This window comes from Enterobacter cloacae complex sp. 302F9, from assembly GCF_050030335.1.
In the GTDB taxonomy this organism is placed as follows: Bacteria; Pseudomonadota; Gammaproteobacteria; order Enterobacterales; family Enterobacteriaceae; genus Enterobacter; species Enterobacter hormaechei_C.
Map to the genome: position 1 here is coordinate 4624372 of NZ_JBLGUC010000001.1, position 115343 is coordinate 4739714.

The window sequence follows — 115343 nt, forward strand, 5'->3', positions numbered from 1 at the left end:
TGCGCTCCTCCACGCCACGGCTCAGACGCACGCCGACAAAAATGCACGCATCTTTGGCATCGGCAAAGCGGTAGTTGAACTCCGTTACCGAACGACCGCCCAGCAGCTGACAGAACTTCAGGAAGCTGCCCTTCTCTTCCGGAATGGTCACCGCCAGCAGCGCTTCACGCTGCTCACCCAGCTCACAGCGCTCGGAAACGTAGCGCAGACCGTGGAAGTTCACGTTGGCACCGGAAAGCACGTGCGCCAGACGCTCGCCGCGAATATTGTGCTGGGCGATGTATTTTTTCATTCCCGCCAGCGCCAGCGCGCCGGATGGTTCCGCCACCGCACGCACATCCTCGAAGAGATCTTTCATCGCCGCGCAGATAGCGTCGCTGTCGACGGTGACGATATCGTCGAGATACTCCTGGCACAGGCGGAACGTTTCGTCGCCAATGCGCTTCACCGCCACACCCTCGGCGAACAGCCCGACGCGCGGCAGGTCGACCGGATGTCCGGCGTCCAGCGCCGCCTTCAGGCAGGCAGAGTCTTCCGCTTCGACCGCAATCACTTTGATCTGCGGCATCAACTGTTTGATCAGCACCGCCACACCTGCGGCTAAGCCGCCGCCGCCCACCGGGACGAAAACGCGGTCGAGATGGGCATCCTGCTGCAACAGTTCCAGCGCCAGCGTACCCTGCCCGGCAATCACCATCGGGTGATCGAACGGCGGCACCCAGGTGAAGCCCTGCTGCTGCGCCAGCTCAATCGCTTTGGCTTTGGCTTCGTCAAAGTTAGCGCCGTGAAGCAGCACTTCTCCGCCGAACCCGCGCACCGCGTCGACCTTGATATCTGCGGTGGCGACCGGCATCACGATCAGCGCCTTCAGCCCCAGACGCGCCGAGGAGAACGCCACGCCCTGCGCGTGATTGCCCGCCGAGGCGGTAATCACCCCGCGCGCTTTCTGCTCGTCCGTCAGCCCGGCCATCATCGCGTAGGCGCCGCGCAGCTTAAAGCTGTGCACCGGCTGCCTGTCTTCACGCTTCACCAGAATGACGTTGTCGAGACGTGAAGAGAGTTTGTCCATTTTTTGCAGGGGCGTGACCTGCACCGCTTCATAGACCGGCGCGCGTAGCACCGCTCTCAGGTATTCCGCCCCCTCCGGGGCGGCGGATAAGGGTTGTGACTCGGCCATCATTAGCCCCCCAGTTTAGATTTATCGCGCACCGCGCCTTTATCTGCACTGGTGGCAAGACTCGCGTAAGCGCGCAGGGCGAAGGAGACTTCACGCTGACGATCTTTCGGCGTCCAGGCTTTGTCGCCGCGGGCTTCCTGCGCCTCACGACGGGCCGCAATCTCCTGGTCACTCAGCTTCAACTGAATGCCGCGGTTCGGAATGTCGATTTCGATCAGGTCGCCATCTTCGATGATCGCGATATTGCCGCCGCTTGCCGCTTCTGGCGAGACGTGACCAATGGAGAGGCCTGACGTGCCGCCAGAGAATCGACCATCGGTGATCAGCGCGCAGGCTTTGCCGAGGCCCATCGATTTCAGGAAGGTGGTCGGGTAGAGCATCTCCTGCATGCCGGGGCCGCCTTTCGGCCCTTCGTAGCGAATGACCACCACGTCGCCTTCCACCACTTTGCCGCCGAGGATAGCGTCTACCGCTTCGTCCTGGCTTTCATACACTTTTGCCGGGCCGGTAAATTTCAGGATGCTGTCGTCCACGCCTGCGGTTTTCACAATGCAGCCATTTTCCGCGAAGTTACCGTACAGCACGGCCAGACCGCCGTCTTTGCTGTAGGCATGTTCCAGCGAGCGAATGCAGCCTTCGGCGCGATCGTCATCCAGCGTGTCCCAGCGGCAATCCTGCGAGAACGCCTGGGTGGTACGGATGCCCGCCGGACCGGCGCGATACATGTTTTTCACCGCGTCGTCTTTGGTCAGCATCACGTCGTACTGCTCCAGCGACTCCGGCAGCGTCAGGCCGAGCACGTTTTTCACGTCGCGGTTCAGCAGCCCGGCACGATCCAGCTCGCCGAGAATACCAATCACGCCACCCGCACGGTGGACATCTTCCATGTGGTACTTCTGGGTACTCGGCGCGACTTTACACAGCTGCGGCACTTTGCGGGAGAGCTTGTCGATGTCGCTCATGGTGAAGTCGATTTCAGCTTCCTGCGCGGCGGCCAGCAGGTGGAGAACGGTGTTGGTGGAACCGCCCATGGCGATATCCAGCGTCATGGCGTTTTCGAACGCCGCTTTGCTGGCGATGTTACGCGGCAGCGCGCTGGCGTCGTCCTGCTCGTAGTAGCGTTTGGTCAGCTCAACGATGCGCTTACCGGCGTTAAGGAACAGCTGTTTACGATCGGCGTGGGTTGCCAGCAGCGAGCCGTTGCCCGGCTGAGAAAGGCCCAGCGCTTCGGTCAGGCAGTTCATGGAGTTGGCGGTGAACATCCCGGAACAGGAGCCGCAGGTCGGGCACGCGGAGCGTTCCACCTGGTCGCTCTGCTCGTCAGAGACTTTCGGGTCCGCGCCCTGGATCATCGCATCGACCAGGTCGAGCTTGATGATTTTGTCGGAGAGCTTGGTTTTCCCCGCTTCCATTGGGCCACCAGAGACGAAGATCACCGGAATGTTCAGGCGCAGGGAAGCCATCAGCATCCCCGGGGTGATTTTGTCGCAGTTGGAGATACAGACCATCGCATCGGCGCAGTGGGCATTAACCATGTACTCCACCGAGTCGGCGATCAGCTCGCGCGACGGCAGTGAATAGAGCATTCCCCCGTGGCCCATTGCGATACCGTCATCCACCGCAATGGTGTTGAACTCTTTCGCCACGCCGCCGGAGGCTTCGATTTGCTCGGCAACCAGCTTGCCGAGGTCGCGCAGGTGCACGTGGCCCGGTACAAACTGGGTGAAGGAGTTCACCACGGCGATAATTGGCTTGCCGAAATCGGCGTCGGTCATTCCGGTGGCGCGCCACAGTGCGCGGGCACCCGCCATATTACGGCCGTGGGTGGTGGTGGCTGAACGATACTTAGGCATGCTTTATTTACTCCCGTCTGACTATTTAATGGGACGGTGCGTGCCGTCCCAAATTTATATTTAGTGATTAACCTGATCCAACCAGCCGTATTTGTCTTCTGTTTCGCCGGTGAAGAGGCCGAAGAAGGCTTGCTGAATGCGTTTGGTGACCGGGCCACAGCGGCCTTCGCCCACCTGAATGCCATCGACGCTACGCACCGGCGTAATTTCAGCCGCGGTACCGGACATGAACACTTCATCAGCCAGGTACAGGGATTCGCGGGACAGTACCTGCTCGCGCACTTCGATACCCAGATCTTTTGCCAGCTTGATGATGGCGTCGCGGGTGATGCCCGGCAGCGCGGACGAAGTGAATGGCGGCGTAAACAGAATGCCGTCTTTCACTTCAAACAGGTTTTCACCCGCGCCTTCGGAGATATAGCCATTCACATCCAGCGCGATACCTTCCTGATAGCCGTGACGGCGCGCTTCGCTGCCGACCAGCAGTGAGGAAAGGTAGTTACCGCCCGCTTTAGCCGCAGTCGGGATAGTGTTTGGCGCCACGCGGTTCCAGGAAGAAACCATTGCGTCGATCCCCTGATCCAGCGCTTCCGCGCCCAGGTAGGCGCCCCACGGGAACGCAGCAATGATCACATCGGTGTTATAGCCAGCGGGCGGGTTGACGCCCATGCCAACATCACCCACGAAGACCAGCGGACGAATATAGGCGCTGGTCAGTTTGTTCTGGCGAATCACCTCGCGGCAGGCTTCCATCAGCTCATCAACGCTTTGGGAGACCGGGAAACGATAAATTTTGGCTGAGTCATGCAGACGCTGCATGTGTTCGCGATGGCGGAACACCACTGGCCCTTTGTGAGAGTCGTAGCAACGGATCCCTTCAAACACGGAGGTGCCGTAGTGCAGCGCGTGGGACATTACGTGAACTTTCGCGTCTTCCCAGCGAACCATCTCACCATTGAACCAAATGTAATCAGCTTTTTTTGTCGTCATTTTTTCGTCCTGTCACGCTTAAGCGCGGATTTGTTGTGATGTGGTTGTGCTCTGGCAGATGGCAACATGGGCAACGTCTACCAGTTTTGATAACTGACTAAACAGTAAGTCGACCGGCCGCGGGCTGGCAACGGTTAATTCGATACTGATGTTCTGCGCGTCGGTGGCCGTTTCCATATTCATAGAGCAAATCTGAAAGCCACGGTGGCGAACCACGCGCAATACGCGTTCTAACGTTTCCGGGTTGAAGCGAGCCTGCACGGCGACCTGATGTTGCATCATGATAATTTCTCCAGCATTTGTGAGTTACTGGCACCGGGCGGTACCAACGGCCAGACGTTCTCAAGCTCGTCGATTGAGACATGAAGCAGGTATGGCCCTTCGCTTGACAGCATGGTGTCGAGTGCCGCTTCAACCTGGTCTTTACGGGTGATGTGCTGGCCAGGAATGCCGAAGGCGCTGGCCAGGGTGAGGAAATCGGGGTTATCGGTCAGGGTCGTTTCGCTGTAACGCTCCTGGAAGAACAGCTGCTGCCACTGGCGAACCATGCCTAAACGCTGGTTATCGAGCAAGACGATCTTCAGCGGTAACTGCTTACGCTTCACGGTGCCGAGCTCCTGGACGTTCATCATGAAGGAGCCGTCACCGGAGATACAGATAACGGTATCGTTCGGGCGGGCAACCTGTGCGCCCACGGCAGCGGGCAGGCCGAAGCCCATCGTCCCTAACCCGCTCGAGGTGATAAAGTTCTCCGGGCGGGTGTAGGTCATGTGCTGGGCTGACCACATCTGATGCTGGCCGACATCCGTCGTTACCACGCTGTCTGCGGGTTTACGGTCTGACAGCTGTTTCAACAGCAGCGGCGCATAGATGGCGTCGCCTGGGTGATCGTAACGCCACGCGTGTTCAGTACGCATATCAGCGGTGTGCTGACGCCATGGGTTGATATCCAGCGGCTGCTCCAGCGCCGGTAACAGCGCGTTAAGATCGCCCTGCAACGCGACATGCGCCTGACGCAGTTTGTTCATCTCCGCCGGGTCGATGTCCATATGGATCACTTTGGCGTTCGGCGCGAAGGTATTCAGCTTGCCGGTAACGCGGTCGTCAAAACGTGCGCCGACGGCGATAAGCAAGTCGCATTCCTGCACCGCCAGGTTTGCCGCTTTGGTACCATGCATCCCCAGCATGCCGAGGTAGTACGGGTAATCTGCCTCTACCGCACCGAGACCTTTCAGCGTGCAGGTGGCGGGCATTTGCGTGGTCGCAATGAACGCGCGAAGCGCCGGAACAGCCTGCGCCATGCCCACGCCGCCGCCTACGTACAGCATCGGTTGTTTGGCCTGCGCCATCATCTGACGCGCCTCTTCCACCTCTGCATGCGGGTACGCATTATCGCTTTCCACGGTAGAGAAATGCGGCTCCAGATCGCCGAGTGCAACCTGGATATCTTTCGGGATATCAACCAGAACCGGGCCAGGACGGCCAGAGCTGGCAACCTCGAACGCTTCGGCCATCACCCGCGGCAGCTCTTCGAGAGACTGAACGAGGAAGCTGTGTTTGGTGCAGGCCAGCGATAAACCGAGCACATCCACTTCCTGGAAGGCATCGGTGCCGATGAACGGAGAGGCCACCTGGCCGGTGATCGCCACCACGGGTACGGAATCGAGCAGCGCGTCAGCCAGGCCGGTGATCAGGTTCGTTGCGCCCGGACCGGAGGTGGCCATACAGACGCCGGTTTTACCGGTCGCACGGGCATAACCGATGGCGGCCATCGCTGCGCCCTGCTCGTGTCGGCACAACAGGTGTTCCACGCCGCCGTCATACAGTGCATCGTAAATCGGCATAATTGCGCCACCCGGATAACCGAATACGGTTTCGACTCCCTGCGCGCGCAACGCATGTACTACCCATTGTGCCCCATTCATAGTTAGTTCCCCGTCATAAATCTGGAGAAACAGAATTTTGTGCTAGTCGTCATTCTCTGCTCCTCATTTAAGTTTTTTAGTCATAAAAAAACCCCCGGACCTTTCGGTGCGGGGGTCTTAGTTCGTTAAGGCTTGATTTCTAAGCCTTTCCTCGTCCAAGTGCAGCCCCGCACGGTGGGATAATAATCACCACCACGCTAATCACGACCAGGCTAATCACTCGTAGAAGGGCTGTCATTTTCAGTTCTTTTTGCATCTTGTTCGAAGGAATACCTAAAGAGTTACCACAGATATTTCATCTGACACAAGATTTTTTTATGACCTATATCTGTAGCATGCGAACTATTTCTTTCAAAATCGTTGTTTTATATAGGGAAAAAATAGAAATGAAGATTTTTCATTTTTTTGTCCTGCTTCATCCGGCAAGGCGCGCATGATTTCTTTTCTGCGAGGCCGATTCCACCGACATGTAAGGATTACATTTTGCCGCTAAAAGGCTGGAACGAGCGCCGTAATTCAGTGAATTAGTGCTAAACAGGAAAAAATGATGCTGGCATAGTCACCGCCAAGGAGGGCTTATGTCACTGTCAGTTGTTTATACACGCGCGGCCATCGGCGTGAAGGCACCGCTTATTTCTGTAGAGGTTCATTTAAGTAATGGACTGCCCGGACTGACGCTGGTCGGCTTACCAGAAACGACCGTTAAAGAGGCGAGGGATCGCGTGCGCAGCGCAATTATTAATAGCGGTTATGCTTTTCCGGCGAAGAAGATCACCATTAACCTTGCGCCCGCCGATTTGCCAAAGGAGGGAGGGCGATATGATTTACCTATTGCTATAGCGCTTCTCGCGGCTTCTGAACAGCTCAATACGCCAGGGCTAAGCTCGTGTGAGTTCGTGGGTGAATTAGCGCTTACAGGCGCGTTAAGAGGCGTTCCCGGAGCAATCTCGGGTGCGCTTGAAGCCATACGCGCGGGAAGACAAATCATTGTGGCCAATGAAAATGCCTCTGAAGTAAGCCTTATCGCCGAAAAGGGGTGTCTTGTCGCAGGACATTTGCAAGAGGTTTGCGCCTGGCTGGAAGGCCGACACGAGCTTGCCGAGCCGCAGGAGAATGACGAGGTGGCGCCAGCTTCGCCCGAAGATCTCAGCGATATTATGGGTCAGGAACAGGGTAAGCGGGCGTTAGAGATAACGGCCGCGGGTGGGCATAACCTGTTACTGATAGGTCCGCCAGGCACGGGGAAAACGATGCTGGCGAGCAGATTGAGCGGCCTGTTGCCACCCCTCAATAATCATGAAGCGCTGGAAAGCGCCGCGATATTTAGCCTGGTCAGTTCTACGTCGCTGCATAAACAGTGGCGCCGCCGTCCTTTCCGCTCTCCACACCACAGTGCGTCTCTTACCGCGATGGTGGGCGGGGGTTCGATCCCCGGACCGGGTGAAATCTCACTGGCGCACAACGGCATTTTGTTTCTGGATGAATTGCCAGAGTTTGAACGCCGCGTGCTGGATGCATTGCGGGAGCCGATTGAATCCGGCGAAATCCATTTGTCTCGTACACGGGCCAAAATAAGCTACCCTGCGCAGTTTCAGCTAGTCGCGGCGATGAACCCTAGCCCTACGGGTCATTATCAGGGCAATCATAACCGCTGTACGCCGGAGCAGACGCTGCGCTATCTGAGTAAGCTGTCTGGCCCCTTTCTCGACCGTTTTGATTTATCTCTCGAGATCCCCCTGCCCCCGCCCGGTCTGCTGAGGCAAACCGGTATTAGGGGCGAAAGCTCAGCAACTGTGCGTGAACGGGTTATTGCGGCGCAGGCGCGGCAGTATGCTCGTCAGAACAGGCTGAATGCCCGGCTGGATAACAGCGGGATCCGACAGTTTTGTTCTCTTAACGCTGAAGATGCAGGCTGGCTGGAAGATACACTGACGCGGTTTGGGCTATCCATTCGCGCGTGGCAGCGTTTGTTGAAAGTAGCGCGCACGGTCGCCGACGTGGAGGGCTGCTCCGGAATAGAGAGGCGGCATTTGCAGGAGGCATTAAGTTACCGAGCGATCGATCGGCTGCTGTTGCATCTGCAAAAAATGCTGGCGTAAAAAAAGGGGCCGTAGCCCCTTCTCTTCTTAATCGTCAGACTCGGTGTAGTCTTCTGCACCTTCCATCTGCGGCTTACCGCCAGACAGCGTATGGAAACGCTTAGGACGCTTAATGCGAGCCATATACTTGATCCATACACGTTCTGCATCAGACTGCGGCTCACGCTCACCACGGCAAACAGAGACAAACTGTTTTTCATCTTCGGTTGCCGGTTCACGTTTACCCAGATCCAGCTCGTTAAAGGCATAACCATGGCGCTCAAGAAGTTGAGCTTCTTTGATAGTGAAATCGCCGTGACGAGAGAACCCGCGCGGGTAATGTTTATTGTCGAAAAAACGATTAGTCGTCGTAAAGCTTTCCGCCATCCTACACGCTCCTAATTCTTTGGCCGAGCTATTTATGGCGCGGAGTATTAGTTACGCTTGACAGAGTGTAAAACAAAACATTTAAATCATAACGACAAATAATTTTGTGGAGAAAGATGTGGATACGGAATTGCTAAAAACTTTCCTCGAAGTGAGCAGAACGCGACACTTTGGGCGAGCAGCTGAAGCCCTCTACCTGACGCAGTCAGCAGTCAGTTTTCGTATTCGACAGCTGGAAAATCAACTGGGTGTGAACCTTTTTACCCGCCATCGCAACAATATTCGTTTAACTCCGGCTGGTGAAAAGTTGTTGCCTTATGCAGAAACCCTGATGAATACCTGGCAGGCAGCGCGAAAGGAGGTTGCGCACACCTCCCGGCATAATGAATTCTCGATCGGTGCCAGCGCATCGCTATGGGAATGCATGCTCAGCCAATGGCTTATGCGGCTATATCGCACACACAACCATCTGCAATTTGAGGCGAGGATTGCGCAACGTCAGTCGCTGGTTAAGCAACTCCACGAGCGGCAGCTTGATCTGCTGATCACCACAGAAGCACCCAAGATGGACGAATTTAGCAGCCAGATTGTTGGACAATTTAGCCTGGCGCTCTATGCATCGGAGCCTGCAATGATGAAGGCCAACCTGAATTATTTACGCCTGGAATGGGGGCCTGATTTTCAGCAGCACGAGACGGGGTTAATTGCCAGCGATGATATCCCGCAGCTCACGACAAGCTCAGCGGAGATCGCATGCCAGCATCTTCCCGCATTGAAAGGCTGTACCTGGTTACCTGTTCGCTGGGCGGATAATAAACCCGCACTCCATGTTGTCACCGATTCGACAACGCTCTCCAGGCCGCTGTATGCCATTTGGCTGCAAAACAGCGATAAGCAGTCACAGATAAAAGATCTGTTAAAAACCAGCATACTGGATTAACGCAACAGCCTGCGGAAACGCAGGCTGCTTATTCTTCAGGAAGGTGTTGAGCTGTTTTGCAGGCAAAAAAAATCCTTTGCCGAAGCAAAGGATTCTATATGGCAGGGGCGGAGAGACTCGAACTCGCGACACCCGGTTTTGGAGACCGGTGCTCTACCAACTGAGCTACGCCCCTAAAGTTTTTGCCATTAAGCCTGCCGGAAGGGCAGGCTTAATGTCTTAATAAGTGGCGGAACGGACGGGACTCGAACCCGCGACCCCCTGCGTGACAGGCAGGTATTCTAACCGACTGAACTACCGCTCCACCGAATACTTCTGTAACCACCGGATTAATGCACCGGCTTACTACTTAATTTGATGCCTGGCAGTTCCCTACTCTCACATGGGGAGACCCCACACTACCATCGGCGCTACGGCGTTTCACTTCTGAGTTCGGCATGGGGTCAGGTGGGACCACCGCGCTAAAGCCGCCAGGCAAATTCTGTTAATCTGTATCAAAGCTGAAATTTGATTGTCTGTCTCTTCGCCAAAACACCTTCGGCGTTGTAAGGTTAAGCCTCACGGTTCATTAGTATCGGTTAGCTCAACGCATCGCTGCGCTTACACACCCGACCTATCAACGTCATCGTCTTTAACGTTCCTTCAGGAGACTTAAAGTCTCAGGGAGAACTCATCTCGGGGCAAGTTTCGTGCTTAGATGCTTTCAGCACTTATCTCTTCCGCATTTAGCTACCGGGCAGTGCCATTGGCATGACAACCCGAACACCAGTGATGCGTCCACTCCGGTCCTCTCGTACTAGGAGCAGCCCCCCTCAATTCTCCAGCGCCCACGGCAGATAGGGACCGAACTGTCTCACGACGTTCTAAACCCAGCTCGCGTACCACTTTAAATGGCGAACAGCCATACCCTTGGGACCTACTTCAGCCCCAGGATGTGATGAGCCGACATCGAGGTGCCAAACACCGCCGTCGATATGAACTCTTGGGCGGTATCAGCCTGTTATCCCCGGAGTACCTTTTATCCGTTGAGCGATGGCCCTTCCATTCAGAACCACCGGATCACTATGACCTGCTTTCGCACCTGCTCGCGCCGTCACGCTCGCAGTCAAGCTGGCTTATGCCATTGCACTAACCTCCTGATGTCCGACCAGGATTAGCCAACCTTCGTGCTCCTCCGTTACTCTTTGGGAGGAGACCGCCCCAGTCAAACTACCCACCAGACACTGTCCGCAACCCGGATTACGGGTCTACGTTAGAACACCAGCCATTAAAGGGTGGTATTTCAAGGTTGGCTCCACGCAGACTGGCGTCCACGCTTCAAAGCCTCCCACCTATCCTACACATCAAGGACCAGTGTTCAGTGTCAAGCTATAGTAAAGGTTCACGGGGTCTTTCCGTCTTGCCGCGGGTACACTGCATCTTCACAGCGAGTTCAATTTCACTGAGTCTCGGGTGGAGACAGCCTGGCCATCATTACGCCATTCGTGCAGGTCGGAACTTACCCGACAAGGAATTTCGCTACCTTAGGACCGTTATAGTTACGGCCGCCGTTTACCGGGGCTTCGATCAAGAGCTTCGCGTTGCCGCTAACCCCATCAATTAACCTTCCGGCACCGGGCAGGCGTCACACCGTATACGTCCACTTTCGTGTTTGCACAGTGCTGTGTTTTTAATAAACAGTTGCAGCCAGCTGGTATCTTCGACTGATTTCAGCTCCGCCCGCAGGGGCTTCACCTACACATCAGCGTGCCTTCTCCCGAAGTTACGGCACCATTTTGCCTAGTTCCTTCACCCGAGTTCTCTCAAGCGCCTTGGTATTCTCTACCTGACCACCTGTGTCGGTTTGGGGTACGATTTCGTGTTACCTGATGCTTAGAGGCTTTTCCTGGAAGCAGGGCATTTATCACTTCAGCACCGTAGTGCCTCGTCATCACACCTCAGCGTTAATAAGGTACCGGATTTACCTGGAACCTCCGCCTACATGCTTAAACCGGGACAACCGTCGCCCGGCTGACATAGCCTTCTCCGTCCCCCCTTCGCAGTAACACCAAGTACAGGAATATTAACCTGTTTCCCATCGACTACGCCTTTCGGCCTCGCCTTAGGGGTCGACTCACCCTGCCCCGATTAACGTTGGACAGGAACCCTTGGTCTTCCGGCGAGCGGGCTTTTCACCCGCTTTATCGTTACTTATGTCAGCATTCGCACTTCTGATACCTCCAGCATGCCTCACAGCACACCTTCAACGGCTTACAGAACGCTCCCCTACCCAACAACACATAGTGTCGCTGCCGCAGCTTCGGTGCATGGTTTAGCCCCGTTACATCTTCCGCGCAGGCCGACTCGACCAGTGAGCTATTACGCTTTCTTTAAATGATGGCTGCTTCTAAGCCAACATCCTGGCTGTCTGTGCCTTCCCACATCGTTTCCCACTTAACCATGACTTTGGGACCTTAGCTGGCGGTCTGGGTTGTTTCCCTCTTCACGACGGACGTTAGCACCCGCCGTGTGTCTCCCGTGATAACATTCTTCGGTATTCGTAGTTTGCATCGGGTTGGTAAGCCGGGATGGCCCCCTAGCCGAAACAGTGCTCTACCCCCGAAGATGAGTTCACGAGGCGCTACCTAAATAGCTTTCGGGGAGAACCAGCTATCTCCCGGTTTGATTGGCCTTTCACCCCCAGCCACAGGTCATCCGCTAATTTTTCAACATTAGTCGGTTCGGTCCTCCAGTTAGTGTTACCCAACCTTCAACCTGCCCATGGCTAGATCACCGGGTTTCGGGTCTATACCCTGCAACTTAACGCCCAGTTAAGACTCGGTTTCCCTTCGGCTCCCCTATACGGTTAACCTTGCTACAGAATATAAGTCGCTGACCCATTATACAAAAGGTACGCAGTCACCCCATAAAGAGGCTCCCACTGCTTGTACGTACACGGTTTCAGGTTCTTTTTCACTCCCCTCGCCGGGGTTCTTTTCGCCTTTCCCTCACGGTACTGGTTCACTATCGGTCAGTCAGGAGTATTTAGCCTTGGAGGATGGTCCCCCCATATTCAGACAGGATACCACGTGTCCCGCCCTACTCTTCGAGTTCACAGCATGTGTGCTTTCGTGTACGGGACTATCACCCTGTACCGTCGGACTTTCCAGACCGTTCCACTAACACACAAGCTGATTCAGACTCCGGGCTGCTCCCCGTTCGCTCGCCGCTACTGGGGGAATCTCGGTTGATTTCTTTTCCTCGGGGTACTTAGATGTTTCAGTTCCCCCGGTTCGCCTCGTTAACCTATGTATTCAGTTAACGATAGTGCAACGGATTGCACTGGGTTTCCCCATTCGGACATCGCCGGGTCAAGGGTTCATATCACCTCGCCGGCGCTTTTCGCAGATTAGCACGTCCTTCATCGCCTCTGACTGCCAGGGCATCCACCGTGTACGCTTAGTCGCTTAACCTCACAACCCGAAGATGTTTCTTTCGATTCACCATCGACTTGCGAAAATTTGAGAGACTCGAACACACATGAGCTGTGTGTCGTTTCAATTTTCAGCTTGATCCAGATTTTTAAAGAGCAAAACTTCGCAGTGCACCTTTTCAGGTTCACTCTGAAGTTTTCTTGTGTTCGCAGTAAAAGATGGTGGAGCTATGCGGGATCGAACCGCAGACCTCCTGCGTGCAAGGCAGGCGCTCTCCCAGCTGAGCTATAGCCCCATCGTAGTCACCTCTGTACCGGTAATTTTTGTTGAGGCAAGGCGTGGTGACACGAAGCATACTTATGTATGTGAGTGTCGCCGCAACGCAGCATCAGCAAAAATTTGGTAGGCCTGAGTGGACTTGAACCACCGACCTCACCCTTATCAGGGGTGCGCTCTAACCACCTGAGCTACAAGCCTGTAGAGGTTTTTTACTGCTGTTTTTCATCAGACAATCTGTGTGAGCACTGCAAAGGCAGGTTCTTTAAGGTAAGGAGGTGATCCAACCGCAGGTTCCCCTACGGTTACCTTGTTACGACTTCACCCCAGTCATGAATCACAAAGTGGTAAGCGCCCTCCCGAAGGTTAAGCTACCTACTTCTTTTGCAACCCACTCCCATGGTGTGACGGGCGGTGTGTACAAGGCCCGGGAACGTATTCACCGTGGCATTCTGATCCACGATTACTAGCGATTCCGACTTCATGGAGTCGAGTTGCAGACTCCAATCCGGACTACGACGCACTTTATGAGGTCCGCTTGCTCTCGCGAGGTCGCTTCTCTTTGTATGCGCCATTGTAGCACGTGTGTAGCCCTACTCGTAAGGGCCATGATGACTTGACGTCATCCCCACCTTCCTCCAGTTTATCACTGGCAGTCTCCTTTGAGTTCCCGGCCTAACCGCTGGCAACAAAGGATAAGGGTTGCGCTCGTTGCGGGACTTAACCCAACATTTCACAACACGAGCTGACGACAGCCATGCAGCACCTGTCTCAGAGTTCCCGAAGGCACCAAAGCATCTCTGCTAAGTTCTCTGGATGTCAAGAGTAGGTAAGGTTCTTCGCGTTGCATCGAATTAAACCACATGCTCCACCGCTTGTGCGGGCCCCCGTCAATTCATTTGAGTTTTAACCTTGCGGCCGTACTCCCCAGGCGGTCGACTTAACGCGTTAGCTCCGGAAGCCACGCCTCAAGGGCACAACCTCCAAGTCGACATCGTTTACGGCGTGGACTACCAGGGTATCTAATCCTGTTTGCTCCCCACGCTTTCGCACCTGAGCGTCAGTCTTTGTCCAGGGGGCCGCCTTCGCCACCGGTATTCCTCCAGATCTCTACGCATTTCACCGCTACACCTGGAATTCTACCCCCCTCTACAAGACTCTAGCCTGCCAGTTTCGAATGCAGTTCCCAGGTTGAGCCCGGGGATTTCACATCCGACTTGACAGACCGCCTGCGTGCGCTTTACGCCCAGTAATTCCGATTAACGCTTGCACCCTCCGTATTACCGCGGCTGCTGGCACGGAGTTAGCCGGTGCTTCTTCTGCGGGTAACGTCAATCGACAAGGTTATTAACCTTATCGCCTTCCTCCCCGCTGAAAGTACTTTACAACCCGAAGGCCTTCTTCATACACGCGGCATGGCTGCATCAGGCTTGCGCCCATTGTGCAATATTCCCCACTGCTGCCTCCCGTAGGAGTCTGGACCGTGTCTCAGTTCCAGTGTGGCTGGTCATCCTCTCAGACCAGCTAGGGATCGTCGCCTAGGTGAGCCGTTACCCCACCTACTAGCTAATCCCATCTGGGCACATCCGATGGCAAGAGGCCCGAAGGTCCCCCTCTTTGGTCTTGCGACGTTATGCGGTATTAGCTACCGTTTCCAGTAGTTATCCCCCTCCATCAGGCAGTTTCCCAGACATTACTCACCCGTCCGCCACTCGTCAGCGAAGCAGCAAGCTGCTTCCTGTTACCGTTCGACTTGCATGTGTTAGGCCTGCCGCCAGCGTTCAATCTGAGCCATGATCAAACTCTTCAATTTAAAAGTTTGATGCTCAATGAATTAAACTTCGTAATGAATTACGTGTTCACTCGTTGAGACTTGGTATTCATTTAGTGTCCGAGGACATTAAGAATCCATGTCACTTTGAGTGCCCACACAGATTGTCTGATAAATTGTTAAAGAGCAGTTGCAACGCGGCTTTCAGCTCATCGTTGCGAGGTCCCGTATATTACGTTTTCCTCATTCAGAGTCAAGCAATTATTTTCACTTTTCTCTGTTGGCGTTCATCTCTGAACCCCGCTGTCCCGGCGGCTTGTAAGCCGTTGTTCCGTGTCAGTGGAGGCGCATTATAGGGAGTTCTCCGACGTTGACAACCCCTCTTTGAAAAAAAACGTTCAACCGTCTCTTTTTTGCTCAAAACCGTGCTACAGCGCCAGTTTTTCGAGCGTTTCGAAGCCATAACGACGTAAAACGGGCAAAAGTTGTTCGGTTTCTTTTGTTATCGCCATACAGAAAGCGATGTTCGCATCCGCTGATTTCGCATCCGGCGCCTCGTGTTCCAGCAGCCAGGCCGTCCGACGCGCAATTGCAGCACCGGAATCCACCAGCCGGGTCCCTTCAGGCAGAACCTTTAACAGCTCTTCCTGTAATAGCGGGAAATGGGTGCAGCCAAGAACAACCGTATCCGGTGGTTCCTGCATCCGCAGCCATGGACGCAGAATACGACGCAGCTCTTCAAGCGATACCGTCTCGCCGTGCAGTTTCGCTTCCGCCATTTCCACCAGCTCCGCGGAGCCGAGCATGGCGATCTGGCATTCATTGGCAAAGCGCTCTATAAGCTCACGCGTATAAGGACGTTTTACCGTACCGCGCGTAGCCAGCAACCCCACAATGCCGTTCGCCGTCAGACGCGCCGCAGGTTTGATTGCCGGAACAACGCCCACAACCGGGAACGGGAATTTTTCGCGCAGGGCAGGAAGAGAGACCGTGCTTGCCGTATTACAGGCAATGACCGCCAGCGCCAGGGGATAACGCTTTTGTACCGCGGTGACGATTTCAACCACACGTTCAACAATAAAGTCTTCACTCTTTTCCCCATACGGGAACGCGACGTTATCGAAGGCGTAGATGTAATGGAGATCCGGCAGGAGCTGCCGAATCTCATCATAGACCGACAGCCCACCGACGCCGGAATCAAACACCAGCACGGTGGGACGCGGATCAGAAGGTGTAGCTGCCAGACAAGGTGTATTCCCGTCCTGCAGTTTGGTAGCCATAAACTGTCTCGTAATCTTTATCGAACAGGTTGGCTATTTTACCACGAACTGTGAGATGAGAGGTGACAGGATATGAAACCGCGACGTCCCACAGGCTGACGCCGCCCATTTTCACGCGTTCTGTGGCGTAGGTATTCGGATCAACGGCAACGTCATAGCGAGTGCCCAGATAACGGTACGCCAGATTCCAGTCGAGATCCCACACCTGCCAGTCAAGCTGATACTTAACCTGTTGCTTTGAGCGACGAGCCAGGACTTCGTTAGTTTTCGCATTACGCGGGTCGACGTAGTCGTAAGAAATCTGATGCCCTACCGGGCCAGTGTCGAACTGGGCCGTCGCCTCGATTCCTTTAATACGGGCTTCATCGACGTTGTAATAACGGTAAGTCCGCGGGTCGCTATTAATGAGGTTATCGATATCATTACGATAGCCCGTCACACGCCAGTTTACCGGCCCAGTCAGACCTTCAAAGCCACCTTCCCACTGCTTACTCTCTTCTGGCTTCAGATCCGGATTACCGTAATCTTTACTGTGGATCTGGCTCATGGTCGGTGCTTTATACGCTGTACCGTAAGAACCGATGATGCGATACCCCTCGATGAACTCCCATGCGGCGCTGGTCTGCCAGGTGGCGTGATTGCCAAAATTAGAGTTATCGTCATTACGCGCCGCCGCTTCCAGCGTCACGCTGTTGAACTGCTGCATCGCCGAAAGGAACACGCCGGTATTACGTTGTTCGTAACCTTTTTCCAGATAGCCCGTACCCGCCTGGGTTTTCTGCTTCTGCCAGTCCAGACCCGCGCCGATATTGCCGTGACCCACTTCAACCGTATTCAGCCACTGGGTGGTGTACTGCTTCACGTCATCCATGGTTGCGGAGTCAGCGTAGCGGCCTTTTTTCGGATCATAGTTCTGATCTTTGCTACGGCCATACCCTGCCACCAGCTGTGACTGAAAAATACCCTGGTTATAGCGCAACCCGGTGTCCCAGTTCTGGCTGTAAACCTGACGCGTGTCCGGCCGCCCATCAATGCCGGTCGCGCCATAGTGATCGTAACCGTCATACGCGGAGCGGTTATCGTAGCCAAAGCCACGGACGAATCCGCTGACGCTGTCGGTAAACTGCTGCTCCACCGAGCCAAACAGCGATTTACTCATAAAACCATCGCGGTCTGGCTGGCGCGGGGCATCTTTTGCGGCAATATCAAAACCACGGGTATAGGTATAATCACCGGCCATGGTGATTTTGGTTTTATCGAACACCTGCTGGAAGGCACCGTTATAGTTTTGATACCCCTTTGAACCGACACCCGCAGAAATTTCCGCACCCGGCTTGTCGCGCCCGGTAATGATGTTAATCACACCGCCAATCGCGTCGGAGCCATACAGCGCCGAACGTGGGCCGCGAATGTACTCAATACGCTGAATCAGCGACGTCGGAATTTGGCTTAAATCGGGAACGTTGCTGATCCCGGCATTATTCAGAGGGATACCATCAATCAGTACCAGAACATGGCGGGATTCCGTACCGCGAATAAACGTTGAAGAGGTCGACCCCATCCCGCCGCTTTGTGCGATGTCCACACCCGGCAGGCGTGACATGATTTCCACAACACTCGTTGCCTGCCAGCGTTCAATATCCTCACGGGTCACGACGGAGGTCGGAGCCAGAACGGTTTTTGCTGGTTGTTCGAAACGGTTTGCTGTCACCACCAACGAGTCGGCGCTTTCCTGCGCCCAGCCCGAAAATGCCGTGACGGAAAACGCCGTCAACAGCGATACTTTTTTAATCATTGTTAAAGCATCCACAATATAAGAAGGATGCCGCAGGCCTCATCGATAGCACGCGATGATGAAACCAAATGCGACGTGATCCCGGCAGGTCTTCGGGCTGGGTGGCGTTATACGGATGAAGACTTCCCATTTTCACAGTGTCTACAACTCTCATCCCGCCAGTCTTTACCGCTGCGCGTCAGCTCCAGATTTGCACTGGATTCCCTTTTCACTCTCAGGAGACCGGAAACAGAATGCTACAATTAGACACGTATAGATGTCCAGATAGCTATTAGCCATTAAATCTGGACATCCACTGCACAATCCCTACAATCCCCGCGTAATTCTTTATCACTCAGGACGCATCATGACCCCCGAACACCTCCCGACAGAACAGTACGACGCACAGCTGGCAGAAAAAGTTGTCCGCCTGCAAAGTATGATGACGCCTTTCAACGCGCCGGTTCCCGAGGTGTTTCGTTCTCCGGTCAGCCACTACCGTATGCGCGCTGAGTTCCGCATCTGGCACGATGGCGATGACCTGTACCACATCATTTTCGATCAGCAGACGAAATCCCGTATTCGCGTAGACAGTTTTCCGGCGGCGAGTGAGCTCATCAACCAGCTGATGACACTAATGATCGACGGTGTACGCAATAATCCGGTGCTGCGCAACAAGCTGTTCCAGATTGACTACCTGACCACCCAAAGCAATCAGGCCATTGTTTCTCTGCTCTATCACAAAGCGCTGACCGACGAGTGGCGCGAGCAGGCAGAAGCCCTGCGCGATGCGCTGCGCGCGCAGAACATCAACGTGCACCTGATTGGCCGCGCGACCAAAACCAAAATCATGCTGGACCAGGATTACATCGACGAGCGTCTGCCGGTAGCAGGTAAAGAGATGGTTTACCGTCAGGTAGAGAACAGCTTCACCCAGCCGAACGCCGCCATGAACGTGCAGATGCTTGAGTGGGCGCTGAAGGCGACAGAAGGGTCTAAGGGCGATCTGCTGGAGCTCTACTGCGGTAACGGCAACTTCTCGCTGGCGCTGGCGCGTAATTTCGAGCGCGTGCTGGCGACGGAAATCGCCAAACCGTCGGTGGCCGCCGCGCAGTACAACATCGCCGCTAACCATATTGATAACGTACAAATTATTCGTATGGCGGCAGAAGAATTTACCCAGGCGATGAACGGCGTACGCGAGTTTAACCGCCTGCAAGGGATTGATTTGAAGAGCTACCAGTGTGAGACAATTTTTGTCGATCCGCCGCGCAGTGGCCTGGACAGCGAAACCGAGAAGATGGTGCAGGCGTACCCGCGTATTTTGTACATCTCCTGTAACCCGGAGACGCTGTGCAAGAATCTGGAAACATTAAGCCAGACGCACAAGGTTGAACGTCTGGCGCTGTTCGATCAGTTCCCGTATACGCACCATATGGAGTGCGGCGTTTTACTTACCGCACGGTGATCTGTAGGCCGGATAAGCTTAGCGCCATCCGGCATTTTTGGCAGATGGCGCTTCGCTTACCTGCCCTACAAATAATTCATTACTCCGGTAACTGACTCTTGCGGCTACGCATGCGCGAGCCAATCCAGAACACCAGCGCCACAGACAGTACCGCAGGCAGGAAGTTAGAGCCAATATCCGGATACTCCGCGCGCACGACGGTGCTGTACAACAGTACACCCAGAATAAAACAGGCTGCGGCCAGTCCCGGTAACCCAACCGGCATCGTGCGGTTCAGATAACGTTGATGCAGGCAGTAGACCGTCAGCACCAGCGCGATAATCGGGAAAATCGAGAACGGTACAATTGAGCTAAAAACCGCGGCAAACGTACCATTAATGGATAAGCCAGCGATCAATGCCAGCAACAGCGTTCCTTTATCCTGACCTGACTGTTTCATTACTCACCTTCACTCATCGTTTTGATGTGCCAACTTCTCTTGTTCACGGCGATACCAGTAGTACGCACCTTTAGAAATCATCCGCAGCTGCAATACCAGTCGCTCTTCGAGTTGCTTACGTTGTTCAATGCTGACATCCAGCGCTTCGGCACCCGCGCTGAAAACAATCGTCACCATCGCCTCGGCCTGTGCTTCAGTAAACGCACGCGGCATATGGTTTTCGAGTTCAAGATAGTCGGCAAGTTCCGCGATGAAATGCTGAATTTCACGCGCGACGGCGGCACGAAACGCGGCTGACGTTCCGGAACGCTCACGCAACAGCAGGCGAAACGCGTTAGGGTTATTGCCGATAAATTCCATAAATGTCGACACGGAGGTGCGGATCACGCTGCCGCCTTTGGCGATACGCTGACGCGCCTGACGCATAAGCTGGCGCAGCATCAAACCGCTCTCGTCGACCATGGTCAGGCCCAGTTCATCCACATCACGGAAATGACGATAGAAGGACGTTGGCGCAATCCCGGCCTCGCGCGCCACTTCACGCAGGCTCAAACTGGCAAAACTCCGCTCAGCACTCAGTTGACTGAATGCGGCTTCCACCAGCGAACGCCGGGTTTTCTCTTTTTGTTGTGCTCTTACGCCCATCACGATAGTTGAATCCTTCCAAAGGCCCGTTGGCACTATACCAGAGAATAAAATTAATCTGTTTACCTGGCTTTGTGAATGATTGTTTACGGGCGGTTTGTGCTCCACTGCCCGAAAAAAGCACAACGATAATTGGGTTACCCTGGCAATGATGTTATGATTCTGTTGCTTTTATGTATAAGAACAGGTAAGCCTTGCCATGCCACATTCCTACGATTACGACGCAATAGTTATTGGTTCCGGCCCCGGCGGCGAAGGTGCTGCTATGGGTCTGGTAAAACAGGGAGCCAGAGTAGCGGTTATTGAGCGCTACCATAACGTCGGCGGCGGTTGCACCCACTGGGGCACCATCCCTTCGAAAGCCCTCCGCCACGCCGTTAGCCGCATTATCGAATTTAACCAGAACCCTCTTTACAGCGACCACTCCCGACTTCTTCGCTCCTCCTTTGCCGATATCCTGAATCACGCAGACACGGTCATTAACCAGCAGACGCGCATGCGTCAGGGTTTCTATGAGCGCAACCACTGTGAAATTCTGCAAGGGAACGCGCATTTTGTGGATGAACACACCCTGGCGCTGGAGTGCCACGACGGTTCGGTTGAGACGCTCACCGCTGAAAAATTTGTGATCGCCTGCGGCTCCCGTCCTTACCATCCGGCAGACGTGGATTTCTCGCACCCGCGCATTTACGACAGCGACTCCATCCTCAGCCTGCACCACGAGCCACGCCATGTGATCATCTACGGCGCGGGCGTGATTGGCTGCGAATATGCGTCGATTTTCCGGGGAATGGAGGTCAAAGTTGATTTGATCAACACCCGCGACCGCCTGCTGGCGTTCCTCGATCAGGAGATGTCAGATTCCCTCTCCTACCACTTCTGGAACAGCGGCGTGGTGATTCGCCACAACGAAGAGTACGAGAAAATCGAAGGCTGCGACGACGGTGTGATCATGCACCTGAAATCTGGTAAGAAGCTGAAAGCGGACTGCCTGCTGTACGCCAACGGCCGTACCGGCAACACCGATTCATTGCAGCTGGAGAATATCGGGCTTGAAACCGACAGCCGCGGTCAGCTCAAGGTCAACAGCATGTACCAGACTGCGCTGCCGCACGTTTACGCGGTGGGCGACGTGATTGGTTACCCAAGCCTGGCCTCCGCCGCGTACGATCAGGGCCGCATCGCCGCACAGGCGCTGGTGAAAGGTGAAGCGACGGCGCATCTGATTGAAGATATCCCGACGGGCATCTACACCATTCCGGAAATCAGCTCTGTCGGCAAAACCGAGCAGCAGCTGACGGCCATGAAGGTGCCTTACGAGGTGGGTCGTGCCCAGTTTAAACATCTGGCGCGGGCGCAAATCGTGGGAATGAGCGTAGGTACGCTTAAGATCCTGTTCCATCGCGAGACGAAAGAGATCCTCGGTATTCACTGCTTCGGTGAACGCGCGGCGGAAATCATTCATATCGGCCAGGCGATCATGGAGCAAAAAGGTGGTGGCAACACCATTGAGTACTTCGTTAACACCACCTTTAACTACCCGACCATGGCGGAAGCTTATCGGGTAGCTGCGCTGAACGGCTTAAACCGCCTGTTTTAACGCGCTGTCGAAATGGCCATCCATCGCACCCCGGATGGCCTCTGCCAGCTGCTCATAGCGGCTGCGCAGCGGTGACCCCGGACGATAAACCAGACCAATGGTGCGACGCGGTTCCGGCTTAATACAGGGCAGATAGACCACGCCATCACGTTTACGCTCGTGCGGCACCGCCAGCGCCGGCAGCAGCGTAATACCGCTTCCCGCCGCCACCATATTACGCAGCGTTTCCAGGCTGGTTGCGCGGAAATGGGTATCTTCATCGGCACCCGCTTCGAAGCAGAAGCCCATCGCCTGATCGCGCAGACAGTGGCCATCTTCCAGCATCAGCAGCTTTTCCCCGGCCAGATCGGCCATCGGCACGCGATCGCGGTTCGCCCACGGGTGATCTTCATAGATCGCCAGCATCATCGGCTCATCGAACAGCGGTACTTCAATAAACGCTTCACTCTCTTTGACCAGCGCCAGGATCGCGCAGTCGAGCTTGCCGCTGTCCAGCTGCGCCAGCAGCTGATGGGTTTGCGCTTCATGCAGGTACATTTCGAGTTTCGGGAACGTCTGGTGCAGCATCGGAATGATTTGCGGCAACAGGTACGGGCCAACGGTTGGGATCAGGCCAATATGCAGCGGGCCGGACATCGCTTCCCCCTGCTGGCTTGCCATTTCCTTGAGCACTTTGACCTCGCGCAGTACGGTGCGCGCCTGATCCACCAGCAGAAGACCTGCCTGCGTGAACAGTACCTTACGACTGGTGCGCTCCAGCAGCATCACGCCCAGCTCATCTTCCAGCTTGCGGATCTGACCGCTCAGCGTTGGCTGGCTGACGTGGCAGGAGTCTGCCGCGCGGCGAAAATGGCGATGCTCAGCTAACGCTACCAGGTATTCAAGATCACGAATATTCATTATTCATCCTCCGTCGCCACGATAGTTCATGGCGATAGATAGCATAGCAACGAACGATTATCCCTATCAAGCATTCTGTTGAATAATACATCACATAGACGAGGCGGCACGTGTTTGACCCTTGACGTCCCCGCACCGTCAGCGAGTTTCTCTCAAAACTCGAAAAACTAAAGCCAACGTGAACTTTTGCGGACCCCGTGGTCCGCTTTTTTTTGCGTAAAAAAAAGCCCAGCACTAAGCCAGGCTCCGTTTTTCTCCCTCTCCCTGTGGGAGAGGGCCGAGGTGAGGGCACCAGCCCGCACTATTCAAACCAACCGGTTTTTCGCATCCGCAATCGCCTGCGCTACCTGCTTCGGCGACACGCCACCTTTCGCTGCACGCTTATCCAGGCAGGATTGCAGGGCCAGAATCGGGTAGACATCATCCCCGATAACCGCGCTGAATTTTTGCAGGTCGGCAAGCGCCAGCTCTTCAAGGGCTTTACCCTGACGAATCGCTTCCACCACCGCTTCACCCACAATATGGTGCGCCTCGCGGAACGGTACGCCTTTCGCCACCAGGTAGTCCGCCAGCTCGGTAGAGTTAGCATACCCCTGCTGCGCCGCTTCCTGGCAGCGCGGACGTTTCACCTGAATGCCGTCCAGCACCAGCGCGCCCATATGCAGACAGTCCAGCCAGGTGTCGAGCGCGTCGAACAGCCCCTCTTTGTCTTCCTGCATGTCTTTGTTGTATGCCAGCGGCAGCCCTTTCAGGGTCATCATCATACCGGTCAGCGCGCCCTGCACACGGCCACACTTGCCGCGGATCAGCTCCAGCGCATCCGGGTTTTTCTTCTGCGGCATCAGGGAGGAGCCGGACGTCACGCGGTCGGACAGCTCTACAAACCCCGCTTCGCCAGAGTTAAAGAAGATCAGGTCTTCGGCAAAGCGCGACAGGTGCACCATCCCGATAGAGGCATTCGAGAGCAGCTCCAGCACGTGGTCACGGTCAGAGACGCTGTCCAGGCTGTTGCGGGTGGCGGAGGCAAAGCCCAGCCAGCCTGCCAGCTGCTCACGGTCGATTTCATACGCCGTACCGGCCAGCGCGCCGCTGCCCAGCGGGCTGACGTCCAGACGCTTTAAGGTATCCTGTAAACGGCTCTCATCACGCGCCAGCATCTCAACGTAGGCCAGACACCAGTGCGCGAACGTCACCGGCTGCGCGCGTTGCAGGTGGGTATAACCCGGCATCACAGCATCCTGATTGCTCTGCGCGGTGTCCACCAGCGCGCTCTGCAACTGACGATTCGCCGCCAGCAGTACGCCGACGGTCTCTTTGCACCACAGCTTCAGGTCGGTCGCCACCTGGTCATTACGGCTACGCCCGGTATGGAGCTTTTTACCCAACTGGCCGACTTTGTCGATCAGTTTGCCTTCCACCCAGCTGTGAATATCTTCGGCATCGCTCTGGAGGATTTGCTCCGGATCCAGACGCACCTCTTCCAGCAGGTTGTTCAGCGCCTCTTCCAGCTGCTGCTGTTCGTCTGCGGTCAGCACGCCAACGGTCACCAGCGCTTTGGACCAGGCCACAGAGCCGACAATATCCTGTTCGGCCAGGCGGTAGTCGAAGCGCAAAGAGTCGTTGAACTGTTTGAACCGCTGATCCGCTGCCTGTGTAAAACGCCCACCCCAAAGTGCCATAACGAATTTCCTTAATGATGATATTTTTGCCCGGTGGCGCTGCGCTTACCGGGCTTACAAAATTCACGTAGGCCGGATAAGCGAAGCGCCATCCGGCACAGAATCTTAAGCCAGAATACGCGTGCCAATCGGCGTGCCGTTAAACAGCGCCGGGAGTTGCTCCGCGTGACGCCAGGAGGCGATATCCACCGGGCGGCCCAGCGTGCGGGCCGCATCCAGCGCGGCGTTAACTTTAACGATCATGCCGTCGGTAATAATGCCCTGATCGATCAGCTGCTCGGCTTTTGCGGCGGTCATTTCCGCAATGCGCTGGCCTTTGCCGTCCAGAATGCCGCTCACGTCGGAGAGCAGGATCAGGTCTGCGCCCAGCGTTGCCGCCAGCGCCGTCGCCGCCTGGTCCGCATTGACGTTCATCAGTTCGCCCTCTTCGGTCACGCCGATTGAACTCACCACCGGCAGAAAACCGCCTTCCAGCAGGGTGTTAATCAGCTTAGGCGAACCTGGCTGCGCCAGTCCAACATGGCCAAGCTCTTCGTCGAGCTGGGTCACTTTTACGCTATCTCCATCGCCCAGACAGAGGCCAACGGAGGCGATATGGTGTTTCTTCGCCCACGCCAGCAGCGTTTTGTTCGCCGTTCCCGCCAGCGCGCCGGTAATGATGTCAATCTGATCCGCTGGCGTCACGCGCAGGCCATTTTTCTTTTTCACCGGCAGGTTGAGCCCTTTCATCAGCTCATCCACCACGCAGCCGCCGCCGTGCACAATCACCAGCGGACGTTGGTGTGATTCACGATAGTTCACCAGTGCGGTAAACAGGCGCTCCAGCGCTTCTTCGCTGTCCAGCAGTACACCACCGAGTTTGATAATTAATGGATTCATCATCACACCTTAAATAAGAGCCTGCGTTTCAGGGAAGCCGAAACGAATATTTGCACACTGCATTGCCTGTGCGGCAGCGCCTTTGAGTAAGTTATCTTCTGCGGCGACCACAATCAGATGCTCGCCCTGCACGGCAAAGCCGATGTCGCAGAACGGCAGGCCAACCACGTTTTTCAACGCCGGCACGCCTTTGTCATACAGGCGCACCAGCGGTTTATCCGCATACGCCTGCGTGAAGACCTCGCTCACCTGTTCTTTGGTCACACCCGGTTTCAGGCGGCAGGTAATGGTTTCGAGGATCCCTCGCGGGAAGCTGCCGAGGTGCGGGGTGAAAATCACGTCCGCGCCCAGATGGGTGGTGATTTCAGGGTGATGGCGGTGATTAAACACGCCATACGGCTGAAGGCTCACTTCGCAGAAGCTGTTGGAGATCGCCGCTTTGCGCCCGGCGCCGCTCACGCCACTGGTGGCGTTGATCACCGGCCACTGATGCAGATCCAGCAGACCGGCGTCGATCAGCGGCTTCAGGGAAAGCTGCGCCGCCGTCGGGTAGCAGCCCGGCACGGCAATCAGATCCGCTTCTTTCAGTTTGTCAGCGCTCCACTCCGCCAGGCCGTACACCGCTTTTTCGAGCAGATCCGGGTGCTGATGGGTGAAACCGTAATATTTTTCGTAGAACGCGCTGTCGTTAACGCGAAACGCGCCGGAGAGATCAAAGACCACGCAGCCAGCCGCTAAAAATTGCGGTGCCAGGTCGTGGCTAACTTCATGCGCCGTGGCTAAAAACACAACGTCAACGCCGTCGGTGAACTCGCTGATGTCAGACATGGGCTGCAAAGGCAAATCAACCACGCCCTTAAGCTGTGGATGCAAATCGGAAATTAACTTTCCGGCATCATTGCTTTGCGCTGACACGGTCAAAGCGGTTATGGTCATATGAGGGTGGCGATTTACGTAGCTTACAAGCTCTGCGCCCGCATAACCGCTAGCGCCTACAATCAGCGTATTCAACATCGGGTTCCTTTATGCTCAACGATAATGTATTTTTATTCACATTTATTGCATGAATATTGATACTATCACGACCTAAGGTGTGTCAACAATGAAAATGAACTTACCGCCATTTATCGAGATTTACCGCGCCCTGATTGCCACACCCTCCATCAGCGCGACGGAAGAAGCCCTGGATCAGAGCAATGAGTCTTTAATCAATCTGCTGGCGGGTTGGTTTAGCGATCTTGGGTTTAACGTTGAGGTTCAGCCCGTCCCCGGAACACGCCACAAATTTAACCTGCTCGCCAGTACCGGACATGGCGCGGGCGGCCTGCTGCTGGCTGGCCACACTGACACCGTGCCGTTTGATGATGGCCGCTGGACGCGCGATCCGTTCACGCTGACCGAACATGACAACAAACTCTACGGTTTGGGCACCGCCGACATGAAAGGCTTTTTCGCCTTTATCCTCGACGCGCTGCGTGACGTGGACGTGACAACCCTGAAAAAGCCGCTCTACATTCTGGCGACCGCCGATGAAGAGACCAGCATGGCGGGCGCACGTTATTTCTCTGAAAACACATCGATTCGTCCTGACTGCGCGATCATCGGCGAACCGACCTCTCTGCAACCGATTCGGGCGCACAAAGGCCATATTTCTACCGCGGTGCGCGTGCTCGGACAGTCCGGCCACTCCAGCGATCCGGCGCGCGGCGTGAACGCCATCGAGCTGATGCATGACGCGATTGGCCGCATCATGACCCTGCGCGACGATCTGAAAGAGCGCTATCACTACGAGGCGTTCACCGTGCCGTATCCGACGCTAAACCTCGGCAGCCTGCACGGCGGTGATGCGTCCAACCGTATCTGCGCCTGCTGCGAACTGCATATGGATATCCGTCCTCTGCCGGGCATGACGCTGAGCGATCTGGATGGCTTACTGAACGAAGCGCTGGCACCGGTCAGCGAGCGCTGGCCGGGCCGTCTGACGGTCTCCGAACTGCATCCGCCGATTCCAGGCTACGAATGTCCGCCTGACCATCAACTGGTTCAGGTGGTGGAAAAACTGCTCGGCGAGAAAACCGACGTGGTGAACTACTGCACCGAAGCGCCGTTTATTCAGACGCTGTGCCCGACGCTGGTTCTGGGCCCTGGCTCCATCAACCAGGCCCACCAGCCGGACGAATATCTCGAAACCCGCTTCATCAAGCCCACTCGCGAACTCATTACCCAGGTTGTGCATCACTTCTGCTGGCATTAAAAACGCACCGAACAGTCCCCTCTCCCTGTGGGAGAGGGTTAGGGTGAGGGCAACAAATCGCATGATCTTCGTCACATTCCCATAAGCATCTCTTATCTGACGCAATACGAATTAAATTTCGTAAATTGCCCACATTTATTCGTTTGCTGAACCGTTTTCGCAGCAATTGACGACGGGGGTTTTACGTGGCTTTATAAAGGGAGATGACAAAATAATGTCCAGAAGATTTTCGCATGGGCATAAACAAAAATGATGGGGTGACTGGGTTTTTATGAACGAACAATATTCCGCGTTGCGTAGTAATGTCAGTATGCTCGGCAAAGTGCTTGGAGATACCATCAAAGACGCTCTGGGGGAGAACATCCTCGACCGCGTTGAAACCATCCGCAAGCTGTCCAAATCTTCCCGCGCCGGTAACGAGGCCAATCGTCAGGAGCTGCTCACCACCTTGCAGAACCTCTCCAACGATGAGCTGCTGCCCGTTGCCCGCGCCTTCAGCCAGTTCCTGAACCTGGCAAACACCGCTGAGCAATACCACAGCATTTCGCCAAAAGGCGAAGCGGCCAGCAACCCGGAAGTCATTGCCCGCACCCTTCGTAAACTCAAAGACCAGCCCGACCTCAACGAAGCGACCATCAAAAAAGCGGTGGAATCCCTTTCGCTGGAGCTGGTACTGACCGCACACCCAACCGAAATCACCCGTCGTACGCTGATCCACAAAATGGTGGAAGTGAACAACTGTCTGAAGCAACTGGATAACAAAGACATTGCCGACTACGAACGTAACCAGCTTATGCGCCGTCTGCGCCAGCTGATTGCCCAGTCCTGGCACACGGATGAAATTCGTAAGCATCGCCCAAGCCCGGTCGACGAAGCCAAATGGGGCTTTGCGGTGGTGGAAAACAGCCTGTGGGAAGGGGTCCCCAACTACCTGCGCGAGCTGAACGAACAGCTTGAAGAGAACCTGGGCTACCGCCTGCCGGTTGATTTTGTTCCGGTGCGCTTCACCTCCTGGATGGGCGGTGACCGCGACGGCAACCCGAACGTGACGGCGGAAATCACCCGTCACGTCCTGCTGCTGAGCCGCTGGAAAGCGACCGACCTGTTCCTGAAAGATATTCAGGTGCTGATCTCCGAGCTGTCGATGGTGGAAGCCACGCCGGAACTGCGCGCGCTGGCCGGTGAAGAAGGCGCCAGCGAACCGTACCGTTTCCTGATGAAAAAACTGCGCGGTCAGCTGATGGCCACTCAGGCCTGGCTGGAAGCGCGCCTTAAAGGCCAGCGCCTGCCGAAGCCGGAAGGTCTGCTGAGCCAGAACGAACAGCTCTGGGAGCCGCTGTACGCCTGCTATAAATCGCTCCAGGCCTGTGGGATGGGCATCATTGCCAACGGCGAACTGCTCGACACCCTGCGCCGCGTGAAGTGTTTCGGCGTGCCGCTGGTGCGTATCGACGTTCGTCAGGAAAGTACCCGTCATACCGAAGCACTGGGCGAGCTGACCCGCTACCTCGGCATCGGCGACTATGAAAGCTGGTCAGAAGCCGACAAACAGGCGTTCCTGATCCGCGAGCTGAACTCCAAGCGCCCGCTGCTGCCGCGCAACTGGGAGCCAAGCAACGACACCCGCGAAGTGCTCAACACCTGTAAAGCGATCGTGGATGCGCCGAAAGGATCGGTGGCCGCCTATGTGATCTCCATGGCGAAGACCCCGTCCGACGTGCTGGGCGTTCACCTTCTGCTGAAAGAAGCGGGCATTGACTATGCTCTGCCAGTGGCCCCGCTGTTTGAGACCCTCGACGACCTGAACAACGCTAACGACGTGATGACCCAGTTGCTGAACATCGACTGGTATCGCGGCTTTATTCAGGGCAAACAGATGGTGATGATTGGCTATTCCGACTCCGCGAAAGATGCGGGCGTGATGGCAGCCTCCTGGGCGCAGTATCAGGCGCAGGATGCGCTAATCAAAACCTGCGAAAAAGCCGGTATTGAACTGACCCTGTTCCACGGACGCGGCGGCTCCATTGGTCGTGGCGGTGCGCCTGCACACGCAGCGCTGCTCTCTCAACCACCAGGAAGCCTGAAAGGCGGCCTGCGCGTGACCGAGCAGGGTGAGATGATCCGCTTCAAGTACGGCCTGCCGGAAGTGACCATCAGCAGCCTGTCGCTCTATACCAGTGCGATCCTGGAAGCCAACCTGCTGCCGCCGCCGGAGCCAAAAGAGTCCTGGTGCCGGATCATGGACGAGCTGTCTGACATCTCCTGCGACCTCTATCGCGGCTACGTGCGTGAAAACAAAGACTTTGTGCCTTACTTCCGCTCAGCAACGCCTGAGCAGGAGCTGGGTAAACTGCCTCTGGGTTCGCGCCCGGCCAAGCGTCGCCCGACCGGCGGCGTTGAATCCCTACGCGCCATTCCGTGGATCTTCGCCTGGACGCAAAACCGTCTGATGCTGCCGGCCTGGCTGGGTGCCGGTGCGGCGCTGCAAAAAGTGGTGGAAGACGGAAAGCAGAGCGAACTGGAAACCATGTGCCGCGACTGGCCGTTCTTCTCTACCCGTCTGGGCATGCTGGAGATGGTCTTCTCGAAAGCCGACCTGTGGCTGGCGGAATACTACGATCAGCGTCTGGTGAAACCAGAGCTGTGGGCGCTGGGTAAAGAGCTGCGCGAGCTGCTTGAAGGCGATATTAAAGTGGTGCTGGATATCGCTAATGACTCCCACCTGATGGAAGACCTGCCGTGGATCGCCGAGTCTATCCAGCTGCGTAACATCTACACCGACCCGCTGAACGTTTTACAGGCTGAACTGCTACACCGTTCGCGTCTGGCGGAGGAGGAAGGTAAAGAGCCGGATCCGCGCGTTGAACAGGCGCTGATGGTAACGATAGCAGGCGTTGCGGCAGGTATGCGCAACACCGGTTAATGCTCAGTGCCCGGCAGCGCTACGCTTGCCGGGCACTTCTCGATCTTCCCCCTTCCCTGATTTCCCCCTCAATCTTTACCTCCGGTAAGGCAATCACGTTTCCCTTAGACGTAGCGCAAAAAATGTCCGGCACGCCGGGAGTAGAGTCACTCTTAGTGCAGTTCGAACAGGGCAGGATTTACCTCAAACACTAAGGGAGTAATGTTATGGACCGTGTTATTCAATCCCCGGGGAAATACATCCAGGGTGCAGATGTTCTTACTCGCCTCGGCGACTACCTGAAGCCGCTGGCGAACCGCTGGCTGGTAGTGGGCGATAAATTTGTGCTGGGTTTTGCTGAAGAAACCCTGCGTCAGAGTTTTAAAAAAGCCGGACTCCATGCCGAAATTGCACCGTTTGGTGGCGAATGTTCGCAAAATGAAATTGATCGCCTGAAAAAGCTGGCCGACAGCGCCGACTGCCTGGCGGTGCTGGGTATCGGGGGCGGTAAAACGCTGGATACCGCTAAAGCGCTGGCCCACTTTATGGACGTGCCGGTGGCCATTGCCCCGACCATTGCCTCCACCGATGCGCCGTGCAGCGCCCTTTCCGTGATTTATACCGACAGCGGCGAGTTCGATCGCTACCTGATGCTGCCGCACAACCCGAACATGGTGATTGTCGATACCAAAGTGGTGGCGGGCGCACCTGCACGCCTGCTGGCCGCCGGGATTGGCGATGCCCTGGCAACCTGGTTTGAAGCGCGTGCCTGCTCACGTAGCGGCGCGACGACCATGGCGGGCGGCAAGTGCACGCAGGCAGCGTTAGCGCTGGCAGAGCTGTGCTACAACACGCTGGTTGAAGAGGGCGAGAAAGCGATGCTGGCGGCGGAACAGCACGTGGTCACACCGGCGCTGGAACGCATTATCGAAGCCAACACCTATCTCAGCGGCGTGGGCTTTGAAAGCGGCGGGCTGGCGGCGGCGCATGCCATTCACAACGGCATGACGGCGGTGCCGGATGCGCATCATTTCTACCATGGTGAAAAGGTCGCGTTCGGCACGCTGACGCAACTGGTACTGGAGAACGCGCCGGTTGAAGAAATTGAGACCGTCGCCGCGCTTTGCCACAGTGTTGGGCTGCCGATCACGCTGGCGCAGCTGAATATCAAAGAGGATATTCCGGCCAAAATGCGGCTGATCGCGGAGGCGTCCTGTGCCGAAGGGGAAACCATTCACAACATGCCTGGCGGCGTAACGCCGGATCAGGTCTATGCGGCGCTGCTGGTGGCGGACCAGTACGGACAGCGATTCTTGCAGGAGTGGGAGTAACGAAAAAAGCCGGGTGGCGCTGCGCTTACCCGGCCTACATGGCACTTTAATTTGTAGGCCGGGTAAGGCGTAGCCGCCACCCGGCACAATGGCTACTTCACATCAAACCGGTCCAAATCCATCACTCGCGCCCACGCGGCAACAAAATCACGAACGAACTTCTCGTGTGCATCACTGCTGGCGTAAACTTCGGCCAGCGCACGCAGGACGGCGTTTGAACCGAAGACCAGATCGGCGCGGGTCGCGGTGTATTTCACTTCCCCGCTGGCGCGATCGCTACCGGCAAACAGCTCGTTTGAGTCGTCGGTCGCTTTCCACTGGGTGTTCATATCCAGCAGATTAACGAAGAAGTCGTTGCTCAGCACGCCCTCGCGGTTGGTAAACACGCCATTCTTGCTGCCATCGAAGTTTGCACCCAGTACGCGCAGACCGCCGATCAGCACCGTCAGTTCCGGCGCGGTCAGGGTCAGCTGCTGGGCTTTGTCGATCAGCAGCGACTCCGTGGTGGATACATCCACCTGCGCACGGTAGTTGCGGAAACCGTCAGCAACCGGTTCGAGCAGGTTAAACATCTCGATGTCCGTCTGGTCCTGACGCGCATCCACGCGGCCCGGGGTGAACGGTACGTTGACGTAAACGCCCGCGGCTTTCGCCGCCTGCTCAACGCCCACAACACCTGCCAGCACGATGATATCGGCCAGTGAGGCTTTATTAGTGGTGCGCTGGATAGCTTCCAGAGCCGGTAACGCCCGCACCGCTGCGGCGTTCACATCCCAGTCGCGCTGAGGCGCCAGCGCCAGACGCGCGCCGTTAGCGCCGCCACGCTTGTCGCCGCCGCGGAAGGTCGATGCCGACGCCCAGGCCACGGAAACCAGCTCGCTCACGGAGAGACCAGAGGCCGCGATTTCCGCTTTCAGGCTTTCAATATCTTCCTGCGTCGGATGGAACACCGGTTGAGGCAGCGGATCCTGCCAAATCAGATCTTCTTTCGGTACTTCCGGGCCGATGTACCGCGCTTTTGGCCCCATATCGCGGTGGGTCAGCTTGAACCACGCGCGCGCAAAGGCTTCGTTGAAGGCCTGCGGATCGTTCAGGAAGCGACGGGAAATTTTCTCGAATTCCGGATCAAAACGCAGCGTCAGATCGGTGACCAGCATGGTTGGCTTGCGTTTTTTCGACGGGTCGAACGGGTCAGGCATAATTTCCGGCGCATCCACGGCTTCGAACTGAATGGCGCCCGCCGGGCTACGCGTCTGCACCCATTCGTATTTGAACAGGTTCTCGAAGAAGTAATTGCTCCACTGGGTCGGGGTTTGAGACCAGATAACTTCCAGCCCGGAGGTGATGGCGTCAGCGCCAATACCGGTGCCGTGCGTGCTGGCCCAGCCCAGGCCCTGCGCTTCAATCGGCGACGCTTCCGGGTCAGTGCCCACGTGCGTGGCTTCACCTGCGCCGTGCGTTTTACCGAGCGTATGGCCGCCCGCAATCAGCGCGACGGTCTCTTCGTCATTCATGCCCATGTTGCCAAAGGTAGCGCGGATCGCCGCCGCCGCAGACAGCGGTTCACCGCTGGCGTTCGGCCCTTCCGGGTTAACGTAAATCAGGCCCATTTCGGTGGCCGCAAGCGGGCGCTTCGCCAGCGCTTCCGGGTCACGGTGGGTCAGCCAGGCTTTTTCATCGCCCCAGTTCACGTCCAGATCCGGTTCCCAAACGTCTTCACGCCCGGCACCGAAACCAAAGGTGCGGAAGCCGGAGTTCTCCAGCGCCACGTTACCCGCGAGGATAAAGAGGTCAGCCCAGGAGATTTTTTGTCCGTATTTTTGCTTAATTGGCCACAGCAGGCGGCGAGCCTTATCCAGGCTGACGTTATCCGGCCAGGAGTTCAGCGGTGCAAAGCGTTGCTGACCGCGTCCGGCGCCGCCGCGACCGTCAACGGAGCGATAGGTACCCGCACCGTGCCAGGCCATACGGATAAACAGGCCCGCATAGCTGCCCCAGTCGGCAGGCCACCACGGTTGTGAGTCGGTTAACAGTGCTTTGAGATCGCCCTTAAGGGCGGAATAGTCGAGCTTGCTGAATTCTTTGCGGTAGTCGAAGTCTTCACCCAGAGGGTTAGAACGGCTGGAGTGTTGATTAAGTAGATCGATGCGAAGTTGTTTAGGCCACCATTCTTTGCTGCCGGTACCTGCACCCGCGCTATGATCGACGCCGCCCTGGTGGAACGGACATTTGCCGGCGGATGCCGCGTTATTGGTCTCGTCTGACATGCTCATCGCTATGCTCCCTTTACAGTGTTACCGTTACGATATACACCACTAGCGATAAGAGATAGTTGAATTAATCCACAGATTCGATAGCTAATACCTTTTAACTCTCCGTTCGATTAAAAAACCCTCATTTTATGAGGGTTTTTTACTTTACAGCGCCGGGCGAACACCGAGCGTATGGCAAATGGCGTAGCTCATTTCCGCGCGGTTCAGGGTATAGAAATGGAAATCTTTCACCCCTTCGCGACTTAAAATCTTCACCATGTCCATCGCGATATTGGCCCCCACCAGCTTACGGGTTTCCGGATCGTCGTCCAGCCCTTCGTACATTTTGGACATCCACAGCGGAATGCGCACGTTGGTCATATCTGCGAATCTCTTCGCCTGTTTGAAGTTCGAGACCGGCAGAATGCCAGGAATGATTTCGACATCAATACCCGCCGAGACGCAGCGGTCGCGAAAGCGCAGGTAGCTTTCCACGTCAAAGAAGAACTGAGTAATCGCGCGGTTAGCACCGGCCTCCACTTTACGCTTCAGGTTGAGCAGATCCGCCTGGGCGCTTTTGGCTTCCGGGTGAACTTCAGGGTAGGCGGCCACGGAGATATCAAAGTCGGCAACGTCTTTCAGCAGCCCGACCAGATCGGCGGCAAACATCTCTGGCTTGCCGCTGCCTGGCGGGAGGTCGCCGCGCAGGGCCACAATGTGACGAATGCCGTTATTCCAGTAGTCCTGGGCAATGGCGCGCAGTTCATCACGGGTGGCGTCGATACAGGTCAGGTGCGGTGCCGCTTCCAGACCGGTTCGATCTTTAATGCCCTTAATGATGCTGTGCGTGCGGTCACGCTCACCGGAGTTGGCGCCGTAGGTTACGGAGACGAACTTCGGCTTCAGGCTGCTCAGGCGATCGATAGAGCTCCACAGGGTTTGCTCCATTTCACTGGTGCGCGGCGGGAAAAATTCAAAAGAGACGTTAATCTGGCCGTTTACTTCGGCCAGGCTCTGATTCAGGGCTTCCCGCTGGTTGGCGTGAAAAAAGCTCATACCTTACCTCTATCTTTCGCGTGTCGATGTTTGTTGTGTTGTGAACTTCTATACGTTTAGACGTCCAGATGTAAAAATGACGGAAAAGCGGGATGACGTCAACAGAAATAATCAACAATAACGGTGAGGTTTGTTCAGGCAAGATGAAGGGCGTTCATGATGGGGGTGAGTGCGGTCTGCTGCCCTCACCCTAACCCTCTCCCACGGGGAGAGGGAACAAGCGAAATTACAGCAGCTTAGCCAGACGATTAATGTCAGACTGAATGGCTCCGGCGGTGACATCGCGTCCCGCGCCCGGGCCACGGATCACCAGCGGGTTATCGCGATACCAGCGGCTTTCGATGGCGAAGACGTTATCGCACGGCAGGAGCGCCGCCAGCGGATGTTCAGGACGCACCGCCTCCACGCCCACGCGCGCTTTACCGTTCGCCTCGAAGCGCGCCACGTAACGCAGCACCAGGCCCATCTCGTTAGCCGCTTCCAGACGTTGCACCATCTGCTCGTTCAGCTCGTCGCCGTTCTCGAAGAAGTGATCGACGGACCCTTCCTCGCAGCCCGCAGGCACCAGCGACTCAACGCGTACCTGACCCGGCTCAATGTCGTAGCCCGCTTCACGCGCCAGGATCACCAGCTTACGCATCACATCTTTACCGGCAAGGTCAACGCGGGGATCCGGCTCGGTTAAGCCCTGCTGCCACGCCTGATCCACCAGGTCGGTGAACGGAACGGTGCCGTCAAACTGCAAAAACAGCCAGGAGAGCGTGCCGGAGAAGATCCCGCTCAGCGCCAGAATACTGTCGCCGCTTTCAATCAGGTCGCGCACGGTATGGTTCACCGGCAGGCCCGCGCCAACGGTGGCGTTATACAGCCAGTGACGGCCCGTTTTTTCGAATGCGTCATGGATCTGACGGTATTTATCAGTGCTGCTCGCGCCCGCCAGTTTGTTGGCGCTGATGACGTGGAAACCGTGGCTGGCGAAATCCAGATACTGATCGGCCAGCTGTTCGCTGGCAGTCACGTCCAGCACCACCAGATCGTCGTACGGGTGCGCGCGCATCCACAGGAACAGCGACTCTTCATCCTGCTCAACCGCTTCATCGTTAAAGAAGGCCAGCGCCCGGCTGGCGTCCAGCCCTTCGTAGTTCAGCAGGCTGCGGCGGCTGTCCACCACCCCTGCCAGAATAAATTCAAACCCGGTACGCGCCGAAAGCGTTACCTGCTCGCGGGCGAACAGCTCCAGCCAGCGGGAACCGATGTTCCCTTTCCCGAACAGTACCAGGCCGATGCGTTTTTCCGCGCGGAACAGGGAGGTGTGCAGACCCTGAATCAGGCTTTCGGTTGGCCCTTTACGCAGCACGGCAACCAGACTGATGCCCTCTTCCGACTGCCAGGTGAACTCCACCGGCTGACCTTTCAGTTGCTGCCAGAAGCGGTGGCAGTGGAGCGGGTTACGGGTGACGCCCGCGCCCACCATCGCCACCAGCGCCAGCCCCTGACGCAGGCGAAGCTCGCCCGGCAGGCCCGCTTCATCCAGAATTTTCAGGGCGCTGTCCACCACTTCAGCGGTATAGCAGAACTGCAACAGCTGACGATCGTTATGTACGCCAACGGCCAGCGGACGCACCTGGGCACGTTTCAGGATGGTGTCGATATCTTTGTGTGCCAGTTTGAAATCCTGGCCCGCAGGCACCTGGAACTCAATCAGGCAGATGTCATCATGGCTGGTGACAATGCGCGCGCCCGTGCCGGATGCCAGCACGCGTTCAATGCGGGTGGAACCCTGATCCGGCGTGTAGCTACAGCGTAGTTGCAGGTCGATGTCGCTGCCGGAAACCGGCTGTAGCGTGCGCGCGTGCAGCACCGGGGCCGCCAGACGCGCCAGTTCGCTCGCTTCGTCGAGACGCAGCAGCGGCAGCAGGCAGGCATCTTTTACTTTGCGCGGGTCCGCGCTGTAGACACCGGCCACGTCGCTCCAGATGGTGACGCGGGACACGCCCGCCAGGGCGCCAATCTGCGTTGCCGAGTAGTCAGAGCCGTTACGGCCCAGCAGAACGGTTTCGCCAGCATTGCTGCGGCTGATAAAACCGGTGACGACAATACGTTTACCAGGATGTTGCACCAGCAGCTGTTGCAGCAGCGGGTAAGACAACCCTTCGTCCACCTGCGGCTGTGCGGCACGTTCGGCACGCAGGAAATCACGCGCGTCGAGCCAGGCGGCTTCCACACCAAGATGTTGCAGCACGGCGGCCATCAGGCGCGCAGACCACACTTCACCGTGGCCAACCACTTCCGCATACACTGCATCGGTAATGCCGCTGTCCAGCAGAGCGGCCAGACGCTCAAGGTCGTGCGTAAAAGCGCTAATCAGCCCGTCCGCCACGTCCGCAGGCAGCAAACCGGCAATCAGTTCACTCTGGTAACGACGTAAGGACTGTTGCACCTGATGCGCAGAGAGGCGATCGGTCTGGCTCAGTTTCAGCCAGCTAATCAACTGGTTGGTGGTGCTGCCCGCCGCAGAGACAACCATCATGTCTCCCGGCTGTGAATACTCGGTCATGATCCCTGCGACACGCAGGTAACATTTCACATCAGCAAGACTACTACCACCAAACTTGTGCAGCTGACGACCCTTCGTCCCTGCCTGCGCTATCACACTCATGATTACCCCTTGGCTGCGACCCGGAAGCCATTTTCCAGATCGGCAATTAAATCTTCAGAATCTTCAATACCGGTCGAGATACGCAGCAGCGTCTCGGAAATCCCGGCGGCGGCACGTGCTTCGGGTGCCATACCTGCGTGCGTCATGGTTGCGGCGTGGGAGATCAAGCTTTCTACTCCCCCTAAGGATTCCGCCAGCGTAAACAATGACAACCCGCTCAGGAAGCGACGCAGCGTTTGCTCGTCACCGTCCAGTTCAAAACTTAACATCGCGCCAAATCCTTTCTGTTGGCGCGCGGCAATCTCGTGCCCCTGATTTTCCGGCAGCGACGGGTGATAAAGCTTCTTCACCAGCGGCTGGGTTTTCAGGAAATCCACGATCGCCTGGGCATTACGCTGCGCCACGTCCATACGCGGAGACAGCGTGCGGATACCGCGCAGCAGCAAATAGCTGTCGAACGCGCCCGCGGTGACGCCAATGTTATTGGCCCACCATGCCAGTTCGGTGACAACATCAGGATCTTTGGCAATCACCACGCCCGCCACCACGTCAGAATGGCCGTTCAGATATTTAGTGCATGAATGCAATACCAGATCGGCACCCAGTGCCAGTGGGTTCTGAAGGGCCGGACTGAGGAACGTATTATCCACTACACTTATCGCTCCCGCATCCCTTGCGAGCTGACAAATTTTCGCAATATCGACTACGCGCAACAATGGATTGCTTGGACTTTCCACCAGCACCAGCTTCGGCTGCTCGGCAAGCGCCTGTTTCAGCGCCTGTTCGTCGTTTTGATCGACAAACAGCACACGGTAGCAGCCACGTTTCGCCAGGCTATCAAACAGACGATAGCTGCCGCCATAACAGTCGTGCGGCGCCACCAGCAGATCGCCAGGTTTCAGGAACACCGTAGTCACCAGGTGAATGGCAGACATGCCGGTATTGGTTAATACCGCACCCGCGCCGCCTTCCAGTTCCGCCAGCGCGCGCTGGGTGACGTCACGCGTAGGATTGCCGCGACGCGAGTAGTCATGCGCGCGGGGTTCATTAAATCCGGTGAAATTATAGGTGCTGGAGAGATGAATTGGCGGGACAACGCAGCCGTACTGCTCGTCATCATTCAATCCGCTACGCACTGCGATGGTGGCCTGTTTACGCGTCATGGTGAGGCTTCCTGGCGAATGAGGTGAAAAGTCAGGCACCAGAGTAAACATTGAAAGTATGGACGTCAATACATCTGGACATCTAAACTTCTTTGCGTATAGATTGAGCAATGTGCAAATAGCCGTTAAAATTATATGCTTTAGGACACGCTACAGCGGCAATATCCGTGCCTCGGTATCGTCTCTACGGTAAACTACGCAAGATTACGGTTCAAAACTGATGGTTACCGGTTTTGCACCTTTAGATTAATGACTGAGAGGATTAAAGGTATCTCATGGCTGAATGGAGCGGCGAATATATCAGCCCATACGCTGAGCACGGTAAGAAGAGTGAGCAAGTCAAGAAAATCACGGTGTCCATTCCTCTGAAGGTGTTGAAGATCCTCACCGATGAACGTACGCGTCGTCAGGTGAACAACCTGCGTCACGCCACCAACAGCGAACTGCTGTGCGAAGCGTTCCTGCATGCGTTTACCGGCCAACCGTTGCCGAACGATGACGATCTGCGCAAAGAGCGCAGTGACGAAATTCCAGAAGAGGCGAAGGTGATCATGCGTGAACTGGGTATCGACCCGGATACGTGGGAATACTGATAAGCGGATACAAAAAAGGCACCTTGCGGTGCCTTTTTTTCGGGAAACTTATTTAGCGCCCGGGATGCTGAAACGCTTGTTGAAGCGGTCAACACGGCCACCGGTTGCAACATCACGCTGCTTACCAGTGTAGAACGGGTGGCATTTGCCGCACACGTCCAGGTTCAGATCGTGACCCACGGTAGAGCGGATCTGGATAGAGTTACCGCAAGAGCAGTTTGCAGTAATCATTTCGTATTTCGGGTGAATATCTTTTTTCATGGGAGAACCTCAGTTAAGGCCGCGTCGCTCTTCCAGCCCTAACGCCAGACACCACGCGATGTTGAATGTAAGTTCTTTGGCGTAAAATACACCAAAGGCGGCGAATCATACAGAATTTGACCAACGTATGCAAACTGATCCGCACGCCGCTTTCACTAATGTGTATACTAACGCGCCACTTTTCAAGTCAGGAAGATTCGATGCCCGTCGCTCACGTTGCCCTGCCCGTTCCGCTTCCCCGCACCTTTGACTACCTGCTGCCCGACAGCATGAGCGACAAAGCGGGCTGTCGCGTGACCGTGCCGTTTGGCAAACAGCAGCGTGTGGGGATCGTGGTGTCCGTCAGCGAACACAGCGAACTGCCGCTTAACGAGCTGAAATCGGTTGTTGAGGTGCTGGACAGCGAGCCGGTTTACTCCACCAGCACCTGGCGACTGCTGCTGTGGGCGGCAGATTATTATCATCATCCGATTGGCGACGTGCTGTTCCATGCCCTGCCCATTATGCTGCGCCAGGGCAAGAGCGCCAGCCACGCGCCAATGTGGTACTGGTTTGCCACCGAGCAGGGCCAGGCTGTGGACATTAACAGCCTGAAGCGCTCGCAGAAACAGCAGCAGGCGCTGGCCGCGCTGCGCCAGGGAAAAATCTGGCGCCATCAGGTCGACGAGCTTGAGGTAAGCGAAACCGCGTTGCAGGCATTAAGGAAGAAAGGGTTGAGCGAGCTGGCCAGTGAAGCCCCTGCCCTTCACGACTGGCGCGACGGCTTTTCCGTCTCGGGCGATCGCCTGCGTCTGAATACCGAGCAGGCCACCGCCGTAGGCGCGATTCACAGCGCCGCCGACCATTTTTCCGCCTGGCTGCTGGCGGGCGTCACCGGCTCCGGTAAAACCGAAGTGTATCTGAGCGTGCTGGAAAACGTGCTCGCGCAGGGCAAACAGGCGCTGGTGATGGTGCCGGAAATCGGCCTGACGCCGCAAACCATCGCGCGTTTTCGTGAACGCTTTAATGCGCCCGTTGAGGTCCTGCACTCCGGCCTGAACGACAGCGAGCGCCTCAGCGCCTGGCTGAAAGCGAAAAACGGCGAAGCAGCAATTGTGATCGGCACCCGTTCATCGCTGTTTACGCCGTTTAAAAATCTCGGCGTTATCGTAATCGATGAAGAGCATGACAGCTCCTATAAACAGCAGGAAGGCTGGCGCTATCACGCCCGCGACTTAGCCGTGTACCGCGCCCACAGCGAGCAAATCCCCATTATTCTCGGGTCCGCCACCCCCGCGCTTGAAACGCTGCACAACGTTCGCCAGCGTAAATACCACATGCTGCGCCTGACGCGCCGTGCGGGGAATGCCCGCCCGGCCATTCAGCATGTGCTGGATTTGAAAGGCCAGCAGGTGCAGGCCGGGTTAGCGCCTGCGCTGATTAGCCGCATGCGCCAGCATTTGCAGGCGGGCAACCAGGTGATCCTGTTCCTGAACCGCCGCGGCTTCGCGCCTGCGCTGCTGTGCCACGACTGCGGCTGGATCGCGGAGTGCCCGCGCTGCGATCACTACTACACCTTCCACCAGGCTCAGCGCCATTTACGCTGCCACCACTGCGACAGCCAGCGTCCGGTCCCCCGTCAATGCCCGTCCTGCGGCTCAACGCACATCGTGCCGGTCGGTCTGGGAACGGAACAGCTTGAACAGGCGCTCGCGCCCTTCTTCCCGGACGTACCCATCTCCCGTATCGACAGGGATACCACCAGCCGTAAAGGGGCGCTGGAGCAGCAACTGGCGGAAGTGCATCGCGGCGGCGCGCGCATCCTGATTGGTACTCAGATGCTGGCGAAAGGGCACCACTTCCCGGACGTGACGCTGGTCGCCCTGCTGGACGTCGACGGCGCGCTGTTCTCCGCGGATTTTCGCTCCGCCGAGCGTTTCGCCCAGCTTTATACCCAGGTTGCCGGTCGCGCTGGTCGAGCGGGTAAGCAGGGCGAGGTGGTGCTGCAAACGCACCACCCTGAACATCCGCTGCTGCAAACTCTGCTGCACAAAGGCTATGACGCCTTCGCGGACCAGGCGCTGGCCGAACGTCAGACGATGCAGCTTCCCCCATGGACCAGCCACGTTATCATCCGTGCGGAAGATCATAATAACCAGCAGGCTCCGCTGTTCCTGCAACAGCTGAGAAACCTCCTGCAAGCCAGCCCGCTGGTGGATAATCAGCTGTGGATTTTAGGCCCGGTACCCGCGCTCGCCCCGAAACGCGGCGGCCGTTTCCGCTGGCAACTGTTACTTCAGCACCCCTCGCGTATCCGTTTACAGCAGATCGTCAGCGGCACGCTGGCGCTGATCAATACCCTACCGGAAGCGCGAAAAGTGAAGTGGGTTCTTGACGTCGATCCGATTGAAGGCTGAAGACGGATCGAAAAATTTAATGCGCCTCACACTTTTTATGAAAATTCTGTAACCGATTCCATTAACTATCTGTAAAAATGGTGCTGTCCGCAGTTCGGTGTTCAGGCGAGGAGAAGACGTTGAAGTCCAGGAAAGAGGTTGCCTCGGCGACCATGAAAGACGTTGCCGAGAAAGCACAAGTCTCAACAGCAACCGTGTCCCGCGCATTGATGAACCCTGACAAAGTCTCCCAGGCGACCCGAAACCGGGTTGAAAAGGCGGCGCTTGAGGTCGGTTATTTCCCGCAAGCCATGGGGCGCAACGTTAAACGCAACGAATCCCGCACCATCCTGGTGATCGTGCCGGACATCTGCGATCCCTTCTTCAGCGAAATCATCCGCGGCATTGAGGTCACGGCCGCCGCCCAGGGCTATCTGGTGCTGATTGGCGATTGTGCTCACCAGAACCAGCAGGAAAAAACGTTCATCGACCTGATCATCACCAAGCAGATTGATGGCATGCTGCTGCTTGGCTCACGCCTGCCGTTTGATGCCAGCATTGAAGAACAGCGCAATTTACCGCCGATGGTCATGGCGAACGAATTCGCGCCGGAGCTGGAGCTGCCAACCGTTCATATCGATAACCTCACCGCCGCATTCAACGCCGTGAACTATCTTCAGGAACTGGGGCATAAGCGTATCGGCTGTATCGCCGGACCAGAAGAGATGCCGCTGTGTCATTACCGCTTGCAGGGCTACGTTCAGGCGTTGCGCCGTACCGGGGCTATCGTCGATCCGCACTACATTGCGCGCGGTGATTTCACCTTTGAAGCGGGCGGGCAGGCGCTGGAAAAATTGCTGGCCTTGCCAGAACCGCCCACCGCGGTCTTCTGCCACAGCGACGTGATGGCGCTGGGGGCGTTATCCTACGCCAAACGTCACGGCCTGCGCGTGCCGCAGGACCTGTCGATAATCGGTTTTGATAATATTTCACTTTCGGAGTTTTGCGATCCGCCGCTTTCGACCGTTGCACAGCCGCGGTATGACATCGGCCGTGAAGCGATGCTGCTTTTGCTGGATCAGCTGCACGGTCAATCAGTTAGCAGTGGGTCACGACTACTGGATTGTGAGCTGATTGTGCGCGGCTCTACCCAGGCATTAACTTAAAGTAAATACCTTTCGACACCCTTATCTGGTCAAAGCCCCGTCGCTTAAGTAACATGGCGGGCTGACGAACGAATAAATACAGCGAAACGATAGTGGCACAACGAGATTATGTACGTCGCGGCCAGCCGGCACCTTCGCGACGCAAAAAGAGTAGTTCAAAAAGCAAGCAACGCAGCCTGTCTGCTGTCTCCCCAGCTATGGTCGCCATTGCTGCGGCTGTGCTGGTGGCCTTTATTGGCGGCCTCTACTTCATTACGCATCATAAAAAAGAAGAGTCTGAAGCCCTTCAGGGTAACAAGGTCGTCGGCAACGGCCTGCCGCCGAAGCCTGAAGAGCGCTGGCGCTACATTAAAGAGCTGGAAAGCCGCCAGCCTGGCGTACGTGCGCCTACCGAGCCTTCTGCCGGGGGTGAAGTGAAGAATGCCGATCAGCTGACGGACGAACAGCGTCAATTGCTCGCTCAGATGCAGGCGGACATGCGCCAGCAGCCTACGCAGCTGAACGAAGTACCGTGGAACGAACAAACCCCGGCGCAGCGTCAGCAAACGTTGCAGCGCCAGCGTCAGGCTCAGCAGCAAACGCAACAGCAGCAGTGGACGCAGACGCAGCCGGTACAGCAGCCGCGTACACAACCGCAGCAGCAGACGCGTACCGTACAAACTCAGCCTGTCCAGCAGCAACCGAAGGCGCAGCCGCAGAAGCAAACGGCACAGCCGTATCAGGATCTGTTGCAGACGCCTGCGCATACCACTGCGCAACAGCCAAAAACGCAGCAGGCTGCGCCGGTCACCAAAGAGACCGAGGCACCGAAGCAGACGGCTGAGAAAAAAGATGAACGCCGCTGGATGGTTCAGTGCGGTTCGTTTAAAGGCGCCGAACAGGCAGAAACGGTGCGTGCTCAGCTGGCATTTGAAGGATTTGACTCTCGCATTACCACCAACAATGGCTGGAATCGCGTAGTGATTGGACCGGTCAAAGGCAAAGAAAACGCAGACGGCACCATTTCCCGTTTGAAAGTGGCTGGCCACACAAACTGCATTCGACTCGCCTCCGGGGGTTGAAACCCCCAAAATCCCCCCCATCTATCATTTAATTCAGCCCTGAGCACAGGCTCAGGGCTTCTGTTTCCCGAATCTGTAACCAGGGGGTCTGCTCGTGACAACAATAGTAAGTGTACGCCGTAACGGCCAGGTGGTAATTGCCGGTGATGGCCAGGCCACGCTGGGTAATACCGTCATGAAAGGCAACGTGAAGAAAGTACGTCGTCTTTATAACGACAAAGTGATCGCCGGTTTCGCAGGCGGCACGGCTGATGCCTTCACGCTGTTTGAACTGTTTGAACGCAAACTGGAAATGCATCAGGGTCATCTGGTGAAAGCCGCCGTTGAGCTGGCAAAAGACTGGCGTACCGACCGCATGCTGCGCAAGCTCGAAGCGCTGCTGGCCGTGGCTGACGAAAACGCCTCGCTGATCATCACCGGTAACGGCGACGTGGTTCAGCCTGAAAACGACCTGATTGCCATCGGCTCTGGCGGCCCGTACGCCCAGGCCGCAGCCCGTGCGCTGTTGGAAAATACCGACATGAACGCGCGCGATATCGCGGTGAAAGCGTTGGATATTGCAGGTGATATCTGCATCTATACCAACCACAATCACACCATCGAAGAATTACCGTCTAAAGCGTAAGGATCGCCCATGTCTGAAATGACCCCACGCGAAATTGTCAGCGAACTGAACAAGCACATTATCGGCCAGGACGACGCCAAGCGCTCCGTGGCTATCGCACTGCGTAACCGCTGGCGTCGCATGCAGCTCGACGAAGAGCTTCGCCACGAAGTGACGCCAAAAAATATTCTGATGATCGGCCCGACCGGTGTGGGTAAAACCGAAATCGCCCGTCGTCTGGCCAAACTGGCTAACGCGCCGTTCATCAAAGTTGAAGCCACCAAGTTCACCGAAGTGGGCTATGTGGGTAAAGAAGTGGACTCCATCATCCGCGACCTGACCGACTCGGCGATTAAGATGGTACGTGTCCAGGCAATTGAGAAAAACCGCTATCGCGCCGAAGAGATGGCCGAAGAGCGTATTCTCGACGTGCTGATCCCACCGGCAAAAAACAACTGGGGACAGGCTGAACAGCAGCCTGAACCTTCTGCTGCGCGTCAGGCATTCCGCAAAAAACTGCGCGAAGGCGAGCTGGACGACAAAGAGATTGAGATCGATCTCGCTGCCGCGCCAATGGGCGTGGAAATTATGGCGCCTCCGGGCATGGAAGAGATGACCAGCCAGTTGCAGTCCATGTTCCAGAACCTGGGCGGGCAGAAGCAGAAAGCGCGTAAGCTGAAAATCAAAGACGCGATGAAGCTGCTGATTGAAGAAGAAGCCGCGAAGCTGGTTAACCCGGAAGAGCTGAAACAGGATGCTATCGACGCGGTTGAGCAGCACGGTATCGTGTTTATCGACGAAATCGACAAGATCTGTAAGCGCGGCAACGCGTCCGGCCCGGATGTCTCACGCGAAGGCGTTCAGCGCGACCTGCTGCCGCTGGTGGAAGGTTGCACCGTCTCCACCAAGCACGGCATGGTTAAAACTGACCACATTCTGTTTATCGCCTCCGGTGCATTCCAGATTGCCAGCCCGTCTGACCTGATCCCGGAACTTCAGGGACGTCTGCCAATCCGCGTCGAGTTGCAGGCGCTGACCACCGAAGATTTCGAACGTATCCTGACTGAGCCAAACGCTTCTGTGACCGTACAGTATAAAGCGCTGATGGCGACCGAAGGCGTGAACATTGAATTTACCGATGACGGTATCAAGCGCATCGCCCAGGCCGCGTGGCAGGTCAACGAAACCACCGAGAACATCGGTGCGCGTCGTCTGCACACCGTGCTGGAACGCCTGATGGAAGACATCTCTTATGATGCGAGCGACCTTAACGGTCAAAGCATTACCATTGACGCAGACTATGTGGGCAAACACCTGGATGCGTTAGTGGCAGATGAAGATCTGAGCCGTTTTATTCTATAATCGCGTTCAATGCATTTTCATCACTGTTGATGGGGGCTATGGCCCCCATTTTTATTGGCTAAATAACTATGACTGATATCAGCCGTACACAGGCGTGGCTCGAAAGTCTGCGCCCTAAAACGCTTCCTCTGGCTTTTGCCGCCATTATCGTCGGTACCACGCTTGCCTGGTGGCAGGGTCATTTCGATCCGCTGGTAGCAGGTCTGGCGCTTGTCACCGCCGGGCTGCTGCAAATCCTCTCTAATCTCGCCAATGATTACGGCGATGCGGTAAAAGGCAGCGACAAGCCTGACCGCATCGGGCCGCTGCGCGGGATGCAAAAAGGGGTGATTACCCAGGCACAGATGAAACGGGCGCTGATTATCACCGTGGTGTTGATTTGCCTGTCCGGGCTGGCGCTGGTGACGGTCGCCTCGAAAACCACCAGTGATTTCATTGGCTTCCTGGTGCTGGGCTTGCTCGCCATTATTGCAGCCATTACCTATACCGTCGGGACGCGTCCTTACGGGTATATTGGTCTGGGCGACATCTCCGTGCTGGTGTTCTTCGGCTGGCTGAGCGTGATGGGAAGCTGGTACTTACAGGCGCACACGGTGATCCCTGCCCTGTTCCTACCGGCGACCGCCTGTGGTCTGCTGGCGACGGCGGTGCTGAATATCAATAATCTGCGCGACATCGATAGCGACCGCGAGAACGGTAAAAACACGCTGGCCGTGCGTCTGGGTCCGGTGAATGCACGCCGCTATCACGCCTGCCTGCTCATCGGCGCGCTGGTCTGCCTGGCGCTGTTCAATCTGAGTTCGCTGCACAGCCTCTGGGGCTGGCTGTTTGTGCTCGCCGCACCGCTGCTGATTAAGCAGGCCCGCTACGTCATGCGTGAACTCAGCCCGGCCGCCATGCCACCGATGCTGGAACGTACGGTAAAAGGCGCGTTGCTGACTAACCTGCTGTTCGTCATCGGGATTGTCTTAAGCCAGACGCTGAGTTAGCTGACAAATATCAATTAACAATTGATGATTTTGCCAACAACGCATTTCGCACGATATACTGAACACATTCGCAGCAACAGAGCGTTAAACCTATGAAATACGATACCTCCGAGCTTTGTGACATCTACCAGGAAGATGTCAACGTCGTTGAACCCCTGTTCTCCAACTTTGGTGGACGGTCGTCGTTTGGCGGACAAATCATCACGGTGAAATGTTTCGAGGACAACGGGTTGCTGTACGATCTGCTCGAAGAGAACGGCCGTGGCCGCGTTCTGGTGGTCGACGGCGGCGGTTCCGTGCGCCGTGCATTGATTGATGCTGAACTGGCGGGAATTGCCGTCCAGAACGAGTGGGAAGGCATTGTGGTGTACGGTTCCGTGCGTCAGGTGGACGATCTCGAAGACCTGGATATCGGGATTCAGGCCATCGCGGCCATACCGGTAGGCGCAGCGGGCGACGGCATCGGCGAAAGCGACGTGCGCGTCAATTTCGGCGGCGTGACCTTCTTCTCGGGCGACCACCTTTATGCTGACAATACCGGCATTATCCTTTCTGAGGATGCGCTGGATATTGAGTAGTTAATCGGTAAGCGAGATGCATAAAAAAACCGCCAACAGCAATGTGGCGGTTTTTTTTGTCCCTCGGGATTCGCGGTCCGTTGGGACGTCTTACAGACTAACACCAAGGAACTTCATCATACTCTCGCCCAAACCTTGGGCAACCCTTCCTAACCTTTATAAAATCCTAATTGTCTGTGAATACCTTAACTACCTGGTTGATGCTCATTATGATACCGCGTCCCTTTCCGCCATCTCGCAAATGGGCATCGGTCCAGGGAAAGGTGTATTCACTACCGTAAAGCAGGCTAACATCAAGGCTTGTGTCCACCGACTTATCACCGGTGGTGAACGGTGGAGCGGTAAGTAGCAGGGACCGCATAATGAAACGCTATTTATGTATCGCGTTCATTGTCGCCAGCGTACTCGTTGTAAAGAGCGATGAACCTGTTGGGTTTGTTGCTTTTGCTACGACAGCGCAGGACAAGTAGCGTTAAGGCCGCCCAGGGCGGCCTTTTTTATGGTTTGATGTCGGTTAGCGAAAACCATAAAAAAGCCGGGTGGCGGCTTCGCCTTACCCGGCCTGTTCAATGCATTCCCTAAGGAAATCAAACTTCTTCCATACGTCCCAGCAGCGCCTGCAAGCGTTCCTGCCAGCCGTTCTGCTGTTCGCGCAGCTGGTTGTTTTCGCGCTCCAGTTCTTCACGGCTGTGTTGAGCATTCTGAACTTCCTGTGACAGGGAGTTGTTCTTTTCTTTCAGCTCTTCAATTTCCATTTGCAGCAGCGTGATGGTGTCAATCGCCTGCTGTACTTTCGATTCCAGTTTCTCAAACACTTCTAAAGACATGATCCTACCTCTCCTGAATTGCAAGGCGACGCTTTAACGTAAACGCGCACAACATATGTTCCGATTGTATGGAGCGCCGTCGCCCCTGTCCAGCGGCATGCCACGCAGATCGCGGTTTGCAACACTTTTCGGCCTCGTCCTGGTGCGTTCGCCGCATATACCCCTAAGTTGTTAACCCATAAGTTAAAGAAATGATTCAGCCCATAATCATTATCTGATGCAAAAACGCGCTTTATGGCGCGAAAACGCTCATTTTATTGACGCAGACCACACATTTAGATTTCGATATTTCTCGTTTGTGCTCGTTAACGATAAATTAACACTATGTCTACAGGGCATCGTGACTGTCACGGGCGGTCACGCAAACAATAAACATTACTCTTTTGCAGGATTCCGATTATGAGTCAGACATCAACCTTAAAAGGCCAGTGTATTGCCGAGTTCCTGGGTACCGGGTTGTTGATATTCTTCGGAGTAGGCTGTGTCGCAGCACTGAAAGTGGCGGGTGCCAGTTTTGGTCAGTGGGAAATCAGTATTATCTGGGGTCTGGGCGTGGCGATGGCCATCTACCTGACCGCAGGGGTTTCCGGTGCACATCTTAACCCGGCGGTGACCATCGCGTTGTGGCTATTCGCGTGTTTTGACGGACGCAAAGTTGTTCCTTTCATCATTTCGCAATTTGCCGGCGCCTTTTGCGCAGCGGCGTTAGTTTACGGGCTTTATTACAATCTTTTCATCGACTTCGAACAGACGCATCATATGGTGCGTGGCAGTGTCGAAAGTCTGGATCTGGCAGGCATTTTCTCAACGTATCCGAATCCGCATATCAATTTTGTGCAGGCGTTCGCGGTTGAGATGGTGATTACCGCTATTCTGATGGGCGTCATCATGGCGCTGGGCGACGATGGAAACGGCATTCCGCGCGGCCCGCTGGCGCCACTTTTGATTGGCCTTCTGATTGCGGTAATTGGCGCATCCATGGGTCCGCTGACCGGCTTTGCGATGAATCCGGCGCGTGACCTGGGTCCAAAAACCTTCGCCTTCTTTGCGGGATGGGGCGATGTCGCCTTCACGGGCGGCAAAGACATTCCTTACTTCCTGGTTCCGCTGTTCGGGCCAATCGTAGGGGCGGCGCTGGGCGCATTCGGCTATCGCAAATTAATTGGTCGCCACTTACCGTGCGACACCTGTGTGGAAGAGGAGAAAGAGACGGCTTCCACCACACAACAAAAAGCTTCGCTGTAATCTGACTACGGGACACATACCATGACCGAAAAAAAATATATCGTTGCGCTCGACCAGGGCACCACCAGCTCCCGCGCTGTCGTAATGGATCATGACGCGAACATTGTCAGCGTGTCTCAACGCGAATTTGAGCAAATTTACCCGCGTCCAGGCTGGGTAGAACACGACCCGATGGAGATCTGGGCGTCGCAAAGCTCCACGCTGGTGGAAGTGCTGGCGAAAGCCGACATCAGTTCTGACCAGATTGCCGCTATCGGTATCACCAACCAGCGTGAAACGACTGTGGTCTGGGAGCGCGAAACCGGTAAGCCCATCTACAACGCCATTGTCTGGCAGTGCCGTCGTACGTCAGAGATCTGCGAACAGCTGAAGCGCGAAGGAATGGAAGAGTACGTGCGCAGCGCCACCGGCCTGGTGGTTGACCCCTATTTCTCCGGCACCAAAGTGAAGTGGATCCTCGACCACGTGGAAGGTTCACGCGAGCGCGCACGACGTGGCGAGCTACTGTTCGGCACCGTCGATACCTGGCTTATCTGGAAGATGACTCAGGGACGCGTTCACGTCACCGACTACACCAACGCCTCGCGCACCATGCTGTTCAACATCAACACCCTTGAGTGGGATGACAAGATGCTGGACGCGCTGGACATTCCGCGCGCGATGCTGCCTGAAGTACGTAAGTCTTCTGAAGTATACGGCCAGACCAACATTGGGGGTAAAGGCGGTACGCGTATTCCTATCGCCGGCATCGCCGGTGACCAGCAGGCGGCCCTGTTCGGCCAGCTGTGCGTCAAGGAAGGGATGGCGAAGAACACTTACGGCACCGGTTGTTTTATGCTGATGAACACCGGCGAGAAAGCGGTGAAATCAGAAAACGGTCTGCTGACCACCATCGCCTGCGGCCCGCGCGGCGAAGTGAACTATGCCCTGGAAGGTGCGGTGTTCATGGCGGGTGCTTCCATTCAGTGGCTGCGCGACGAGATGAAGCTGATCAGTGACGCGTTTGACTCCGAATACTTCGCGACCAAAGTGAAAGACACCAACGGCGTGTACGTGGTGCCAGCGTTCACCGGTCTGGGCGCACCGTACTGGGATCCGTATGCCCGCGGCGCGATTTTCGGCCTGACGCGCGGCGTGAACTCAAACCACATCATTCGCGCGACGCTGGAATCCATCGCCTACCAGACGCGCGACGTGCTGGAAGCGATGCAGGCTGACTCCGGCATTCGTCTGCACGCCCTGCGCGTGGACGGCGGTGCGGTCGCGAACAACTTCCTGATGCAGTTCCAGTCCGACATTCTGGGCACCCGCGTTGAACGTCCTGAGGTGCGAGAAGTGACGGCGCTGGGCGCGGCGTATCTGGCAGGTCTGGCGGTTGGCTTCTGGCAAAACCTCGACGAGCTTCAGGAAAAAGCGGTTATCGAACGCGAATTCCGTCCTGGCATCGAAACCACCGAGCGCAACTACCGCTACAGCGGCTGGAAGAAAGCGGTGAAACGTGCCCTGGCGTGGGAAGAGCACGACGAGTAAACCTATATTCCCTCTCCCCTGGGAGAGGGTTAGGGTGAGGGGCTCCGACCGCACCGGTCCCTTCGCCCCTCCCCACTCTGTGATAAACTTCGTGCAATTCCTTTTGATTGTACGAGTACCTCATGAAACGTGAACTTGCTATCGAGTTTTCCCGCGTCACCGAAGCTGCCGCCCTCGCAGGCTACAAGTGGCTGGGCCGTGGCGACAAAAATACCGCAGACGGTGCAGCCGTCCACGCCATGCGCATTGTGCTTAATCAGGTCAATATCGATGGCACTATCGTCATTGGCGAAGGCGAAATCGACGAAGCGCCGATGCTCTATATAGGTGAAAAAGTCGGGACGGGCAAAGGCGATGCGGTGGATATCGCGGTCGACCCGATTGAAGGCACGCGCATGACGGCGATGGGCCAGGCCAACGCGCTGGCGGTACTGGCGGTGGGCGATAAGGGCTGCTTCCTCAACGCGCCCGATATGTACATGGAAAAACTGATCGTCGGTCCTGGCGCTAAAGGCGCTATCGACCTTAGCCTGCCGCTGGACGCCAACCTGCGCAATATCGCCGCGGCGCTGGGTAAAGCGCTCAGCGAACTCACCGTGACCATTCTGGCGAAACCGCGCCACGACGCCACCATTGCGTACCTGCAAGCGCTCGGCGTACGCGTGTTTGCTATTCCGGATGGCGACGTTGCCGCCTCTATTCTGACCTGCATGCCTGACAGCGAAGTCGACGTGCTTTACGGCATCGGCGGCGCGCCGGAGGGTGTGGTCTCTGCGGCAGTGATCCGCGCGCTGGACGGCGATATGCAGGCGCGTTTACTGCCACGCCATGAGGTCAAAGGCGACAGCGACGAGAACCTTCGCATTGGTGCAGACGAACTGGCGCGCTGCGCGGCGATGGGCATCGAGGCCAATAAAGTGCTCGCGCTGAACGAGATGGCCCGCAGCGATAACGTGGTCTTCTCCGCAACCGGCATCACCAAAGGCGATCTGCTGGACGGCATCACCCGCAAGGGCAACATGGCCACCACTGAAACCCTGCTGATCCGTGGTAAATCCCGCACCATTCGCCGCATTAAGTCCATTCATTATCTCGATCGTAAAGATCCGGACGTACAGACGCACATTCTGTAAAACCGTTTGATCGATAGAGCTTTCCGGCCCGAATGGGCTGGAAATGTTTCCCGCAAGTACGGAAGATAGAAGAGAGAAACAGCACAGGAGAAGATCATGGCGGACTGGGTAACAGGTAAAGTCACAAAGGTACAGTTCTGGACCGATGCGCTATTTAGCCTCACGCTGCACGCTCCCGTTCATCCGTTTACTGCCGGGCAGTTTGCCAAGCTCGGGTTGGATATCGACGGTGAACGCGTACAGCGCGCCTACTCTTACGTTAATGCGCCTGATAACCCGGACCTTGAGTTCTATCTGGTCACCGTCCCGGACGGTAAGCTCAGCCCACGCCTCGCCGCGCTGAAGCCGGGCGATGAAGTGCAGATTGTCTCCGGCGCGGCGGGGTTCTTCGTGCTGGATGAAATCCCCGACTGTGACACGCTCTGGATGCTGGCGACCGGCACGGCCATTGGCCCGTATCTTTCCATTCTGCAATACGGCAAAGATCTGGAGCGCTTTAAAAATATCGTGCTGGTTCACGCCGCGCGCTACGCCGCAGACCTGAGCTATTTGCCGCAGATGCAGGCGCTGGAACAGCGATATGGCGGGAAGTTAAAAATTCAGACGGTGGTCAGCCGCGAAACCGCAGCCGGCTCGTTAACCGGTCGCGTTCCGGCGTTGATTGAAAGCGGCGCGCTGGAAGAAGCGGTGGGTTTACCGATGAATACCGAAACCAGCCATGTGATGCTGTGCGGTAACCCGCAGATGGTACGCGATACGCAGCAGTTGCTGAAGGATACCCGGCAGATGACGAAGCACCTTCGCCGCCGGCCGGGCCACATGACCGCCGAACACTACTGGTGATCAGCGGTACTTCACCTCAAGGGTATCTTTTCCATATTTGTTCTCGCTCTGGGTGCCGATAAACGCGCCCAGTTCGACAACCATCATTACAAAGATAACCGTCGGCAGCAGTCTGCCCACCACCCATGGGAGGATTGAGGGCAGCATTGACCAGTTCCCCGCCACCAGCATCCACGCCAGAATAATCAGGAAAGCCCATGCGCCGGAGCGGCCACGATCGTGCAGACGTTTCACCACTACGGCGGCGGTTGGCCACAGTAAACAGACCAGCGCAAATGCCGCCGTTTGCGTGCTCAGCCATGCGTTGTAGGCAACAAAAAACAGAAGCAGCATGGCGACAACCCACGTTGCAATCCAGATCCAGAAGTCACGGCGTCCAATACGCCCTTTGAATGAAAACAGCCACTGCTGTATGGTCATGTAAGGTTCCTTATTATTGTTTAGCCCGCATTTTACCCTGGAGTTGTGACCTTTTGACAAGCCGACCAGATATCGTTTTAATCATGGGCAATGACGGCCAGGGGCAATGTTGATGAAAAGTTCGGCACACTCTCTTTATTTGTGTTTAGCGATGCTGAGCGCCAGTTTTTCCCTGTATGCCGCGGAAACGGCTTCCCCGGTCACCGCCCCCTATCTTCTGGCGGGCGCCCCCTCTTTCGATCAATCTATCAGCCAGTTCCGCGAAGCCTTCAACAAAGAAAACCCCTCACTTCCGCTGGGAGAGTTCCGTGCGATTGACAGCGCCCGCGATACGCCGACCCTGACCCGCGCGGCCAGCAAAATTAACGAGAATCTGTATGCCTCTACCGCCCTTGAGCGCGGAACGTTAAAAATCAAAAGTATGCAGATCACCTGGCTGCCGATTCAGGGGCCAGAGCAGAAAGCGGCGAAAGCGAAAGCGCTGGAGTACATGAGCGCTATTCTGCGCGCCTTTACCCCCACCTTCACGAAAGCGCAAAGCCAGCAAAAGCTGCAAAAACTGCTTACCGCCGGGAAAAACAAACGCTATTACGCCGATACGGAAGGTGCCGTTCGCTATGTCGTCGCAGATAACGGCGAAAAGGGGCTGACCTTCGCGGTTGAACCGATTAAGCTGGCCCTATCAGACGCACTCGAGGGGGCGAATTAATGACAAAAAGCAAAGCCTTTCGAGGGAAAATCTCTATACTGATTCACAGACCATGCTGCCCGACAGGGCGGCCATATTCCTTAATTCGCTTATTGAGCGTGGAGAATTGAAATGCGACATCCTTTAGTGATGGGTAACTGGAAACTGAACGGCAGCCGCCATATGGTAAACGAACTGGTTGCTAACCTGCGTAAAGAGCTGGCTGGCGTGACCGGCTGCGCGGTTGCTATCGCTCCGCCGGATATGTACCTGGATCTGGCTAAACGTGCCGCTGACGGCAGCCACATCATTCTGGGCGCGCAGAACGTTGACGTTAACCTGTCTGGCGCGTTCACCGGTGAAACCTCCGCTGAAATGCTGAAAGATATCGGCGCGAAATACATCATCATCGGCCACTCCGAGCGTCGCACCTATCACAAAGAATCCGATGAGTTCATCGCGAAGAAATTCGCTGTGCTGAAAGAGCAGGGTCTGATCCCGGTTCTGTGCATCGGTGAAACCGAAGCAGAAAACGAAGCAGGCAAAACCGAAGAAGTGTGCGCACGTCAGATCGACGCTGTGCTGAAAACCCAGGGCGCGGCAGCGTTCGAAGGCGCGGTTATCGCTTACGAGCCAGTCTGGGCGATCGGTACCGGCAAATCTGCAACTCCTGCGCAGGCTCAGGCGGTGCACAAGTTCATCCGTGACCACATTGCAAAAGCAGACGCGAAAGTGGCTGAGCAGGTCATCATCCAGTACGGCGGTTCCGTTAACGCATCAAACGCAGCTGAGCTGTTCACCCAGCCAGACATCGATGGCGCACTGGTTGGTGGCGCATCCCTGAAAGCAGACGCTTTCGCGGTGATCGTTAAAGCGGCAGAAGCGGCTAAGCAGGCGTAATTGCCTTTGTGGCGGGTGGCGCTTCGCTAACCCGCCCTACAAACGACCTAACACGCTAAACCACAAATAATCCAGCGGCAGCAGCACCAGATACGTCGCAATCGCCAGCGCCAGACAAAGCAGCATCCCCGCCTTCGCAGGCACTTTCCCTAAGCCCATCGCCACTACAATCGGCGACGCCTGATACGGCAGCAGCGGCGTGGAATACCCCAGCACCTGAATCATGATCACCGACAGCAGCGGGAAGCCGGTCGCGTCCGAGAAGCTCTGCGCCAGCGTGGTGTACAGCGCAGGAACGCCGTTGGCGGTCATAATGAAGTTGAGCGCCGTGGTGATCCCCGTCAGCGCCAGGAAGCTGGTAAACGGGCGGTCTGCATCCAGCGGCATGATATGGAGCAACGCCTCGCCTACGGCCGCACCGATACCGGTCTGCGTCACCGTAATGGCCAGCCCGAGTATACCCGCGACGTAAATACAGGTGCGCATATTCACCCCCGCCGAGAACTCCTCCCCGGTGATAAAACCGATGCGCGGCAGCATAACGATGACCGAGGCCGCCAGCCCCGTCCACGCTGGCCCAACGCCGTGCCAGCTCTCCGTCACCCACATCGTCAACACCACCGCCAGCAGCCAGGCGAGTCGTTTTTCGTCACGCCCCATCGGTTCCGATGGCGTGAGATCCTTCGCCGGTTTCGGGTTGCCGGGGAACAGCCAGCAGATCAGGCCAATCAGAATCAGGCCTTTGAGAATACCCAGCACCGGGGTGTGCAGCAGCAGATACGGGACATAGTTGAGGTGGATACCGTATGAGCCTTCCGCCGCGCCGCTCATCACCAGGTTGGGCACGTTGGCGGGCAAAATAGTGGCCGAGAGCTGGAAGGTGCCAAACCCGACCGCCAGCGCCAGGCCAAATCAGGCCCGCGAGCCATCAGGAATGCCGGCCCGCTTCGCCATCGCGGCGACAATCGGCATCAGCAGCGCAATACGTCCCATGTTCGACGGCATCACGAATGCCAGGGCATAGCTCAGCAGCACAACGCTCGCCACCATCAGCACCCAGGAGTCGGTAAGCTTTGCCGACAGCGCCCGGGCGGCCCTGTCCGCCAGGCCGGTTTTCCGAATCGCCACGCCCAGCACAAAGCCGCTGAACACCAGCCAGAAGGCAGACGAGGCGAAGCCGCCGAAGATCACTTCCGGCGGGGCGATTCTGGCGGTCATCGCCGCCGTGAAAAACAGCAGCGCGGTGATAAATTCCGGCAACAGCGACGTCGCCCACAGCACGATGGTGACGCCGACGATCAGCGAGGGAAGCAGCAGAGGATGCGTTAACCAGAGCGACATACCTGTCTCCTGTAGAATTTTTCAGCAAGTCTACGGCGACAGGCAGGGCAAGTAAACGCTATTTATGGTGGGGTCACTTCAGGATATCGCATTGATGATCCTGCAATTCCTCAGCCGACGCGCGGTTAAAGGTAAGCAGGTTACGCTCTGTCGCCAGCAATACAAACGAGCCGTCCGACTGCTGTGCCATCGCCAGCGCGAAGCGTCCCATATGATCGCGGGCTTCCGGCAGCTCTTCCGCCAGCATCATAAACGGGCTGCGCTGCACCAGTTCGTTCTCCGTCACCCGACGGGCAAGGTATTCATGCCCTTCCAGCCCGCCCGGAAGCGGTAACCACTGGGTGCTGATTTGCCCCTGCGACGCGTTCAGCTTCTCGCGCACGTCTGGGCGCAGACAGGAGATGTGGATATGAAAATGGTTTTGCGTGCGCCCGGTCGGGGAGTTGATGGTCAGCGAAACGGCGCTGTCAGGCACGTCGGCCCCCCGTTTCATACTCATAAAATGGCGAGACTGCCATGCCAGCCAGAAGAAATTCGGTGTCTGCGGCTCAGTCAGCAGCGGGCTTTCGGTGCCGTTGATACGGTACGTGGGCATCAGCAGGTATTGCAGCGGCCCGTTGCGGTCCTTGAACACCACGTAGCCCGCATCTGGCTTCACCTGCGCACACGGTGCCGGGTTACGGTTATGCAGCTGGTTGGGCACACACTGGTCGAGAACGATATGACGCAACGCATTCGGATTACCCGCTTTCATCCAGTACACGCCGCCTGCGGCAAGGACGATAACGATCAGAATCAGTAAGATAATTTTTTTCACAACGCGTTCCCTGTTTTCAATAGAGGCAAAAGAGTAACGCAAAATGATGACCAAATAAAAAACCCGGCGGATTTCTCACACCGGGTTACCGTGTCGTTCTTTGTAAAACGCTTAGCGCTTGCTGATCTGGTCGAAGGTGCCGCCGTTAGAGAAGTGCTCTTTCTGCGCTTTGGTCCAGCCGCCAAACACATCATCAATAGTGAACAGCTTCAGTTTCGGGAAGGCGTTTTCGTATTTCTTCGCGACGGCCTCATCGCGTGGGCGGTAGAAGTTTTTCGCCGCAATTTCCTGCCCTTCAGGTGAGTAGAGGTACTTCAGGTAGGCTTCCGCCACCGCTTTGGTGCCCTTCTTATCAACAACCTTATCGACGACGGAGACGGTCGGCTCAGCCAGGATCGATTCGCTCGGGGTCACGATCTCGAACTTGTCTTTACCCAGCTCGTTGGTCGCCAGCAGGGCTTCGTTTTCCCAGGCGATCAGCACGTCGCCAATGCCGCGTTCGACGAAGGTGTTGGTTGCGCCGCGCGCGCCGGAGTCCAGCACCTCGACGTTTTTAAACAGTGCTTTGACGAAGTCCTGTGCTTTGGCCTGATCGCCGTTGTTGTGGTGCAGCGCGTAGCCCCAGGCTGCCAGATAGTTCCAGCGTGCGCCGCCGGAGCTTTTTGGGTTCGGGGTAATGACAGACACGCCTGGCTTAATCAGGTCGTTCCAGTCCTTAATCTGTTTCGGGTTGCCTTTACGCACCAGGAAGACGATGGTCGAGGTGTATGGCGCAGAGTTGTCCGGCAGGCGCTTGATCCAGTTTTTGTCGATACGGCCACGCTCCGCGATCGCGTCCACGTCATAAGCCAGCGCCAGGGTAACCACATCGGCTTCAATACCGTTGATCACCGATGTCGCCTGCTTACCGGAACCGCCGTGAGACTGGCGAACCACCACGTTATCGCCGGTTTCCTGTTTCCAGTGCGCCGCGAAAGCTTTGTTGTACTGGTCGTATAGTTCACGCGTCGGATCGTACGACACGTTCAGTAACTGAATGTCCTTTGCCAGAACGCTGGTCGATGCCAGCAATAATGTTAACCCCACGCCCCATTTATTCATCGCCCAGCTCTCTTGTATAGTGTTTTGATGAATGCAGCGTGCCAGAAAGCTAACCGATGATTAAAGAATAAAAAAAGATTGGCTATAACGTACAGGAATAAAAAAAGTGAATGAGCGGCCTGATGCCCTCACCCCAACCCTCTCCCACGGGAGAGGGAGCAACCATAAAAAACGGTAACCCAAGGGTTACCGTTTTGCATTTACCTTGCCGCCACCGGGCAACAGAGCCAATCAGTACAGTTTTTTCGCGCAGTCCAGCCAGTCACCTTTGAACGGACGCTTCATGTTTTCAATGGCGTCGATGATGTCATGGTGAACCAGTTTCTCGTTCTGAATACCGACGCAGCGGCCGCCGTGGCCCTGAAGCAGTAGCTCGATCGCGTACGCGCCCATGCGGGACGCCAGGATACGGTCGTACGGGCCTGGGGAACCACCACGCTGAATGTGACCCAGAACGGTCGCGCGGGTTTCGCGTTTGGTTTCGGTTTCGATGTACTTCGCCAGCTCGTCAACGTCACAGATGTGCTCGGTGATAGCAACGATGGCGTGTTTCTTACCTTTCGCGATACCGGCTTTGATTTCAGCGACCAGATCTTCACGGCTGAATTCCACTTCCGGCACCACCACGAACTCACAGCCACCGGCAATTGCCGCCGCCAGAGTCAGGTCACCGCAGTAACGGCCCATCACTTCAACAATAGAAATACGCTGGTGTGAGGAAGAGGTGTCACGCAGGCGGTCAATCGCTTCCACAACGGTACCCAGCGCGGTGAAGTAACCGATGGTGTAGTCGGTGCCTTTGATGTCGTTGTCGATGGTGCCAGGCAGGCCGATGCACGGGAAGCCCATTTCAGTCAGACGTTTTGCACCCATGTACGAGCCGTCGCCGCCGATAACCACCAGCGCATCCAGACCCCGTTTTTTCATGTTTTCGATAGCCACTTCACGGATGTGTTCGTCACGGAATTCCGGGAAGCGCGCAGAACCGAGGAAAGTACCGCCACGGTTGATCATGTCAGACACGCTGTAGCGGTCGAGCTGAACCATGCGGTCTTCATACAGACCCAGGTAACCGTCATAGATACCAAAAACTTCCAGACCTTCCGTCAGCGCTGCACGGACAACCCCACGGATTGCCGCGTTCATGCCCGGCGCATCACCGCCGCTTGTCAACACACCGATTTTCTTAATCATGACTACCTCTGAACTTAGGAATGCAAAATTGAAATCTGCTGCCGGAAGAAACTGTTCAACCGTCGAATACTGCAAATAGTATATCAATCCCTTCCAGCTGAATTGATTCAGGTCAGGCCATATGGTGGTAATTTATCCACAAAATGCTGCTCTGGCTCACTTTTTTACAACGAATTACGAAAGCTCAAAACGCCCTGGGTACGACAGAGCACGGATCCTGATGAATAATGACGTCTGACCCAGGGAAACGCTGCAAAATCGCCTGCTCCACCTGTTCAGCGACCATATGCGCCTGAACCAGTGGCAGGTTGTCTTCCATTTCCAAATGAATCTGAATAAAGCGGGTCGGCCCTGACTGCCGCGTACGAAGATCGTGAGCACCACTGACGCCAGGCCAGTTGGTCACGATGGCATAAATTTCATCACGTTCTGCATCCGGAAGCGCACGGTCAAGAAGCGACTGTACCGCTTCATACCCCATCCGCAAGGCGCTGTATAAAATATAGATTCCTATCCCTAACGCAAACAACGCATCGGCCCGATGCCAGCCATACCAGGCCAGACCAAGCGCAATAAGAATAGCCCCATTCATCATAACATCAGACTGATAATGAAGCATATCGGCCCGTACAGCCTGGCTTTGTGTTTTGCGTACAACCCAGCGCTGGAACGTTACAAGAACAAGTGTGCTTATAAGTGCAACTACCGTTACGACCACGCCAACGCCCGGATCGTTCATCGGAGAAGGCGAAATAAGATGCTGAATACCGGTCAAAAACAGGAAAAGCGCAGAGCCCGAAATAAACATGCTTTGTGCCAGCGCGGCCAGCGATTCCGCTTTGCCGTGGCCAAACGTATGCTCTTCATCCGCCGGTTGCAGCGAGTAGCGCACCACCAGCAGGTTGGTCAGCGAGGCGGCAATATCCACCAGTGAATCCACCAGTGCCGCCAGAATACTGACCGACCCGGTGTAGCACCACGCGAAAATTTTAATGATCAGCAAACACGACGCCATCACCGTCGCGGCTATTGCGGCCCGGCTTACCAGCCGTCCATAGGATTGATTCATAAACACTCCTGTCATGCCATGGCGCTAGTATAACGGATGGTGGTGGAGTGAAAGGATGAATAAAGCGTTAACAAACCTGAACAATGGGCAAAAAAAACCCCCACATCATGTGGGGGAAGACAGGGATGGTGTCTATGGCAAGGAAAACAGGGTTTACTGGTTACTACGGGTACTGCTATTGCTACTGAAAAGCGTCATATCTGAGCTTCGCTGCATCCGTGCAACCTCACGCAACTGATTCATACGTTGCTGATGTTTGGTATTCAAAACCGCTTGCTGCTCGGGCGTTAGCAGGTGGAACATCTGGTTGCGAACCTTCGCCATCTCTACCTGACGGGCAACCTGTTCCTGCGCCATTTTTTCGGCCTGAGCGCGTACAGCGCTTTCGTCAAAATTTTCTGCGGTGACAAGGCGATGCATTGTCTCCATTTCGCTAACATTAACAGGGGGCTGGTCGTGTCTTGCCCTCTGCATCAGATCTCGCATCTGTTGACGCTGATGTTCGGTTAAACTTATGCCGTCAAACATATGGCTTTGGCTGCTGTGCTGCGTTGCGCCCTCTGCTGAGGAACCGTTATCGCTGATGATAGCTACAGCAGCCTGGCTAAACGCACTGAAGGCCAGCGTTGAGGCCATGACGGCAGCGGTAACTTTGCGCATCACTTGCTCCCAAAATCTTTCGTGTCGCGATTCAACGAGAGACAGTCTACGATTCAGGCTGCAAACATGCGTCAGGGGGTGTAAAACAACGTAAAGTCATGGATTAGATAGCCTTGATGTCGTAATTTCTGCCTCGGAGGTATTTAAACAATGAATAAAATCCTGTTAGTTGATGATGACCGAGAGCTCACATCTCTTTTAAAGGAGTTGCTCGACATGGAAGGTTTCAACGTCCTGGTTGCCCATGATGGCGAGCAGGCGCTGAGTCTCCTTGACGACAGCATCGATTTACTTTTGCTCGACGTCATGATGCCGAAGAAAAACGGTATTGATACGTTGAAAGAGCTTCGCCAGACACACCAGACCCCCGTCATTATGCTGACCGCACGCGGCAGCGAGCTTGACCGCGTACTCGGCCTTGAGCTGGGTGCGGATGACTATTTACCTAAGCCGTTCAACGACCGTGAACTGGTGGCCCGTATTCGCGCGATCCTGCGCCGCTCTCACTGGAGCGAGCAGCAGCAGAATACCGACAACAGCTCACCTACGCTGGAAGTGGACTCCCTGAGCCTGAACCCGGGCCGCCAGGAAGCGAGCTTCGACGGTGAAACGCTGGAGCTAACCGGCACCGAGTTCACCCTGCTGTATCTGCTGGCGCAGCATCTCGGCCAGGTGGTGTCGCGTGAACACTTAAGCCAGGAAGTGCTGGGCAAACGCCTCACCCCGTTTGACCGCGCCATCGATATGCATATCTCGAACCTGCGCCGTAAGCTGCCGGAGCGTAAAGACGGTCATCCCTGGTTTAAAACCCTGCGTGGTCGCGGTTATCTGATGGTTTCCGCTTCATGATAGGCAGCTTAACCGCCCGCATCTTCGCCATCTTCTGGCTGACGCTGGCACTGGTTTTAATGCTCGTTTTGATGTTGCCAAAACTCGACTCACGCCAGATGACGGAGCTGCTCGACAGCGAGCAACGTCAGGGCGTGATGATCGAGCAGCACGTGGAAGCGGAGCTGGCAAACGATCCGCCGAACGATTTAATGTGGTGGCGCAGGCTGTTTCGCGCTATCGACAAGTGGGCGCCCCCCGGACAACGTCTTTTACTGGTCACCAGTGAAGGCCGCGTGATTGGGGCCGATCGCAATGAAATGCAGATTATCCGCAACTTTATTGGCCAGGCGGATAACGCCGATCACCCACAGAAAAAGAAATATGGTCGGGTAGAGATGGTCGGACCTTTCTCGGTGCGGGATGGGGAAGACAATTACCAGCTCTATCTGATTCGACCTGCGAGCAGTTCCCAGTCCGACTTCATCAACCTGCTGTTTGACCGTCCGCTTTTGCTGTTGATTGTCACGATGCTGGTCAGTTCCCCGCTGCTGTTATGGCTGGCGTGGAGCCTGGCGAAACCGGCGCGTAAGCTGAAAAATGCGGCGGACGAAGTGGCGCAGGGCAACCTGAGGCAGCATCCGGAGCTGGAATCCGGGCCGCAGGAGTTCCTGGCCGCCGGAACCAGTTTTAACCAGATGGTCTCTGCTCTTGACCGCATGATGACCGCGCAGCAACGCCTGCTGTCGGATATCTCCCACGAGCTGCGGACGCCGCTCACGCGCTTACAGCTGGGTACCGCCCTGCTGCGCCGCCGCAGCGGCGAGAGCAAAGAGCTGGAGCGTATTGAGACGGAAGCGCATCGCCTGGACAGCATGATCAACGATCTGCTGGTGATGTCGCGCAATCAGCAGAAAAACGCGCTGGTGAGCGAAACGGTGAAAGCCAATCACCTCTGGCATGAGGTGCTGGACAACGCGGCGTTCGAAGCGGAGCAGATGGGCAAATCGTTCACCGTCAACTTCCCGCCGGGCCCGTGGCCGCTCTACGGTAACCCCAACACGCTGGAAAGCGCGCTGGAGAATATCGTGCGTAACGCCCTGCGCTATTCGCACACGAAGATTGAAGTGGCGTTTTCGGTGGATAAAGACGGGATTACCGTCATTGTCGATGACGATGGTCCTGGCGTCAGCCCGGAAGATCGCGAGCAGATTTTCCGTCCGTTCTACCGCACCGACGAGGCGCGCGACCGTGAATCTGGTGGTACGGGGCTAGGTCTGGCGATTGTTGAAACCGCCATGCAACAGCACCGTGGCTGGGTGAAAGCCGATGACAGCCCGCTGGGCGGGCTGAGGTTAACGCTATGGCTGCCGCTGTATAAGCGTTCGTAACCGTATGTGCCGGGTGGCGGCTTCGCCTTACCCGGCCTACTTTCTACGGAACCTCTTTCCCCCACAATCTCCGCGAACTGCTCTCGATCTTGCCGCTTAACCGCCGCTTCTGCATCGTTCTGGTCCAGCTGGTGGATAATCCCGCCGCTGACAGCAGGCGGTGATACTGCTCGTCATCAAACGGCATATGCCAGGCAATTGCGCAGGCCTCGTATACCGACACCTCACTCAAGCGCGAAGCCAGCTCAAGCGGCGCATCCGCCGAAACCTGTCCCGCCTGCACAACGCGATACAGCCAGCCGGTTTTACCCGCGTTTTGCAGCTGGGCCGACATATCCTGAAGCCGAAATGGTAATTAAGCTTAAAGCACGGTGAGCGCGGCTGGGTGACCTGAATCAAAGCATCGCCCCAGCGGTAAATATCGCCGATAAAGACGTTCTTCTCCGTCAGCCCCTCCGTTGAGAGATTTTCGCCAAACGCGGGGGCGACGAAGAGGTCCGCCTGTTCAGGAAATTCGGCTTTCCAGTGCTGATAGTGCTCGCGCGGATAGTGGCACAGCGCGCGATCGGGCCCGCCGTGGATTTTCTTTTCAGCCTGCTGGTCACCCGCAAGCCCGAGATCGGTCAACGTCAGCTCACCGTCGACCTGCACTTTGGCGATGGCGCTCGGGCGGCTGCCTTCGTACTCCCTTACCTTGCCTGTAAACACATTCACCGGGTAATGCATCTCCACTCCTTCAGATACAAAAAAAGCGAGTCATCAGACTCGCTTCTCACAGGCGTCAATGCAACCTTATTTTTTAGCGGCGAAACGCGCTGCTGCTTCGTCCCAGTTCACTACATCCCAGAAGGCTTTGATGTAGTCAGGGCGACGGTTCTGGAACTTCAGGTAGTAAGCGTGTTCCCACACGTCCAGACCCAGAATTGGGAAGCCGGATGCGCCAGAGATAGCTTCACCCATCAGCGGGGAGTCCTGGTTAGCGGTAGAAACGACCGCCAGTTTGTCACCTTTCAGGACCAGCCACGCCCAGCCAGAGCCGAAACGGGTTGCAGCGGCTTTTTCGAATTCCGCTTTGAAGTTGTCAACGGAACCGAAGTCACGCTCGATAGCCGCTTTCAGGTCGCCCTGAAGGGTGGTGCCGGTTTTCAGGCCTTTCCAGAACAGGCTGTGGTTAGCGTGACCGCCCGCGTTGTTGCGCAGCACGGTTTTCTTGTCTGCCGGCAGCTGGTCCAGTTTGGTGATCAGCTCTTCAACAGGCAGATTAGCGAACTCTGGCAGGCTTTCCAGCGCAGCATTCGCGTTGTTCACATAGGTCTGGTGGTGTTTAGTGTGATGGATTTCCATCGTCTGCTTGTCGAAATGCGGTTCCAGTGCGTCGTAGGCATACGGCAGGGATGGCAGTGTATAACTCATAATCCTCTCCATTATTGTCGGGCGGCACAGCTGTTAATGCCGCGTAAGCAGTTGGTTCATTATAGTTAATTAAATGATATTGAAAATGATTATCAATGCCGTAGTTTTTATAAGGTTATTAGATTTTTGATAAATGACAAAATTGTGAGTCTGCTCACGTGCTTAACGTGCTGATTGCCATCCTGAACAAAAGTGCGGCAACCTTCTGAAGGTTCCCAAACCGCCTCATTTTTACACTCATCAAGTCGGCGGGAAGCCTCCGGCTATAAAAACGATGAGGATGTAAAAATGAATCATGCGATTACGATGGGTATTTTCTGGCATTTGATAGGCGCGGCCAGTGCAGCCTGTTTCTATGCCCCGTTTAAAAAGGTGAAAGGCTGGTCATGGGAAACCATGTGGTCCGTTGGCGGCACCGTGTCCTGGCTGATTTTGCCGTGGACAATCAGCGCCATGCTGCTGCCCGATTTCTGGGGCTACTTCTCCTCCTTCAACGCCTCCACCCTGCTGCCGGTATTCCTGTTCGGCGCGATGTGGGGCATCGGTAATATCAACTACGGCCTCACCATGCGCTACCTAGGCATGTCGATGGGGATTGGCATCGCGATTGGCATTACGCTGATTGTTGGCACCCTGATGACGCCAATCCTCAACGGCCACTTCGACGTGCTGATCAACACTCAGGGCGGGCGAATGACGCTGCTGGGCGTGCTGGTGGCGGTGATCGGCGTGGGCATCGTCACCCGCGCAGGCCAGCTGAAAGAACGCAAGATGGGCATCAAAGCCGAAGAGTTCAACCTGAAGAAAGGGCTGCTGCTGGCGGTGATGTGCGGCGTCTTCTCGGCGGGCATGTCGTTCGCCATGAACGCCGCCAAACCGATGCACGACGCCGCTGCGGCGCTGGGCGTCGATCCGCTGTACGCTGCCCTGCCAAGCTACGTGGTGATCATGGGCGGCGGCGCGCTGGTAAACCTCGGCTTCTGCTTCATTCGTCTGGCAAAAGTGAAGAACCTGTCGGTAAAAGCCGACTTCTCGCTGGCAAAACCGCTTATCGTCACCAACGTCCTGCTCTCCGCCCTCGGCGGTCTGATGTGGTATCTGCAATTCTTCTTCTACGCCTGGGGTCACGCCAGTATTCCGGCGCAGTATGACTACATGAGCTGGATGCTGCACATGAGCTTCTACGTGCTGTGCGGCGGGCTGGTTGGGCTGGTGCTGAAAGAGTGGAACAATGCCGGGCGTCGTCCGGTTGGCGTGCTGAGCCTGGGCTGTGTGGTGATTATCATTGCGGCCAATATCGTCGGCCTCGGCATGGCGAACTGATTACGCTGCCTTTCGACTGCGATGACGCCACTGAACCGGCGTCATCCCCACCTCACGGTTAAACACCACCGAAAAGTAGTTACTGTCCTCAAAGCCGCAGCGCATCGCCACTTCACTCACCATCAGCTCCGTATGCTGTAACAGGTACTGGGCGTGGCAGATGCGCAGCTGGCGCAGATAGTGGTTGACCGTCATCCCCGTCTGGGTGCGGAACTGCTGGCGCAGCGCGCGCTCGCTGCACTGCTCCTGCTCGCAGAATTTTTCCAGCACGAAACTCTTGTTCAGACTGCCCGCAAGCCGGGTGATGAGCTTATCCAGCAGCGCTTCCTGCGTGGTGGCGGAGGGATTATCCGTGGCGTAACGATGGCGCTTCAGGGTCATCACCAGTTGGGCGAAAAGCAGCTCCGACATCTGGTTTGCCACCGGATCGCTCTTCTGGCTCTCCTGCTCCAGCTGGGAAATCGTCTGGCGCACCTGCGCCATGCCGTTGCTGCTTAAGCGCCAGTGCGGTTCGCCTCTGGCATCATGAAAACCGGGGATATTGCCCGCCCAGTCGACATTCAGTTTAAGCCTGTCGGGGCAGTAGATGACGTTCTGCAACACCAGATCGTTAACCGAGGCGTAGGAGTGTTTGTCTTCAGCGCGAATGTAAAACAGGTCTCCGCGCGTGATGCGGTAGGGACGGTCGTTGAGGACGTGCAGGCCGTTGCCCCGCCACACCAGCACCAGCTCGCAAAACTCGTGGGTGTGCTCGGCAAAGACGTTTTGCGGGTAGCGGTCGGCCACCGCGACGGCCTGACTCGCGGAGGCAAAAAATCATCTTTGCGAAGAATGAGCTGAGCAGCCACACCATAACCTCTACGGCGAATAACCGGACATTATTAGCCTTTTTGCAGCAAAAAAACGGTGACTGCCCTCGCGTTACTGAAGCAACGCGTCTTTCCCCTGACGAATATCGCGCGGCGACCAGTTAAACTCCCGGCGAAAAAGCGTCGAAAAGTGGTTACTGTCGCCGAATCCGCAGCGATAGGCGATATCGGTGACGCTTTCATCGGTATGACGTAAAAGGTGCCGCGCTTTGATCAGGCGCAGACGGTTGAGGTAGCGCTGCGGCGTCAGCCCGGTATGCTGCTTGAGCTGACGATGCAGCGTGCGCAGCGAGAGCGAAAAGTCATCCGCCAGCGTTTCCCAGCAGACATCTTCGGCAAAATGATCTTCCAGCCAGGCCATCAGCTGATTCAGGCGCGCGTCGTTATTTTCCAGCCCTTCCACCAGGCTGCTGCGCCGCAGCAGCACCAGTAGTTGCATAAACAGCAGCTCGCGGGTGGCAATGGCGTGCGTCTCCTGTCCATCCTCGCTCTGCTCCATCTGGCTCACCAGCTGACGCACCTGCTGCAACGTGGACTGATTCACCCGCCAGTGCGAGGGGTAGTGACCGTCCTTCTCCTGCGGCAACAGCTGATTCAGCCCGGAGAGAAACTGGAACGCATCCGGAGAACGATAGAGCACATTGGTCAGGCAAAGGTTGTCGGTATGTTCATACAGGTGCCTGTCGTGATCGCGCACGAAGCACACCGTACCGCCGCTGATGGTATACGGCTGACCGTTAAACACGTGGATGCCCGTTCCGTGCTCAACAATCACAATTTCATGAAAATCATGATGATGCTCCGGGAACGCAGCCTGAGGCAGCCGTGGCTCAATCGCGACCGGCGAAGCCCCCGAAGGAAAAAAATCGACGCTGTGCAGTACGGTCATAACGGCCCCCACCAATGAGAAAAGTTCTCAAAATAGTAATTAAGGCCTTCCACGCTCACCTTAAATTTTTGACAGCAAACCGCGCAAAAGCTGTCGGTTTTTCAAGAAACAGGCGGAAAGATCAGGAAATGCGGTCAGCGTCACACTGCCTGCAAACCCCGCCATTACTGGAAACTGTGAACTCCCTCACGTTCATCTTTGCTTTCTTGCCAGCGCGAGATTTGGGCTGTCAGTGGCGAGAAGGTGGCTATTTCTTCCCTTTCTTACACTCCTCGCTAATGACTTAAGAAAGGACCCGACCATGACTTTTCGCCATTGTGTGGCTGTCGATTTAGGCGCATCAAGCGGCCGTGTAATGCTCGCCACCTGGGACTGCGACCTGCACACCCTTACGCTTCGCGAAATGCACCGTTTCGCCAATTGTCTGCAAAAACAGGACGGTTTTGTTACCTGGGATATCGACGCCCTGGAAGCAGAGATCCGCACCGGACTTCACAACGTCTGCGAAGACGGTATTCGCATCGACAGTATCGGCATTGATACCTGGGGTGTGGATTACGTACTGCTGGACAGTCACGGCGAACGCGTCGGCCTGCCCGTCTCCTACCGCGACAGCCGCACCGATGGGCTAATGGCGCACGCCATCGCCCAGCTTGGCAAGGAGAACATCTATGGTCGCAGCGGCATTCAGTTTCTGCCGTTTAACACGCTGTATCAGCTGCGCGCGCTGGTTGAGCAACAGCCAGAGCTGGTCGAAAAGGTGGCGCATGCGCTGCTGATCCCGGACTACTTAAGCTACCGTCTGACAGGCAACATGAACTGGGAATACACCAACGCCACCACCTCGCAGCTGGTTAACATCAACACCGATAACTGGGATGAACATCTGCTGGCCTGGACGGGCGCCTCGCCGTCCTGGTTCGGCGCGCCAACCCATCCGGGCAATGTGATCGGCCACTGGCTTTGCCCGCAGGGGAATGAAATCCCTGTTGTCGCCGTCGCCAGTCACGACACCGCGAGCGCGGTCATTGCCTCGCCGCTCGCCGGCAGAGACGCGGCGTACCTCTCTTCCGGCACCTGGTCGCTGATGGGCTTTGAGAGCAAAACACCCTACACCAGCGATGCCGCACTGGCGGCGAACATCACTAACGAAGGTGGCGCCGAAGGGCGCTACCGGGTGCTGAAGAACATCATGGGCCTGTGGCTTCTCCAGCGGGTGCTGAAAGAGCAGAACATCAACGACCTGCCCGCGCTTATCGCGGAAACCGAAACGCTGAAGGCCTGCACCTTCCTGATTAACCCGAACGACGACCGCTTTATCAATCCGGCGCACATGAGCGCTGAAATCCAGGCCGCCTGTTTTGAAGCGGGGCAGCCGGTACCTTCCCGCCCCGCCGAGCTGGCGCGCTGCATTTTTGACAGTCTCGCCCTGCTCTATGCCGACATCCTGAGCGAGCTGGCTGACCTTCGCGGCAAACCGTTCACGCAGCTGCATATCGTGGGCGGCGGCTGCCAGAACCAGCTGCTGAACCAGCTCTGCGCGGATGCCTGCGGCATTACCGTGGTGGCAGGTCCGATTGAAGCCTCCACGCTCGGCAATATCGGCATTCAGCTGATGACCCTGGACGAACTGTCCAACGTTGACGATTTCCGTTCGGTGGTGACGGCGAATAACAGCCTGACCACCTTCACCCCCCATCCCTGCCATGAAATTGCCCGCTACCGGGCGCAGTTTCAGCAAAAACGACTGACTAAGGAGCTTTGCGCATGACCACTCAACTTGAACAAGCCTGGGACCTGGCTAAACAGCGTTTCGCCGCCGTCGGCGTGGATGTCGAAGAGGCGCTGCGCCAGCTCGACCGTCTGCCCGTCTCCATGCACTGCTGGCAGGGTGATGACGTCGCCGGTTTCGAGAACCCGGGCGGTTCCCTGACGGGGGGGATTCAGGCCACGGGTAACTATCCGGGCAAAGCGCGCAACGCCACCGAACTGCGTGCGGATCTGGAGCTGGCGCTGAGCCTGATCCCCGGGCCAAAGCGCCTGAATCTGCACGCCATTTATCTCGAATCCGACGAGCCGGTGGCGCGTAATGAAATCAAACCGGAGCACTTTACGAACTGGGTGACGTGGGCGAAAGCCAACAAGCTGGGCCTGGACTTTAACCCCTCCTGCTTCTCGCACCCGCTGAGCGCGGACGGCTTTACCCTTGCGCACGCCAACGACGAAATCCGCCAGTTCTGGATCGACCATGTCAAAGCCAGCCGCCGCGTTTCTGCGTATTTCGGCGAGCAGCTTGGCACGCCGTCGGTGATGAACATCTGGATCCCGGACGGCATGAAGGATATCACCGTAGACCGACTGGCCCCGCGCCAGCGCCTGCTGGCCGCGCTGGATGAAGCCATCAGCGAGAAGCTGGACCCGGCGCACCACATCGATGCCGTCGAGAGCAAGCTGTTCGGCATTGGCGCCGAGAGCTACACCGTCGGCTCGAACGAGTTCTACATGGGGTACGCCACCAGCCGCCAGACCGCGTTGTGCCTGGATGCCGGTCACTTCCATCCGACCGAGGTGATCTCCGACAAAATCTCCGCTGCCATGCTCTACGTGCCGCGCCTGCTGCTGCACGTCAGCCGCCCGGTGCGCTGGGACAGCGACCACGTGGTGCTGCTGGATGACGAAACCCAGGCGATTGCCAGCGAAATCATCCGCCACGATCTGTTCGACCGCGTACACATTGGCCTCGACTTCTTCGACGCTTCCATCAACCGCATCGCGGCGTGGGTTATCGGCACCCGCAACATGAAGAAAGCCCTGCTGCGCGCGCTGCTGGAACCTGTCGCCGCCCTGAAACAGCTGGAAGAAAACGGCGACTACACCGCGCGCCTGGCGCTGCTGGAAGAGCAGAAATCCCTGCCGTGGCAGGCGGTGTGGGAGATGTACTGCCAGCGTCACGATGCGCCTGCGGGCAGCCAGTGGCTGGACAACGTGCGGGCATATGAGAAAGACGTTCTTGCCGCTCGTCAGTAAAAAACATTGCCCGGCGGCGCGTTGCTTGCCGGGCCTACAGGTAAAAGTAGGCCGGGTAAGCGCAGCGCCACCCGGCATTTTCAAAGGAAACACAGTATGCAGACCATCACCACCTCCTGGTTCGTCCAGGGCATGATCAAAGCCACCTCCGACGCCTGGCTGAAGGGCTGGGACGAGCGCAACGGCGGCAACCTGACGCTACGCCTGGACGACGCGGATATCGAGCCATTTGCCGCCGATTTCCACCAGAAGCCGCGCTATATCGCCCTGAGCCAGCCGATGCCGCTGCTCGCCAACACGCCGTTTATCGTCACCGGTTCCGGGAAGTTCTTCCGCAACGTTCAGCTCGACCCGCAGGCCAACCTCGGCGTAGTGAAAGTGGATAGCGACGGCGCGGGCTACCACATTCTGTGGGGGCTGACGGATGAGGCGGTGCCAACCTCTGAGCTGCCGGCGCACTTCCTCTCCCACTGCGAGCGCATCAAGGCGACCAATGGCAAGGACCGCGTGATCATGCACTGCCACGCCACCAACCTGATCGCCCTGACCTACGTGCTGGAAAATAATTCTGATTTCTTCACCCGCAAACTGTGGGAAGGCAGCACCGAGTGTCTGGTGGTGTTCCCGGACGGCGTCGGCATTCTGCCGTGGATGGTGCCGGGCACCGACGAAATCGGCCAGGCAACCGCGACGGACATGCAGAAACATTCACTGGTGCTGTGGCCGTTCCACGGCGTCTTCGGCAGCGGCCCGACGCTGGATGAAACCTTCGGCCTGATCGACACCGCCGAGAAATCCGCGGAAGTGCTGGTAAAGGTCTATTCCATGGGCGGCATGAAGCAGACCATCACCCGGGAAGAACTGATCGCCCTGGGTAAACGCTTTGGCGTCCCCCCCATGCAGTCGGCGTTAGATTTGTACCAATAACAACATCGCGCCCCGCTCACCGAGACGGGGCGAAAACCACCTGCAATCCCTACAACTAACTCAAGTCAGTGGAGTAAAAGCAATGAAAATAAAAGCAAGCTTGATCCTCACCGTTGCCGCTCTGGCGTTGTCCGGTTCCGCTTTAGCAGAAGTGAAAATCGCCCTGGTGGCGAAGTCCTTAGGGAATGGATTCTTCGAGGCAGCGAACGTCGGCGCGCAGGAGGCGGCCAAAGAGTTAGGCGATGTAAAAGTGATTTATACCGGCCCGACCACCACCACGGCGGAAGCGCAGATCGAGGTGCTGAACGGGCTGATCGCCCAGGGCGTTGATGCGATCGCGATTTCCGCGAACGATCCGGACGCCGTCGTGCCGGTGCTGAAAAAAGCGATGCAGCGCGGCATCAAGGTTGTGTCGTGGGATTCCGGCGTGGCGAAAGCCGGGCGTCAGATCCACCTCAACCCGTCCAATAACGCCCTGATTGGCGAAACTAACGTCAAGCTCGCCGCCGATGCCCTGAAAGCGCTGAACGTGGAGAAAGGCGATGTGGCGGTGCTGAGCGCCACGCCAACCTCCACCAATCAGAACACCTGGATTGCAGAGATGAAAAAGGTGCTGCCGAAGTACCCGTCCGTCAATCTGGTGACCGTGGCCTACGGGGACGATCTCTCTGACAAGAGCTACCGCGAAGCTGTCGGCCTGCTGAAAACCTACCCGGAGCTGAAAGTGATTGTTTCGCCTTCTTCCGTTGGCATTGTGGCTGCCGCGCAGGCGGTGAAGGACCAGGGCAAGATTGGCAAAGTGTACGTCACCGGTTTAGGCCTGCCGTCTGAGATGGCGGGCGCGGTGAAGTCCGGCGCAAGCAAGAGCTTTGCCATCTGGAACCCGATTGACCTGGGCTATGCCGCAACCTACCTGGCGGATGACCTGGTGAAAGGCACCGCCACGAAAGGTGAGGCCAGCATGGGCAAGCTGGGCAAAGTGAAGCTGGATGCCGACGGCAACGGCGCGATGGCCGAGCCGTTCGTTTACGATGCCAGCAATATTGATAAGTTCTCAAAAATCTTTTGATCCTTTCCCCCCTCACCCTAGCCCTCTCCCAAAGGGAGAGGGAACGTTAACCCCCTCTCCCTTTGGGAGAGGGTCGGGGTGAGGGTGAACCAAACGGAGAACTATCATGACCCCATTGCTACAGCTTTCTGGCATCACCAAGGTGTTCCCCGGCGTGCGTGCTCTTGAGAACGTGCAGCTTGCGCTGTGGCCCGGCAAAGTGACGGCGCTTATCGGCGAAAACGGCGCGGGCAAGTCGACGCTGGTCAAAGTGATGACCGGCATATACCAGCCCGACGAGGGCGAAATTCTCTACAAGGCGATCCCCGTTCACCTTCCGACGCCGGAGTCGGCGCATAAAATGGGCATCACCGCCATTCACCAGGAAACCGTCCTGTTCGATGAACTCTCGGTCACCGAAAATATCTTTGTCGGTCAGTACCTTCACAAAGGCTTCCTGAAAAAGCTCGACTGGCCGGAAATGCACCGCCGGGCGCAGGCTATTCTCGCCCGCCTTGAGGTGCAAATCGACCCGCGCGCAACGCTGAAAACCCTGAGCATCGCCCAGCGTCACATGGTGGCGATTGCCCGCGCGCTGTCGTTTGAGGCGCAGGTGGTGATCCTCGATGAACCCACGGCGGCGCTGTCACAGCATGAAATCCTCGAGTTTTACCAGATTGTGGAGCGCTTAAAGCAGGAGGGAAAAGCCATCCTGTTTATCTCCCACAAGTTCGACGAGATTTTTGAGCTGGCCGATCACTACACCATTTTGCGCGACGGCGTATTCGTCGGTGCAGGGGCAATAAATGAGATCACCGAGGAGCGGATGGTGTCGATGATGGTCGGGCGCGCCATTACCCAAACCTTCCCGAAAATAGACTGCGAAAAAGGCGAGACGGTGCTGGAGGTGAAAAACCTCTGCCATCCAACCGAGTTTGCGCATATCTCGTTCTCCCTGCGTAAAGGGGAAATCCTCGGCTTTTACGGGCTGGTGGGTGCCGGGCGTACCGAGCTGATGCAGGCGCTTTCCGGCGTCACGCGACCGTCGTCCGGGGAAATTATCCTCAACGGACAGCCCCGGCGCTTCCGCCAGCCTGCGGATGCGATCAAAGCCGGTATCGTCTGCGTGCCGGAAGAAAGGCAGAAACAGGGGGCGATTATCGCCCTGCCGATTGCCCAGAACATCAGCCTGCCTCAGCTCAGCAGGCTCAATCCGAACGGCGTACTGCACGACGACCGCGAATGGAAGCTGGCAGACGAATACGCCAGGCGCCTGCAAGTGAAAGCCTTCAGCTGGAAGCAGGCGGTGGAGACCCTCTCTGGCGGCAACCAGCAAAAGGTGGTGATCGGCAAATGGCTGGCGACGCACCCTGACGTGATCATCCTCGATGAGCCAACAAAAGGCATCGATATCGGCTCAAAGGCAGCCGTGCATCAGTTTATGTCCGAGCTGGTCAGTCAGGGGCTGGCGGTGATTATGGTCTCGTCCGAACTGCCGGAAGTGATGGGCATGGCGGATCGCATTATCGTCATGCACGAGGGGCTGATGGTGGCCGAATACCAGGCGGGAGACGCGACGGCGGAAACCATCGTCAGCGCCGCCAGCGGTGCAAAACAGGAGGCGGCATAAATGCTTAGCTCACTCTTAAAACACCGCGAGGCGCTGCTTGGCGCGGTGATTGTCCTGATGGTCGTCGCCATTGGCAGCCGCGTGCCATCGTTTATCGCACCGGGCAACCTGGTGGAGATGTTTAACGACACCGCCATTCTGATCGTCCTCGCGCTCGGGCAGATGATGGTGCTGCTCACTAAAGGCATCGACCTGTCGATGGCGGCTAATCTGGCCCTGACCGGGATGATTGTCGCCCTGATTAATTTCCATTACCCGGACGTGCCCGTCTGGGCGCTGCTGATCCTTGCCAGCGCGCTTGGGCTGCTGATGGGCGCAATAAACGGCCTGCTGGTGTGGAAACTGGGCATTCCGGCGATTGTGGTGACGCTCGGCACCATGAGCATCTACCGCGGAATGATCTTTTTGCTCTCCGGCGGCGGCTGGGTGAACTCCAACCAGATGGGTGCAGACTTCCTCGGCCTGCCGCGTGCGTCAGTGCTGGGCCTGCCGGTGCTGAGCTGGTGCGCCATCGCCGTACTGCTGCTGGTGGGCTACTTCCTGCGCTACAGTCGCACCGGACGGGCGCTCTACACCGCCGGCGGGAACGCCACGGCAGCGTACTACACCGGGATCAACGCCGGGAAAATGCAGTTCATCAGCTTCTGCCTTTCCGGTCTGCTGGCCGGGTTCTGCGGCTACCTGTGGATATCACGCTTTGCCGTTGCGTATGTTGACGTCGCTAACGGTTTTGAATTGCAGGTGGTGGCAGCCTGTGTGATTGGCGGGATCAGCACCATGGGCGGCACCGGCCGCGTGCTCGGCTGTCTGTTCGGGGCGCTGTTCCTTGGCGTCATCAACAACGCCCTGCCGGTGATCGGCGTCTCCCCGTTCTGGCAGATGGCGATTTCCGGCTCGGTCATTGTCATCGCTGTGCTGCTGAACGAGCGCGGCAACAAGCGCAAAGGCAGGCTGATCCTGCGCGACGCGGCGCTGGCACGTCAGAAACTGGCGGTGAAACCATGAGCAAAATGATGACATCTGAAGAGTTCAAACCCACTTCTGCGCCGGGCATCTTCCAGCGCCTGCTGTGCTGGGAGGGCTTCCTGCTGGCGGTGACGCTGGCGGTGTTTGTGGTGAACGCGCTCGCCTCGCCCTACTTCCTCAATATCTGGAACCTCTCCGACGCGACGTTCAACTTCACGGAAAAAGCGATCATTGTGTTGCCGATGGCGATGCTGATTATCGCCCGGGAAATTGACCTGTCTGTGGCCTCCACCATCGCGCTCAGCTCCACGTTGATGGGCTTTTGCGCGGCAGCGGGCGTCGATACGCCACTGCTGGTGTGCGTGGGATTAGGCGTCGGGCTACTGTGCGGGCTGTTCAACGGTATTCTGGTGACGCGCTTTAACCTGTCGTCCATCGTCATCACCATCGGCACCATGAGCCTGTACCGCGGGATCACCTACATCCTGCTCGGGGACCAGGCGCTGAACAGCTACCCGGAGAGCTTCGCCTGGTTCGGCCAGGGCTACGTCTGGGGTGCGCTGTCGTTTGAGTTCGCGCTGTTTATCGTGCTGGCCGCTCTGTTTGCCTTTGTGCTGCACCGCACCAATTTTGGCCGCCGCACCTACGCCATCGGCAACAACCCGACCGGCGCGTGGTACTCCGGCATCAACGTGAAGCGCCACAACCTGATCCTGTTTGCGCTGGTAGGACTGATGTCCGGCCTGGCGTCGGTGCTACTCACCTCGCGTCTGGGCAGTACCCGCCCGACCATCGCGATGGGCTGGGAGCTGGCGGTGGTGACGATGGCGGTGCTCGGCGGCGTCAATATTCTCGGTGGGTCCGGCAGCATGGTGGGCGTGATTATCGCCGCCTTCCTGATGGGGCTGGTGACCTTCGGCCTGAGCCTGCTCAACGTGCCCGGCATTGTGATGTCGGTGATTATCGGCGCGATGCTGATCGTGGTGATTTCGCTGCCGATTATTACCCGCCGGGTGATGCAGCGAAGACGGATCTCATAGCCGGGTGGCACTGCGTTTACCCGGCCTACTTAACCGTAGGCCCGCGCAAGCGCAGCGCCGCCGGGCATAAAAATCACAGTAATTAAGGAGAATTATCATGAGCTTTATGTTGGCGCTCCCCAAAATCAGCCTGCACGGCGCGGGCGCGATCGGCGATATGGTCAATCTGGTGGCAAACAAACAGTGGGGAAAAGCGCTGATTGTCACCGACGGCCAGCTGGTGAAACTTGGCCTGCTCGACAGTTTGTTTTCCGCGCTCGACGCCCATCAGATGTCGTATCACCTGTTCGATGAGGTATTCCCGAATCCGACGGAAGCGCTGGTGCAAAAAGGCTATGCGGCATATCAGGATGCGGAGTGTGATTACCTGATTGCCTTTGGCGGCGGCAGCCCGATTGATACCGCCAAGGCAATCAAAATCCTCACCGCCAACCCAGGTCCGTCAACCGATTACTCCGGCGTCGGCAAGGTGAAAAACGCGGGCGTGCCGCTGGTGGCGATCAACACCACCGCAGGCACGGCGGCGGAGATGACCAGCAACGCGGTGATCATTGACGCCGCGCGACAGGTGAAAGAGGTGATTATCGACCCGAACATCATCCCGGATATCGCCGTGGACGATGCCAGCGTGATGCTTGATATTCCGGCCTCCGTGACCGCCGCAACCGGCATGGATGCCTTGACCCATGCGATTGAAGCCTACGTGTCCGTCGGCGCGCACCCGCTGACTGATGCCAACGCGCTGGAAGCGATTCGCCTGATCAACCTGTGGCTGCCGAAAGCGGTCGACGACGGTCACAACCTGGAAGCGCGCGAGCAGATGGCCTTTGGTCAGTATCTGGCGGGCATGGCGTTTAACAGCGCCGGTCTGGGGCTGGTGCACGCCCTGGCGCACCAGCCGGGCGCGACGCACAACCTGCCGCACGGTGTGTGCAACGCCATTCTGCTGCCGATCATCGAAAACTTTAACCGCCCGAACGCGGTCGCACGTTTCGCCCGCGTGGCGCAGGCGATGGGCGTTGACACGCGCGGCATGAGCGACGAAGCCGCCAGCATGTCGGCCATTCAGGCGATTCGCGACCTGAGCGCTCGCGTCGGCATTCCGTCCGGATTTAGCCAGCTCGGCGTCACCAAAGCCGATATTGAAGGCTGGCTGGATAAAGCCCTCGCCGACCCGTGCGCGCCGTGCAACCCGCGCACCGCCAGCCGCGATGAGGTCCGCGAGCTGTACCTGGAGGCATTATGATCCGCAAAGCGTTTGTGATGCAGGTAAACCCGGACGCGCACGAGGAGTACGCACGTCGCCACAACCCGATCTGGCCTGAGCTGGAAGCGGTACTGAAAGCCCACGGCGCGCACCACTACGCCATCTATCTCGACAAAGCTCGCAACCTGCTGTTTGCGACGGTGGAGATTGAATCGGAAGAGCGCTGGAACGCGGTGGCAAACACCGATGTCTGCCAGCGCTGGTGGAAATATATGGGTGACGTTATGCCGTCGAACCCGGATAACAGCCCGGTGAGTTCGGCGCTGAAAGAGGTGTTTTACCTGGACTGATGTGTTAACGCTGCTGCCCCCGAGGCGGCAGCAATCTCCCGCCTGCCACTCAGCGTAAACGCCGATACCACCGTGATCGCCAGCACGAAGCAGCCCAGTATCAGATACGTCTCCTGGAAGCCGACCCGGTCATACATATTTCCGGCAAAGGCGGAGAGGAAGATCGCCGCCGACTGTTTGGCAAACTGGAAGCCAATCAGGTAGATGGTGGCCGACAGGCGCGTATCAAACACCCCGGTGATGTACTTGAATGCCCCCACCAGCAGGAACGGGACTTCCAGCGCGTGCAGCATCTTCAGGGCAATCACCTCCACGGCAGTGGTGGCAAACGACGAGCCGATAATGCGCGTCGCCATGATCACCCCGGCAATCAGCAGCGTGTTTTTCGCGCCGATGCGGTTAATGATCCACGGCGAGCAGAACATAATGATCGCGTTACAGATTTCCCCCGCCGTGGTGGCGAAACCAAAGGCACGGGTCCCCTCCTGCGGCGTGGCGAAGAAGGTTTTGAAGAAGGTGGCAAACTGCTGGTCGAAGACGTCATACACGCAGGCCACGCCAATCACGTACAGGATGAACATCCACATTCTGCGCTGGCGGAACAGGGTAAAAACGGTTTTAGCGGTGATCTGCGGCTGATTCGCGCCCAGGGCGTTCATCACCTGCGCCGTCTGGTTAGGCTTCGGTTTCGCGACCACCAGCAGCAGCATCAGCAACAGCGCCGCGGCCGACCCCATCCAGAAGACGTACGACGGATCGATGCCGAACAGGATGCCGCCCGTTGAGGCGCACAGCCCCCAGCCGAGACAGCCGAACATACGCGCCTTGCCGTACTCAAAAAAGCTGTTGCGGCTTACGCGCTCAATATAGGCCTCAATCGCCCCCGACCCCGCTGAGAAGACAAAGCCGATATACAACCCACCGCTCAGCGCCCCCAGCCAGATATTGGTTTTCAGCAGCGGGGCGAAGACGTACAGGAAGAACGGCGCGAACAGGAACAGCAGCACCGAGATGATCCAAAGCAGGTGTTTTTTCAGCCCCAGCTTGTCCGAAATGACCCCCAGCACCGGCTGGAAGGCAATGGCCGACAGCGAGATGCAGGAGAAAACAATCCCGGTATGGGTTTTGTTCAGGCCAATGATGTCCGACAGCCAGATCGGCAGGAACGGAAAGCAGGTGGCCATGATGAAGAAGTAGAGAAAGAAGAACAGCCCGAAGATCCAGAAATTAGGGTTGTCTTTGTGGGTACAGGTTGTTGTGTTCATTATTTTTATCCTCAACGGAGGGCCGGTTGCCCGGCCCGTCACCCTTACACGCGTTCCACACCAATCAGAATGGCGGTTTCCGGATCCAGAATCGGCAGCGCAATACCCGCCTGCATCAGCCACTCACCGCTTACCGTTTGCGGCGCGTTCATCCACGCCGGCAGCTTACGCATGGTGTGCCCGCCCTCGCCCGTAATCTGGATGTTCGGGTGATCGAGCAGCGTGATGCGGTACAGCGCGCTGGCGTCTAACCCCGGCATGCGCAGCGGCATCATCAGGGTGTAATCCGGCATCGCGAGCTGGCTGACCAAAAACAGCCCCTGCGTCTTATCTTCGCTCACTATACCCTGCGCCAGGGTGGTGGCGTCCGGCATATCCACGCGCCACTGGGTGCCGTGATGAATGACCTCTCGCCACCGCTTGTGCAGCGCGGCGTAATGGCGATAGCCTTCACGCTCCTGCGCATCGACGGTGAGCGGATCCAGCTCCAGCCCCATGTGACCAAACAGCGCTGTTAGCCCGCGGAACTGAATGCTGTGCTGGCGGAAGGTGGCGTGACATTTATGATGACCGATATGCGCCCCCATCACCTCCGGCGGGAAGAAGTAGCTCATGCCGCGCTGGATAGTGTTGCGCTCCAGCGCGTCGTTGTTGTCGGACGCCCAGAAGCGGTGGCAGCGGGTCAGCACTTCATAATCGATTCGCCCGCCGCCGGAGGAGCAGGATTCAAACTCAATGTGCGGGAAGCGCTCGCCCAGCACGTCCAGCAGGCGATAAAACTGGCGCGTCTGGGCGTCGGCGGCGGCTTTGCCCTTGTGCCCTGGCTGCACCAGCTCGCGGTTCATATCCCATTTCACGTAGTCGACCGCGTGTTCGCCCAGCAGCCAGCTCATGCGTTCGACCAGATATTCAAAGGCCTGCGGAATATTGAGATTGAGCACCAGCTGGTGTCGCCCGGTCGCCTGGGCGTAGCCCGGCAGCGCCAGCACCCAGTCAGGGTGCGCGCGATACAGATCGGAATCCGGGTTAATCATCTCCGGCTCAACCCAGATACCAAACTCCATGCCGAGCTGTTTAACGTGATCGATTACCGGCTTTAGGCCGTTCGGGTATTTTTTCTCGTCCAGATACCAGTCGCCCAGCGCGGCGTGGTCGTCGTTGCGGCCTTTGAACCAGCCGTCGTCAATGATAAAGCGCTCCACACCCAGCGCTGCGGCCTCGTCGGCCATGCGCATGATGTAGTCCGGGTCGTGGTTGAAGTAGATCCCCTCCCAGGTGTTGAGGTGCACCGGGCGCGGTTTATCTTCCGGGAAGCGGATAACATTGTCGCGCAGGTAGCGGTGGAACTGCTGGCTCATGCCGTTCAGCCCGTGCGGGGAGTGGCTGGCATACAGGCGCGGCGTCCAGAGCGTTTCCCCCTCTTCAATCGCCATTTCACCCGGCAGGTAGAGCGCTTCGGCCTGCATATAGCGGCGGCCATCGGTTTTCGCCTCTGCGCGCAGGCGGTGGTTACCACTCCAGCCCAGATGTATACCCCAGACGTTGCCGTGCATTTCACTGAATGACGGCGTACCTGAAATCAGCGCCGGGAAATGTTCATGGGAGGTTTTACCCCGACGGTTTTCAATCACAAAGCTGTCATGTTCAAGCATCACGCGGTGCGGCTGAAACTCCCTGATCCAACGTCCGTGGAAGGCCATCACCTCCTGCGCTCGTTCGGCCACCGGCAGCGTCACGGCAAATCGATCCACCTGCCACGCCTGCATTTTCAGGTTGGTTAACCCATGACGCACCACCAGTACGCCGCTGGCATCCAGCGTTATTTCACTGGTCAGGCGCAGGCCTGCATGCTCGTCTTCAGCAGTGATTGTCAGGGCGTTTAACGCCTGCTGCACCTGCGTGGTTTTAAATACCGGCGATCCGTCCAGCCCCTGGCGGTGCCCCTCGATGCCCGGCGAGCCAAACAGCCCATGCCCCAGCTCTGCCATCAGCGTGACGGGGGAGTCGACGTCCAGCCTGCCATTAGCAACCGGGCGCGCAATACTCAGCACATCCTGCGGCGAAAAGTGCTGAAGGTGTGGCCCCCAGTAGAGAATTTCGGCGAACGGGTGGGTTTTTACCACCACGTCAACCGTATTGCTTTCAAGTCGAAAAATGGAATCTTGCATCAGACATCTCCTGTCATCGGGATGTCCTGAGTGTTGATCCGAAACGTTTCGGATACAAACCAAAACGTTTCGGATCTGTGATCGGGTTTGGAATTTTTGGTGTAATCAGGCAGTCTGGCCTGGGGAGAATTCTGGCTGCCAGAGCACCTGAAGGGTGTCAATGTCGTCGCCATTAATCAGCTGGCGCACCATATCGGCAATCTGTTTCCCGACACCCTGACGGGTAGACTGGATCACCGCCGCGACGTCGATATCGACAATGCTGTCCTGCGGTAAGCCGTCATAGACCACCAGCGAAACGGCATTTTCACCGGTTAAGCGCCCCATCTGCGCCAGGGCCATCGCTGCGCCGTCGCCGTGGGTGTTGCAGTCGGTAATGATGGCCGTGGGCGGCTGCGGCAGGGAGAGAAGTTCTTGCGTGGTGGCATACCCCACGCGACGCGAAGGGGGCATGGCGCGCAGCCATTCGCTGGAAAGTCCGGCTTCCCGCAGCGCGTCCAGGTAGCCCTGGCGGCGCTGGGTGATGAATGCCTGGTTGTTGCTTTCGCCCAGCAGCGCAATGCGCTTATGGCCTTTCTCGATCAGCCAGCGGGTGGCCTGATATGTGCCGGCATAGTTGTCGAAATCGAACCACGCGTACGGCTGCGGGAGCTGGCTGCGGCCGAGCGCCAGGAACGGGAACCCGGCGGCCTGTAGCTGCTCAAGACGCGGATCGTGATCCAGCGTATGCGCCACAATCAGCGCATCCACGCGTCGGCTCTGCACCATGCGCATATAGCTGTGTTTGTCCGCCAGATCGTCGTCAGCGATGAGCAGCAGGTCAATCTCATGTCGCGCCAGTTCGTGGCTAATTTCGCCGACCATGTCCATAAAAACGCTGTTATTGAGCGGAACAGGATGCACCGGAAACACCAGCCCGACGGCGTCGATTTTGCCCATCTTCAGGCGACGGGCAAAGGTATTTGGTCGGTAGCCACGGCGCTGGGCCTCCGCTTCCACGCGGGCGCGCGTCTCAGCAGAAACGTCGTCATACCCGTTGAGGGCGCGGCTGACGGTGGTAACAGACAGCCCCAGTTCTTTGGCAATGGCTTTAAGCGACATGATTTTCCGTATCTTTGTTAGTTTTGTTCCGCCACCAGCAGCGCGTGCGTATCTGGCTCCAGCGCCTTAAAGATATGCGGCTGGTCAGCGGGGTAGCAAATGTAATCTCCCGGGCCGAGCTCTTCCGCCGCGTCGATCAGACCGACCATCGCCCGCCCCTGGGTCACGATAATATGCTCAACCGAACCAGGCGGATGGGGCTGGGAAATACGGTCTGCCCCCGGCTGAGTTAGCAGCAGATAGATATCACGACGCGCGCCAGGCGGACACGCCGCGAGCAAAATCGCCTCGTAGTTCGCCTGCCCGGCGACGACTTTTGTGCCCTCGCCGCGGCGGATCACCTGCGTGACGGGTTGCTGCGGCTCCAGTAACCGAGCAAACGGAATATCCAGCGCCACGCAAAGCGACCACAGCGTTTCCAGGCTAGGATTGCCGTTGCCAGACTCCAGTTGAGAAAGCGTGGATTTGGCGATCCCGGCACGGCGAGCAATTTCCGCCAGTGAGAGCCCGGTTCGCAGGCGCTCTCGCACCAGACTTTTGGCGATCACGCTGATTGGCTGCGTCATAATAACGGCCTCTTTCTCTCTATAACGAACGAATCGTTCGTCTTGTAAAACGTTTCTGATGCGTTCATTATAATGGAAACACGTTCGATATGGCTAAAATGGTATGAAGAATCACCTCTCTTGCCTGAAAGGCGACACGATAAAAGCGATCGTCCTGGTCTGCCTCGCGGTGGGCGTGGTCGGCATGTCTTATGGCTCACTGGCGATGGCCTACGGTTTCCCGCTGTGGGTGCCGTTTGTCCTCTCCCTCACGGTGCTGGCAGGCGCATCCGAGTTTATGTTTATCGGCATCGTGGCGAGCGGCGGCAATCCGCTGGCAGCGGCAGCGGCCGGTTTACTGGTTAACGCGCGCCATGTGCCGTTCGGCGTTACGGTGCGTGAACTGGTGGGCAAGCGCGGCCTGAGCTTTCTGGGCTGTCATATCATGAATGATGAAAGTGTGGTGTTCGGCCTGTCGCAAAAAACCGCCGAACAGCGTAAAGCGGCCTACTGGCTGTGCGGCCTGGGCGTGGCAATCATCTGGCCGCTGGGGGCGGTGCTGGGCGCGATGGTCGGCAAGCTGCTGCCGGACCCGGAAACCATCGGGCTGGACGCGGTGTTCCCGGCGATCCTGCTGGCGTTAGTGGTGCCGGCATTTAAAAACCGTACCACGCTGATCCGCGCCTGTAGCGGCGCAGTGTTGTCGCTGGCCGCCGTACCGTTTGCGCCGGTTGGCCTGCCGGTGCTGCTCTCTTTGCTCGGCCTTGCCGCGAGGAAAAAATAATGGAAAACATGACGGTCTTTATTCTCGGCATCGCCATTCTTTCTGCCGGAACCTATCTGATGCGTCTCGGCGGGGCGAAACTCGGTAGCCGGCTGGCGCTTTCTGAACGGTCGCAGGCGCTGCTTTCAGACGCGGCAACCGTTTTATTATTCTCCGTCGCGCTGGCAACAACGTTTTATGAAGGGGACCATTTTGCCGGGATGGCGCGCGTACTGGGGGTGGGGTTCGCGGTGTTTCTGGCCTGGCGCAAAATGCCGTTAATTGTGGTGATCGTCGCGGCGGCGGTGGTGACGGCGCTGCTGCGTCTGGCGGGATTACATTAAAAACTTTCCTTTCCTGGCGATGATATATACGTCAGGAAAATCAGTCCCTTCAGGAATGTGGCCTCGTCCACAATAATCATCTCTTCCTCACCGTCGTCTTGTCATACCCCGCTGACATTTTCATGCTCAGCCTTATATCGCCTCACCCGTAGAATCAGGTTACGCAATTCTCAACGGAGTGAAGCGATGGCGCACCTGACGACCGCTTGTATCGATCTCAACATTCAGGGCAACAGCCCCTATTCCATCCTGAAACAGCTGGCGGAGATGGCCTGGCAAAACGGCTTTGTGACCGACCGCGCCGCATTTTTACAAACGCTACTTTTACGCGAAAAACTGCACTCCACCGGCTTCGGCAACGGGGTCGCCGTGCCGCACGGTAAAAGTCACGTGGTCACACAACCGTTTGTGTTGTTCGCACGTAAAGCCTCCAGCGTGGACTGGCAGGCCAGCGACGGCGAAGCAGCAACCTGCTGGATCTGCCTTGGCGTGCCGCAGCACGGAGAAGAGGCGCAGGTGAAGCTGATTGGCACCCTGTGCCGGAAGATTATTCACCCCGAATTTATCTCACAACTCAAACAGGGCGGTCAGGAGCAGATCCTCACGCTGCTCAACCAGACGCTGAGCGAATAAGGAGCAAACAATGGGAACGTCGTTACGGTTAGTGGCCATCACCAACTGCCCAGCGGGTATCGCGCACACTTATATGGTGGCGGAGGCGCTGGAGCGTAAGGCGCGTGATCTGGGCCATACCATTCAGGTAGAGACGCAGGGATCCAGCGGCGTGGAAAACCGGCTCAGCGATGAAGCCATTCGCGCCGCTGATTACGTGATTCTGGCAACCGGACGCGGGCTAAGCGCCGACGATCGCGCCCGTTTTGCGGGGAAACAGGTTTATTCCATCCCCATTTCCCAGGCGCTGAAGAATATCGACGCGATCTTTGACAATTTACCCACCCAGTCGCAGCGTTTTGCCGAAGAGAGTGGCGTGAAGCTCGGTAAACAGGAGGTGGAGAAAGGCAGCGTGATGAGTCATCTGATGGCGGGCGTTTCTGCCGCGCTGCCGTTCGTTATCGGTGGGGGGATTCTGGTAGCGCTCGCCAATATGCTGGTGCAGTTCGGTTTGCCTTATAGCGATATGTCGAAAGGCGCACCATCGTTTACCTGGGTTGTCGAATCGATCGGTTACCTGGGCTTCACCTTTATGATCCCGATTATGGGGGCGTACATCGCCTCGTCGATTGCCGACAAACCCGCTTTTGCTCCGGCGTTCCTGGTCTGCTATCTGGCGAACGATAAAGGGCTGCTGGGCACGCAGTCCGGCGCGGGATTTCTTGGCGCGGTGGTGCTGGGACTGGCAATAGGTTACTTCGTGCTGTGGTTTCGCAAGCTGAAGCTCGGGAAAGCGTTGCAGCCGCTGCTGGGCTCGATGCTGATCCCGTTCGTGACGCTGCTGGTGTTTGGCGTATTGACCTGGTACGTTGTCGGGCCGCTAATGTCCGATCTGATGGGCGGCCTGCTGCATTTCCTCAACACCATTCCACCGTCGATGAAGCTCGGCGCGGCCTTCCTGGTGGGCGCGATGCTGGCGTTCGATATGGGCGGTCCGGTCAACAAAACCGCGTGGTTCTTCTGCTTCTCGCTGCTGGAAAAACATATCTACGACTGGTACGCCATCGTCGGCGTGGTAGCGCTGATGCCACCCGTTGCCGCAGGTATCGCCACTTATCTGGCACCGAAGCTGTTTACCGAACAGGAAAAAGCGGCCGCCAGCAGCGCCATTGTGGTGGGCGCGACCGTCGCCACCGAACCTGCCATCCCTTATGCGCTGGCGGCCCCGCTGCCCATGCTGACCGCAAATACCCTGAGCGGAGGGATCGCGGGCATGCTCACTATCTCGTTTGGTATTCAACGCCTGGCACCCGGTCTTGGCGTGTTCGATCCGCTGATTGGCCTGATGTCACCAGCTGGCTCGTTTTATCTGGTACTGGCCATCGGCCTGGCGCTGAACATTGCGTTGATTATCGTTCTGAAAAGCGGGTGGCTGAAGCGCAAAGCTGCCCGTATGGAGAAGGCACATGAACATTGATTTACTGAAATCCCTTTGCGATGCCAGCGCGGTCAGCGGCGACGAACAGGAAGCGCGGGATATTTTGATCGACACCCTTGAAGGCCATGCGGATGAGATCACCTTTGACGGCCTGGGCAGCGTTATCGCCCGCAAGGGCACGCGCGGGCCGAAGGTGGCTATTGTCGGGCATATGGATGAAGTGGGCTTTATGGTCACCCATATCACCGGGGCGGGATTTATCCGCTTCGACACCATCGGCGGCTGGTGGAGCAAGTCGATGCTCAACCATCGCGTGACAATCCGCACCCGCAGCGGCGCAAAAATTCCGGGGGTGATTGGCTCAGTCGCGCCCCATGCGCTGAGCGAAAAGCAAAAGCAGCAGCCGATTACATTTGATGAGATGTTTATCGATATTGGCGCGAACAGCCGCGAAGAGGTGGAAAAATACGGGATTGCAATGGGGGATTTCGTCTGTCCGGAAGCGAACTTCGCCCGCTGGGGCGACGATAAAATTGTCGCCAAAGCGCTGGATAACCGCGTGGGCTGCGCTTTAATGGCTGAGTTGCTGCTGACGGTGAACAACCCGAATATCACCCTGTACGGCGTGGGCAGCGTCGAGGAAGAGGTGGGCTTACGCGGGGCGCAAACCTCCGCCGAGTGCATTAAGCCTGACGTGGTGATTGTGCTGGATACCGCCGTCGCAGGCGACGTGCCGGGCATCGACGCCATTAAATATCCGCTAAATCTGGGCGACGGCCCCGGCGTGATGCTGTTCGACAAGCGTTACTTCCCCAGTCAAAAGCTGGTGGCCCTGCTCAGGCAAAGCGCAGAAAAACAAGGCGCGCCGTTACAGTTCAGCACCATGAAAACCGGCGCAACCGACGGCGGGCGGTATAACGTGATGGGTGGCGGGCGGCCCGTGGTGGCGCTTTGTCTGCCGACACGGTATTTGCACGCCAACAGCGGTATGATCTCCCAAAAGGATTATGACGCGGCGCTGGACATGGTGCATGAACTGCTGATGTCGCTTGATGAAACGCAGGTCGCCGCGCTAACGGATTTTCGCTAAGGACCCGCCATGCTCAACGAACGTCAGTTTGCTTTACTCGATGCGCTGGAGTCGCAGCCTGCGGCACTCAGCGGCCTGGCCCAGCATACCGGCGTTTCTGCCCGCACCATCCTGCGTGATATCGACTACATCAATTTCACCCTCAGCGGCACGGCGCGGATCAGGGCGACGGGCAGTGCCCTGTACCAGCTTGAGATTGCCGACAGAAAACAGTATTTCCGGCTGTTACAGCGCTATGATAATGATGACCGGCTGCTGGCGCTGCTGCTGATCCGCCCGGTGATGTCCCGCGCGCAGCTGGCGGATGCGCTAAACCTTCCCGATGCCTGGATTGCCGAGCGTCTGCCGCGCCTGCGGCAGCGCTATGCGCGCGCATTCCCGCTCGCCAGCCGTCCCGGCGCCGGGTACTTCATTGATGTCGACCCGGATAAGCGCCTGATCCTGCTGGCTAACCTGTTCAAAAAGGATCCGCTGGCGTTTCCGCTGGCGGGGATTGCCCCGGCAACCTTATCCATGCTGCACGCGCACTGTCAGAGCCTGACGGCGTGGCCGGATATTCAGGCAGATTATCGGGCCAGCATGGTTTTGGCCGGATACGCCCTGCGCCAGCAGCTTCCGGTTTACGCCGACGTCGCCGAATCTGACGCGCTTCGCGACTGCTGCGAGCGGACGGGGATCTGGCTCAGTCCGACGGTGATTAACGTCATCGCCAGCACGCTCAATCGGCTACAGCAACACGCCAATGGTATCACATCAGCGTATGTCGCCGGCCAGCTGGCGAGGCTGTCCGCCGCAGGGCAGCCGCAGGTGATCGACGCTCAGCTGAAAGATGACCTGACCGCCCACCTGAAACGTTGCGTGGCGATGCCAAACTGGCTGCCGGAAAGCCGACCCGGCTCGATGAATAACCTTAAGGCCGCGTGGCCTGCCGCGTTTGATATGAGCGTAAAATTCATCAACCAGTTGCGCATGGAGATCGACATCCCGCTTATCGACAGCGATCTGCCGGGACTCTATTTCGCCTGTGCACTGGAGCGACACCACAGCGCATGGACGCCCATCTTTCTGCTTGCCGATCAAAACGCCATTGCGACCATCAATAAAATGGCCATTGAGCGAGAGGTGATGAACTGCCGGGTCGTTGTCGCCTTCACGCCCGATGAACTTGTGGCCCTGACAGACGAAAGCCATCCGGCGCTGATTGTGAATAACAGCCACTTTCTGCTGGATGAAGGCCTACGTAACGTACTGGTTATACGCAACATCATTACCGCGGCGGGTATCGATCAGAGTAAGGATTTCCTGGCCTCGGCGTTTATTCGCCAGCAACCTGAACGCTTTTTCCCGCCAGAGGGATCTTTTTACTACGCGAACCGCACCTGCGAGAGCTGGGATGAGGTCATCGCCGCCGTTACCGCGCGTCTCTGTAAAAGGCAGTTAATTACCGAAGATGAAGCGCTACGCATTAGTCAGCGCGAACGGGAGGGCGAGAATCTGATCGTCAACCACGTGGCGATCCCCCACTGCTGGAGCGAGGCCGCGGGGCCATTTCGCGGATATTTTATTATGCTGGAACGCACGCTTCACGTGAACAGCGAACCCGTGAAGCACGCCCTTATCGCCTGTGCCAGCGTGGAAAATCGGCAGGAGCAGAAAGTATTTAGTTTTCTGGCCGGCATGTTAAGCAGTCATTCGCCGCAGCAGATCGACAGTGTGGACAGTTACGAGACATTTATTGCGTTATTGCGCTGAAGAAAGGAACTGTCCCTGCACAGAAGAGCAGGGACAGAACGATTAGCGCGCAGGAAGCGTATCGACGTTAAGCGTCAGCGTTTCTTCAAAATCCGTGGTGTTAGTAACGCTAAATGCCTTGTCAGAGAGATAGGTCGTGATCATCATGGTGGCGACAAACTGCTCGCCCGCCACTTCTGTACCGTTTACCGCAGCCAGCGCTTTTTCCGGCTTTAGCGTCACCTGAGAAGCGCCTCCCTGAACGGCTACCGCGCCAATATCGACCGCGGCCAGCTGCACGGGGTTCCCGTCTACCCGCCCATCTTTAAATTCGATTTTCATCGCGCCGTTATCCGTAAAACGATACGCCAGGTTCTGTCGGGCAATCCCGTCTACGGAGAGGCGCATTTTGCGCGCATCCGGACACAGCACCGAAACCTGAACTTCACGCGTCACAGAAGCATAACCGTTATACACTTTGCCAATATGCTCAGCGGACGTTTGCCGCATATCCTCTTTACGGTAGCGCCCGTAATCGACTTTCTTCACCGCCGACATCATTTCACAGGCGCCGTCATCGGCCTGCGCCACACCCGAAAGTCCCGCTGCACCGCAGAGCAACATAAGCATCAGCGCGTATTGACGAACGTTATTCAGAGACATTTCCCTGTCACCTCTTCATAGAATTTATTCGGTTCTGCCTCCGGCAGGGTGTACGTCAGCCTGCAACGCCCTTCATCCAGCTTCGCATACAGCTGCTGGCTGGCGGAGATATCGTTCAGGAAGATCACGCCGTCTTCTGGCGCGCTCGTCACATACTCCCCTGCCGCATCCACAATCGAGACCCCTTCCGGCAGCGGCGTACCGTCCGCACGGCTGATACTGAGCAGCACGCGGCGCTGGCTTAACGTCGCAAACTCCCACTTCGCCACGGCGCCGTGAGACGCTTTGATCGCCGTTCGGCCATTTCTTACGTCCAGATTGCCTGGCAGGCTTTCCGTGTTGATCTCAATCGTACTTTCACGGAACGGCGACAGCGCAGGAATAATCGCCTGGCCCCATTTATCGGTCCATACCGCGCCGCGCGAGGTGCCTATCTCGATGCCAGCCACCGGTTTATCCAGTCTGGCAATGGCGTACGTATCGGTCACGCGGTAAGGCGAGAAGGTCACCCCGTCGCTGTGGGCGACAATCCCGCCGCTTAATGCTGCTGAGTAGTTGGTATTGCTGTCGTTATCTCCTCCTGCCGCCAGCGCCAGGTTGGTGTAATGCAGATTACTGTTCAGCGAGCTGTCCCAGCTGGTGGTGTTCTCTTCCTGGTCCTGAGTGACCCCCACCGTGTACTGGTTCTCAGCGTTGAGCGAGCCCATTGCCCGCGTGCCGTAAGAACGCTTACCTTCGCTCTCGCGATACCAGGAGCTGGTTGTCACGCCTGAGCGTCCCAGCGGGATCGACACGTTTACGTAAAACTGATCGTTGTCGCTGCTGTCGTGCCGGCTGACATCCGACTCCCAGTTCACGCTCACGTTGAAGTATTTAAAAGTCTGTGACCACGACGAGATAAACCGGCGACTGTCATAGTCGCTGTTCCAGCTCTCGTTGCGATAATAGCTGAGGGAAAAGCGGCCCAGCGTGGTACTCGACCAGTTGATACCGACGCTGGTGTCGTATTTGGTTTGCGACATATCGTCATCGTCGCCGTAAAGTTCCGTCATCTCGCGGTAGTCCGGCGTGCCATAGCTGCCGCCCAGCGAAAGCCCAATGCCCCACGGCAGGGAGTAACCCAGATCCAGCGTCGTTTTGTTGCCGTCGGTTTGCGTCTGGTTGTCTATTGACGCCAGAAAACCCAACGAGGCATACAGGTTCTGCATCGGTATGGTATCGAGGTTGCCGGAGAAGCCATAATAGTGGTTATCCGCCATCACCATACCGGCCAGGAAATTGACACGCTTATTGACAGACCAGCCGTTGTTGGCGGACACCACCCACGGATTTTCAAAGCGTGAGTCCATGTCTTCAACGCGGCCCATAGCCAGCGTAAAGCCCGGGGCACGGCCTATATGATTGCTGCGGAACGTACTTGCCGAGACAGTGAATCGGTTTTCGCTGCCATCAGTCTCGGTGACCGTTACGTTCAGGTCGGTGTTGAGGTTCGCCAGCGGCACGTCATCCAGGTTGAACGGACCGGCAGGAACCAGCGTTGAGTAAATAAGCTGTCCGCCCTGGCGGATATCGACGCGCGCCTGCGGATTACGGGCAATACCGCTGACTTCGACGCCCGTCCCCACCTGAGGAGTGAGTGCGGTATCCGGCATCATCTGGACCCCGTAAATTCCCGGAATACTGAAGCGGCTGTTGGCGATGTTAATCTGGCCACCCTGCACCATCACGCCATAATCGGTAAAGGTACGCTGGGCATAGGTGTAGAGGGAGTCGACATCAAAATCCTGATCGCTGCCGTCGCTAATGAACTGCGTGCTGCGCACAATCCAGTCTCCGGCATTAAAGCCCATTTCAAAGGTCGACTGGAAACGGTCAGCGTTCTCATCATCATAGTGATTATGGGTGCCAAACATGGAGTAATTCAGCATGGCTGCACGTCCGCCACGCACCTCGGCGAACTGTCGGTCATAATCAGGGTCGATCGCTTCAGGCGGTACAACAACCGATATTTCATCAATATCCGGCGAAGTCTGAATCGTTGATCCGGACCAGTAGTGATAAATCTTCGGGCAGGTGCCTCTTTTCGTCTGTTTAATCAGGCCCGCGTTTTCCAGAAACGCTTTATCAATACAGGGCGTTCCTTCCTCATCAAATTTCACGGGCATAATATTGCGCTGCTTACCATTAATATTAACCGTCACATTATGGTAGCCAGGGGTAAAACGGGGAGTGAGGGAATAGTAATCCGCAATGGCCGGATCAAGCCCGTTATTTTTTAAAGCATCGCTGTCAAATATGGCTCGCGCCAGTTCCAGAGATTCATTCGCATTAGAGGAAATCTCAGCCCGAATATTAAATGCCAGCACGCTAAGGCAAAACACGAGCATTCCCTTTTTACAGGAACCGTTTAACATAACTACTCCATGTTTGTTAAGTGATTTTATTGCTGAAGGTCGGCGATATAATTCCCTGCCTTATAGCCATAACGCGTTGCCGGATAGATTTCGATTTGTTTTTCGGATGCTGATATTTTGGCTGACGCGCTGGCCGTCATTTTTTCGCCAGGAAGAATGTAGGTCTTAGCTAATGTCGCGATCGTACCCGAGGCCATTAATTTCACCTTTTGCTCCAGTCGGACGACATAAGGCGTATTATTCTCAACCGTGACATTGCCATTTTTTATTTGCCAGGTGAGTGCCTTCCAGGGTTCAATATTTACCGCCAGGCCAGCCGGGTGAATAATGACGGGAAGGTTCTGGCTAAACACCACTTTAACTTTATTTTTTTCACGCTGTGGGATAGCGGTAAAAATGACACGCTTAAAATGTTCCACCTTCAGCGGCTCATTACTATTTTTCAGCACAAAACGCACGCGCTGGGTTTTACCCGCATCTACGCGCACAACCGGCTGCGTGGCAATCAGACCCGGTTTGGGGTCGTCCGGGAGATCAATAATTTTGGTGTACAGCAGCTGTGCTTCAGCATCGGTGTTTTTGACATCCATGCTGGCCCCCTGCTTGTCTTCATTGACAATAAGCAGCGAGGTATCCGGCACCATCCCGGCAGCCATACCGTTGAATGAGGCCAGCAGGCAGGCACAGATCAGCGTTCTCTTTAAAAGCAGCATAATATTAGTCCATTAATATTGGTATAGGACACCCCACCGGGGTGAGGTGTCAGGTATTTCATGATACGTGGGGGTGATTACAGATAAACCAGCTCAACGTTGGTTAAGCCGTCCAGGGTGGCTTCATCCGTGATATTTAAATCGTTGGTTGGGTTAATCATCGCGGCAATGCCCACGTTGAAGTTAATTTTAGTTTGTGCAACAGGTGCCACTGTACCGGTCGCTTGATCTGTGAAGGAATAAATCTCACTCTTATCAGGTTTCACCTGTAAGTAGCGAAACCCGCTTTTAACTCCCCATGATGCGCCGTTATCGCTGGTGAAGATTGGATAAAGGTTTACACCGTCTCCGTTGGTCGTCGCCCCGTCGGTCTTTTGGATACCCATTGAATAAGCGCCAATCTTCTTATCGCCATACATCCCCAGGCCAGCCGTAAAACCCGCACTGGTAATGAAATCCGAATCAATAAAGTTCACCGGCATATTCTCCGTAGGCGCAGAATCCACATGCGAATCGTTAAAGGTCACGCCAACGCGGGTCGCTTCTTCACAGGTAATAGAAATAGGGATAATTTTAACATCCGCCAGAGGGGTTGGGGTGGTGGAATTCAGACTAGCCACCTTCATGGTACCGAAATCAGCAATACCGCCACCGCTAATAAATGCCGGTGTACAGGAAGACGGAACAATTTTCCCCGTAACCTGAATATCAACACTGGAAGCCGCCATTGCTGAAGACGCCGCTACTGCCAGTACAGATGCCAGCACTCCTTTTTTAAACATCGCGTTCATTTAATTTCCTTATATGAGTTAAATACAAAATAAACCAAAAGAGAAATATTTGGTTTTAGGGGTAAAGATTTAATATTGTTTTTGAAACTATCATCATGAATAACCGGGGTCAATGACTCCGAATCTCTTTAGGATTAAAGCCTGAGGATTTCCTTATTATTTGGGATCAATTATTGATTATTTATATAATAAACCCCGAAATACAGTCTGAAAGACATGAAATCATACATTATTGAAATGAATTAAAAGAACTGGTCAGACCTTGTATTTAGATCATGTATGAGATTGCTGATTTTTAAGTAAGGGTAACTCAACCGGACGGAACATTATAGTTATTATTCAACCAATAAGAAATATCCCGGAGGATATGGCTATTTTCTGTCAGGTTGAAAATACAGGCGGTTTGTACAGGAAGGCGGGATAAAACAGGGGAGCAGAATGAAACCTGTCCCTGCTCCGAAAAGCAAGGGACAGCGGCTATATGACTTATTTGTTCAGTTCAGCGGTCATGTGTACGCGGTTACCGGTGAATGCCTGGGTAATTTTGTAGGATGACGCGCCCGCTTCCTGAGCCTGTGCGGCGATTTTAGCTTCTGCACCATCCAGCGTAGAGGCGGATGCAGTCACAGTCTGCGCAGCGAAAGAACCGAAAGAAGCAGCCAGAGCGATTACAGCGACAAAAGTTTTGATGCTTTTCATGAGATAAACCTTTTCGTTAAGTTGTTTAGATAAGGCACCGTGCCTTGATGAGATAAATACTAGCCCTCATCATGAACAACTAAAAGCGGAAGGTTTTGCTATACTCATTCAAAATTACTGATTAACAATCAATCGCTGCGGATGGGTGTAAATTGTCGCCCTGCCCGGCTTGCAGAACCCCACCAGCGTCAGGTTGCAGCGCTCTGCCACTTCGACCGCCAGCGTTGTCGCAGCCGACACCGCAAACAGGATCTCCACGCCGCACATGGCCGCTTTCTGCACCATTTCATAGCTGGCGCGGCTGGAAACGAGCGCGGCCCCTTGCTGCCAGACGGCATCTTCACGCGCGCGACGGCCCAGCAGCTTATCCAGCGCCACATGGCGGCCTACATCTTCATGACCTCCGACGATCTCGCCCGACGGGAGCACCCACGCCGCAGCATGTGTACAGCCGCTCAGCTGACCTATGGGCTGGACATCATTGAGGTGCTCCAGGGCTTTGTCGAGGTTACCGAGGTTGAAGGTCTGGGTAAACGGCAGCGGCGCGACGGGCTTACCGATATCGTTAAGCTGTTCAACGCCGCACACGCCGCAGCCGGTACGTCCGGCCAGCGCCCGGCGGCGCTCTTTCAGCCCCATAAAGCGACGACTGGAGAGTTCGATTTGTACTTCAAGGCCATTACAGGCCTGAACCACATCCATACCGTAGATCTCCTGCGGATGCGCAATGATGCCTTCCGAGAGGGAAAAACCTATGGCGAACAGTTCCAGATCTTTCGGCGAAGCCATCATCACCACATGCGAAATCCCGTTGTAAACCAGGGCAACGGGGACCTCTTCCGCCAGAAAATCCGGCGTGGCATGTGAAATGTGAGGCGGTCTGTGTACCGACAGTTCCACAATGCCCGCAGGCAGTGGCGACACGTGGGCAGCACGGTTTTGTTTAGACACAACGGTATTCCTGAACAACCACGGAAGTGAGCCTGCTATTGCAACACAAACGGCAGGCCTTACGCATAGTATGGATCAACTTTTCAGCAACCATTCTCCTACTCAATACGGAGGGGTGCAACCGATCAGCTGCTACACCTCTTTAACATGCACAGGATAAAATGTGATTGATATCACATTTTATAATCAATGCCGTGATAATACGTTCACTTTGTTTTAACCCCGTTAGAACAGGCGTACCGACATTGTGGTATTCTGGGCTTATCCCTCGGAGAAATGAGGGATTAATGCAAATTTTTCTCCTTTGCGGTTAATTCTCAACCGCAAAGTAAAACTACATAGCAATGTCGTAATGAACCAAGGAGTGACCCATGCAGGTCAGCAGAAGGCAGTTCTTTAAGATCTGCGCTGGCGGTATGGCAGGCACCACGGCGGCGGCACTGGGCTTTGCGCCCGGTGTAGCGCTGGCGGAAACACGGCAGTATAAACTGCTGCGCACCCGCGAAACCCGTAACACCTGTACGTACTGCTCCGTCGGCTGTGGGCTGTTAATGTATAGCCTCGGCGACGGTGCGAAAAACGCCAAAGCATCCATTTTCCACATCGAAGGCGATCCGGATCACCCGGTCAACCGTGGTGCGCTGTGTCCGAAAGGGGCCGGTCTGGTAGATTTTATCCACTCCGAAAGCCGCCTGAAGTTTCCTGAGTATCGCGCTCCCGGCTCTGACAAATGGCAGCAAATCAGCTGGGAGGAAGCGTTCGATCGCATCGCTAAGCTGATGAAAGAAGACCGCGATGCCAACTTTATCGCGAAGAATGCCGAAGGCACCACCGTTAACCGCTGGCTCTCCACCGGCATGCTGTGTGCTTCTGCGTCCAGTAACGAAACCGGCTATTTAACCCAGAAATTTACGCGCGCACTCGGTATGCTCGCGGTCGACAACCAGGCGCGTGTCTGACACGGACCAACGGTAGCAAGTCTTGCTCCAACATTTGGTCGCGGTGCGATGACCAACCACTGGGTCGACATCAAAAACGCCAACCTCATTGTGGTGATGGGCGGTAACGCCGCTGAAGCGCACCCTGTCGGGTTCCGCTGGGCGATGGAAGCCAAAATCCACAACGGCGCGAAGCTGATTGTGATCGATCCCCGCTTTACGCGTACAGCGTCAGTGGCGGATTTCTACACCCCTATTCGTTCAGGTACTGACATCACTTTCCTGTCAGGCGTATTGCTGTACCTGATGACCAACGAAAAATATAACCGCGAGTACACCGAAGCCTATACCAACGCCAGCCTGATCGTGCGTGAGGATTACCACTTCGAAGATGGCCTGTTCAGCGGTTATGACGCCGAAAAACGCAAATACGACAAAACCAGCTGGAACTACGAGCTGGACGAAAACGGCTTTGCGAAGCGCGACACCACCCTGCAACACCCGCGCTGCGTGTGGAACCTGCTGAAAGAGCACGTTTCCCGCTACACGCCGGAGGTTGTCGAAAACATCTGTGGGACGCCGAAAGCGGATTTCCTGAAGGTGTGCGAGCTGATTGCGGAAACCAGCGCGAAAGATAAAACCGCGTCGTTCCTGTATGCGCTCGGCTGGACGCAGCACTCCATCGGCGCGCAGAACATCCGCACCATGGCGATGGTTCAGCTGCTCCTCGGCAACATGGGGATGGCAGGCGGCGGCGTGAACGCCCTGCGCGGTCACTCCAACATTCAGGGTCTGACCGACCTCGGCCTGCTGTCTCAGAGCCTGACGGGTTACATGAACCTGCCGAGCGAGAAACAGACCGATCTGCAAACCTACCTGACGGCCAGCACGCCAAAACCGCTGCTCGAAGGCCAGGTGAACTACTGGGGCAACTATCCGAAGTTCTTCGTCTCGCTGATGAAAGCCTTCTACGGTGACAAGGCGACGGCGGAAAACAGCTGGGGCTTTGACTGGCTGCCGAAGTGGGACAAAGGTTACGACGTACTTCAGTACTTCGAAATGATGCACCAGGGCCAGGTCAACGGCTATATCTGCCAGGGCTTTAACCCGGTGGCGTCGTTCCCGAACAAGAACAAGGTTGTCGAGTCTCTGTCGAAGCTGAAGTTCCTGGTGACGATTGACCCGCTCAATACCGAAACGTCGACGTTCTGGCAGAACCACGGTGAGTCGAACGATGTCGATCCGTCGAAGATTCAGACCGAAGTGTTCCGTCTGCCGTCTACCTGCTTCGCGGAAGAGAACGGGTCTATCGTCAACTCCGGCCGCTGGTTGCAGTGGCACTGGAAAGGCGCGGATGCCCCGGGCATCGCCTTGAACGACGGCGAGATCCTGGCCGGTATCTTCTTACGTCTGCGTAAAATGTACGCGGCTGAAGGCGGCGCAACGCCTGAGCCGGTGCTGAACATGACCTGGAACTACTCGACGCCAGAGAATCCGTCTCCGGAAGAAGTGGCGATGGAGAGCAACGGTAAGGCGCTGGCGGACGTTATCGACCCGGCGACCGGTGCGGTGCTGGCGAAGAAAGGCGATCAGCTCAGCACCTTTGCGCACCTGCGCGATGACGGTACGACCTCCAGCGGCTGCTGGATCTTTGCCGGTAGCTGGACGCCAAAAGGCAACCAGATGGCCAACCGCGATAACGCCGACCCGTCGGGCCTCGGCAATACGCTGGGCTGGGCATGGGCATGGCCGCTTAACCGCCGCATCCTCTATAACCGCGCCTCAGCTGACCCGCAGGGCAACCCGTGGGATCCGAAGCGTCAGCTGCTGAAGTGGGACGGCGCGAAATGGGGCGGCGTGGATATTCCGGACTACAGCACTGCCGCACCAGGCAGCGATGTCGGGCCGTTTATCATGCAGCCTGAAGGGATGGGGCGCCTGTTTGCTATCGATAAGATGGCGGAAGGTCCGTTCCCGGAACACTACGAGCCGTTTGAGACGCCGCTGGGTACTAACCCGCTGCACCCGAACGTGGTCTCTAACCCGGCAGCCCGCATCTTCAAGGGCGATTTTGAAGCGCTGGGTAAAAAGGACAAGTTCCCTTATGTCGGCACCACTTACCGTCTGACCGAGCACTTCCACTACTGGACCAAGCACGCGCTGCTGAATGCCATCGCGCAGCCGGAGCAGTTTGTGGAGATCGGCGAGAAGCTGGCGAACAAACTCGGCATTGCCCATGGCGATACCGTGAAGGTCTCCTCTAACCGCGGCTACATCAAAGCCAAGGCGGTGGTGACCAAGCGTATTCGCACGCTGAACGTTCACGGTCAGCAGGTGGATACCATCGGCATCCCAATTCACTGGGGTTATGAGGGCGTGGCGAAGAAAGGGTTCATTGCGAACACCCTGACGCCGTTCGTCGGCGATGCGAACACGCAGACGCCGGAGTTTAAGGCCTTCCTCGTGAACGTGGAAAAGGTGTAACGGAGACGACTTATGGCTTATCAATCTCAAGACATTATCCGTCGTTCCGCGACTAACGGTTTCACGCCCGCGCCTCAGGCGCGGGACCACCAGCAGGAAGTGGCGAAGCTTATCGACGTGACCACCTGTATCGGCTGTAAAGCCTGTCAGGTGGCCTGTTCAGAGTGGAACGACATCCGTGACGAAGTGGGTCACAACGTCGGGGTGTACGACAACCCGGCGGACCTGACCGCCAAGTCCTGGACGGTAATGCGTTTCTCGGAAGTGGAGCAGAACGACAAACTGGAATGGCTTATCCGCAAAGATGGCTGTATGCACTGTGCGGATCCGGGCTGCCTGAAGGCGTGTCCGTCAGAAGGGGCTATCATTCAGTATGCCAACGGCATCGTCGACTTCCAGTCCGAGCAGTGTATTGGCTGCGGCTATTGCATCGCGGGTTGTCCGTTTGACGTGCCGCGCCTGAACCCGGAAGACAACCGCGTCTACAAATGTACGCTGTGCGTTGACCGCGTAAATGTCGGCCAGGAGCCAGCGTGCGTGAAGACCTGTCCAACTGGCGCTATCCACTTTGGCTCCAAAGAGGATATGAAAACGCTGGCGGCAGAGCGCGTGGGCGAGCTGAAAACTCGTGGTTACGATAACGCGGGCCTGTACGATCCGGCCGGGGTTGGCGGTACGCACGTGATGTACGTGCTGCACCACGCCGACAAGCCGAACCTGTATCACGGCCTGCCGGAGAACCCGGAAATCAGCGCGACCGTGAAGTTCTGGAAAGGCATCTGGAAACCGCTGGCCGCGGTCGGTTTTGCGGCCACCTTCGCAGCGAGCATCTTCCACTACGTCGGCGTTGGTCCGAACCGTGCGGAAGAGGAAGACGACAACCTGCATGAAGAGAAAGACGAGGTGCGCAAATGAGAAAACGTGACACCATCGTGCGCTACACCGCGCCGGAACGCATCAACCACTGGGTCACCGCCTTCTGCTTCATGCTGGCGGCGATAAGCGGGCTAGGGTTCTTCTTCCCGTCCTTCAACTGGCTGATGCAGATACTGGGCACGCCGCAGCTGGCGCGCATCCTTCACCCGTTCGTGGGTGTGGTGATGCTTGCCTCGTTCATCATCATGTTTTTCCGCTACTGGCACCATAACCTAATCAATCGGGATGATATCTTTTGGGCGAAGAATATTCGTAAGATCGTCGTCAACGAGGAAGTGGGTGATACCGGGCGTTATAACTTCGGCCAGAAATGCGTATTCTGGGCGGCGATTATCTTCCTGGTCCTGTTGCTGGTGAGCGGCGTGATCATCTGGCGTCCGTACTTTGCGCCTGCTTTCTCAATCCCGGTGATCCGATTCGCGCTGATGCTGCATTCATTTGCCGCAGTGGCGTTAATTGTGGTTATCATGGTGCATATTTACGCCGCCCTCTGGGTGAAAGGCACCATTACCGCGATGGTGGAAGGCTGGGTCACCAAAACGTGGGCGAAGAAACATCACCCGCGCTGGTACCGAGAAGTCCGCCAGAAACAGGAAAAGTCATCTGAATGAGTATTCGCATAATCCCGCAAGATGAGCTGGGGTCGAGCGAGAAACGTACGGCGGAGTATATTCCGCCGTTGTTATTCCCCAGACTCAAGAACCTCTACAACCGCCGCGCAGAGCGTCTGCGCGAGCTGGCAGAGAACAACCCGCTGGGCGATTTTCTGCGTTTTGCCGCGCTAGTCGCCCATGCGCAGGAAGTGGTGCTGTACGACCATCCGCTGCAAATGGACCTGACCGCACGCATCAAAGAAGCCAACGAGCAGGGCAAACCGCCGCTGGATATTCACGTCCTGCCGCGCGACAAGCACTGGCATAAGCTGCTGCATTCCCTGATCGCCGAGCTGAAGCCCGAAATGAGCGGCACGGCGCTGGCAGTCATTGAGAACCTGGAAAAAGCCTCCGATCAGGAGCTGGAAGAGATGGCGAGCGCGCTGTTTGCTTCCGACTTCTCACTGGTGAGCAGCGATAAAGCGCCGTTCATCTGGGCTGCGCTGTCGCTCTACTGGGCGCAAATGGCGAGCCTGATTCCAGGTAAAGCCCGCGCCGAATACGGCGAAGCGCGCCAGTTCTGCCCGGTGTGTGGTTCAATGCCGGTCTCCAGCATGGTGCAAATCGGCACCACTCAGGGGCTGCGCTACCTGCACTGCAACCTGTGTGAAACCGAGTGGCACGTGGTGCGCATCAAGTGCAGCAACTGCGAACAGACCCGCGATCTGAACTACTGGTCGCTGGAAAATGAAGACGCGGCGGTGAAAGCGGAGAGCTGCGGCGACTGCGGGACCTACCTGAAGATTCTGTATCAGGAAAAAGACCCGAAAGTCGAAGCCGTGGCCGACGATCTCGCCTCGCTGATTCTGGACGCGAAGATGGAGCAGGAGGGCTTTGCCCGCAGCTCGATCAACCCGTTCCTGTTCCCGGGTGAAGGGGAGTAATCTCCTGTGAGAGTGCCGGGCGGCGCGAGCTTGCCCGGCCTACACCTGGTAAGGCGTAAGGACCTCGTCAATACCCGCAAAATCTTTCGTGTTGCGAGAAATCAACGGACATTTTCTGCTCTGCGCTGTGGCCAGAATGATAGCATCAGGCAGTTTCATTCCATGCTTCTCACGTAGTAAAACGCTTCTTTCCGCAATATCCCGAGACACATCAATAATTTCAAAAGCGCCCATAACGGCTGCCGTTTTCGCTTCATGACCATGCCTGCGAGCGCTCACCATTACTTCCATCCAGGTAATTAAGCTGATGGCACGATGCGACGCGGTATGCTCAATCGCATCCGCAGCTTCAATACGGTTGTTGAAGAGATCAATGAGAATATTGGTATCAAACACTGCCATGTGCTCCATGATTACCACTCCTCACGCAGCTTGCGTTCATACTCAAGCCCGTCCTCTTTTCTGTCTCCCCACAGACCAAGCGCATTTCGGATAACAGAAGAACTCTGCTGGTCGAGATACAGCTCTATCGCTTCCCGAAGCAGTTCAGCACGTGGTTGATTTCGCAATTGCTTGAGATTATCCAAACGTTGAATCACGTCATCAGACAAATCGATAAGTATTCTGCCCATATCAAGTTCCGCCAAAACGCTCATATATCACCTTAGTATATCATCTTTGGTTAATTTTCAGGCAAAATACTCTTTATCAATTTAGGGTGAAAGGACGTTTTTTAGGGAATGATCGATTTTGCGAGCCGCTTTCCACAATATGCACCTCTCAACATTTCTCTGTTTTCATCTGCTGTAAACCAGGCTATAAACTGTATAAAAACACAGTAAAAGGACGTAATCATGGCACTGGAAAAGGGTATTGATAAGCTGGTACAGGAGTTTATTGCCACAGGACGACCTTCCTCGCGAAAGCAGAGTATTGATGACCGGAGAAGCGGATATGTCGCCAGCACAGCGCTAGCCGGGGAAACAGAAACGCGTGTCCAGGTTGAAACGCTTGTTCTTGAGGATATGACCTTTCGGGTATTTTCGCCTTTCAATGCCCCTGAAACGTTATCTTGTGCCCTCTACTATCATGGCGGTTGTTTTGTCAGCGGTGGGTTTGAAACCCATGATAATCAGCTTCGCCAACTGGCGTTTTACGGTAACTGCCGGGTCATTGCGGTTCAGTACAGACTCGCACCCGAGCATACTTTCCCCGCTGCGCATGACGATGCAGAGAGAGCGGCAGATCTTGTCTGGCAAAATGCAGAACAATTAGGTGTGGATAAAAACCGGATTACACTTTGTGGAGACAGCGCGGGAGGTCATCTTGCGCTGGTAACGTCATTGCGGCTTAAGGCCAAAGGTCTCTGGGATCCCGCGCAGCTCATTCTTATCTACCCCATGCTCGACGCTACGGCCAGTTTTGAAAGCTATACCCTCAATGGCATGGATTACGTGATTACTCGCGATACCCTTTTGAGCGGCTATGAAATGTATCTGGCTGGAGCCGACCGTCAACATCCTGAAGTCAGCCCACTGTGGCGCAACGACTTTAGCGGTCTGCCGAAGGTCCATATTGTTACCGCGGAATATGATCCGTTACGCGACGAAGGCGAGGCGCTTTATCAGCGCCTCACGGAGCAAGGCGTGAAGTGTACCGCTCAACGATGGTGGGGTGTAATACACGGCTTCTTCCAGTTGGGTGGAATTAGCCAGTCAGCGCGAGACGTTATGCGAGATATTGCCTGGCGCATTAACCATGCCGGGCGAGAGTGAGAAGGAGACTATTCCTCCTCGTTCCCGCCCTCTTCATACGCGCCATACGGCTTCGCAGGCAGAACGATATAGGTGCCTTCAAACACCGCGCCTGGCGTTTCATCGCCGAACAGCTCAACCTGCATCTGTACGCGTGCTTTACGTCCACGCGCCAGACGGTCGAGATCGCCGCCCAGTGCGCCCAGGTCAGCAACCGCGCTCGGCTTGCCGCTGATCGGGGCGCTGTAGCGGATATGGGCATCGGCCAGAATAATGGTGCCGCCGAGATGACGTTCGCGCAGCATCAGCCAGATCAGTCCCCAGCCGGTGAGCGTGGCGAGTGAAAACAGACTGCCGGCAAACAGGGTATGGTGCGGGTTCTGGTTGCCGGTTTCCGGCATGGTGGTAATAAATTTTTGCCCGGTGTACTGCTGAATACGCACACCCATTTTTTCACTGAGCGGAATGTGCTGATACCATGCCTGCTGGAGCTGCCCGCACCAGTCGGCGCGATGGAGAATATCGTCCAGCGTGGCGATGGGTTTGATCATCAAAAAGTGACGAATCGGCGTAGTTTGCGGGGCGGTGATTTCCCCCTGATTCACGAAACCAAGCTTGGCAAAGAACTCAACGGCATCTTCGCGGGCGCTACAGGTGACACGCTTGACCCCTTCCTGACGGGCAACGGATTCCAGCGTCATAGCCATCAGCGTTCCAAGGCCTTTGTCCTGCACGGAGGGATGAACGGCCATAAAGCGGATTGAAGCTTCGTTGTCGGCATTGATATACAGTCGCCCAACGGCGACGAGGTTGCCCTCTTCATCAACCACCATCTGGTGGTGCGCCATCGCGTCCCAGGCGTCGCGTTCAGAGCCTTTAGGTTGATGCAGTGGCTTGCGCAGCATTTCCCAGCGGAAATGGTAATAAGCGTCTAATTCTTCTTCCGTTTGCGGTACTCGAAGGTGATACATAGCTGTACTCTCTCTTGTTACCCGCGGCCATGCCGCCAGTTGGCTCATACCTGGAGCCAGAATGTGACGGGGCCATCGTTCACCAGCGAAACCTGCATATCCGCAGCGAATCGTCCGGTTTGTGTATTCATGTCCTGTTGGCGACAGCGCTCAACAAAGTACTCGTAAAGGGCTTCTGCGCGATCCGGTGCCGCGCCCTTCGAAAAACTCGGGCGCATGCCGCGTTCGGTATCCGCGGCCAGCGTAAACTGGGAGACCACAAGCACGCTGCCGCCCGCCTGCTGAACGTTCAGGTTCATCTTGCCTTCCGCATCGCTGAAAATGCGGTAGCCCAGTACGCGCTCACACAAGCGGTTGGCTTTTTGTTCGTCGTCATCCTTTTCGACACCCAGGAGCACCAAAAGTCCTGGGCCAATTTCACCCGTCACCTCATCCGCCACGGTGACGCTGGCACGGGTTACGCGCTGAATCAATGCAATCATGGTTGGTCTGCTTCTTGTTGTTTTTCAGCTTCTGCTGCTTTTTTGAGTTCGCGGTAGACCCCGAGAGTGACAGTTATTTCGGCGCCAAGCAAGACGATACACCACGTCCAGTAGACCCAGACAAACAAAATGGGGATCACCGCCAGCACGCCGTAAATCAGCTGATAAGAGGGGAACATGGTGATATAAAGCGCGAATCCTTTCTTGCCCAGCTCAAAGAGCAACGCCGCGACCAGCGCACCCACCACGGCATCCCGGTTGGGTACGCGCGTGGTTGGTACCACGCTGTAGAGCAGCCAGAACGAAAGCCACGATAAAATCAGCGGGAATATACGCAGCACGTTATCGATCACGCTGTTTAAGTCGGTCGCCCAGCGCAGCGAAAGAAGGTAGGAACTGATCGCCAGGCTTGCCCCCGCCAGCAATGGGCCAAGGGTTAAAATCATCCAGTAGACGGCAAAGGAGTAAACCTTCGGGCGGACTTTTTTGCTCCGCCAGATGGTGTTGAGCGCACTGTCGATGGAGTACATCAGCAGCAGCGCGGTAACAATAAGCCCACATGCCCCCACCGCCGTCATCTTGCTGGAGTTAGCGACAAACTGTTCAATGTAGTTCTGGATCACATCGCCGGTGGCAGGAATAAAGTTCGCGAAAACAAAATGGCGAAGCTGCATGCTCACATCGGCAAACATCGGAAACGCCGAAAAAAGCGCAAAAATCACCGCCACCAGCGGCACCAGCGAGAGCAAGGACACGTAAGCGAGATTGCCCGCCAGCGTGGTCATGTTGTCCTCGTCAATGCGATGCCAGAGGAGTTTCAGCCACGCCCTCAGCGGGCGCGTGTGGTGATTGGCTTTTTGATGAACGGTTTTTAGCATAACTGCTTCGCAAAGTAGTTCGGTATCGTCTCTTTTCCGGTCACCAGAATGGAGGTGATACCTAACTGATTAGCCCCTTCTATATTATCGGCGTTGTCGTCAAAAAAGACCGCATCCGCCGCCGTGGATCCTTCTTCCTGCAATACCGCCTGATAGATGCGCGCCTCAGGTTTACGCATCCCCATCTCCTGGGAGAGATACACCTTATCTGCCGCCGCGTGGATTTCCGGGTATTCATCCGGCCAGAAGGTGGTATGCAGGCGGTTGGTATTCGACAGGACGACGACACGATGCCCCTGCTCGCGCAGCTTGTGCATGATGTCGATCACTTCGGGGCGGATCGCGACAAATATGGCCTGCCAGCCGTGGGAAAACTGCTCGTAGCTTAACGAGAGACCCATTTCCTGACAGAAACGCTCTGCGAACGCTTCATCGCTGATCTCACCGCGCTCGTGCAGATGGAAAGTCTCACCCATCGCGAAATTCTGCTTTAACGTCGCCAGCGGAACACGGCTAAAATCGCTCCATGCGCCCAGCACCCGGTTAAAATCGATATCGACGATTACATTTCCTAAGTCAAAGATATAAAGCATGTTTATCTCCTTTCGCCGTGGAAAAGTAACTGTAGCGGGAAAGAGAAACTTTAGCTATGCGCCAGATTCAGCTTAGAGAAAGGAAAGGCCCGAATCGCAATATCGGGCCATAGGATTTTCAGCCAGCCTGCTGCTCTTCTCCGGAATTGACTTCGACAACCTCAACCTTGCTGGATTTGAGGTGATTTTGCAGCGCCGGGCCGGGCAGCTCATCGGTGAACAGCGCCGTCGCCTGCGCCACGTTGCCAATTTCAACCGCCGCGGAGGCGTGGTATTTCGTATGATCGGCCGCCAGTAAAATGTGACGGGAGTGAGCGATCATGGTTTTCACCACGCTGGCTTCGTTAACGTCAAATTCCATCATCGCGCCGTCGTGCTCTATCGCCCCGACGCTGGTGACCAGGTAATCTGCGCGAAATCCTGACACGAACGCCGTTGCCGCAGGACCGATAATGCCGCCGTTATGCGGGCGCAGCGTACCGCCGGGCACCATCACCTCAAAGCGCGGATTCTTATAAAGAATGTGCGCCACCCGCAGGCTGTTAGTGATGATGCGCAGATGATTATGGTTAAGCAGTGCCCGGGCAACGTGCTCCACGGTCGTCCCGATGGTGATAAAAATGGTCGAACCGTCGGGAATATAGTCCGCAATCGCTTCGGCAATCGCCCGTTTCTCTTCGGTAAGCGAGACTTCACGCTGTTCGAACGCCGTGTTGACCACGCTGGATGCCCTGCCCGCGCCGCCGTGATGACGGGTGATCAGCCCCTGCTCGCTGAGCTTACGGATATCCCGGCGCACGGTTTGCGTGGAGACATCCAGCAGCTGCGCCAGTTCATCAATGTTCATATAGCCGCGATCGGCAATCAGCGTCAGCAGCTGATCGTGACGCGGGTTGCCGGTCAGTTCGGTAAGGCTCATGGGCTGTCCTCTGAAAACCATCACGCCCCGCATTTTATACAAAAAGTGACAAAAAAGAGCGGGTTTGATCACAGTCGGGTATACCCGCGCGCCCGCCGGGCTTTGTACATTTCAGTGCTGCGACGGCGCTGGCAAAACGCACGGCGTCTGCGGCGGGTAATTTCTGCCCCAGGCTGACCGCCAGCGCACCGTGGAACACGTCGCCCGCCCCGGTGGTATCAATGACGTTCACTTCAAAACCAGGCTGATGACATAGCGTGTCGTTTTCCAGCCAGAAACAGCCGTCTCGCCCCTGTGTGACATACACATGTCCATTTGTGAGCGTTTGTGCTTTCTTCAGCGCGTTTTCGGTTTCATCCAGCTGCGTTAACCGCCGCAGTCCTGGCGCGGAGAAGGCCGCGTGGTCGCTTAAGGCGATCAGCTCCGCGATATCCTGCGGGGTGACATCCGCATCCAGCAACGTCGGTACGCCCTGCTGGCGGGCCAGGGTAAATGCCTGTTTTGCCCCGTCATGCCAGCGCACGTCGGCTAAGACAATGTCCCACTGAGAGAAGTCGATTTCATGCAGCCAGTCTGCCGCCGCAGGGAGATCGGGGCTGGGGTAGTTGGCAATCACTCTTTCCCCACCTGCGTCCACCAGCACCGCCGACTGTGACGAACGAGCCCCCTTAAACACGCGCGTATAGCGGGTGTTCACCCCCAGGGATTCCAGCTCCGCAAGCAGTCGTCTGCCGGTATCGTCGTCCCCCACCCGGCCAATAAAATCCACTTCCGCGCCCAGTTTCGCGGCTGCCACTGCCGCCGTTGCCGCCGGGCCGCCGCCCACTTCCGTATAGTCTTTTGCGACATATTTCCCACCTTCTTTCGGTAAATCATCGAGATACCAGATGCGATCCAGCACGGTAATGCCGACACAAACGATGCGAGTCATGGTGATTCCTTCTGCGATTTCTGATGCCTTCATTTTAATTTCACCAAATGTTTAAAAAGTGACCCGTGTCAATTTTTTGACTATAAATTACAAATACGATCAAAAACAGACACCACAAACGCGCAAAAATTGACACGATGTGACAGGAGAGAGGCATGTCAGCAATCGCATTTATCGGCTTAGGACAGATGGGCGCGCCCATGGCGAAGAATCTGTTGAAACAGGGCCACCAGCTTAACGTTTTTGATGTGAACCCGCAGGCGGTTCAGGCGCTGGTAGAGAGCGGCGCCCGGGCGGCGGCTACGCCCGCACAGGCAGCAACGGATGCCGAATTCGTGATCACTATGCTGCCAAACGGCGACCTGGTGCGCAGCGTGCTGTTCGGCGAGCACGGCGTGTGCGAAGGGTTATCCCGCGACGCGCTGGTCATTGATATGTCCACCATTCACCCGCTGCAAACCGACGCACTGATCCGCGACATGGCTAAGCAAGGCTTCAGCCTGATGGACGTGCCCGTCGGACGCACCTCTGATCATGCCATCGCCGGTACGCTGCTTCTGCTGGCGGGCGGTACGGCGCAGCAGGTTGAGCGCGCCACCCCCGTTTTAATGGCGATGGGCAATGAACTGATTAACGCTGGCGGGCCGGGAATGGGCATCCGCGTGAAGCTCATCAATAACTACATGAGCATCGCCCTGAACGCCCTTTCCGCCGAAGCCGCCGTACTGTGCGAAGCGCTTGGCCTCTCCTTTGACGTGGCGCTCAAGGTGATGAGCGGCACGCCGGCGGGTAAAGGCCACTTCACGACATCCTGGCCGAACAAGGTGCTGAAAGGGGATCTTTCACCCGCCTTCATGATCGACCTTGCGCATAAGGATCTGGGGATCGCCCTCGACGTGGCCAACCAGCTCCACGTTCCGATGCCGCTGGGCGCGGCGTCCCGCGAAGTATACAACCAGGCACGCGCCGCCGGGCGCGGGCGCGAAGACTGGACGGCCATTCTTGAACAGGTTCGCGCATCTGCCGGGCTGAAAAAACCACACTGATACGAAAGGACTGAGGAATGACGATGTACACCCTGAAAGATATCACCCGACCTTCCGGCGGTTTTGCAATGCTGGCCGTGGATCAGCGCGAAGCGATGCGCCTGATGTTTGCTGCCGCAGGCGCGCCAGTGCCGGTAACCGATCAGCACCTGACGGATTTTAAGGTCAATGCGGCGAAAATTCTGTCGCCGTACGCCTCTGCGATCCTCGTCGACCAGCAGTTCTGCTACCGCCAGATTGTCGAGCAGCAGGCCGTGGCCAAAAGCTGCGCAATGATTGTCGCCGCCGACGAGTTTATTCCGGGGAACGGCATTCCGGTCGACAGCGTGGTGATCGACAAGAACGTCGACGCGCAGGCGGTCAAACGCGATGGCGGTAAGGCGCTGAAGCTGCTGGTGCTGTGGCGCAGCGATGAAGATCCGCAGCAGCGCCTGGAAATGGTGAAAGCGTTCAATACGCTGTGCCATGACAACGGGCTGCTGAGCATTATCGAGCCGGTGGTGCGTCCCCCGCGCCGCGCCGCCGCGTTTGACCGCGAGCAGGCGATCATCGATGCGGCCAAAGAGCTGGGCGACAGCGGCGCCGACCTCTACAAAGTGGAAATGCCGCTGTTTGGTAAGGGCACACAGCACGAGCTACTGACGGCCTCGCAGAAGCTGAACGAGAACATCGCCATGCCGTGGGTGATCCTCTCCTCCGGCGTGGACGATAAGTTATTCCCGCGTGCCGTAAGCGTCGCCATGCAGGCGGGGGCATCGGGCTTTTTAGCCGGGCGCGCCGTCTGGTCATCGGTGATTGGCCTGCCGGACACCGAGCTGATGCTGCGTGATATTTCCGTGCCAAAACTTCAGCGTCTGGGTGAGATCGTCGACGAAATGATGGCTCGCCGTTAAGAAAGGACCCGAACATGAAATGGTTTAACACCCTGAGCCATAACCGCTGGCTCGAACAAGAGACCGACCGCATTCTCGATTTCGGTAAAAACGCCGCCGTACCGACCGGCTTTGGCTGGCTGGGCAATAACGGGCAGGTGCGCAGCGATATGGGCACCCATCTGTGGATCACCGCCCGCATGCTGCACGTTTACGCGGTGGCGGCGAACATGGGGCGCCCCGGCGCGTACGCGCTGGTTGAGCACGGCATTAATGCCCTGAACGGTCCGCTGCGCGATAAACAGCACGGCGGCTGGTACGCCTGCGTAAACGATGAAGGCGTGATTGATGCGTCCAAGCAGGGCTATCAGCACTTCTTCGTCCTGCTGGGCGCGGCGAGCGCCGTGACCACCGGCCACCCCGAGGCACGCAAGCTGCTGGACGATGCCATCGAGGTGATTGAGCGCTACTTCTGGAGCGAACAGGAGCAGATGTGCCTGGAGTCCTGGGACGAAGCCTTCAGCAAAACGGAAGATTACCGCGGCGGTAACGCCAATATGCACGCCGTGGAAGCCTTCCTCATCGTCTATGACGTGACCCACGACCGGAAATGGCTCGACCGCGCCCTGCGTATCGCCTCGGTGATTATTCACGACGTGGCGCGCAAAGGGGAGTACCGCGTTAACGAGCATTTCGACACCAGCTGGAACCCGATCCGCGATTACAACATCGATAACCCTGCCCACCGCTTCCGCGCCTACGGCGGCACGCCGGGGCACTGGATCGAGTGGGGCCGCCTGATGCTGCACCTGCGCGCCGCGCTGGAAGCCCGCTTTGAAACCCCGCCGGAGTGGCTGCTGGAAGATGCGAAAGGCCTGTTTCACGCCACTATTCGCGACGCCTGGGCACCCGACGGGGCGGACGGCTTTGTCTACTCCGTGGGCTGGGACGGCAAGCCTATCGTGCGCGAACGCGTGCGCTGGCCAATCGTCGAGGCGATGGGCACGGCTTACGCGCTCTACACCGTCACTGGCGAGGCGCAGTACGAAGCCTGGTATCAGAAATGGTGGGATTACTGCATCAAGTACCTGATGGATTACGAAAACGGTTCATGGTGGCAGGAGCTGGACACCAATAACGAAGTGACCACCAAAGTCTGGGACGGCAAGCAGGATATTTACCACCTGCTGCACTGCCTGGTGATCCCCCGCCTGCCGCTGGCGCCGGGCTTAGCCCCTGCCGTAGCCGCCGGATTACTGGATAGCCTGGCCAAATAATAAAGACGGAGTTTTTATGCGTACCCTACACAATATTGACCTGAAAAATAACGAAAGTGGTTTCACCCTGCGCTGGCAGGACCGTCTGATTTTATCCCACTCTGCGGATGCCCCCTGCCTGTGGATCGGTGCAGGCGAAGCGGATATCGAGATGTTTCGCGGCAATTTCAGCATCAAAGACAAGCTTAACGAAAAGATTGCCCTGACGAACGCGACCGTCACGCAGCAAAGCGCGGGCTGGGCAATCCGCTTTACCCGCGGCGACGCGGTGAGCGCGACGCTGCTGGTGGGCGTGGATGGTGAGGGCCGTCTGGAGCTGAAGCTGAAAAATGACGCCGCCAGCCATAACCGCATCTGGCTGCGGCTGGCGGCTCAGCCTGACGATCATATCTACGGCTGCGGCGAGCAGTTCTCGTATTTCGATCTGCGCGGCAAGCCGTTCCCGCTGTGGACCAGCGAGCAGGGCGTGGGCCGCAACAAGCAGACCTACGTCACCTGGCAGGCCGACTGCAAAGAGAACGCGGGCGGCGATTACTACTGGACCTTCTTCCCACAGCCTACCTTCGTGAGCACCCAGAAGTACTACTGCCACGTGGATAACAGCTGTTATATGAACTTCGACTTCAGCGCGCCGGACTTCCACGAGCTGGCATTGTGGGAAGATAACGCCACGCTGCGCTTCGAATGCGCAGAAACCTACGTCGATCTGCTGGAAAAACTGACCGGCCTGCTGGGGCGTCAACCGGAGCTGCCGGACTGGGTTTACGACGGCGTGACGCTGGGTATTCAGGGCGGCACCGAGGTGTGTCAGCAGAAGCTCGACGCCATGCGCGAGGGCGGCGTGAAGGTAAACGGCATCTGGGCGCAGGACTGGTCCGGCATCCGGATGACCTCCTTTGGCAAACGCGTAATGTGGAACTGGAAGTGGAACAGCGCGCTCTATCCGCAGCTTGATGAGCGGATTGCGCAGTGGAAAGAGGAAGGCGTGCAGTTCCTCTCCTATATCAACCCTTACGTCGCCAGCGATAAAGATCTCTGCGAAGAGGCGTCGAAGCGCGGCTATCTGACCAAAGATGCCGACGGCAAGGATTACCACGTTGAGTTCGGCGAGTTCTACGCGGGCGTTATCGACCTGACTAACCCGGAAGCCTACAGCTGGTACAAAGAGGTGATCAAAAAGAACCTGATCGAACTGGGCTGCGGCGGCTGGATGGCCGATTTCGGGGAATATCTGCCGACCGATACCTTCCTGCACAACGGCGTGAGCGCGGAGATCATGCATAACGCCTGGCCTGCCCTGTGGGCGAAATGTAACTACGAAGCGCTGGAGGAGACCGGCAAGCTCGGGGAGATCCTGTTCTTCATGCGCGCGGGCTACACCGGCAGCCAGAAGCACTCGGTGATGATGTGGGCGGGGGATCAGAACGTCGACTGGAGCCTGGACGATGGTCTGGCGTCCGTCGTACCGGCGGCGCTGTCGCTGGCGATGACCGGGCACGGGCTGCACCACAGCGACATTGGCGGCTATACGACCCTCTTCGAGATGAAGCGCAGCAAAGAGCTGCTGCTGCGCTGGTGCGACTTCAGCGCCTTTACGCCGATGATGCGTACCCACGAGGGCAACCGCCCTGGCGATAACTGGCAGTTCGATGGCGACGCGGAAACTATCGCCCACTTCGCGCGCATGACCACCGTCTTCACAACTCTGAAGCCGTACATCAAAGCTGCGGTAGCGCAGAACGCGAAGAGCGGCCTACCGGTGATGCGCCCGCTGTTCCTGCACTACGAGGACGACGCGCGCGCCTACACGCTGAAATACCAGTACCTGTTTGGCCGCGATCTGCTGGTGGCGCCGGTTCATGAAGAGGGACGCCGCGACTGGTCGCTCTATCTGCCGCAGGACACCTGGGTCAATGCGTGGACCGGGGAAACCTGCCAGGGCGGTGACATCACCGTTGATGCCCCGCTCGGCAAACCGCCGGTCTTCTATCGCCAGCACAGCGAATGGGCAGATCTGTTTAGCACCTTACGTCATATCTGATAAGGCTCGCCCGCGGGGAAACCTGCGGGCAGACGGAGAACAATAATGAGTCAACATACTTCTGATCCGGCAACCCTGCGCCTGCCGTTTAAAGAAAAACTCGCCTACGGGATGGGCGACCTCGGCTCTAACATCCTGCTGGATATCGGCACGCTCTATCTGCTGAAGTTCTACACCGACGTGCTGGGGCTGCCCGGCACCTACGGCGGGATCATCTTCCTGATTGCGAAGTTCTTTACCGCCTTCACCGACATGGGCACCGGGATCATGCTCGACTCCCGGCGCAAAATCGGCCCGAAAGGGAAATTCCGCCCGTTCGTACTGTACGCGGCGTTCCCGGTGACCTTACTGGCGATTGCCAACTTCGTCGGCACACCGTTTGAAATCACCGGTAAAACGGTGATGGCGACGGTGCTGTTCATGCTGTACGGCCTGTTCTTCAGCATGATGAACTGCTCCTACGGCGCGATGGTGCCCGCCATTACCAAAAACCCGGACGAGCGCGCCTCGCTGGCCGCCTGGCGCCAGGGCGGGGCCACGCTGGGCCTGCTGCTCTGTACGGTGGGTTTTGTGCCGGTGATGAACCTGATTGAGGGTAACGACCAGCTTGGCTACATCTTTGCCGCCACCCTCTTCTCGCTGTTCGGGCTGTTCTTTATGTGGTGGTGCTATAAGGGCGTGACCGAGCGTTACGTCGAGACGCAGCCCGCTAACCCGGCGCAGAAACCGGGGCTGTTGCAGTCGTTTCGCGCCATCGCCGGGAACCGTCCGCTGTTTATCCTGTGCATCGCGAACCTGTGCACGCTGGGTGCCTTTAACGTCAAGCTCGCCATTCAGGTCTACTACACGCAGTACGTGCTGAACGACCCGATCCTGCTGTCGTATATGGGCTTCTTCAGCATGGGCTGTATTTTTATCGGCGTCTTTATGATGCCCGGCGCGGTGCGGCGCTTCGGTAAGAAAAAGGTCTACATCAGCGGGCTGATGATTTGGGTGGCGGGCGATCTGCTTAACTACTTCTTCGGCGGCGGCTCGGTGAGCTTCGTGGCGTTCTCCTGCCTGGCGTTCTTCGGCTCCGCGTTCGTGAACAGCCTGAACTGGGCGCTGGTGTCCGATACCGTGGAATACGGCGAGTGGCGCACCGGCGTACGCTCCGAGGGGACGGTCTACACCGGCTTTACCTTCTTCCGTAAGGTATCGCAGGCGCTGGCGGGCTTCTTCCCGGGGATCATGCTCACGCAGATCGGCTATGTGCCTAACGTGGTGCAATCCGCCGGCACGGTTGAAGGGCTACGGCAGCTGATATTTATCTATCCGAGTCTGCTGGCAGTCATCACCATCGTGGCGATGGGCTGCTTCTACAACCTTAACGAGAAGATGTATGTGCGCATCGTGGAAGAAATTGAGCTGCGCAAACGTACGGCATAAATGACGTGATTGAGCGCCCTGCGGGGCGCTTTGAGGATCGACCATGACACATAATACTGATCCGTTAACCCTGAAATTGAGCCTGCGAGAGAAGTGCGCCTACGGGATGGGTGATTTTGGCTCGAACCTGATGCTGTGTATTGGCACGCTGTATCTGCTGAAGTTTTACACGGACGAGCTGGGCATGCCCGCGTTCTACGGCGGCATCATTT

General features: G+C 56.7%; 98 protein-coding genes, 4 tRNA genes, 3 rRNA genes, 3 pseudogenes and 1 riboswitch (2 of these 109 only partly in view). Of the genes and pseudogenes, 50 read left to right on the top strand and 58 right to left on the bottom strand.

From position 1 onward, the window contains the following. From ilvA to ilvL, 7 genes are all read right to left on the bottom strand, one after another. A protein-coding gene (gene ilvA, locus ACQG0T_RS22430) for a threonine ammonia-lyase, biosynthetic (protein WP_026094330.1) crosses the window boundary here: on the bottom strand, positions 1-1177 show its 5' portion. Its footprint begins 368 nt before the window's first position; only the first 1177 of its 1545 coding nucleotides appear in the window; it begins with the start codon at positions 1175-1177; the stop codon falls past the left edge of the window. A 2-nt stretch (positions 1178-1179) separates the two neighbouring features. After that, complete coding sequence (gene ilvD, locus ACQG0T_RS22435; RefSeq protein ID WP_008501574.1) at positions 1180-3030, bottom strand: dihydroxy-acid dehydratase; 1851 nt, start codon at positions 3028-3030, stop codon at positions 1180-1182. A 60-nt stretch (positions 3031-3090) separates the two neighbouring features. Beyond that, positions 3091-4020, bottom strand: a complete 930-nt coding sequence (ilvE, locus tag ACQG0T_RS22440) for a branched-chain-amino-acid transaminase (protein WP_003860182.1) — start codon at positions 4018-4020, stop codon at positions 3091-3093. Positions 4021-4038: 18 nt separating this feature from the next. Beyond that, positions 4039-4302, bottom strand: coding sequence for an acetolactate synthase 2 small subunit (gene ilvM / locus ACQG0T_RS22445; RefSeq protein WP_003860184.1), 264 nt, complete (start codon positions 4300-4302; stop codon positions 4039-4041). Further along, the gene (gene ilvG / locus ACQG0T_RS22450) at positions 4299-5945 is read right to left on the bottom strand and encodes an acetolactate synthase 2 catalytic subunit (RefSeq protein WP_023295616.1); all 1647 of its coding nucleotides are present in this window, start codon (positions 5943-5945) and stop codon (positions 4299-4301) included. The genes ilvM and ilvG overlap by 4 nt, the downstream gene beginning before the upstream one ends. 2 nt (positions 5946-5947) lie before the next feature. Beyond that, positions 5948-5998: a peptide IlvX gene (gene ilvX / locus ACQG0T_RS22455; RefSeq protein WP_166792073.1), complete on the bottom strand. Its 51-nt coding sequence runs from the start codon at positions 5996-5998 to the stop codon at positions 5948-5950. 86 nt (positions 5999-6084) lie between these two features. Beyond that, positions 6085-6183: an ilv operon leader peptide gene (gene ilvL, locus ACQG0T_RS22460; protein ID WP_001311244.1), complete on the bottom strand. Its 99-nt coding sequence runs from the start codon at positions 6181-6183 to the stop codon at positions 6085-6087. A gap of 340 nt (positions 6184-6523) precedes the next feature. Here ilvL and ACQG0T_RS22465 point away from each other — a divergent pair, with 340 nt between their 5' ends. Further along, complete coding sequence (locus tag ACQG0T_RS22465) at positions 6524-8044, top strand: YifB family Mg chelatase-like AAA ATPase (protein ID WP_023295617.1); 1521 nt, start codon at positions 6524-6526, stop codon at positions 8042-8044. A gap of 27 nt (positions 8045-8071) precedes the next feature. Here the strand turns inward: ACQG0T_RS22465 and ACQG0T_RS22470 are convergent, their stop codons facing one another. Then, positions 8072-8410, bottom strand: coding sequence for a DUF413 domain-containing protein (locus tag ACQG0T_RS22470; RefSeq protein ID WP_006808641.1), 339 nt, complete (start codon positions 8408-8410; stop codon positions 8072-8074). 106 nt (positions 8411-8516) lie between these two features. Between ACQG0T_RS22470 and hdfR the strand changes: the two genes are divergently transcribed. Next, entirely contained in the window at positions 8517-9350 is an 834-nt protein-coding gene (hdfR, locus tag ACQG0T_RS22475) for an HTH-type transcriptional regulator HdfR (protein ID WP_195758490.1), read from the top strand. A 99-nt stretch (positions 9351-9449) separates the two neighbouring features. On the opposite strand, the gene ACQG0T_RS22480 is transcribed toward hdfR, so the two are convergent. The 9 genes from ACQG0T_RS22480 to btuB all read right to left on the bottom strand — a co-directional run bounded on the left by ACQG0T_RS22480 (position 9450) and on the right by btuB (position 17885). Next, positions 9450-9525 (bottom strand) — tRNA-Trp (locus tag ACQG0T_RS22480). Between the two features lie 52 nt (positions 9526-9577). Next, positions 9578-9654, bottom strand: a tRNA-Asp gene (locus tag ACQG0T_RS22485). A 55-nt stretch (positions 9655-9709) separates the two neighbouring features. Next, a 5S ribosomal RNA gene (gene rrf, locus ACQG0T_RS22490) occupies positions 9710-9825 on the bottom strand. Between the two features lie 72 nt (positions 9826-9897). Next, positions 9898-12802: ribosomal RNA gene (locus ACQG0T_RS22495) — 23S ribosomal RNA — on the bottom strand. Between the two features lie 180 nt (positions 12803-12982). After that, positions 12983-13058, bottom strand: a tRNA-Ala gene (locus ACQG0T_RS22500). Between the two features lie 105 nt (positions 13059-13163). Continuing rightward, positions 13164-13240, bottom strand: a tRNA-Ile gene (locus ACQG0T_RS22505). Positions 13241-13310: 70 nt separating this feature from the next. Beyond that, a 16S ribosomal RNA gene (locus ACQG0T_RS22510) occupies positions 13311-14852 on the bottom strand. Together the 16S, 23S and 5S rRNA genes with 4 tRNA genes alongside form the textbook arrangement of a ribosomal RNA operon. A gap of 386 nt (positions 14853-15238) precedes the next feature. Then, entirely contained in the window at positions 15239-16090 is an 852-nt protein-coding gene (gene murI / locus ACQG0T_RS22515) for a glutamate racemase (RefSeq protein WP_003862067.1), read from the bottom strand. Further along, a complete protein-coding gene (btuB, locus tag ACQG0T_RS22520) occupies positions 16035-17885 on the bottom strand; it encodes a TonB-dependent vitamin B12 receptor BtuB (RefSeq protein ID WP_017694253.1) in 1851 nt (616 codons plus the stop codon). Before btuB ends, murI begins: the two co-directional genes overlap by 56 nt. 66 nt (positions 17886-17951) lie before the next feature. Continuing rightward, positions 17952-18127: riboswitch (cobalamin riboswitch) on the bottom strand. Between the two features lie 104 nt (positions 18128-18231). Between btuB and trmA the strand changes: the two genes are divergently transcribed. Then, the gene (gene trmA, locus ACQG0T_RS22525) at positions 18232-19332 is read left to right on the top strand and encodes a tRNA (uridine(54)-C5)-methyltransferase TrmA (RefSeq protein WP_003862063.1); all 1101 of its coding nucleotides are present in this window, start codon (positions 18232-18234) and stop codon (positions 19330-19332) included. A 79-nt stretch (positions 19333-19411) separates the two neighbouring features. Here the strand turns inward: trmA and ACQG0T_RS22530 are convergent, their stop codons facing one another. Together ACQG0T_RS22530 and fabR are read right to left on the bottom strand one after the other, a co-directional pair. Beyond that, complete coding sequence (locus ACQG0T_RS22530; RefSeq protein ID WP_017383113.1) at positions 19412-19771, bottom strand: YijD family membrane protein; 360 nt, start codon at positions 19769-19771, stop codon at positions 19412-19414. 9 nt (positions 19772-19780) lie between these two features. After that, positions 19781-20419 carry an HTH-type transcriptional repressor FabR gene (fabR, locus tag ACQG0T_RS22535; RefSeq protein WP_003862059.1) on the bottom strand — a complete coding sequence of 213 codons (639 nt, stop codon included), beginning with the start codon at positions 20417-20419 and terminating at the stop codon, positions 19781-19783. A gap of 196 nt (positions 20420-20615) precedes the next feature. On the opposite strand from fabR, the gene sthA reads away from it, so the two are divergent. Beyond that, positions 20616-22016, top strand: coding sequence for a Si-specific NAD(P)(+) transhydrogenase (sthA, locus tag ACQG0T_RS22540; protein WP_003862057.1), 1401 nt, complete (start codon positions 20616-20618; stop codon positions 22014-22016). On the opposite strand, the gene oxyR is transcribed toward sthA, so the two are convergent. The 4 genes from oxyR to argC all read right to left on the bottom strand — a co-directional run bounded on the left by oxyR (position 21999) and on the right by argC (position 26488). Then, positions 21999-22916 (bottom strand): DNA-binding transcriptional regulator OxyR, encoded by a 918-nt coding sequence (gene oxyR / locus ACQG0T_RS22545; protein ID WP_003862055.1) that lies wholly within the window; start codon positions 22914-22916, stop codon positions 21999-22001. The genes sthA and oxyR overlap by 18 nt on opposite strands. A gap of 305 nt (positions 22917-23221) precedes the next feature. Continuing rightward, positions 23222-24595, bottom strand: coding sequence for an argininosuccinate lyase (argH, locus tag ACQG0T_RS22550; RefSeq protein WP_059295551.1), 1374 nt, complete (start codon positions 24593-24595; stop codon positions 23222-23224). A gap of 105 nt (positions 24596-24700) precedes the next feature. Beyond that, the gene (gene argB, locus ACQG0T_RS22555; RefSeq protein WP_088567109.1) at positions 24701-25477 is read right to left on the bottom strand and encodes an acetylglutamate kinase; all 777 of its coding nucleotides are present in this window, start codon (positions 25475-25477) and stop codon (positions 24701-24703) included. Positions 25478-25483: 6 nt separating this feature from the next. Further along, on the bottom strand, positions 25484-26488 hold the full coding sequence (gene argC / locus ACQG0T_RS22560) for an N-acetyl-gamma-glutamyl-phosphate reductase (protein WP_015569957.1): 1005 nt from the start codon (positions 26486-26488) through the stop codon (positions 25484-25486). An 88-nt stretch (positions 26489-26576) separates the two neighbouring features. Between argC and argE the strand changes: the two genes are divergently transcribed. From argE to gldA, 3 genes are all read left to right on the top strand, one after another. Beyond that, on the top strand, positions 26577-27728 hold the full coding sequence (argE, locus tag ACQG0T_RS22565) for an acetylornithine deacetylase (protein ID WP_015569956.1): 1152 nt from the start codon (positions 26577-26579) through the stop codon (positions 27726-27728). Positions 27729-27999: 271 nt separating this feature from the next. Continuing rightward, positions 28000-30651, top strand: a complete 2652-nt coding sequence (gene ppc / locus ACQG0T_RS22570; RefSeq protein WP_017383108.1) for a phosphoenolpyruvate carboxylase — start codon at positions 28000-28002, stop codon at positions 30649-30651. A gap of 206 nt (positions 30652-30857) precedes the next feature. Then, entirely contained in the window at positions 30858-31961 is a 1104-nt protein-coding gene (gene gldA / locus ACQG0T_RS22575; protein ID WP_003862047.1) for a bifunctional L-1,2-propanediol dehydrogenase/glycerol dehydrogenase, read from the top strand. A gap of 92 nt (positions 31962-32053) precedes the next feature. On the opposite strand, the gene katG is transcribed toward gldA, so the two are convergent. From katG to metB, 4 genes are all read right to left on the bottom strand, one after another. Beyond that, on the bottom strand, positions 32054-34234 hold the full coding sequence (katG, locus tag ACQG0T_RS22580) for a catalase/peroxidase HPI (RefSeq protein WP_017383105.1): 2181 nt from the start codon (positions 34232-34234) through the stop codon (positions 32054-32056). A 144-nt stretch (positions 34235-34378) separates the two neighbouring features. After that, entirely contained in the window at positions 34379-35269 is an 891-nt protein-coding gene (gene metF, locus ACQG0T_RS22585; RefSeq protein WP_023295622.1) for a methylenetetrahydrofolate reductase, read from the bottom strand. 226 nt (positions 35270-35495) lie between these two features. Continuing rightward, positions 35496-37928, bottom strand: a complete 2433-nt coding sequence (locus tag ACQG0T_RS22590; RefSeq protein WP_017383103.1) for a bifunctional aspartate kinase/homoserine dehydrogenase II — start codon at positions 37926-37928, stop codon at positions 35496-35498. A 2-nt stretch (positions 37929-37930) separates the two neighbouring features. Then, the gene (gene metB / locus ACQG0T_RS22595; RefSeq protein ID WP_017383102.1) at positions 37931-39091 is read right to left on the bottom strand and encodes a cystathionine gamma-synthase; all 1161 of its coding nucleotides are present in this window, start codon (positions 39089-39091) and stop codon (positions 37931-37933) included. Positions 39092-39366: 275 nt separating this feature from the next. Between metB and metJ the strand changes: the two genes are divergently transcribed. Beyond that, on the top strand, positions 39367-39684 hold the full coding sequence (metJ, locus tag ACQG0T_RS22600; RefSeq protein WP_006179183.1) for a met regulon transcriptional regulator MetJ: 318 nt from the start codon (positions 39367-39369) through the stop codon (positions 39682-39684). A gap of 48 nt (positions 39685-39732) precedes the next feature. Here the strand turns inward: metJ and rpmE are convergent, their stop codons facing one another. Continuing rightward, positions 39733-39945, bottom strand: coding sequence for a 50S ribosomal protein L31 (gene rpmE / locus ACQG0T_RS22605; protein WP_003862040.1), 213 nt, complete (start codon positions 39943-39945; stop codon positions 39733-39735). A gap of 200 nt (positions 39946-40145) precedes the next feature. On the opposite strand from rpmE, the gene priA reads away from it, so the two are divergent. The 7 genes from priA (at position 40146) to rraA (ending at position 48080) form a co-directional block, all read left to right on the top strand. Next, positions 40146-42341, top strand: coding sequence for a primosomal protein N' (gene priA, locus ACQG0T_RS22610; RefSeq protein WP_023295623.1), 2196 nt, complete (start codon positions 40146-40148; stop codon positions 42339-42341). A 119-nt stretch (positions 42342-42460) separates the two neighbouring features. After that, a complete protein-coding gene (gene cytR, locus ACQG0T_RS22615) occupies positions 42461-43486 on the top strand; it encodes a DNA-binding transcriptional regulator CytR (protein ID WP_017383100.1) in 1026 nt (341 codons plus the stop codon). A 92-nt stretch (positions 43487-43578) separates the two neighbouring features. After that, positions 43579-44547 carry a cell division protein FtsN gene (ftsN, locus tag ACQG0T_RS22620; RefSeq protein WP_017383099.1) on the top strand — a complete coding sequence of 323 codons (969 nt, stop codon included), beginning with the start codon at positions 43579-43581 and terminating at the stop codon, positions 44545-44547. A gap of 94 nt (positions 44548-44641) precedes the next feature. Then, entirely contained in the window at positions 44642-45172 is a 531-nt protein-coding gene (hslV, locus tag ACQG0T_RS22625) for an ATP-dependent protease subunit HslV (RefSeq protein ID WP_003862036.1), read from the top strand. A 9-nt stretch (positions 45173-45181) separates the two neighbouring features. Continuing rightward, positions 45182-46513: an HslU--HslV peptidase ATPase subunit gene (gene hslU, locus ACQG0T_RS22630; RefSeq protein ID WP_015569947.1), complete on the top strand. Its 1332-nt coding sequence runs from the start codon at positions 45182-45184 to the stop codon at positions 46511-46513. Positions 46514-46575: 62 nt separating this feature from the next. Then, positions 46576-47502 carry a 1,4-dihydroxy-2-naphthoate polyprenyltransferase gene (gene menA / locus ACQG0T_RS22635; RefSeq protein WP_085929678.1) on the top strand — a complete coding sequence of 309 codons (927 nt, stop codon included), beginning with the start codon at positions 46576-46578 and terminating at the stop codon, positions 47500-47502. 92 nt (positions 47503-47594) lie between these two features. Beyond that, positions 47595-48080 carry a ribonuclease E activity regulator RraA gene (gene rraA, locus ACQG0T_RS22640; protein ID WP_015569946.1) on the top strand — a complete coding sequence of 162 codons (486 nt, stop codon included), beginning with the start codon at positions 47595-47597 and terminating at the stop codon, positions 48078-48080. Between the two features lie 587 nt (positions 48081-48667). Here the strand turns inward: rraA and zapB are convergent. Then, positions 48668-48907, bottom strand: coding sequence for a septal ring assembly protein ZapB (gene zapB / locus ACQG0T_RS22645; RefSeq protein WP_003862031.1), 240 nt, complete (start codon positions 48905-48907; stop codon positions 48668-48670). Between the two features lie 399 nt (positions 48908-49306). Between zapB and ACQG0T_RS22650 the strand changes: the two genes are divergently transcribed. The 4 genes from ACQG0T_RS22650 (at position 49307) to fpr (ending at position 53658) form a co-directional block, all read left to right on the top strand. Then, entirely contained in the window at positions 49307-50152 is an 846-nt protein-coding gene (locus tag ACQG0T_RS22650) for an MIP/aquaporin family protein (protein WP_015569943.1), read from the top strand. 21 nt (positions 50153-50173) lie between these two features. Continuing rightward, on the top strand, positions 50174-51682 hold the full coding sequence (gene glpK / locus ACQG0T_RS22655; protein WP_006808669.1) for a glycerol kinase GlpK: 1509 nt from the start codon (positions 50174-50176) through the stop codon (positions 51680-51682). Positions 51683-51804: 122 nt separating this feature from the next. Continuing rightward, positions 51805-52815 (top strand): class II fructose-bisphosphatase, encoded by a 1011-nt coding sequence (gene glpX / locus ACQG0T_RS22660; protein WP_015569942.1) that lies wholly within the window; start codon positions 51805-51807, stop codon positions 52813-52815. A 96-nt stretch (positions 52816-52911) separates the two neighbouring features. Next, complete coding sequence (gene fpr, locus ACQG0T_RS22665; protein WP_033487973.1) at positions 52912-53658, top strand: ferredoxin--NADP(+) reductase; 747 nt, start codon at positions 52912-52914, stop codon at positions 53656-53658. On the opposite strand, the gene ACQG0T_RS22670 is transcribed toward fpr, so the two are convergent. Then, entirely contained in the window at positions 53659-54078 is a 420-nt protein-coding gene (locus ACQG0T_RS22670) for a DUF805 domain-containing protein (protein WP_006808672.1), read from the bottom strand. Between the two features lie 112 nt (positions 54079-54190). On the opposite strand from ACQG0T_RS22670, the gene ACQG0T_RS22675 reads away from it, so the two are divergent. Both ACQG0T_RS22675 and tpiA read left to right on the top strand, forming a co-directional pair. Beyond that, a complete protein-coding gene (locus ACQG0T_RS22675; RefSeq protein ID WP_017383094.1) occupies positions 54191-54787 on the top strand; it encodes a DUF1454 family protein in 597 nt (198 codons plus the stop codon). Between the two features lie 111 nt (positions 54788-54898). Next, a complete protein-coding gene (gene tpiA, locus ACQG0T_RS22680) occupies positions 54899-55666 on the top strand; it encodes a triose-phosphate isomerase (RefSeq protein ID WP_003862019.1) in 768 nt (255 codons plus the stop codon). 36 nt (positions 55667-55702) lie between these two features. On the opposite strand, the pseudogene ACQG0T_RS22685 reads toward tpiA, so the two are convergent. The 6 genes and pseudogenes from ACQG0T_RS22685 to cpxP all read right to left on the bottom strand — a co-directional run bounded on the left by ACQG0T_RS22685 (position 55703) and on the right by cpxP (position 61848). Beyond that, positions 55703-57007: pseudogene (locus tag ACQG0T_RS22685) on the bottom strand (SLC13 family permease). A 73-nt stretch (positions 57008-57080) separates the two neighbouring features. Next, complete coding sequence (locus tag ACQG0T_RS22690) at positions 57081-57824, bottom strand: CDP-diacylglycerol diphosphatase (protein WP_271040489.1); 744 nt, start codon at positions 57822-57824, stop codon at positions 57081-57083. A gap of 111 nt (positions 57825-57935) precedes the next feature. Beyond that, positions 57936-58925, bottom strand: coding sequence for a sulfate ABC transporter substrate-binding protein (locus ACQG0T_RS22695; RefSeq protein WP_003862012.1), 990 nt, complete (start codon positions 58923-58925; stop codon positions 57936-57938). A gap of 231 nt (positions 58926-59156) precedes the next feature. Next, positions 59157-60119 (bottom strand): 6-phosphofructokinase, encoded by a 963-nt coding sequence (gene pfkA / locus ACQG0T_RS22700; RefSeq protein ID WP_003862009.1) that lies wholly within the window; start codon positions 60117-60119, stop codon positions 59157-59159. A gap of 184 nt (positions 60120-60303) precedes the next feature. Further along, a complete protein-coding gene (fieF, locus tag ACQG0T_RS22705; protein WP_271040490.1) occupies positions 60304-61188 on the bottom strand; it encodes a CDF family cation-efflux transporter FieF in 885 nt (294 codons plus the stop codon). 153 nt (positions 61189-61341) lie between these two features. Continuing rightward, positions 61342-61848, bottom strand: a complete 507-nt coding sequence (gene cpxP / locus ACQG0T_RS22710; protein ID WP_003862006.1) for a cell-envelope stress modulator CpxP — start codon at positions 61846-61848, stop codon at positions 61342-61344. A gap of 150 nt (positions 61849-61998) precedes the next feature. Here cpxP and cpxR point away from each other — a divergent pair, with 150 nt between their 5' ends. Next, entirely contained in the window at positions 61999-62697 is a 699-nt protein-coding gene (gene cpxR / locus ACQG0T_RS22715; protein WP_003862004.1) for an envelope stress response regulator transcription factor CpxR, read from the top strand. Next, positions 62694-64067: an envelope stress sensor histidine kinase CpxA gene (gene cpxA, locus ACQG0T_RS22720; RefSeq protein WP_015569937.1), complete on the top strand. Its 1374-nt coding sequence runs from the start codon at positions 62694-62696 to the stop codon at positions 64065-64067. The genes cpxR and cpxA overlap by 4 nt, the downstream gene beginning before the upstream one ends. Positions 64068-64110: 43 nt before the next feature. On the opposite strand, the pseudogene yiiM reads toward cpxA, so the two are convergent. Together yiiM and sodA are read right to left on the bottom strand one after the other, a co-directional pair. Continuing rightward, positions 64111-64793 (bottom strand): annotated as a pseudogene (yiiM, locus tag ACQG0T_RS22725) (6-hydroxyaminopurine reductase). A gap of 66 nt (positions 64794-64859) precedes the next feature. Next, a complete protein-coding gene (sodA, locus tag ACQG0T_RS22730) occupies positions 64860-65480 on the bottom strand; it encodes a superoxide dismutase [Mn] (protein ID WP_003861999.1) in 621 nt (206 codons plus the stop codon). A gap of 288 nt (positions 65481-65768) precedes the next feature. Here sodA and rhaT point away from each other — a divergent pair, with 288 nt between their 5' ends. Continuing rightward, positions 65769-66803 (top strand): L-rhamnose/proton symporter RhaT, encoded by a 1035-nt coding sequence (rhaT, locus tag ACQG0T_RS22735; protein ID WP_017694058.1) that lies wholly within the window; start codon positions 65769-65771, stop codon positions 66801-66803. Here the strand turns inward: rhaT and rhaR are convergent. Next, positions 66804-67651 (bottom strand): annotated as a pseudogene (gene rhaR, locus ACQG0T_RS22740) (HTH-type transcriptional activator RhaR). 73 nt (positions 67652-67724) lie between these two features. Beyond that, entirely contained in the window at positions 67725-68561 is an 837-nt protein-coding gene (rhaS, locus tag ACQG0T_RS22745; RefSeq protein ID WP_015569934.1) for an HTH-type transcriptional activator RhaS, read from the bottom strand. A gap of 301 nt (positions 68562-68862) precedes the next feature. On the opposite strand from rhaS (ACQG0T_RS22745), the gene rhaB reads away from it, so the two are divergent. The 9 genes from rhaB to rhaM all read left to right on the top strand — a co-directional run bounded on the left by rhaB (position 68863) and on the right by rhaM (position 78756). Next, the gene (rhaB, locus tag ACQG0T_RS22750) at positions 68863-70332 is read left to right on the top strand and encodes a rhamnulokinase (protein ID WP_023304642.1); all 1470 of its coding nucleotides are present in this window, start codon (positions 68863-68865) and stop codon (positions 70330-70332) included. Then, positions 70329-71588 carry an L-rhamnose isomerase gene (gene rhaA / locus ACQG0T_RS22755; protein ID WP_047746078.1) on the top strand — a complete coding sequence of 420 codons (1260 nt, stop codon included), beginning with the start codon at positions 70329-70331 and terminating at the stop codon, positions 71586-71588. The genes rhaB and rhaA overlap by 4 nt, the downstream gene beginning before the upstream one ends. A 96-nt stretch (positions 71589-71684) precedes the next feature. After that, the gene (gene rhaD / locus ACQG0T_RS22760; protein WP_111962315.1) at positions 71685-72515 is read left to right on the top strand and encodes a rhamnulose-1-phosphate aldolase; all 831 of its coding nucleotides are present in this window, start codon (positions 71685-71687) and stop codon (positions 72513-72515) included. 82 nt (positions 72516-72597) lie between these two features. Continuing rightward, the gene (rhaS, locus tag ACQG0T_RS22765) at positions 72598-73584 is read left to right on the top strand and encodes a rhamnose ABC transporter substrate-binding protein (RefSeq protein ID WP_032649875.1); all 987 of its coding nucleotides are present in this window, start codon (positions 72598-72600) and stop codon (positions 73582-73584) included. Between the two features lie 106 nt (positions 73585-73690). Continuing rightward, positions 73691-75193, top strand: coding sequence for a sugar ABC transporter ATP-binding protein (locus ACQG0T_RS22770; protein ID WP_015569928.1), 1503 nt, complete (start codon positions 73691-73693; stop codon positions 75191-75193). Further along, the gene (locus ACQG0T_RS22775; RefSeq protein WP_045327161.1) at positions 75194-76198 is read left to right on the top strand and encodes an ABC transporter permease; all 1005 of its coding nucleotides are present in this window, start codon (positions 75194-75196) and stop codon (positions 76196-76198) included. Next, positions 76195-77199 carry an ABC transporter permease gene (locus ACQG0T_RS22780; RefSeq protein ID WP_045332115.1) on the top strand — a complete coding sequence of 335 codons (1005 nt, stop codon included), beginning with the start codon at positions 76195-76197 and terminating at the stop codon, positions 77197-77199. Before ACQG0T_RS22775 ends, ACQG0T_RS22780 begins: the two co-directional genes overlap by 4 nt. A 97-nt stretch (positions 77200-77296) precedes the next feature. Continuing rightward, positions 77297-78445 (top strand): lactaldehyde reductase, encoded by a 1149-nt coding sequence (fucO, locus tag ACQG0T_RS22785; RefSeq protein ID WP_003861980.1) that lies wholly within the window; start codon positions 77297-77299, stop codon positions 78443-78445. Further along, positions 78442-78756, top strand: coding sequence for an L-rhamnose mutarotase (gene rhaM, locus ACQG0T_RS22790; protein ID WP_015569925.1), 315 nt, complete (start codon positions 78442-78444; stop codon positions 78754-78756). The genes fucO and rhaM overlap by 4 nt, the downstream gene beginning before the upstream one ends. Here rhaM and ACQG0T_RS22795 read toward each other — a convergent pair. The 4 genes from ACQG0T_RS22795 to ACQG0T_RS22810 form a co-directional block, all read right to left on the bottom strand. After that, entirely contained in the window at positions 78744-80021 is a 1278-nt protein-coding gene (locus ACQG0T_RS22795; protein ID WP_015569924.1) for an MFS transporter, read from the bottom strand. The two genes, rhaM and ACQG0T_RS22795, sit on opposite strands and share 13 nt — an antisense overlap. A 44-nt stretch (positions 80022-80065) precedes the next feature. Further along, on the bottom strand, positions 80066-82189 hold the full coding sequence (locus ACQG0T_RS22800; protein WP_047718175.1) for an alpha-galactosidase: 2124 nt from the start codon (positions 82187-82189) through the stop codon (positions 80066-80068). Between the two features lie 105 nt (positions 82190-82294). After that, positions 82295-83290, bottom strand: a complete 996-nt coding sequence (locus tag ACQG0T_RS22805; protein ID WP_045348669.1) for a LacI family DNA-binding transcriptional regulator — start codon at positions 83288-83290, stop codon at positions 82295-82297. Positions 83291-83307: 17 nt separating this feature from the next. After that, complete coding sequence (locus tag ACQG0T_RS22810) at positions 83308-83856, bottom strand: helix-turn-helix domain-containing protein (protein WP_003861973.1); 549 nt, start codon at positions 83854-83856, stop codon at positions 83308-83310. A gap of 103 nt (positions 83857-83959) precedes the next feature. Here ACQG0T_RS22810 and ACQG0T_RS22815 point away from each other — a divergent pair, with 103 nt between their 5' ends. The 6 genes from ACQG0T_RS22815 to ACQG0T_RS22840 all read left to right on the top strand — a co-directional run bounded on the left by ACQG0T_RS22815 (position 83960) and on the right by ACQG0T_RS22840 (position 89834). Continuing rightward, the gene (locus ACQG0T_RS22815; protein ID WP_015569922.1) at positions 83960-84619 is read left to right on the top strand and encodes an AzlC family ABC transporter permease; all 660 of its coding nucleotides are present in this window, start codon (positions 83960-83962) and stop codon (positions 84617-84619) included. Then, complete coding sequence (locus ACQG0T_RS22820) at positions 84619-84942, top strand: AzlD domain-containing protein (RefSeq protein WP_017382685.1); 324 nt, start codon at positions 84619-84621, stop codon at positions 84940-84942. The genes ACQG0T_RS22815 and ACQG0T_RS22820 overlap by 1 nt, the downstream gene beginning before the upstream one ends. A gap of 186 nt (positions 84943-85128) precedes the next feature. Next, positions 85129-85575, top strand: a complete 447-nt coding sequence (locus ACQG0T_RS22825) for a PTS fructose transporter subunit IIA (protein ID WP_045615349.1) — start codon at positions 85129-85131, stop codon at positions 85573-85575. A gap of 10 nt (positions 85576-85585) precedes the next feature. Further along, positions 85586-87031, top strand: a complete 1446-nt coding sequence (locus ACQG0T_RS22830; RefSeq protein ID WP_165468591.1) for a PTS fructose-like transporter subunit IIBC — start codon at positions 85586-85588, stop codon at positions 87029-87031. Continuing rightward, complete coding sequence (locus tag ACQG0T_RS22835) at positions 87021-88082, top strand: aminopeptidase (RefSeq protein WP_252051964.1); 1062 nt, start codon at positions 87021-87023, stop codon at positions 88080-88082. The genes ACQG0T_RS22830 and ACQG0T_RS22835 overlap by 11 nt, the downstream gene beginning before the upstream one ends. A 9-nt stretch (positions 88083-88091) precedes the next feature. After that, positions 88092-89834: a putative frv operon regulatory protein gene (locus ACQG0T_RS22840; RefSeq protein WP_426723873.1), complete on the top strand. Its 1743-nt coding sequence runs from the start codon at positions 88092-88094 to the stop codon at positions 89832-89834. 42 nt (positions 89835-89876) lie between these two features. On the opposite strand, the gene ACQG0T_RS22845 is transcribed toward ACQG0T_RS22840, so the two are convergent. The 6 genes from ACQG0T_RS22845 to fdhD all read right to left on the bottom strand — a co-directional run bounded on the left by ACQG0T_RS22845 (position 89877) and on the right by fdhD (position 96044). After that, entirely contained in the window at positions 89877-90476 is a 600-nt protein-coding gene (locus ACQG0T_RS22845; RefSeq protein ID WP_252051968.1) for a hypothetical protein, read from the bottom strand. After that, entirely contained in the window at positions 90467-92890 is a 2424-nt protein-coding gene (locus ACQG0T_RS22850) for a fimbrial biogenesis usher protein (protein WP_252051970.1), read from the bottom strand. Before ACQG0T_RS22850 ends, ACQG0T_RS22845 begins: the two co-directional genes overlap by 10 nt. Positions 92891-92916: 26 nt before the next feature. Next, positions 92917-93603: a fimbria/pilus chaperone family protein gene (locus ACQG0T_RS22855; protein ID WP_045142619.1), complete on the bottom strand. Its 687-nt coding sequence runs from the start codon at positions 93601-93603 to the stop codon at positions 92917-92919. Between the two features lie 77 nt (positions 93604-93680). Then, the gene (locus ACQG0T_RS22860; RefSeq protein ID WP_015569917.1) at positions 93681-94394 is read right to left on the bottom strand and encodes a DUF1120 domain-containing protein; all 714 of its coding nucleotides are present in this window, start codon (positions 94392-94394) and stop codon (positions 93681-93683) included. Between the two features lie 486 nt (positions 94395-94880). After that, a complete protein-coding gene (locus ACQG0T_RS22865) occupies positions 94881-95093 on the bottom strand; it encodes a DUF1471 domain-containing protein (protein ID WP_015569916.1) in 213 nt (70 codons plus the stop codon). A 114-nt stretch (positions 95094-95207) separates the two neighbouring features. After that, entirely contained in the window at positions 95208-96044 is an 837-nt protein-coding gene (gene fdhD / locus ACQG0T_RS22870) for a formate dehydrogenase accessory sulfurtransferase FdhD (protein WP_017382677.1), read from the bottom strand. Positions 96045-96415: 371 nt separating this feature from the next. Here fdhD and fdnG point away from each other — a divergent pair, with 371 nt between their 5' ends. The 4 genes from fdnG to fdhE are packed head-to-tail and all read left to right on the top strand — an operon-like array spanning position 96416 to position 101939. Next, positions 96416-99466, top strand: coding sequence for a formate dehydrogenase-N subunit alpha (fdnG, locus tag ACQG0T_RS22875; RefSeq protein ID WP_085929672.1), 3051 nt, complete (start codon positions 96416-96418; stop codon positions 99464-99466). A gap of 12 nt (positions 99467-99478) precedes the next feature. Continuing rightward, complete coding sequence (gene fdxH, locus ACQG0T_RS22880) at positions 99479-100381, top strand: formate dehydrogenase subunit beta (RefSeq protein WP_014072386.1); 903 nt, start codon at positions 99479-99481, stop codon at positions 100379-100381. Next, positions 100378-101013, top strand: coding sequence for a formate dehydrogenase cytochrome b556 subunit (gene fdoI / locus ACQG0T_RS22885; protein ID WP_252051972.1), 636 nt, complete (start codon positions 100378-100380; stop codon positions 101011-101013). Before fdxH ends, fdoI begins: the two co-directional genes overlap by 4 nt. Continuing rightward, positions 101010-101939 carry a formate dehydrogenase accessory protein FdhE gene (gene fdhE / locus ACQG0T_RS22890; RefSeq protein WP_003861956.1) on the top strand — a complete coding sequence of 310 codons (930 nt, stop codon included), beginning with the start codon at positions 101010-101012 and terminating at the stop codon, positions 101937-101939. The genes fdoI and fdhE overlap by 4 nt, the downstream gene beginning before the upstream one ends. A 39-nt stretch (positions 101940-101978) precedes the next feature. Here the strand turns inward: fdhE and ACQG0T_RS22895 are convergent, their stop codons facing one another. Together ACQG0T_RS22895 and ACQG0T_RS22900 are read right to left on the bottom strand one after the other, a co-directional pair. Then, positions 101979-102350: a PIN domain-containing protein gene (locus ACQG0T_RS22895; protein WP_015569913.1), complete on the bottom strand. Its 372-nt coding sequence runs from the start codon at positions 102348-102350 to the stop codon at positions 101979-101981. A gap of 2 nt (positions 102351-102352) precedes the next feature. After that, a complete protein-coding gene (locus ACQG0T_RS22900) occupies positions 102353-102595 on the bottom strand; it encodes a ribbon-helix-helix domain-containing protein (RefSeq protein WP_015569912.1) in 243 nt (80 codons plus the stop codon). Between the two features lie 198 nt (positions 102596-102793). On the opposite strand from ACQG0T_RS22900, the gene ACQG0T_RS22905 reads away from it, so the two are divergent. Then, the gene (locus ACQG0T_RS22905; protein ID WP_015569911.1) at positions 102794-103714 is read left to right on the top strand and encodes an alpha/beta hydrolase; all 921 of its coding nucleotides are present in this window, start codon (positions 102794-102796) and stop codon (positions 103712-103714) included. An 8-nt stretch (positions 103715-103722) separates the two neighbouring features. On the opposite strand, the gene fabY is transcribed toward ACQG0T_RS22905, so the two are convergent. The 6 genes from fabY to ACQG0T_RS22935 all read right to left on the bottom strand — a co-directional run bounded on the left by fabY (position 103723) and on the right by ACQG0T_RS22935 (position 108467). Further along, the gene (fabY, locus tag ACQG0T_RS22910; RefSeq protein ID WP_015569910.1) at positions 103723-104664 is read right to left on the bottom strand and encodes a fatty acid biosynthesis protein FabY; all 942 of its coding nucleotides are present in this window, start codon (positions 104662-104664) and stop codon (positions 103723-103725) included. 44 nt (positions 104665-104708) lie between these two features. Further along, the gene (gene dtd / locus ACQG0T_RS22915; RefSeq protein ID WP_015569909.1) at positions 104709-105146 is read right to left on the bottom strand and encodes a D-aminoacyl-tRNA deacylase; all 438 of its coding nucleotides are present in this window, start codon (positions 105144-105146) and stop codon (positions 104709-104711) included. After that, complete coding sequence (locus ACQG0T_RS22920; RefSeq protein ID WP_003861949.1) at positions 105143-106024, bottom strand: virulence factor BrkB family protein; 882 nt, start codon at positions 106022-106024, stop codon at positions 105143-105145. Before ACQG0T_RS22920 ends, dtd begins: the two co-directional genes overlap by 4 nt. Beyond that, entirely contained in the window at positions 106018-106617 is a 600-nt protein-coding gene (gene yihX / locus ACQG0T_RS22925; protein WP_017694048.1) for a glucose-1-phosphatase, read from the bottom strand. The genes ACQG0T_RS22920 and yihX overlap by 7 nt, the downstream gene beginning before the upstream one ends. Positions 106618-106735: 118 nt before the next feature. Further along, on the bottom strand, positions 106736-107536 hold the full coding sequence (locus ACQG0T_RS22930; protein WP_003861944.1) for a DeoR/GlpR family DNA-binding transcription regulator: 801 nt from the start codon (positions 107534-107536) through the stop codon (positions 106736-106738). A gap of 34 nt (positions 107537-107570) precedes the next feature. Then, entirely contained in the window at positions 107571-108467 is an 897-nt protein-coding gene (locus tag ACQG0T_RS22935) for a sugar kinase (RefSeq protein WP_126805249.1), read from the bottom strand. A gap of 155 nt (positions 108468-108622) precedes the next feature. Between ACQG0T_RS22935 and yihU the strand changes: the two genes are divergently transcribed. The 6 genes in view from yihU to ACQG0T_RS22965 are tightly spaced (at most 45 nt apart) and all read left to right on the top strand, a layout consistent with a single transcriptional unit that may run on beyond the window. Next, on the top strand, positions 108623-109513 hold the full coding sequence (gene yihU, locus ACQG0T_RS22940) for a sulfolactaldehyde 3-reductase (RefSeq protein ID WP_032672236.1): 891 nt from the start codon (positions 108623-108625) through the stop codon (positions 109511-109513). Positions 109514-109530: 17 nt separating this feature from the next. Beyond that, a complete protein-coding gene (gene yihT, locus ACQG0T_RS22945) occupies positions 109531-110406 on the top strand; it encodes a sulfofructosephosphate aldolase (protein WP_144428033.1) in 876 nt (291 codons plus the stop codon). A 14-nt stretch (positions 110407-110420) separates the two neighbouring features. Next, positions 110421-111662, top strand: a complete 1242-nt coding sequence (gene yihS, locus ACQG0T_RS22950) for a sulfoquinovose isomerase (protein ID WP_023304653.1) — start codon at positions 110421-110423, stop codon at positions 111660-111662. Between the two features lie 16 nt (positions 111663-111678). Next, a complete protein-coding gene (locus ACQG0T_RS22955) occupies positions 111679-113703 on the top strand; it encodes an alpha-glucosidase (RefSeq protein WP_126805246.1) in 2025 nt (674 codons plus the stop codon). A gap of 45 nt (positions 113704-113748) precedes the next feature. Beyond that, entirely contained in the window at positions 113749-115131 is a 1383-nt protein-coding gene (locus ACQG0T_RS22960) for an MFS transporter (RefSeq protein WP_003861932.1), read from the top strand. Positions 115132-115174: 43 nt separating this feature from the next. Next, positions 115175-115343, top strand: partial view of an MFS transporter gene (locus ACQG0T_RS22965; protein ID WP_017382668.1) — the 5' end (the start) only. The gene runs 1256 nt beyond the window's last position; the window shows 169 of its 1425 coding nt (coding positions 1-169); it begins with the start codon at positions 115175-115177; its stop codon lies beyond the right edge, outside the window.

Coding starts and splice junctions, on each gene's coding strand:
- ilvD (WP_008501574.1), bottom strand. CDS start 3,030: ATGCCTAAGTATCGTTCAGCCACCACCACCCACGGCCGTAATATGGCG.
- ilvE (WP_003860182.1), bottom strand. CDS start 4,020: ATGACGACAAAAAAAGCTGATTACATTTGGTTCAATGGTGAGATGGTT.
- ilvM (WP_003860184.1), bottom strand. CDS start 4,302: ATGATGCAACATCAGGTCGCCGTGCAGGCTCGCTTCAACCCGGAAACG.
- ilvG (WP_023295616.1), bottom strand. CDS start 5,945: ATGAATGGGGCACAATGGGTAGTACATGCGTTGCGCGCGCAGGGAGTC.
- ilvL (WP_001311244.1), bottom strand. CDS start 6,183: ATGACAGCCCTTCTACGAGTGATTAGCCTGGTCGTGATTAGCGTGGTG.
- ACQG0T_RS22465 (WP_023295617.1), top strand. CDS start 6,524: ATGTCACTGTCAGTTGTTTATACACGCGCGGCCATCGGCGTGAAGGCA.
- ACQG0T_RS22470 (WP_006808641.1), bottom strand. CDS start 8,410: ATGGCGGAAAGCTTTACGACGACTAATCGTTTTTTCGACAATAAACAT.
- murI (WP_003862067.1), bottom strand. CDS start 16,090: ATGGCTACCAAACTGCAGGACGGGAATACACCTTGTCTGGCAGCTACA.
- btuB (WP_017694253.1), bottom strand. CDS start 17,885: ATGATTAAAAAAGTATCGCTGTTGACGGCGTTTTCCGTCACGGCATTT.
- trmA (WP_003862063.1), top strand. CDS start 18,232: ATGACCCCCGAACACCTCCCGACAGAACAGTACGACGCACAGCTGGCA.
- ACQG0T_RS22530 (WP_017383113.1), bottom strand. CDS start 19,771: ATGAAACAGTCAGGTCAGGATAAAGGAACGCTGTTGCTGGCATTGATC.
- sthA (WP_003862057.1), top strand. CDS start 20,616: ATGCCACATTCCTACGATTACGACGCAATAGTTATTGGTTCCGGCCCC.
- oxyR (WP_003862055.1), bottom strand. CDS start 22,916: ATGAATATTCGTGATCTTGAATACCTGGTAGCGTTAGCTGAGCATCGC.
- argH (WP_059295551.1), bottom strand. CDS start 24,595: ATGGCACTTTGGGGTGGGCGTTTTACACAGGCAGCGGATCAGCGGTTC.
- argB (WP_088567109.1), bottom strand. CDS start 25,477: ATGATGAATCCATTAATTATCAAACTCGGTGGTGTACTGCTGGACAGC.
- argC (WP_015569957.1), bottom strand. CDS start 26,488: ATGTTGAATACGCTGATTGTAGGCGCTAGCGGTTATGCGGGCGCAGAG.
- argE (WP_015569956.1), top strand. CDS start 26,577: ATGAAAATGAACTTACCGCCATTTATCGAGATTTACCGCGCCCTGATT.
- ppc (WP_017383108.1), top strand. CDS start 28,000: ATGAACGAACAATATTCCGCGTTGCGTAGTAATGTCAGTATGCTCGGC.
- gldA (WP_003862047.1), top strand. CDS start 30,858: ATGGACCGTGTTATTCAATCCCCGGGGAAATACATCCAGGGTGCAGAT.
- katG (WP_017383105.1), bottom strand. CDS start 34,234: ATGAGCATGTCAGACGAGACCAATAACGCGGCATCCGCCGGCAAATGT.
- metF (WP_023295622.1), bottom strand. CDS start 35,269: ATGAGCTTTTTTCACGCCAACCAGCGGGAAGCCCTGAATCAGAGCCTG.
- ACQG0T_RS22590 (WP_017383103.1), bottom strand. CDS start 37,928: ATGAGTGTGATAGCGCAGGCAGGGACGAAGGGTCGTCAGCTGCACAAG.
- metB (WP_017383102.1), bottom strand. CDS start 39,091: ATGACGCGTAAACAGGCCACCATCGCAGTGCGTAGCGGATTGAATGAT.
- metJ (WP_006179183.1), top strand. CDS start 39,367: ATGGCTGAATGGAGCGGCGAATATATCAGCCCATACGCTGAGCACGGT.
- rpmE (WP_003862040.1), bottom strand. CDS start 39,945: ATGAAAAAAGATATTCACCCGAAATACGAAATGATTACTGCAAACTGC.
- priA (WP_023295623.1), top strand. CDS start 40,146: ATGCCCGTCGCTCACGTTGCCCTGCCCGTTCCGCTTCCCCGCACCTTT.
- hslU (WP_015569947.1), top strand. CDS start 45,182: ATGTCTGAAATGACCCCACGCGAAATTGTCAGCGAACTGAACAAGCAC.
- rraA (WP_015569946.1), top strand. CDS start 47,595: ATGAAATACGATACCTCCGAGCTTTGTGACATCTACCAGGAAGATGTC.
- zapB (WP_003862031.1), bottom strand. CDS start 48,907: ATGTCTTTAGAAGTGTTTGAGAAACTGGAATCGAAAGTACAGCAGGCG.
- ACQG0T_RS22650 (WP_015569943.1), top strand. CDS start 49,307: ATGAGTCAGACATCAACCTTAAAAGGCCAGTGTATTGCCGAGTTCCTG.
- glpK (WP_006808669.1), top strand. CDS start 50,174: ATGACCGAAAAAAAATATATCGTTGCGCTCGACCAGGGCACCACCAGC.
- glpX (WP_015569942.1), top strand. CDS start 51,805: ATGAAACGTGAACTTGCTATCGAGTTTTCCCGCGTCACCGAAGCTGCC.
- fpr (WP_033487973.1), top strand. CDS start 52,912: ATGGCGGACTGGGTAACAGGTAAAGTCACAAAGGTACAGTTCTGGACC.
- ACQG0T_RS22670 (WP_006808672.1), bottom strand. CDS start 54,078: ATGACCATACAGCAGTGGCTGTTTTCATTCAAAGGGCGTATTGGACGC.
- ACQG0T_RS22675 (WP_017383094.1), top strand. CDS start 54,191: ATGAAAAGTTCGGCACACTCTCTTTATTTGTGTTTAGCGATGCTGAGC.
- tpiA (WP_003862019.1), top strand. CDS start 54,899: ATGCGACATCCTTTAGTGATGGGTAACTGGAAACTGAACGGCAGCCGC.
- ACQG0T_RS22695 (WP_003862012.1), bottom strand. CDS start 58,925: ATGAATAAATGGGGCGTGGGGTTAACATTATTGCTGGCATCGACCAGC.
- pfkA (WP_003862009.1), bottom strand. CDS start 60,119: ATGATTAAGAAAATCGGTGTGTTGACAAGCGGCGGTGATGCGCCGGGC.
- fieF (WP_271040490.1), bottom strand. CDS start 61,188: ATGAATCAATCCTATGGACGGCTGGTAAGCCGGGCCGCAATAGCCGCG.
- cpxP (WP_003862006.1), bottom strand. CDS start 61,848: ATGCGCAAAGTTACCGCTGCCGTCATGGCCTCAACGCTGGCCTTCAGT.
- cpxR (WP_003862004.1), top strand. CDS start 61,999: ATGAATAAAATCCTGTTAGTTGATGATGACCGAGAGCTCACATCTCTT.
- cpxA (WP_015569937.1), top strand. CDS start 62,694: ATGATAGGCAGCTTAACCGCCCGCATCTTCGCCATCTTCTGGCTGACG.
- sodA (WP_003861999.1), bottom strand. CDS start 65,480: ATGAGTTATACACTGCCATCCCTGCCGTATGCCTACGACGCACTGGAA.
- rhaT (WP_017694058.1), top strand. CDS start 65,769: ATGAATCATGCGATTACGATGGGTATTTTCTGGCATTTGATAGGCGCG.
- rhaS (WP_015569934.1), bottom strand. CDS start 68,561: ATGACCGTACTGCACAGCGTCGATTTTTTTCCTTCGGGGGCTTCGCCG.
- rhaB (WP_023304642.1), top strand. CDS start 68,863: ATGACTTTTCGCCATTGTGTGGCTGTCGATTTAGGCGCATCAAGCGGC.
- rhaA (WP_047746078.1), top strand. CDS start 70,329: ATGACCACTCAACTTGAACAAGCCTGGGACCTGGCTAAACAGCGTTTC.
- rhaD (WP_111962315.1), top strand. CDS start 71,685: ATGCAGACCATCACCACCTCCTGGTTCGTCCAGGGCATGATCAAAGCC.
- rhaS (WP_032649875.1), top strand. CDS start 72,598: ATGAAAATAAAAGCAAGCTTGATCCTCACCGTTGCCGCTCTGGCGTTG.
- ACQG0T_RS22770 (WP_015569928.1), top strand. CDS start 73,691: ATGACCCCATTGCTACAGCTTTCTGGCATCACCAAGGTGTTCCCCGGC.
- ACQG0T_RS22775 (WP_045327161.1), top strand. CDS start 75,194: ATGCTTAGCTCACTCTTAAAACACCGCGAGGCGCTGCTTGGCGCGGTG.
- ACQG0T_RS22780 (WP_045332115.1), top strand. CDS start 76,195: ATGAGCAAAATGATGACATCTGAAGAGTTCAAACCCACTTCTGCGCCG.
- fucO (WP_003861980.1), top strand. CDS start 77,297: ATGAGCTTTATGTTGGCGCTCCCCAAAATCAGCCTGCACGGCGCGGGC.
- rhaM (WP_015569925.1), top strand. CDS start 78,442: ATGATCCGCAAAGCGTTTGTGATGCAGGTAAACCCGGACGCGCACGAG.
- ACQG0T_RS22795 (WP_015569924.1), bottom strand. CDS start 80,021: ATGAACACAACAACCTGTACCCACAAAGACAACCCTAATTTCTGGATC.
- ACQG0T_RS22800 (WP_047718175.1), bottom strand. CDS start 82,189: ATGCAAGATTCCATTTTTCGACTTGAAAGCAATACGGTTGACGTGGTG.
- ACQG0T_RS22805 (WP_045348669.1), bottom strand. CDS start 83,290: ATGTCGCTTAAAGCCATTGCCAAAGAACTGGGGCTGTCTGTTACCACC.
- ACQG0T_RS22810 (WP_003861973.1), bottom strand. CDS start 83,856: ATGACGCAGCCAATCAGCGTGATCGCCAAAAGTCTGGTGCGAGAGCGC.
- ACQG0T_RS22815 (WP_015569922.1), top strand. CDS start 83,960: ATGAAGAATCACCTCTCTTGCCTGAAAGGCGACACGATAAAAGCGATC.
- ACQG0T_RS22820 (WP_017382685.1), top strand. CDS start 84,619: ATGGAAAACATGACGGTCTTTATTCTCGGCATCGCCATTCTTTCTGCC.
- ACQG0T_RS22825 (WP_045615349.1), top strand. CDS start 85,129: ATGGCGCACCTGACGACCGCTTGTATCGATCTCAACATTCAGGGCAAC.
- ACQG0T_RS22830 (WP_165468591.1), top strand. CDS start 85,586: ATGGGAACGTCGTTACGGTTAGTGGCCATCACCAACTGCCCAGCGGGT.
- ACQG0T_RS22835 (WP_252051964.1), top strand. CDS start 87,021: ATGAACATTGATTTACTGAAATCCCTTTGCGATGCCAGCGCGGTCAGC.
- ACQG0T_RS22840 (WP_426723873.1), top strand. CDS start 88,092: ATGCTCAACGAACGTCAGTTTGCTTTACTCGATGCGCTGGAGTCGCAG.
- ACQG0T_RS22845 (WP_252051968.1), bottom strand. CDS start 90,476: ATGTCTCTGAATAACGTTCGTCAATACGCGCTGATGCTTATGTTGCTC.
- ACQG0T_RS22850 (WP_252051970.1), bottom strand. CDS start 92,890: ATGTTAAACGGTTCCTGTAAAAAGGGAATGCTCGTGTTTTGCCTTAGC.
- ACQG0T_RS22855 (WP_045142619.1), bottom strand. CDS start 93,603: ATGCTGCTTTTAAAGAGAACGCTGATCTGTGCCTGCCTGCTGGCCTCA.
- ACQG0T_RS22860 (WP_015569917.1), bottom strand. CDS start 94,394: ATGAACGCGATGTTTAAAAAAGGAGTGCTGGCATCTGTACTGGCAGTA.
- ACQG0T_RS22865 (WP_015569916.1), bottom strand. CDS start 95,093: ATGAAAAGCATCAAAACTTTTGTCGCTGTAATCGCTCTGGCTGCTTCT.
- fdxH (WP_014072386.1), top strand. CDS start 99,479: ATGGCTTATCAATCTCAAGACATTATCCGTCGTTCCGCGACTAACGGT.
- fdoI (WP_252051972.1), top strand. CDS start 100,378: ATGAGAAAACGTGACACCATCGTGCGCTACACCGCGCCGGAACGCATC.
- fdhE (WP_003861956.1), top strand. CDS start 101,010: ATGAGTATTCGCATAATCCCGCAAGATGAGCTGGGGTCGAGCGAGAAA.
- ACQG0T_RS22895 (WP_015569913.1), bottom strand. CDS start 102,350: ATGGAGCACATGGCAGTGTTTGATACCAATATTCTCATTGATCTCTTC.
- ACQG0T_RS22900 (WP_015569912.1), bottom strand. CDS start 102,595: ATGAGCGTTTTGGCGGAACTTGATATGGGCAGAATACTTATCGATTTG.
- ACQG0T_RS22905 (WP_015569911.1), top strand. CDS start 102,794: ATGGCACTGGAAAAGGGTATTGATAAGCTGGTACAGGAGTTTATTGCC.
- fabY (WP_015569910.1), bottom strand. CDS start 104,664: ATGTATCACCTTCGAGTACCGCAAACGGAAGAAGAATTAGACGCTTAT.
- dtd (WP_015569909.1), bottom strand. CDS start 105,146: ATGATTGCATTGATTCAGCGCGTAACCCGTGCCAGCGTCACCGTGGCG.
- ACQG0T_RS22920 (WP_003861949.1), bottom strand. CDS start 106,024: ATGCTAAAAACCGTTCATCAAAAAGCCAATCACCACACGCGCCCGCTG.
- yihX (WP_017694048.1), bottom strand. CDS start 106,617: ATGCTTTATATCTTTGACTTAGGAAATGTAATCGTCGATATCGATTTT.
- ACQG0T_RS22930 (WP_003861944.1), bottom strand. CDS start 107,536: ATGAGCCTTACCGAACTGACCGGCAACCCGCGTCACGATCAGCTGCTG.
- ACQG0T_RS22935 (WP_126805249.1), bottom strand. CDS start 108,467: ATGACTCGCATCGTTTGTGTCGGCATTACCGTGCTGGATCGCATCTGG.
- yihU (WP_032672236.1), top strand. CDS start 108,623: ATGTCAGCAATCGCATTTATCGGCTTAGGACAGATGGGCGCGCCCATG.
- yihT (WP_144428033.1), top strand. CDS start 109,531: ATGACGATGTACACCCTGAAAGATATCACCCGACCTTCCGGCGGTTTT.
- yihS (WP_023304653.1), top strand. CDS start 110,421: ATGAAATGGTTTAACACCCTGAGCCATAACCGCTGGCTCGAACAAGAG.
- ACQG0T_RS22955 (WP_126805246.1), top strand. CDS start 111,679: ATGCGTACCCTACACAATATTGACCTGAAAAATAACGAAAGTGGTTTC.
- ACQG0T_RS22960 (WP_003861932.1), top strand. CDS start 113,749: ATGAGTCAACATACTTCTGATCCGGCAACCCTGCGCCTGCCGTTTAAA.